91 protein-coding genes (1 of these 91 cut by a window edge) are annotated in these 115,343 nt (G+C 31.7%); 39 read left to right on the top strand and 52 right to left on the bottom strand.

Annotation, left to right across the window (positions count from 1 at the left end; genetic code table 11):
- The 4 genes from CLV91_RS05610 to bioA form a co-directional block, all read right to left on the bottom strand.
- A protein-coding gene (locus tag CLV91_RS05610) for a flotillin family protein (RefSeq protein WP_121064803.1) crosses the window boundary here: on the bottom strand, positions 1–1,320 show its 5' portion. 105 nt of this gene lie to the left of the window's left edge; the window shows 1,320 of its 1,425 coding nt (coding positions 1–1,320); the start codon lies at positions 1,318–1,320; the stop codon falls past the left edge of the window.
- A 4-nt stretch (positions 1,321–1,324) separates the two neighbouring features.
- Entirely contained in the window at positions 1,325–1,903 is a 579-nt protein-coding gene (locus tag CLV91_RS05605) for a hypothetical protein (protein WP_121064801.1), read from the bottom strand.
- Positions 1,904–1,972: 69 nt separating this feature from the next.
- The gene (locus CLV91_RS05600; protein WP_121064799.1) at positions 1,973–3,124 is read right to left on the bottom strand and encodes a beta-ketoacyl synthase N-terminal-like domain-containing protein; all 1,152 of its coding nucleotides are present in this window, start codon (positions 3,122–3,124) and stop codon (positions 1,973–1,975) included.
- An 11-nt stretch (positions 3,125–3,135) separates the two neighbouring features.
- Positions 3,136–4,410, bottom strand: a complete 1,275-nt coding sequence (gene bioA, locus CLV91_RS05595) for an adenosylmethionine--8-amino-7-oxononanoate transaminase (RefSeq protein ID WP_121064797.1) — start codon at positions 4,408–4,410, stop codon at positions 3,136–3,138.
- A gap of 21 nt (positions 4,411–4,431) precedes the next feature.
- Between bioA and CLV91_RS05590 the strand changes: the two genes are divergently transcribed.
- Positions 4,432–6,060, top strand: coding sequence for an ArnT family glycosyltransferase (locus tag CLV91_RS05590; protein ID WP_121064795.1), 1,629 nt, complete (start codon positions 4,432–4,434; stop codon positions 6,058–6,060).
- An 8-nt stretch (positions 6,061–6,068) separates the two neighbouring features.
- On the opposite strand, the gene bioD is transcribed toward CLV91_RS05590, so the two are convergent.
- The 5 genes from bioD to CLV91_RS05565 all read right to left on the bottom strand — a co-directional run bounded on the left by bioD (position 6,069) and on the right by CLV91_RS05565 (position 9,471).
- Positions 6,069–6,686: a dethiobiotin synthase gene (bioD, locus tag CLV91_RS05585; RefSeq protein ID WP_121064793.1), complete on the bottom strand. Its 618-nt coding sequence runs from the start codon at positions 6,684–6,686 to the stop codon at positions 6,069–6,071.
- 1 nt (position 6,687) lies between these two features.
- The gene (locus tag CLV91_RS05580; protein WP_121064791.1) at positions 6,688–7,071 is read right to left on the bottom strand and encodes a putative signal transducing protein; all 384 of its coding nucleotides are present in this window, start codon (positions 7,069–7,071) and stop codon (positions 6,688–6,690) included.
- 5 nt (positions 7,072–7,076) lie between these two features.
- The gene (locus CLV91_RS05575; protein ID WP_121064789.1) at positions 7,077–8,231 is read right to left on the bottom strand and encodes an aminotransferase class I/II-fold pyridoxal phosphate-dependent enzyme; all 1,155 of its coding nucleotides are present in this window, start codon (positions 8,229–8,231) and stop codon (positions 7,077–7,079) included.
- A gap of 62 nt (positions 8,232–8,293) precedes the next feature.
- Complete coding sequence (locus CLV91_RS05570) at positions 8,294–8,863, bottom strand: hypothetical protein (RefSeq protein ID WP_121064787.1); 570 nt, start codon at positions 8,861–8,863, stop codon at positions 8,294–8,296.
- A gap of 11 nt (positions 8,864–8,874) precedes the next feature.
- Entirely contained in the window at positions 8,875–9,471 is a 597-nt protein-coding gene (locus tag CLV91_RS05565) for a hypothetical protein (RefSeq protein ID WP_121064785.1), read from the bottom strand.
- Positions 9,472–9,586: 115 nt separating this feature from the next.
- Between CLV91_RS05565 and CLV91_RS05560 the strand changes: the two genes are divergently transcribed.
- Positions 9,587–10,120: a GNAT family N-acetyltransferase gene (locus tag CLV91_RS05560; RefSeq protein ID WP_121064783.1), complete on the top strand. Its 534-nt coding sequence runs from the start codon at positions 9,587–9,589 to the stop codon at positions 10,118–10,120.
- Positions 10,121–10,188: 68 nt separating this feature from the next.
- Here CLV91_RS05560 and CLV91_RS05555 read toward each other — a convergent pair whose 3' ends face one another.
- The 7 genes from CLV91_RS05555 to CLV91_RS05525 form a co-directional block, all read right to left on the bottom strand.
- The gene (locus tag CLV91_RS05555; RefSeq protein ID WP_121064781.1) at positions 10,189–10,482 is read right to left on the bottom strand and encodes a F0F1 ATP synthase subunit epsilon; all 294 of its coding nucleotides are present in this window, start codon (positions 10,480–10,482) and stop codon (positions 10,189–10,191) included.
- A gap of 74 nt (positions 10,483–10,556) precedes the next feature.
- Positions 10,557–12,065 (bottom strand): F0F1 ATP synthase subunit beta, encoded by a 1,509-nt coding sequence (gene atpD / locus CLV91_RS05550; protein ID WP_121064779.1) that lies wholly within the window; start codon positions 12,063–12,065, stop codon positions 10,557–10,559.
- Positions 12,066–12,221: 156 nt separating this feature from the next.
- Entirely contained in the window at positions 12,222–13,874 is a 1,653-nt protein-coding gene (locus CLV91_RS05545) for an SGNH/GDSL hydrolase family protein (protein ID WP_121064776.1), read from the bottom strand.
- A gap of 19 nt (positions 13,875–13,893) precedes the next feature.
- Positions 13,894–16,653, bottom strand: coding sequence for a TonB-dependent receptor (locus tag CLV91_RS05540; RefSeq protein WP_121064774.1), 2,760 nt, complete (start codon positions 16,651–16,653; stop codon positions 13,894–13,896).
- Between the two features lie 196 nt (positions 16,654–16,849).
- Positions 16,850–18,694, bottom strand: coding sequence for a glutamine--fructose-6-phosphate transaminase (isomerizing) (glmS, locus tag CLV91_RS05535; protein WP_121064772.1), 1,845 nt, complete (start codon positions 18,692–18,694; stop codon positions 16,850–16,852).
- A 174-nt stretch (positions 18,695–18,868) separates the two neighbouring features.
- Positions 18,869–20,710 (bottom strand): DUF4270 domain-containing protein, encoded by a 1,842-nt coding sequence (locus CLV91_RS05530; RefSeq protein ID WP_121064770.1) that lies wholly within the window; start codon positions 20,708–20,710, stop codon positions 18,869–18,871.
- Between the two features lie 5 nt (positions 20,711–20,715).
- Positions 20,716–21,525 (bottom strand): glycogen/starch synthase, encoded by an 810-nt coding sequence (locus CLV91_RS05525; RefSeq protein ID WP_121064768.1) that lies wholly within the window; start codon positions 21,523–21,525, stop codon positions 20,716–20,718.
- 107 nt (positions 21,526–21,632) lie between these two features.
- On the opposite strand from CLV91_RS05525, the gene panC reads away from it, so the two are divergent.
- The 5 genes from panC (at position 21,633) to radA (ending at position 26,467) form a co-directional block, all read left to right on the top strand.
- Positions 21,633–22,478 carry a pantoate--beta-alanine ligase gene (gene panC / locus CLV91_RS05520; RefSeq protein ID WP_121064766.1) on the top strand — a complete coding sequence of 282 codons (846 nt, stop codon included), beginning with the start codon at positions 21,633–21,635 and terminating at the stop codon, positions 22,476–22,478.
- A gap of 13 nt (positions 22,479–22,491) precedes the next feature.
- Entirely contained in the window at positions 22,492–22,842 is a 351-nt protein-coding gene (panD, locus tag CLV91_RS05515) for an aspartate 1-decarboxylase (protein WP_121064764.1), read from the top strand.
- Positions 22,843–22,845: 3 nt separating this feature from the next.
- Positions 22,846–23,808, top strand: coding sequence for a lysylphosphatidylglycerol synthase transmembrane domain-containing protein (locus CLV91_RS05510; protein WP_121064762.1), 963 nt, complete (start codon positions 22,846–22,848; stop codon positions 23,806–23,808).
- Between the two features lie 32 nt (positions 23,809–23,840).
- Entirely contained in the window at positions 23,841–24,983 is a 1,143-nt protein-coding gene (locus CLV91_RS05505; RefSeq protein WP_121064760.1) for an alpha/beta hydrolase, read from the top strand.
- A gap of 122 nt (positions 24,984–25,105) precedes the next feature.
- Positions 25,106–26,467 (top strand): DNA repair protein RadA, encoded by a 1,362-nt coding sequence (radA, locus tag CLV91_RS05500; RefSeq protein WP_121064758.1) that lies wholly within the window; start codon positions 25,106–25,108, stop codon positions 26,465–26,467.
- Positions 26,468–26,572: 105 nt separating this feature from the next.
- On the opposite strand, the gene CLV91_RS05495 is transcribed toward radA, so the two are convergent.
- The gene (locus CLV91_RS05495) at positions 26,573–27,613 is read right to left on the bottom strand and encodes an aldo/keto reductase (RefSeq protein WP_121064757.1); all 1,041 of its coding nucleotides are present in this window, start codon (positions 27,611–27,613) and stop codon (positions 26,573–26,575) included.
- 237 nt (positions 27,614–27,850) lie between these two features.
- Between CLV91_RS05495 and CLV91_RS05490 the strand changes: the two genes are divergently transcribed.
- On the top strand, positions 27,851–36,310 hold the full coding sequence (locus tag CLV91_RS05490) for a T9SS type B sorting domain-containing protein (protein ID WP_121064755.1): 8,460 nt from the start codon (positions 27,851–27,853) through the stop codon (positions 36,308–36,310).
- A 58-nt stretch (positions 36,311–36,368) separates the two neighbouring features.
- Here the strand turns inward: CLV91_RS05490 and CLV91_RS05485 are convergent, their stop codons facing one another.
- Complete coding sequence (locus tag CLV91_RS05485; protein ID WP_121064753.1) at positions 36,369–37,133, bottom strand: exodeoxyribonuclease III; 765 nt, start codon at positions 37,131–37,133, stop codon at positions 36,369–36,371.
- Positions 37,134–37,260: 127 nt separating this feature from the next.
- On the opposite strand from CLV91_RS05485, the gene CLV91_RS05480 reads away from it, so the two are divergent.
- The 3 genes from CLV91_RS05480 (at position 37,261) to CLV91_RS05470 (ending at position 39,632) form a co-directional block, all read left to right on the top strand.
- Positions 37,261–37,788, top strand: a complete 528-nt coding sequence (locus CLV91_RS05480; RefSeq protein ID WP_121064751.1) for a hypothetical protein — start codon at positions 37,261–37,263, stop codon at positions 37,786–37,788.
- 3 nt (positions 37,789–37,791) lie between these two features.
- Complete coding sequence (locus CLV91_RS05475) at positions 37,792–38,679, top strand: RluA family pseudouridine synthase (protein WP_121064749.1); 888 nt, start codon at positions 37,792–37,794, stop codon at positions 38,677–38,679.
- An 86-nt stretch (positions 38,680–38,765) separates the two neighbouring features.
- Complete coding sequence (locus CLV91_RS05470; protein ID WP_121064747.1) at positions 38,766–39,632, top strand: family 16 glycosylhydrolase; 867 nt, start codon at positions 38,766–38,768, stop codon at positions 39,630–39,632.
- Between the two features lie 81 nt (positions 39,633–39,713).
- On the opposite strand, the gene CLV91_RS05465 is transcribed toward CLV91_RS05470, so the two are convergent.
- Both CLV91_RS05465 and CLV91_RS05460 read right to left on the bottom strand, forming a co-directional pair.
- Positions 39,714–41,258, bottom strand: coding sequence for a glycine--tRNA ligase (locus CLV91_RS05465; RefSeq protein WP_121064745.1), 1,545 nt, complete (start codon positions 41,256–41,258; stop codon positions 39,714–39,716).
- Between the two features lie 34 nt (positions 41,259–41,292).
- The gene (locus CLV91_RS05460) at positions 41,293–42,189 is read right to left on the bottom strand and encodes a hypothetical protein (RefSeq protein ID WP_121064743.1); all 897 of its coding nucleotides are present in this window, start codon (positions 42,187–42,189) and stop codon (positions 41,293–41,295) included.
- 103 nt (positions 42,190–42,292) lie between these two features.
- Here CLV91_RS05460 and CLV91_RS05455 point away from each other — a divergent pair, with 103 nt between their 5' ends.
- Positions 42,293–42,937 carry a ComF family protein gene (locus CLV91_RS05455; protein ID WP_317124770.1) on the top strand — a complete coding sequence of 215 codons (645 nt, stop codon included), beginning with the start codon at positions 42,293–42,295 and terminating at the stop codon, positions 42,935–42,937.
- A 50-nt stretch (positions 42,938–42,987) separates the two neighbouring features.
- A complete protein-coding gene (locus CLV91_RS05450) occupies positions 42,988–44,604 on the top strand; it encodes an Ig-like domain-containing protein (RefSeq protein ID WP_121064741.1) in 1,617 nt (538 codons plus the stop codon).
- On the opposite strand, the gene CLV91_RS05445 is transcribed toward CLV91_RS05450, so the two are convergent.
- From CLV91_RS05445 to katG, 3 genes are all read right to left on the bottom strand, one after another.
- On the bottom strand, positions 44,591–45,367 hold the full coding sequence (locus CLV91_RS05445) for a nitrilase family protein (protein ID WP_121064739.1): 777 nt from the start codon (positions 45,365–45,367) through the stop codon (positions 44,591–44,593). The genes CLV91_RS05450 and CLV91_RS05445 overlap by 14 nt on opposite strands.
- A 12-nt stretch (positions 45,368–45,379) precedes the next feature.
- On the bottom strand, positions 45,380–45,850 hold the full coding sequence (locus tag CLV91_RS05440) for an ankyrin repeat domain-containing protein (RefSeq protein ID WP_121064737.1): 471 nt from the start codon (positions 45,848–45,850) through the stop codon (positions 45,380–45,382).
- A 93-nt stretch (positions 45,851–45,943) separates the two neighbouring features.
- A complete protein-coding gene (gene katG, locus CLV91_RS05435) occupies positions 45,944–48,145 on the bottom strand; it encodes a catalase/peroxidase HPI (protein WP_121064735.1) in 2,202 nt (733 codons plus the stop codon).
- Between the two features lie 165 nt (positions 48,146–48,310).
- On the opposite strand from katG, the gene CLV91_RS05430 reads away from it, so the two are divergent.
- Together CLV91_RS05430 and CLV91_RS05425 are read left to right on the top strand one after the other, a co-directional pair.
- Positions 48,311–50,143, top strand: coding sequence for a PAS domain-containing sensor histidine kinase (locus tag CLV91_RS05430; protein WP_121064733.1), 1,833 nt, complete (start codon positions 48,311–48,313; stop codon positions 50,141–50,143).
- 7 nt (positions 50,144–50,150) lie between these two features.
- A complete protein-coding gene (locus tag CLV91_RS05425) occupies positions 50,151–50,543 on the top strand; it encodes a response regulator (protein ID WP_121064731.1) in 393 nt (130 codons plus the stop codon).
- Positions 50,544–50,545: 2 nt separating this feature from the next.
- Here the strand turns inward: CLV91_RS05425 and CLV91_RS05420 are convergent, their stop codons facing one another.
- Positions 50,546–51,880 (bottom strand): DUF5689 domain-containing protein, encoded by a 1,335-nt coding sequence (locus CLV91_RS05420; protein ID WP_170146702.1) that lies wholly within the window; start codon positions 51,878–51,880, stop codon positions 50,546–50,548.
- A gap of 50 nt (positions 51,881–51,930) precedes the next feature.
- Positions 51,931–54,669, bottom strand: a complete 2,739-nt coding sequence (locus tag CLV91_RS05415; RefSeq protein ID WP_121064728.1) for a TonB-dependent receptor — start codon at positions 54,667–54,669, stop codon at positions 51,931–51,933.
- A gap of 99 nt (positions 54,670–54,768) precedes the next feature.
- On the opposite strand from CLV91_RS05415, the gene CLV91_RS05410 reads away from it, so the two are divergent.
- The gene (locus CLV91_RS05410) at positions 54,769–55,821 is read left to right on the top strand and encodes an endonuclease/exonuclease/phosphatase family protein (protein WP_170146701.1); all 1,053 of its coding nucleotides are present in this window, start codon (positions 54,769–54,771) and stop codon (positions 55,819–55,821) included.
- 4 nt (positions 55,822–55,825) lie between these two features.
- On the opposite strand, the gene CLV91_RS05405 is transcribed toward CLV91_RS05410, so the two are convergent.
- The 8 genes from CLV91_RS05405 to uvrC form a co-directional block, all read right to left on the bottom strand.
- Positions 55,826–56,263 carry a hypothetical protein gene (locus tag CLV91_RS05405; protein WP_121065753.1) on the bottom strand — a complete coding sequence of 146 codons (438 nt, stop codon included), beginning with the start codon at positions 56,261–56,263 and terminating at the stop codon, positions 55,826–55,828.
- Positions 56,264–56,357: 94 nt separating this feature from the next.
- Positions 56,358–59,060 carry a TonB-dependent receptor gene (locus tag CLV91_RS05400; RefSeq protein ID WP_121065750.1) on the bottom strand — a complete coding sequence of 901 codons (2,703 nt, stop codon included), beginning with the start codon at positions 59,058–59,060 and terminating at the stop codon, positions 56,358–56,360.
- Positions 59,061–59,230: 170 nt separating this feature from the next.
- Positions 59,231–60,868, bottom strand: coding sequence for a glucose-6-phosphate isomerase (pgi, locus tag CLV91_RS05395; RefSeq protein ID WP_121064726.1), 1,638 nt, complete (start codon positions 60,866–60,868; stop codon positions 59,231–59,233).
- 4 nt (positions 60,869–60,872) lie between these two features.
- The gene (locus CLV91_RS05390; protein ID WP_121064724.1) at positions 60,873–62,141 is read right to left on the bottom strand and encodes a M23 family metallopeptidase; all 1,269 of its coding nucleotides are present in this window, start codon (positions 62,139–62,141) and stop codon (positions 60,873–60,875) included.
- 2 nt (positions 62,142–62,143) lie between these two features.
- Entirely contained in the window at positions 62,144–63,112 is a 969-nt protein-coding gene (locus CLV91_RS05385) for a tryptophan 2,3-dioxygenase family protein (protein ID WP_121064722.1), read from the bottom strand.
- A 7-nt stretch (positions 63,113–63,119) separates the two neighbouring features.
- Positions 63,120–63,899 carry a DUF3108 domain-containing protein gene (locus CLV91_RS05380; protein WP_121064720.1) on the bottom strand — a complete coding sequence of 260 codons (780 nt, stop codon included), beginning with the start codon at positions 63,897–63,899 and terminating at the stop codon, positions 63,120–63,122.
- A 320-nt stretch (positions 63,900–64,219) separates the two neighbouring features.
- A complete protein-coding gene (locus CLV91_RS05375) occupies positions 64,220–66,469 on the bottom strand; it encodes a patatin-like phospholipase family protein (protein ID WP_121064718.1) in 2,250 nt (749 codons plus the stop codon).
- Positions 66,470–66,480: 11 nt separating this feature from the next.
- Positions 66,481–68,277 (bottom strand): excinuclease ABC subunit UvrC, encoded by a 1,797-nt coding sequence (uvrC, locus tag CLV91_RS05370; protein ID WP_121064716.1) that lies wholly within the window; start codon positions 68,275–68,277, stop codon positions 66,481–66,483.
- 563 nt (positions 68,278–68,840) lie between these two features.
- On the opposite strand from uvrC, the gene CLV91_RS05365 reads away from it, so the two are divergent.
- Entirely contained in the window at positions 68,841–69,401 is a 561-nt protein-coding gene (locus tag CLV91_RS05365) for a 5-formyltetrahydrofolate cyclo-ligase (RefSeq protein ID WP_121064714.1), read from the top strand.
- 110 nt (positions 69,402–69,511) lie between these two features.
- Here CLV91_RS05365 and CLV91_RS05360 read toward each other — a convergent pair whose 3' ends face one another.
- From CLV91_RS05360 to ileS, 4 genes are read right to left on the bottom strand one after another with little or no spacing between them, the layout of a single operon-like run.
- On the bottom strand, positions 69,512–70,150 hold the full coding sequence (locus CLV91_RS05360; RefSeq protein WP_121064711.1) for a lipoprotein signal peptidase: 639 nt from the start codon (positions 70,148–70,150) through the stop codon (positions 69,512–69,514).
- Positions 70,151–70,182: 32 nt separating this feature from the next.
- A complete protein-coding gene (locus CLV91_RS05355) occupies positions 70,183–70,803 on the bottom strand; it encodes a hypothetical protein (protein WP_121064709.1) in 621 nt (206 codons plus the stop codon).
- Between the two features lie 40 nt (positions 70,804–70,843).
- A complete protein-coding gene (locus CLV91_RS05350) occupies positions 70,844–71,227 on the bottom strand; it encodes a TraR/DksA family transcriptional regulator (RefSeq protein ID WP_121065747.1) in 384 nt (127 codons plus the stop codon).
- 4 nt (positions 71,228–71,231) lie between these two features.
- The gene (gene ileS / locus CLV91_RS05345) at positions 71,232–74,630 is read right to left on the bottom strand and encodes an isoleucine--tRNA ligase (protein WP_121064707.1); all 3,399 of its coding nucleotides are present in this window, start codon (positions 74,628–74,630) and stop codon (positions 71,232–71,234) included.
- Between the two features lie 182 nt (positions 74,631–74,812).
- On the opposite strand from ileS, the gene CLV91_RS05340 reads away from it, so the two are divergent.
- Positions 74,813–75,157, top strand: coding sequence for a hypothetical protein (locus CLV91_RS05340; RefSeq protein WP_121064705.1), 345 nt, complete (start codon positions 74,813–74,815; stop codon positions 75,155–75,157).
- Positions 75,158–75,211: 54 nt separating this feature from the next.
- Here CLV91_RS05340 and CLV91_RS05335 read toward each other — a convergent pair whose 3' ends face one another.
- From CLV91_RS05335 to CLV91_RS05320, 4 genes are all read right to left on the bottom strand, one after another.
- Entirely contained in the window at positions 75,212–77,623 is a 2,412-nt protein-coding gene (locus CLV91_RS05335; protein ID WP_245987146.1) for a TonB-dependent receptor, read from the bottom strand.
- A gap of 1 nt (position 77,624) precedes the next feature.
- Positions 77,625–78,344 (bottom strand): DNA repair protein RecO, encoded by a 720-nt coding sequence (gene recO / locus CLV91_RS05330; RefSeq protein ID WP_121064701.1) that lies wholly within the window; start codon positions 78,342–78,344, stop codon positions 77,625–77,627.
- 92 nt (positions 78,345–78,436) lie between these two features.
- Positions 78,437–79,771 carry an NADP-specific glutamate dehydrogenase gene (gdhA, locus tag CLV91_RS05325; RefSeq protein ID WP_121064698.1) on the bottom strand — a complete coding sequence of 445 codons (1,335 nt, stop codon included), beginning with the start codon at positions 79,769–79,771 and terminating at the stop codon, positions 78,437–78,439.
- A 206-nt stretch (positions 79,772–79,977) separates the two neighbouring features.
- Positions 79,978–81,132, bottom strand: coding sequence for a trans-sulfuration enzyme family protein (locus CLV91_RS05320; protein WP_121064697.1), 1,155 nt, complete (start codon positions 81,130–81,132; stop codon positions 79,978–79,980).
- Between the two features lie 72 nt (positions 81,133–81,204).
- Between CLV91_RS05320 and CLV91_RS05315 the strand changes: the two genes are divergently transcribed.
- Positions 81,205–81,972 carry a DUF3298 and DUF4163 domain-containing protein gene (locus tag CLV91_RS05315; RefSeq protein WP_245987145.1) on the top strand — a complete coding sequence of 256 codons (768 nt, stop codon included), beginning with the start codon at positions 81,205–81,207 and terminating at the stop codon, positions 81,970–81,972.
- Here CLV91_RS05315 and CLV91_RS05310 read toward each other — a convergent pair.
- Positions 81,965–82,423 (bottom strand): DinB family protein, encoded by a 459-nt coding sequence (locus CLV91_RS05310; RefSeq protein ID WP_121064693.1) that lies wholly within the window; start codon positions 82,421–82,423, stop codon positions 81,965–81,967. The two genes, CLV91_RS05315 and CLV91_RS05310, sit on opposite strands and share 8 nt — an antisense overlap.
- Before the next feature lie 103 nt (positions 82,424–82,526).
- On the opposite strand from CLV91_RS05310, the gene CLV91_RS05305 reads away from it, so the two are divergent.
- Positions 82,527–82,880, top strand: coding sequence for an arsenate reductase family protein (locus tag CLV91_RS05305; protein ID WP_121064691.1), 354 nt, complete (start codon positions 82,527–82,529; stop codon positions 82,878–82,880).
- Positions 82,877–83,770, top strand: coding sequence for a DMT family transporter (locus CLV91_RS05300; protein ID WP_121064689.1), 894 nt, complete (start codon positions 82,877–82,879; stop codon positions 83,768–83,770). Before CLV91_RS05305 ends, CLV91_RS05300 begins: the two co-directional genes overlap by 4 nt.
- Here CLV91_RS05300 and CLV91_RS05295 read toward each other — a convergent pair.
- A complete protein-coding gene (locus CLV91_RS05295) occupies positions 83,754–84,230 on the bottom strand; it encodes an acyl-CoA thioesterase (RefSeq protein ID WP_121065744.1) in 477 nt (158 codons plus the stop codon). The genes CLV91_RS05300 and CLV91_RS05295 overlap by 17 nt on opposite strands.
- A 120-nt stretch (positions 84,231–84,350) precedes the next feature.
- Here CLV91_RS05295 and CLV91_RS05290 point away from each other — a divergent pair, with 120 nt between their 5' ends.
- The 7 genes from CLV91_RS05290 to CLV91_RS05260 all read left to right on the top strand — a co-directional run bounded on the left by CLV91_RS05290 (position 84,351) and on the right by CLV91_RS05260 (position 91,067).
- Positions 84,351–85,325 carry an NAD(P)H-dependent flavin oxidoreductase gene (locus tag CLV91_RS05290; protein WP_121064687.1) on the top strand — a complete coding sequence of 325 codons (975 nt, stop codon included), beginning with the start codon at positions 84,351–84,353 and terminating at the stop codon, positions 85,323–85,325.
- Position 85,326: 1 nt separating this feature from the next.
- Entirely contained in the window at positions 85,327–85,731 is a 405-nt protein-coding gene (locus CLV91_RS05285) for an ACT domain-containing protein (protein ID WP_121064685.1), read from the top strand.
- Complete coding sequence (locus CLV91_RS05280) at positions 85,731–86,696, top strand: YheT family hydrolase (protein WP_121064683.1); 966 nt, start codon at positions 85,731–85,733, stop codon at positions 86,694–86,696. Before CLV91_RS05285 ends, CLV91_RS05280 begins: the two co-directional genes overlap by 1 nt.
- Before the next feature lie 42 nt (positions 86,697–86,738).
- On the top strand, positions 86,739–87,218 hold the full coding sequence (locus tag CLV91_RS05275) for a c-type cytochrome (protein WP_121064681.1): 480 nt from the start codon (positions 86,739–86,741) through the stop codon (positions 87,216–87,218).
- Between the two features lie 153 nt (positions 87,219–87,371).
- A complete protein-coding gene (locus CLV91_RS05270) occupies positions 87,372–88,211 on the top strand; it encodes a LamG domain-containing protein (protein WP_121064679.1) in 840 nt (279 codons plus the stop codon).
- Between the two features lie 4 nt (positions 88,212–88,215).
- Entirely contained in the window at positions 88,216–89,526 is a 1,311-nt protein-coding gene (locus tag CLV91_RS05265) for a sulfatase-like hydrolase/transferase (RefSeq protein ID WP_121064677.1), read from the top strand.
- A gap of 5 nt (positions 89,527–89,531) precedes the next feature.
- Entirely contained in the window at positions 89,532–91,067 is a 1,536-nt protein-coding gene (locus CLV91_RS05260) for a sulfatase family protein (protein WP_121064674.1), read from the top strand.
- A 51-nt stretch (positions 91,068–91,118) separates the two neighbouring features.
- On the opposite strand, the gene CLV91_RS05255 is transcribed toward CLV91_RS05260, so the two are convergent.
- Positions 91,119–92,690, bottom strand: a complete 1,572-nt coding sequence (locus tag CLV91_RS05255) for a SulP family inorganic anion transporter (protein ID WP_121064672.1) — start codon at positions 92,688–92,690, stop codon at positions 91,119–91,121.
- Positions 92,691–92,927: 237 nt separating this feature from the next.
- Positions 92,928–93,845 carry a nicotinic acid mononucleotide adenyltransferase gene (locus tag CLV91_RS05250; protein WP_121064670.1) on the bottom strand — a complete coding sequence of 306 codons (918 nt, stop codon included), beginning with the start codon at positions 93,843–93,845 and terminating at the stop codon, positions 92,928–92,930.
- Positions 93,846–93,966: 121 nt separating this feature from the next.
- Between CLV91_RS05250 and CLV91_RS05245 the strand changes: the two genes are divergently transcribed.
- Both CLV91_RS05245 and CLV91_RS05240 read left to right on the top strand, forming a co-directional pair.
- Complete coding sequence (locus CLV91_RS05245) at positions 93,967–94,968, top strand: NAD(P)H-dependent glycerol-3-phosphate dehydrogenase (protein WP_121064668.1); 1,002 nt, start codon at positions 93,967–93,969, stop codon at positions 94,966–94,968.
- 73 nt (positions 94,969–95,041) lie between these two features.
- Positions 95,042–95,554 carry a hypothetical protein gene (locus tag CLV91_RS05240; RefSeq protein ID WP_121064665.1) on the top strand — a complete coding sequence of 171 codons (513 nt, stop codon included), beginning with the start codon at positions 95,042–95,044 and terminating at the stop codon, positions 95,552–95,554.
- Positions 95,555–95,625: 71 nt separating this feature from the next.
- Here CLV91_RS05240 and pbpC read toward each other — a convergent pair whose 3' ends face one another.
- Together pbpC and CLV91_RS05230 are read right to left on the bottom strand one after the other, a co-directional pair.
- Positions 95,626–97,974, bottom strand: a complete 2,349-nt coding sequence (gene pbpC / locus CLV91_RS05235; protein WP_121064663.1) for a penicillin-binding protein 1C — start codon at positions 97,972–97,974, stop codon at positions 95,626–95,628.
- 27 nt (positions 97,975–98,001) lie between these two features.
- Positions 98,002–98,358, bottom strand: a complete 357-nt coding sequence (locus tag CLV91_RS05230; protein ID WP_121064661.1) for a hypothetical protein — start codon at positions 98,356–98,358, stop codon at positions 98,002–98,004.
- Positions 98,359–98,444: 86 nt separating this feature from the next.
- Between CLV91_RS05230 and CLV91_RS05225 the strand changes: the two genes are divergently transcribed.
- A complete protein-coding gene (locus tag CLV91_RS05225; protein ID WP_121064659.1) occupies positions 98,445–98,945 on the top strand; it encodes a CvpA family protein in 501 nt (166 codons plus the stop codon).
- A 154-nt stretch (positions 98,946–99,099) separates the two neighbouring features.
- Positions 99,100–99,540: a hypothetical protein gene (locus tag CLV91_RS05220; RefSeq protein ID WP_121064657.1), complete on the top strand. Its 441-nt coding sequence runs from the start codon at positions 99,100–99,102 to the stop codon at positions 99,538–99,540.
- Positions 99,541–99,562: 22 nt separating this feature from the next.
- Here the strand turns inward: CLV91_RS05220 and CLV91_RS05215 are convergent, their stop codons facing one another.
- A complete protein-coding gene (locus tag CLV91_RS05215) occupies positions 99,563–105,079 on the bottom strand; it encodes an alpha-2-macroglobulin family protein (RefSeq protein WP_121064655.1) in 5,517 nt (1,838 codons plus the stop codon).
- 301 nt (positions 105,080–105,380) lie between these two features.
- On the opposite strand from CLV91_RS05215, the gene CLV91_RS05210 reads away from it, so the two are divergent.
- From CLV91_RS05210 to CLV91_RS05185, 6 genes are all read left to right on the top strand, one after another.
- The gene (locus CLV91_RS05210; RefSeq protein ID WP_121064653.1) at positions 105,381–105,857 is read left to right on the top strand and encodes a CAP domain-containing protein; all 477 of its coding nucleotides are present in this window, start codon (positions 105,381–105,383) and stop codon (positions 105,855–105,857) included.
- 88 nt (positions 105,858–105,945) lie between these two features.
- Positions 105,946–106,485, top strand: coding sequence for a 3-hydroxyanthranilate 3,4-dioxygenase (locus tag CLV91_RS05205; RefSeq protein ID WP_121064651.1), 540 nt, complete (start codon positions 105,946–105,948; stop codon positions 106,483–106,485).
- Positions 106,486–106,857: a DUF1304 domain-containing protein gene (locus CLV91_RS05200; protein WP_121064649.1), complete on the top strand. Its 372-nt coding sequence runs from the start codon at positions 106,486–106,488 to the stop codon at positions 106,855–106,857.
- An 83-nt stretch (positions 106,858–106,940) separates the two neighbouring features.
- On the top strand, positions 106,941–108,491 hold the full coding sequence (gene amaB / locus CLV91_RS05195; protein WP_121064647.1) for an L-piperidine-6-carboxylate dehydrogenase: 1,551 nt from the start codon (positions 106,941–106,943) through the stop codon (positions 108,489–108,491).
- A gap of 217 nt (positions 108,492–108,708) precedes the next feature.
- Positions 108,709–109,614 carry an OmpA family protein gene (locus CLV91_RS05190; RefSeq protein ID WP_121064645.1) on the top strand — a complete coding sequence of 302 codons (906 nt, stop codon included), beginning with the start codon at positions 108,709–108,711 and terminating at the stop codon, positions 109,612–109,614.
- 28 nt (positions 109,615–109,642) lie between these two features.
- Entirely contained in the window at positions 109,643–110,245 is a 603-nt protein-coding gene (locus tag CLV91_RS05185; protein ID WP_121064643.1) for a hypothetical protein, read from the top strand.
- A 72-nt stretch (positions 110,246–110,317) separates the two neighbouring features.
- Here the strand turns inward: CLV91_RS05185 and CLV91_RS05180 are convergent, their stop codons facing one another.
- Together CLV91_RS05180 and CLV91_RS05175 are read right to left on the bottom strand one after the other, a co-directional pair.
- Positions 110,318–111,313, bottom strand: a complete 996-nt coding sequence (locus CLV91_RS05180; RefSeq protein WP_121064641.1) for an acyl-ACP desaturase — start codon at positions 111,311–111,313, stop codon at positions 110,318–110,320.
- Positions 111,314–111,377: 64 nt separating this feature from the next.
- A complete protein-coding gene (locus CLV91_RS05175) occupies positions 111,378–112,103 on the bottom strand; it encodes a metallophosphoesterase family protein (protein ID WP_121064639.1) in 726 nt (241 codons plus the stop codon).
- Between the two features lie 161 nt (positions 112,104–112,264).
- Here CLV91_RS05175 and CLV91_RS05170 point away from each other — a divergent pair, with 161 nt between their 5' ends.
- A complete protein-coding gene (locus tag CLV91_RS05170; RefSeq protein WP_121064637.1) occupies positions 112,265–113,212 on the top strand; it encodes a carbohydrate kinase family protein in 948 nt (315 codons plus the stop codon).
- Here CLV91_RS05170 and CLV91_RS05165 read toward each other — a convergent pair.
- Entirely contained in the window at positions 113,209–114,348 is a 1,140-nt protein-coding gene (locus CLV91_RS05165; RefSeq protein ID WP_121064635.1) for an ATP-binding protein, read from the bottom strand. The genes CLV91_RS05170 and CLV91_RS05165 overlap by 4 nt on opposite strands.
- Positions 114,345–115,100: an SDR family NAD(P)-dependent oxidoreductase gene (locus CLV91_RS05160; RefSeq protein ID WP_121064633.1), complete on the bottom strand. Its 756-nt coding sequence runs from the start codon at positions 115,098–115,100 to the stop codon at positions 114,345–114,347. The genes CLV91_RS05165 and CLV91_RS05160 overlap by 4 nt, the downstream gene beginning before the upstream one ends.
- Positions 115,101–115,343 lie beyond the last annotated feature (243 nt).

The raw sequence follows: 115,343 nt of genomic DNA, 5'->3' as shown, positions 1-115,343 counted from the left end.
CATTTCTTGTAATGGCGGTACAGACTTATACATTCCTGAAATAAAATTCGCTGTAGAACCTTTACCATCTGCCGTTTTAGCCCCAGAATCCCAAACCGTAACTTTATCAATCTTAATATTCTTAATTGCTTCTGCCTGTGTTTTTACTAATTCTGGTAATTTATCGGCAACTAATAATAAAACAGCATCCTTAGGATTATCGCCAGCAGCTTTTACAATCTCATCTAAACCGGCTGCTTGTTTAGTTAATACTTCATACAGACCTTTTGCTTCTGCTTGGGCTTTAAAAAGAATAGCATCTGCCTCTCCTTTTGCTCTTCTACGTATTCTCTCGGCATCTGCTTCTGCATCAATCTCTACTTTTCTTTTATCAATTTCCGCAGGTACTACAATATCTGCCATTTGAGAACTTCTTTCTCTTTCTGCCCTTGCTATTTCCGCATCTTTTTCTGCTGCATAAGACTCTTCTAGTGCTTTTGCAGACTGTACTTTTTCTGCTGCAATTGCTGTTCTTTCTGCTTCTGCTTCTCTTTGTCTACGTAAAGAATCGGAATTTGCTACATTAATTTTTGCTAGGTTTTCTCCCTCTACAGCTTGCGCATTAGCAGCCGCAACTTGTGTTCTCTCATCCTGTACTGCATTTGCTTCCCCAATAGAACCATCTCTTGTTTTTTCTGCTACCGATTTACGAGCTGCATTTATAGCATGAGCTGCTGCTTCTTTACCTAGCGCCTCTATATAACCAGACTCATCAACAATATCGGTTATATTTACATTGATTAATTTTAAACCTACTTTCTTTAACTCGGACTCTACACTTTTAGATATATTGGTCAAGAACTTATCTCTATCCGAATTAATTTCTTCAATATCCATGGAAGCAACTACCAAACGTAACTGACCAAAAATTATCTCCTGAGCTAAATCTTGGATATTATCTTGATTTAATCCTAACAAACGCTCTGCAGCATTTTGCATAATTCCAGGTTCTGTAGAAACACCAATTGTAAATCTTGATGGTACATTTACCCTAATATTTTGCTTACTCAGGGCATTTACCAAATTAACTTCTATAGAAATAGGTGTTAAATCTAAAAACTCGTAGTCCTGAATTACTGGCCAAATAAAAGCTGCACCACCGTGCACACATTTTGCAGAACTACCAGAGCCTACTTTACCGTAGACAACTAAAATTCTATCGGATGGGCAACGTTTATACCTGCGTATAAAAGAAATAATAATGATAAAGAAAAAAAGCACTGCAAAACCTATTGTTATTAAGGTTGGGCTTCCTCCTAATTGTAATGGTACTAATAGCATATGGTTATTTATTTAATAGTTCAACAATTAATATTCCGTTTTTGGTAACTTCTTTAACATTAACAACATCTCCTTGTACTAAATCTCTGTCTTCTTCTGTTAAAGCTTCTAACTCTCTTAAAGAGCCTTGCACTGTAATACTAACTTTTCCTATTTTGGAGCGTTTATTACCAACGGTTAAATACACTTCTCCTATTTGATTTAGTGCATTATTAAGTTTTAAAGTACCGCTACTTTGTAGTTTACCTAAATAATAAAATATAGATGCCATCGCAAACATCATTAATAAACCACAAAAAATAGATATAGTTATGGTAAGAGATTTAGACAAACCAGCATCTAAACAAGAAATTCCGGACCACCCAAAAATGGTAAGAAAACCCATTAAGTTTTTAAAAGATAAAAATTGAAATCCTATTCCAGTGTCTCCATCAATCTCTGCATCTACATCACCATCTATTCCATCTGCATCTCCGCCAATCAATGTCATAATTAATAATATAATGAAGATTACTGAGGAAATACCAGCAATAACCCAATAGACTTTTTCAAAAAGTGTAAGCGCAACAAACCATTCTTCCATAAATTTTTGTGTTTAGGTTAGAAATCCAAGATAGACTATTTTTTGAAAAAAGGATAAGAAAAATCCCTCTTATTTAGAAAGTAAAATAGAAACCGCATTACCGCCAAAACCAACAGCGTTTACTATTATTTTTTTAATTTTTGATGGCTTTGTACTTTCTATAAATGGAACACCTATAAACTCCTGATTTACCAACATTAGGACTGCAAACTCTAGACTTAAAGCTCCTGATGCTCCAAAAGTATGCCCTACTTTCCACTTATTAGTAGTCAACGAAGGGGTTTCGTTACAAAAAACCTTTTCTATGGCTTTAAATTCTGATATATCTCCTTTTATGGTTCCTGGTGCATGCATTACAATTACATCTACATCGTCTGGGTTAGTACCAGCCAATGCCATTTTCATAGAACGCTGAAAACATACTGCATCAGACGATATAGAAATATTATGTTTTAAAATTTCTGTAGCATAACCAATACCTTCTATTGTTGCCAAAGCGTTTTTAGAATTTCCGTTTTCTAGACAAGCTACCGAAGCGCCTTCTCCTAAAATCATGGTATTTCTTTTCTTTTCTAAATTTAAAGCTTGGCAAGGGTAGTCTTCTACACTATTAGAGTATATTTTTAGCGCTTTTATTTGTGCTAAAGTAAACGGTGTTAATGGTGCCTCACTACCACCAACCATAAATTTATTTACTAAACCGCTTTGTATCCATGCCACGCCATTAAGTAATGCATGTAAAGCTGTAGAACAAGTTATAGAGTGCGATATTTCTGGGCCTTGGGTTTGCAAATCATGCGCTATCCAAGAAGAAATATTACCTAAGGTAGTTGTAGGAGAACTTAAAGTAGAAGCTTTATTTTCTGTTATATATTCTTTATGATATTTTTCGAATAATGCAGTTGCTCCTCGAGAAGAACCCATATTTATTCCAAAATTATCTCCTGCTTTCCAGTGCGCCATTTTCATGGCTTTTCTAGCAGCCAACAAAGCAAAAAGAACTGTATTATCTAAATTCTTATACTTAGAATCGGATTGTTTTAATGCTTCAATTTCTTCTAGACTTTTTTGAGATAAACCAGCTATCCATTCTTCGCCACTTTCAAACTCTTTCTTTCGGAAAAAATGGCTATCCTTTTTATAATTACTCCATACTTCATCTAAAGAATCTCCAAGTGGAGAAACAGAGCCAATTGCAGTTATGGATATAGGTTTTATCAAATTAAAAAGTATTAAACAATTTCTAAAGCACTTTTAATAGTACTATAAATTTTTTGTAATTGTGCTTCTGAAATTACATAAGGAGCCAATATATAAATAGTATTTCCTAATGGACGCAAAAATACTCCATTATCCATAAAATGTTTAAATAATTTATCCCTTAGATTACCGTAACGTTCCATTTTAATAGCTAAATCTAACGCAAAAATTATTCCGCATTGTCTAGTACTGGCAACTTTGGAGTGGTCCTTTATTTCGGCATTAAACTTTTGATGCGATGCAATTATACGTTTTATATTTTTTTGCATTACATCCGTTTGCAGTAGCTCTATCCCTGCTATAGCAGCTGTACAAGCTATTGGGTTTGCCGTGTAGGTATGCCCATGAAATAATCCTTTTGCAATATCATCACTATAAAAAGCATCGTATACTTTTTGTGTACAACTGGTAATTGCCATAGGAACTAAACCAGCAGTAAGTGCTTTAGACATGCATATAACATCTGGTTTTACAGACAAATAATCTGAGGCAAAGTTCTTTCCTGTTTTCCCAAAACCTGTCATTACCTCATCTGCAATAGTAATAACGTTATGTTGTTTTAATACGGTAAGTATTTTATTTAATCCGTCTGCATCATGCATTTTCATTGCTGCAGCTCCTTGCACCAAAGGTTCGTATATAAAACCAGCAATATCAGATTTCTTAAGTCTCGTTTGTAAATCAGAAATAAGTACATCTATATTTTGTTTTGTAGGTACAGGAATACGTTCTACCTCAATAAAAAAATCTTCGAAAGGACCGTTATAAACAGAAAGACTAGAAACCGACATAGACCCAAAAGTATCCCCATGAAAACCATCTTCAAAAGCTAACATTACAGGACGTTTATTTCCTTGATTAAAATGGTATTGTAAAGCCATTTTAATCCCAATTTCTGTAGAGGTAGAACCATTATCTGACAGGAATAATTTCTCTTGATTTTCTGGCAATATCTTTATTAATGCTTCTGATAAAAGTACAGCTGGTTCATGGGTAAAACCACTAAAAACCACCTGGTCTAAAGTTTGCATTTGCTTGTATGCCTTTTCTATAATATAATCATTACAATGGCCATACATACACGTGTACCACGAAGCTATACCGTCTATATATTCTTTCCCGTCCTCATCATATAATAAAGCTTCTTTTGCTTTTGTTATTGCTAACATGCTGGAATGCAATTTGTGTTGCGTTAACGGATGCCACAAATGCTTTTTATCTCTTTCTGATAGATTTTTCGCCTTCATTATTTTATCTATCTTGCAAAGATGAATAAAAACATTTTTTTTAAGGTTATAAATTCAGATAAATTATACATAAAGCTATCTCTGTTTCTTTTTGTTTTGTATATCTTTTCTATATTTCTTAATCTAAATTACGTTCCGCTAATTTTAGAAGAACCTAGAAGAATTTTAGTAGCCTTAGAAATGCTTTTCCATAATAATTATATGGTAACTACCATTTTTAATGAAACCTGGTATGACCATCCCCCTTTATGGAATATTGTTTTAGCCACAAGCGCTAAAATTTTTGGTTCAGAATCTGAATTTGCTTTTCGGTTTCCATGTGCTTTATCCTTACTACTAACAGGAATTTTAATTTTTTTTACTGGAAAAAAGTACGTTTCTATTAAATTTGGAATACTTAGCGCTTTCTTTTATCTAATTTCTGCAGACTTATATTTTTTCTATTCTACTATTGCAGAGATAGATATTTTCTTTTCCTTACTAATTCTACTTAGTATTCTTAGTATTTTTTATTTTTTCGAAAAAGAAAATATGTACTTGCTTTTTTTAAGCACCTATTTTTTTGGCACCCTAGCTTTTTTTACAAAAGGAGTTGTAGCATTAGTTTTTGTTGGGATTACGTTACTTACCTATTTTATCTATAAACGCAAATTTATAAAGCTATTTTCTTTTGCTCATATTCTTTCTTTTTGTTTGTCTATTGGTGCTATAGTTACTTATTTTTATTACTATAGTTTACAAGAAGATGTTTATACTTATATCTTAGACATGTGGAGTTTAACTCAAAACAAAACTAGTGCATCTGGCAATAACCCATTTATAGGCTTAATAAAACACCTGTTTACTTTCCCCTTAAATTTAGTAGGCAACCTTTTTCCTGCCACTTTATTATTATTATTTATTTTTAATAAAAAGGCTATAGCCAAAATTAAAAATCACAAATACATCTATTTTTTAGTCTTGGCTTTCTTTTTTAATTTTATAATATACTGGATATCTGCAGGAGCTCGTATGCGTTACACCTATATGTTTTACCCAATGGTTATTAGTGTTTTGGTTTATATTTTCACTTTTCACTTTTCTAAAAAAAGTACCCTACTTACTATCTACTATACCATACTAAAAGTAATCATGATTATTATTTGCGTAGCTATATTTGTACTGCCTTTTATTTCCTATGTAAAGGTTAATCCTAATATAACTAGCCTATCTATTACTTTTGGATTGCTACTTATAACATGCTTATTATTTTCATTAAAAACCACTAATCCTTGGAATAAAAACCTTTTTATTATTAGTTTTTTTATAGTTACCAGACTTGCATATTCTTCAATAGTTTTTCCTATAAAGGCAATAAAATCTTCCAGTGGGCTATACAAAAAACAAGCTAAAGAAATTGCCTTAATTACGAAACAAAATCCTATTTATTTACTTTCTCAAGAAAGCATTAAAGAACATAAAAAAATTCCTTTTGATTTTTATAAAACTGCTGCATATTTAGAAATGCAAGGTACTAGAATAGATAAAATAAAAAGTATAGATAAAAAAGGGTATTATATTCTTAGAACTATTGACTTAGAGAAAAACTTACTCCCTATTTACACTTTTACAATAAAGAAAGAAGAATTAAACTTAATAAAACTAGAGTAGTTCTTTTCTTAAAACACTAAATTAGTTCTAAATAAATTAGCATACTTCTTAATTACTTCTTTAGTAAATTCATCCTCTTCATTAATTCTTCCAATTACAGGGATTCCAGTTTTTTTTAAGATTATTTCTTCAGTAGTTTTATGCTCATTTCCACTAAAAACCAAAGCAATATTCTTAAAACCTTTATTTTGCAAAACCTGCAAGGTTAATAAGGTATGGTTTATACTTCCTAGATAATGTCTTGAAACAACAATAATTTTATAGTCTAGTTTAATAATATCTAGTATTGTGTCCGTATCATTTAAAGGAACTAGTAGTCCACCGGCTCCTTCAATAACTAAGTGGTTATTTGTTTTTGGTTCTTTTATCTCTTTTAAATTAATAACAACGCCATCTATTTCTGCTGCTGCATGTGGACTCATAGGAGTTTTAAGAGCGTAACTATTTGGGAAAATTTTTGTTTTAGAATTAGATATAAATTCTTTTATTTTATGACTATCAGAATCTTCTAATTCGCCCGCTTGTACAGGTTTCCAATAATCTGCCTCTAGGGCTTCTACAAAAATTGCAGAAGCTACTGTTTTACCAACTTCTGTAGAAATTCCTGTTACAAATATTTTTTGCATATTATTCTGGCTTTGTTATTATACCACAATTAAGGCATTTGTATTTTCTTTTTTCAAAAAAGGGAAACAACTTATAAAGTATAGAATCTCTTTTATAAAAAACCTCAGACTTTTTTGCCTTGCAGTTTGGACACTCTATAGGGTTCCCATTTGTATCTATAGCATATGCTCTTATCTCATTATATACTTTTAAGGCACGTTCTTTATCTTTTGTATATACTTGTAGCTTTACACCTCCAATAGCGTTACTTATTAATGGGTCTGAATTTAAAGTGTTCTCGTCTCTTAAAAACACTGGAATACCTTCGGATTCTAATTTTCCTTTAATTATTTGCACATCTGCGGCAAACTCAAAAGAACCAAGCATATAAAACTTATCTTCCATACTATTTAAATACAGCTTGCTAAAATTTGAAGGACTAATCCTATTTCTTCTTTAGAGTTATGAGAATGTATACAAAAACGTAGTCTTTCTTGACCTTCTGGCACTGTTGGCGCCAAAATAGCTTTTACATTAAAGCCTTTTTCTTGTAATTTTTCTGCAACTTTTTTAACCTTTCCGTTACCTGGAATAAGACAACATTGTATTGCCGAATTACTAGGGATAAATAAATCCTGAAGTTTTAAATCTTTAACCTTCTTCTTAAATAATTCTATCTTTTCCTTTAAATCCTTTCTAGCCTTTTCACCTTCTTTTTCCGTTACAAATTTAACAGCAGCTGTAATTGTTGCTATTGTATGGGGAGGTAATGCAGTTGTATAAATAAAACTCCTAGAAAAATTTACCAAATATTCTTTTAACTGTTCGCTTCCTAAAACGGCAGCACCATGACTACCAAAGGCTTTTCCAAAAGTTACAATTCTAGCAAAAACATCTTTATATGCTTTATTTTGTTGCACCAAACCTTCTCCTTCATCTCCAAAAACACCAACAGCATGAGCTTCATCTACTATTAAATGGAAATCATTTTTTTTTGAAAATTTTAGTAGTGTTTCTATATCTGGACAATCGCCATCCATTGAAAAAATAGATTCTGTAACAATATATACTTCTCCTTCAAAATCTTTTTGAATAGCCTGATTAATCTTCTCTTCTAAATCTACTATGCTATTGTGACTATACTTATAACTTTTGGCATTACTTAGTAAAATACCATCGCGAATACTGGCATGTATTAAAGCATCAAACAAAATAATATCTCCTCTTTGAGGAATAGCACTAAAGAATCCCAAATTTGCGTCGTAACCAGAATTAAAAACCAAGGCACTATCCGATTTAAAGAACGAAGCTAAATTTTGTTCTAAATCAGTATATAAATCATGATTTCCAGAAATAAGTCTGGAGCCAGTAGCACCATTATGAGAAACTCCCTTATTCAATAAAAGCTGAAACGTATTTGCGTATAAAGTTTCGTTCGTTGCAAAACCCAAATAATCATTAGAAGAAAAATCTACTAAATTACTAGCAACAGGCAAACTCCGAAGAGCTGCTTCTTGTTTTCTTTTTTTAAGTTTTTTATTTAAAATAGTGGGGAAATTGCGCATACCCCAAATTTAATATCTTTTCCCTTTACAAAACACATTTTAAAACACTGAAATTATATTTTTTATTTAGATACTCTAAAGTTTAATAATAGTGGTAAGTCTTCTGAAATTATATGTTCTATCCCTACAGAAGGTTTATCAGGATTATAGTCGCTATACAAAGTTAAATAACTAAAATCTAATTGATATTCACCTTCTTCCACTAAAATAATTCCTATCCTAGATTCATAAATATTTGTATCAGGATTTAATATTGTAAATACTTGACTAGCGTAATTAACACTTCCTTTTTCTGACAATAAGTACTTTTCATTAATACTAACTCCCTGATAACTATCTGAAAATGATGAGTATTTTAACATTCCAAATCCATAAGTAAATTTATTTACTCCTGAGGTTTCATATACATCCAAATCTGTAGTTTGCCCATCTTCTGGTAAATATCTACTAAAATTTAGTTCAAAAAAAAGCGTATCCCCTACGGTGTAGTTTTCTTTGTTTTCTATTTTTAAGGCATTTTTTACCTTTAACTCTATAGTGTTCCAGTTTATATAATCATCGTCTGGAGGAGAACATTGTGTCCAAAATAAACTACCTAGAACAATCCCTATTAATGCAATATTTTTTTTCATAGTTTAATCTTTTAAAAACGATATCCGGCTTTAATTCCTGTTCTAACCAAACCAATATCATAAATCCATATCTCTTTTAAGTTTGTTCGTACTCCAAATTGCGCTTCTAAAACTAATCTATTTTTAAGAAGTAAAAACCTATAACCAACTCCTGTTCCTAATCCTATATTCTCCATTTTTTGAGCACCATAGTCATAAGCATAAACACCGTACCCTAAATTGTTTACTGTTCTAGAAATACGTCTTCCTGTATTCACTTCTGCTTCATTATAAGAACCTAAAACCTCTATGAAAAGACTCTTTTTTTGTGTGTTATGAACATATAATCTTACAAAAGGATTTATTTCTAGATTTACCTTATAATCACTATACCCATCGTATTTTTCTAAATTTAAATCATTATGACTATTACTATAACTGGTAACCCCTACACCTGCCGTAATATACTTACTTATAGTTCTTTCATAATTAATATCTAAACTGCCCAAAGTAGCATAACTAATATTAGAAGAAAATTGATTATAATATTGTAATACTATTTCTTCTTGTGCGTAATTACTAAGAGGAATAGATAAAATAAAAAGTATAGTTAAAAATGGTTTGGTCATTATTTGTGTTTTAAACATAGACAACAAAAACTAATTTGGTTGCTTTTATCAAAGTTATGGTAATGTTAATGAATATTATATTTGTGTTATATAATCTATTTTATCCATGATGAGTATGAATATAGTATACTGTAAGACAAAAACTAAAAATGAAATACAACAAATATTAAAACTTCAAAAACAAAACTTACCCAATAATTTATCTACAGAAGAAAAAATAAAAGAAGGTTTTGTATCCGTATCTCATACTTTAGATATTCTAGAAGAAATGAATACTATTTGTCCGCATACAATTGCAAAATATAATGGAAAAGTAATTGGCTATGCACTCTCCATGCATCCTATGTTTGCTAATAAAATAGAGTTATTAAAACCCATGTTCAATCAAATTAAAGAGTTACTTCCGGAGGAAAAAAATTATATAGTAATGGGACAAATATGCATTGACAAAGAATATAGAAAAAAAGGTGTTTTCAGAAATTTATATAAAGAAATGAAAGTTTTTTTATTACCCGAATATAGTTCTATTATTACGGAAGTAGATTTTAAAAATAAAAGATCATTAGATGCTCATATTGCTGTTGGATTTAAAGTTTTAGGCAAATACATATCTGCAAAACAGGAATGGGTAATACTAACTCTTAAATAAATACCAGCTAGTAAAACAAAAGAGCCATACAATTGTATGGCTCTTTTGTTTTAGTCTATAGTTATAACTTAATCTGCAAGTACAATAATTTTATTATTGTTCATTTCTATAGTTCCAGAACTAATCTTAATAGTTAAAATTTTGTCATCATCTATATGAGGAACTATTTCCCCATGAAGGTCATCTAGAACTAAATGAGACTGAGAATGGGTATGAATTTTAATAATCCCAGACTTTAAAATAGATACTATAGATGCGTGATTTTCTAAAATCTGAAATTCACCATTTACTCCTGGTAAAACTACAGAGTCTACATCACTACTAAATAATGTAGCTTCTGGTGATACAATTTCTAAATACATGTTTTTTAAGTATTAAGTAGTTAGTAAATAGTAATAAGTACTCTAAATACTTATTACTATTTACTTATTACTATTTATGCTTCCGCTAACATTTTTTCTCCAGCCTCAATAGCTTCCTCGATAGTACCTTTAAGGTTAAAAGCAGATTCTGGAAGGTGATCTAACTCTCCATCCATAATCATATTAAACCCTTTAATAGTCTCTTTAATATCTACTAAAACTCCTGGTATACCAGTAAATTGTTCTGCTACATGGAAAGGCTGAGATAAGAAACGTTGTACACGTCTTGCTCTACCAACAGCAGACTTATCTTCCTCAGATAATTCTTCCATACCTAATATGGCAATAATATCTTGTAATTCTTTATAACGTTGTAATAACTCTTTTACACGTTGCGCACAACCATAGTGGTCTTTTCCTAAAATTTCTGGAGATAAAATTCTTGATGTAGAATCTAATGGATCTACCGCTGGGTAAATACCAAGCTCCGCAATTTTACGAGACAATACTGTAGTTGCATCTAAGTGAGCAAATGTTGTTGCTGGTGCTGGATCCGTTAAATCATCTGCAGGTACGTATACCGCTTGTACAGATGTAATAGAACCTCTTTTCGTAGATGTAATACGCTCTTGCATAGCACCCATTTCTGTTGCTAATGTTGGTTGGTACCCTACTGCAGATGGCATACGACCTAATAATGCCGATACCTCAGAACCTGCTTGCGTAAAACGGAAAATATTATCAACAAAGAAAAGTACATCTTTACCTTGCCCTTCTCCTGCTCCATCACGGAAATATTCTGCAATTGTTAAACCAGATAATGCAACACGTGCACGTGCTCCAGGTGGCTCATTCATTTGTCCAAAAACAAAAGTTGCTTTAGAATCTTTCATTGCAGATTTATCTACTTTAGATAAATCCCATCCACCATCTTCCATAGAATGTAAAAAGTCATCTCCGTACTTTATAATACCAGACTCTAACATCTCACGTAATAAATCGTTTCCTTCACGAGTACGTTCTCCTACTCCCGCAAAAACAGATAAACCACCGTGTCCTTTTGCAATATTGTTAATTAACTCTTGTATTAATACGGTTTTACCTACTCCGGCACCACCAAATAAACCAATTTTACCACCTTTTGCATAAGGCTCAATAAGGTCTATTACTTTAATACCTGTAAATAATACTTCGGTAGAAGTAGATAAATCTTCAAACTTAGGTGCCTCACGGTGAATTGGAAGACCATCTTTACCTGCTTTTGGCAAATCTCCTAATCCATCAATAGCATCTCCAATTACATTAAATAGACGTCCGTAAACATCATCACCAATTGGCATTTGAATTGCACTACCTGTTGCAACTACTTCTGTTCCTCTACTTAAACCATCTGTAGAATCCATAGAAATTGTACGAACAGTATTTTCCCCTACATGGGATTGTACTTCTAATACAAGTTTAGAACTATCTTTATTAACAATTTCTAATGAATCGTAAATTTTTGGAAGGTCTGCTCCGGATTGAAATTCTACATCCACTACTGGCCCAATAATTTGGGAAACTTTACCTGTAACTTTAGACATTACTTACGTGTTTAAGTATTTAGTATTAATTAAGCCAAATTTGGCTTCTATTTTCAGGCTGCGAAGATACGGTTTAAACCTTAAATTAAAAACAGTTTAAACAAAAAAAAGGAGCAATAACAATATTGCTCCTTTTTGTATGCTATTTATTTTATGTTATTGTAATGCAGGGGAATAATTTGTTGGGTAATCTTCTATATTAACTAAATTACCAGATGCTTCAAAGTTGGTACCATAGGTAACATCTATAGCTTTCATAAATTCATTTGCAGCCATAGCATAACCTCTAGAGGTTAAATGAACACCATCTAAAGAAAATGCTCCACCAGTTACTAAACTAGAGGTAAGATTTAAGTTTCCTGACTCTATTCCTGTAGTTGCTAATTGAGTTAACAAAGCATTAGCATCCACAAATGCTAAACCTGCAGCATCTGTAGCTGCTTTGATTGTTGCATTAAAATCATCTGTAGCAATTCTAATTTCTTCTTGTTCACTAGGCAATAAAACCCATTTATCTATTAAAGGAAGAGAAACACCTTCAACAGAAAATTGTGCTGCTAAATTTGGTGGTAAATTAAAACCTAAAAGTGCTTGGTAAGAAAAATTATTAACCTCTCCTATTATAGAACTACTTGGTAACACAAGTAAATCATTTTCATTTGCTTGTCTTGCTTGACCGTAAGCGTTACCCATTAAAGTAGCCACTAAGGGAACACTTGACTCTGGTAAACCAAGAGACTGTACAAAAAGACTAAAGGTATCACTTACCGATAGTACTCCCGTAATTTGAGCTGATAAATCTGGTAATGTTTCATCATAAATTACAACCCCATTGGCTTCGGTCGTTGAAAAAGTTATTACACGAGAAGGATCTAATACTTCAAAAATTTGATTTAATGCCCCATATACCATATTTAATGTTGGTATTTGAGCTACAAGATCGGCGCCATTTTCTTCATCATTTGGGTCTAGAGCATTATATGCAACCGTAGTAAAATGAGGAATATCTGTTACATAAGGAATATTAGCTACAACCCCCTTAGCCTCACCAGATGTTAAGCTTGTAATTAATGTAGAAATAGAAAAATCGAAAGTTGCTTTATCTGTAATAGGGCTTGAACCATCTCCTCCGGATGTTGCATATCCTAGAACATCATTATTTCCTGCCCAAAGTGTAAAAAATGTTGGGTTTTGCGCCATTGCCAATTCTAACATACTTGCGTTTGGTGTTTCTCCCGTCATTCTAATAAAATACGGATTTGCTGCAGCAGGGAAATTCACAATATTTCCATAACCCTGAAAAATCATATGAAAACTTCTAGCACCTGGAACTCCAATATTATTAAAAGGGCCTGTTGGGTTATTAAGCACAAAATCTGTAGTTGGCGTTATTGGGCCAATAACGTCTGCTAAGTCTTTAGGTGCCCCCCCAGTAGTTACTAATCTTGGCATAAATAAAGTGTCTCCCTGTGGATTTATTACCAAGTTTCCACCAAGCACAAGTCCTCCAATATTATCATTCATTAAAGGCTGCGTAAATGTCCCCCCTCCTAACATTGCAAACTTTTTTGCTAATATATTTGGCAACGAATTTTCTTGAGACGCTTTAAATAAAGCGTTATCTGAAAAACCTGCTGTTAATGAGTTTCCCAAAGAAACATAGGTAGAGAAATCTACAGATCCTTTTGTTAATTCTGGCACTTCCACAGCTACTTCTGTTTCTGCTTCTAAATCAACATCTTCAATATCATTACATGCCACAAAAGCACTAATAACAAGTAATGGTAGTATGTATTTTATATTTTTCATTGTAATTTTTTTAAGTTTTTTAGTTATTTATAGTCCATGATAAATAGTACATAGAACCAATAAACCCTGTTCCAAAAGCTGTAAAGTACTCATCGCCTAACAAGTTCGTTGCTCCTACTTTAAAAGAAGATTTAATGCTAGGGACCGTATAATTTATTTGCGCATCTACGGTATGAAACTCTGGCACTACACCATTACCAAAAGTAGCTTCCCAGTAATAATCATCACTAAACCTGTAAGAAACGTTAAACCCTAAATTTTCAAACAATTCGGTATTACCAAATGATGCCTTAAACTTATGCTCTGGTGTGTTAAAGTTTGTTGCAAAATCTGGATAGGTTTCTCTATCAAAATCTAACTTAGCATAGGTATAACTTCCACTTAAATCAAAATTTCCAAAAACTTTAGCAGAAAGACCTAATGAAGCCCCATAAGAAGAAATGTCTGCCTCAGAGTTTGTGTACGTACTCCATGCCTGAAAATCTTCATTTGCTATTGCAGCAATAGATAAAGGTTCTCCAACATTTCCATAATATGGAGAAACTACCACTTCTTGAGATATAAAATCTTTATACTTATTATAATACACACTAAAGTCTATTATTAATTTATCTAATTTACCTCTATAGCCTAACTCTATAGACTGTACTTGCTCTGGTTTTACTATTCCTGGATTTGCTACTTCTAACACACTAGGGTCTCCTGTTTCTCCTAAGGCTTCTACAGAACTCCTTGTATAAGAATTATTATAAGCTACAGCTCCGGTTTGTGTAACCGTGGCAGGTTGCCCAAGATCATCTTGACCTACTTGACTTACTTCAAATTCTCTTGAATACCTATCTAAATTATTTGGTGCAGAACCTATTAAAATTGCACGACCTGCATCTAAACCAATAAACAAATCTTGCGTAGTTGGATTTCTAAAACCTGTTTGCGCAGAAACTCTAATGTTATGATCACGATTAAGAGTTAAACCTGCAGAGATTCTTGGAGAAAAGAATCCGTCAAAAAATTCAGATTTATCATAACGAACTGATCCTGTAATTTTTACACTCTTCTCTTCATCTAACTCAAATTTCTTTTGAATTTGTGTATATACTCCAAACTCAGAATAATCTATAGGACCATCTAAATCGGTATAAATAGTTCCTGAAGAATTTAAACTATATTGTCTATAAGACCCACCTACTTGTATATCTGCAAAATCTGTTAAATGTCCCAAATTATAATTCCCATCTGCATGATAATACTTAGAAGCATCTTGAAATTTAGAGCCTTGTGATAAATCTGGATTTTTTATAGATTGCTCAAAAGCTGCATTAAATTCCGGAGAACCTGGCAAATAACGTCCTGTATCTGCTACAGCTCTAGCGGCATCATGCTTTTGTTGGGTTGTTAAACCAGAAGGGTTTCCACTTAACTCAATCCCCGCATATGTTCTAATATAATCTCCAAACCAATCTTCATCACTTTTCCAAGCTCTATTAATATTTATTCCAGTGAAAACCATATCATAAGAATCACCTGCTTTATCATTTACAACATAGCCTCTAAGAAAAAAGTTATCATTCCTAACTTCTAACTTATGCTGTTGCTGAAAAAACCCGTTTATATTATACCTATTTGTTCCTTGGTATATAGTAGAACCTGTACCTACTTTTCCCACATAAGATATTTCTAAACTATTATCCTCTATTGGTCTATAGTATAAGCCCCAATCTGCTTTTATACTTTCTGCATTATAATTTGTTAATGTAGCCTCATTATACCCTGTTCTACTAACCTCTACATCAGGTATTATTCCTAAACCAGACTCCTTTCTTATATTAGCAGAAACCTCATCACCATATACATTTATACCATCATAATTTAAATCTGCTCTTGTTCCTCCTGGCGTCGTTTTATCTGCCTCACTAGTAGCAGCCCAATCTGTACCTTTTAAATATCCAAAATTTACTTTTGCAGCAAATTTATCATTAAACTTATGTGCTGCACGTATACCAAAATCTGTGTACGCATTATCTCCTGCAGCTTTTTGAGAGGTAATACCTCTTTTTATAGAAACACTTATACCTTCATAATCAAAAGGACTTTTACTTGTCATAAAAAGAATTCCATTAAAAGCATTAGCACCATAAAGTGCAGACGATGCTCCTGGCAGTAATTCCACACTCTTCACATCTGGCTCTATCATACCTACCAAATTTCCTATTGGGAAATTTAAAGCTGGTGTAGAATTGTCCATACCATCTACCAATTGCATAAACCTGTTGTTTGCAAAAGTTGCAAAACCTCTAGTATTTACAGATTTAAATGTTAAACTGTTTGTGTTAACATCTACACCTTTTAGGTTTTCTAATCCACCATAGAAATCTGCTGCTGCAGTAGTTTCTATTTCCTTTAAACCAAAGCGTTCTACCGTAACTGGAGATTCAAAAATACGTTCTGGAGTCCTAGATGCAGATATAACTACTTCATCTAAAAAGGTTTGCTCTTCATTAATTACAATAGAAATAGTTTGGTTATTTGTTGTAACATTAGAAGATGCCTCTGTGTAGCCCAAACTTGTTATTCTTAATTCGAAGGGGGGCTTCTCAGAAGTTTCTAATACAAAATTACCATCAAAATCTGTAACGGTTCCTATTGCTTTTCCTACAATTACAATATTTGCTCCCGGTACAGGATTTGCATCTTGATCGCTCACAGAACCTTTTACAATGGTTTGTGCATAACTACCCAGTCCTATAAAAAGGAAGGATAAAAAGAGTATTTTTCTCATTCTGTTCTTAATTTATTAAGTTATATAGTCAATTACAATATACCTATTTTTTTAAATTGACAATCACAAAATACAAAAAATTATGCATGCATAGTAAATTATTCTAAAATAAAGACCTATTATTTTCAATTTTTCGCAAAAAAAAGGGATTACAACAAATGTTGTAATCCCTTTCAATTTATTTATATGTTGAATATTACTCTACTGTAACTGACTTTGCTAAGTTTCTTGGCTGATCTACATTACAGTTTCTCATTACTGCTATATGATAGGATAGTAGTTGCAAAGGAATAGTAGTTAACAAAGGTGTTAAACTTTCTAAAGTTTCAGGAATTTCAATTACATGATCTGCAAGTTCTTTTACCTGCTCATCTCCTTCTGTAACTATAGCAATTATTTTTCCTTTTCTAGATTTTATTTCCTGTATGTTACTTACTACTTTTTCATAATGCCCCTTTTTAGTTGCAATTACAAAAACAGGCATTTGCTCATCTATTAAAGCAATAGGTCCGTGTTTCATTTCTGCAGCGGGATATCCTTCTGCGTGTATGTAGCTAATTTCTTTTAGTTTTAATGCCCCTTCTAATGCTACCGGGAAATTATAACCTCTACCTAAATATAAACAGTTTGTAGAATCTTTATAAACCTCTGCAACGGTTTCTACTAAATCGTTAGATTTTAAAGCCTTTTCCACTTTTGCAGGGATTGTTTCTAACTCTGTTAAATATTCATGGAACTTAGAACCAGAAAACTCTCCTTTTTCTTTTGCCAATTTTAAGGCAATTAAAGTTAACACTGTTATTTGTGTAGTAAATGCTTTTGTAGAGGCAACTCCAATCTCTGGACCAGCATGGGTATATGCCCCTGCATCAGATTCTCTAGCTATAGAAGAACCAACCACGTTACAAACACCAAAAACAAATGCTCCTTTTTCCTTAGCTAATTTAATTGCAGCTAAGGTATCTGCAGTTTCTCCAGACTGAGAAATTGCAATTAAAACATCTTTATCTGTTATTACAGGGTTCCTGTACCTAAATTCTGAAGCGTATTCTACTTCTACAGGAATACGTGCTAAATCTTCGAAAATATATTCCGCTACAAGACCTGCATGCCATGAGGTACCACAGGCAACAATAATAATCCTATTAGCATTTACAAATTTTTCAATATTTTGATCAATACCAGCCATACGTATTATACCTTGATCAGCTAATAATCGACCTCGATAGGTATCCATAATAGCTCTTGGCTGTTCGTAAATTTCTTTTAACATAAAGTGATCATAACCACCTTTTTCAATCTCTTCTAAATTCATTTGCAATTCCAAAATATTTGGATATGCAACTGCATCGTTCTTTATTTTACGAAGCTTAATTTCTTTACCTAATCGTACAATAGCCATTTCTTCATCTTCTAAATAAACAGCGTTATTTGTAAATTCTATAAATGGAGAAGCGTCTGATGCTATAAAAAATTCATCTTCCCCAACACCAATAGCTAAAGGACTCCCTAATTTAGCAACAACAATTTCGTCTGGTTTTTTCTTATCAAAAACAGCTATAGCATACGCTCCTACCACTTGGTTTAGTGCAATTTGCACAGCTTTTCCTAATTTAACCCCTTCGGTCTTTTGAACCTCTTCAATTAAATTAATTAAAACCTCTGTATCTGTATCAGATTTAAAAGTGTACCCTCTATTTATCAAAGCCTGTTTAATAGACTCGTAATTCTCGATTATTCCATTATGAATTATTACTAAATCTCCTGAATTAGAATAATGCGGGTGGGAATTAACATCATTAGGAACACCATGTGTTGCCCAACGTGTATGACCAATACCTAAAGTACCAGCTACAGATATTTCTTTTGACTTCTTTTTAAGGTCTTCTACTTTTCCCTTTGTCTTAGAAAGATTTATAGAGTTACCATCAAAAAGAGCAATCCCTGCACTATCGTAACCTCTATACTCTAATCTTTGTAATCCTTTAATAACAATTGGGAAGGCATCTCTATGGCCTATATACCCTACAATTCCGCACATATTTTTTTATTAGTTAAGGTTGTATCTTATTTGTTTGGTGCAAATCTATATTAAGTATTAATATAAAAATAGAGAAATTAGATATATAACTTATAATTCCTTTAAGATGCAATAAATACGTAATACAAGAACTATAACGTCTTAAAATTAAAATGTAATATACCGGATACTTATTTAATTAGTTTTTGTGTAAAAAATTTCTAGTTGTAATTTCTTGTCACTATTCTCAGAAGATACATTACTACCATACAATACAGTTCCTAAAGGCGAAATTGTAGGTGCTATTGGTAATTCTATTGACTCTCCGTTTACTTGAGCATTTAATGCTCTAGATATTCCAACATTTGGAGTTATCATTAATCCTAATGTTGGATTCTCATTTTCATCAATAATACTATTAATATAATCTGTAATACGAACAGTGTATTTATCCCCAGAATCTGATTCTTCTAAAAAGCCATCATAATTTAAATACAATCCAAAAGCAGTATTATCAAGAGAATTTTCTGTTGCTATATTATAAATACCAGTATTACCATCTGTATTAAATAAATATAACCTTGGAGGTTTAATATTACTATTAATACCTGAAGCCGTTTGGTCTACATAAAAAACTAAATTAGCTTCATTTATAATCCAATTATTTTCTTTTATTTCCTTAATTAATTCAGTTGTATTTTCCTCATTAAACAATTTAATTTTAGCATATGCTCCTGCCCCACCTTTTAGATATATTTTTTCGGCATCTTGCTCTGGAGCATTTAAGGCATCTAAAACTTCTGGAGGATAATTTTCATTTATAAATGTATTTACTGCATTACCAGAAAAATCTGTTCCAACAAATGAAAAAACAAAATCCTTTTCTTTTATTTCAATTTCATCATCAGAAGTATCTGTAGTACTATTTGTATTTACAGAATTATACGTATAAGTCATTGTAATATTTGCCTGTGATAAATTTAGGAGTGGCATAATATCATTTCCATTTGATGTTAATGATATATGTAATCCTCTAATGTATTCCTTGAAGTTTGCCTGACTTATAAGCTCTGTACTACCTTCTTTATCTAAGATATTATTCTGAAAAAATGCAGTATCTAAAGGGATACGTATCCCTGGAGCTAATTTTGTATTTTGTTTAGATTCATCTACATCTGTAGTACTAGTATCATCAACTTTTGGAATTAATATTTGATACTCACTAACAGTCTCTTCTTCATTTGCCAATTCTTCAGCTGTAAATGCAGGAGAAAATTCTTGCGTAGAATAGTACTCTTCTGCTTCTGTAAAATTTGCATCTGCATCAAAATCTCTTAAAAAGAAAGTAGATCTTTTTACGCTTACATTAAAAGAAGTTTCTCTATCTCCGTAAATACTATCTAACTCTACTCTAACAGCAAAGTTATTTGCTATTATTTCTTCCTTAGGGTCTACATCATTTATACCATCCAAATCTGCATCTACACTACTTGGGTCTAATGGATCTGTACCTGCTGTTCTTTCTTCATTATTGGTTCTACCATCATTATCATTATCGTTATCCGCATCTATATCATTGTCATAAGCATCAATAACACCATCCCCATCAGTATCTTCGGAAGAAGCCTTTGTTAAATAAGGAAGGTATAAATAAACCTCTTTTGTAGTTTCATTTTCTTCTATAGTTGCAACAACATCATCTGTATCTGATTCATCTTCTGTAGACTGGCTATATATACCAAAAGAAGGGTTTGCTGCAGATAATTGTATTTGAGAAGTTATTTGAGCTTCAGTTTTCCCATAAATAGGGTCGTTAAAAACTCCTAACTGATACACGGATAATTTATTAGTCTGTACTGCATTTATATTATTATTATATGCAAACACATCATAAACTTCTTTATCTGTTGTAAATGGAGTTTCGCCAACAACATCTCCACCTATAGTTGTTAAATCTTCTTCACAAGAAGACAATACTATTAAAATAAACATAGCCCCCGCTAGTGCAGGAAACTGTAATCTATTCAGTAATTTCATTTAGATTATTTTAAAACTTCTGTGTTATAAAAATTAGCATATGCTTCTTCAAATTCTTGAAGAGGAACAAAAGGCAACACTGGTTTTTCTAGGTTGGATATGTGGCTTTGTAAATCTTCTGGAATTTCTTCCGCTGCTAAAATAACAGCATCTGAATAATCTACTGCAACTTTTAACAAATTATTATAGTCTGGCTCCTTCAATGGAGTAATACTTTCTTCTGAAATACCATCAAAAGCAATTTTAGAAACCATTTCAGAATCTAACTCTCCTTCATAACCTTTTCCGTAAACAGAGGTAACTATTTTACTATCAGCAAATAAAGGTTCATCTGCGTAATACTTTTTTAAGTACAATGGTAATAAAGATGCCATCCAGCCGTGTACATGAATAATATCAGGTGTCCAATTTAATTTTTTAACCGTTTCTACAACTCCTTTTGCAAAGAAAATAGCACGCTGGTCATTATCAGAAAAAAGATTACCTTCTTTATCTGTAAAGGTGGCTTTTCTTTTAAAATATTCTTCGTTATCTATAAAATAAACTTGAATACGTTCTTTTGGGATAGATGCTACTTTTATAATTAAAGGCATATCCATGTCATTAATCACTAAATTCATCCCAGAAAGACGAATTACTTCATGTAGCTGGTGTCTTCTTTCGTTTATATTTCCATACCTAGGCATAAAAATTCTAATTTGCCCTCCATTACTATTTACCATTTTTGGAGTTTCATAGGACATTAACGAAACTTCATTTTGAGGAAGATAAGGGACTAACTCAGAAGATACAAACAATACCTTTTTACCATTCATATAAGAAAATATTTTTAAATTTTTTTTGCGAACGCAAATGCAAAATTACAAAAATTATAGAGATTACAGGTATTTATAGTAAGTTTGCTAGCTTTTAAATAAATTATATGTTGGTAATTACAACTAATTTGCAGTTAAATACCTTTCTAAATTCTCTTCATAAAAAAGAGAGTTTAGGATTAGTTCCTACAATGGGTGCTTTACATAAAGGGCACTTATCTTTAGTAGAAAAAGCTATAAGAGAAAACCAATCTGTCATGGTTAGTATTTTTGTAAATCCAACACAGTTTAATAATAAAGAAGATTTAGAAAAATACCCCAATACTCTAGAAAAAGATATTGCACTATTAAGCTCATTATCTAACCAAATAACTGTTTTCGCACCATCTGTAGAAGAAGTTTACAAGAATAATATTGTTACTAAAAAGTATGATTTTCAGGGCTTAGACAGGGTAATGGAAGGCGAATTTAGAGACGATCATTTTAACGGTGTTGGTACAATTGTAGAATTGCTTTTAAATTTAATTAAACCAGATAATGCTTATTTTGGAGAAAAAGATTTTCAGCAATTACAAATTATTAAAAAACTAACTCAAATACAAGATATACTAGTTACTATTATTGGCTGCCCTATTGTAAGAGAGCCACATGGTTTGGCAATGAGCTCTAGAAATGAAAGACTTTCTACAAAAACAAGAAATGAAGCCTCTTTTATATACGAAACCTTAAAAACTGCCAAAGAAAAATTTGGCACGAAAAGTGCATCTAAAGTTAAAGATTGGGTAACAAAGACTTTTCTTGAAAATAATACATTTGAACTAGAGTATATAGAAATTTCGGATATAGATACTTTAAAACCAATTAAGAGAAAACAAAAAGGCAAAAAATACCGTGCATTTATTGCTGTTTATACTGAGAATGTTAGACTTATAGACAATATTGCACTTAATTAACTAATTTTGTAGTATGCAAATAGAAGTAGTAAAATCCAAAATCCACCGTGTTAAAGTAACTGGTGCAGATTTAAATTATATAGGAAGCATAACCATTGATGAAGATTTAATGGATGCTGCCAATATTGTTAGAGGCGAAAAAGTACAAATTGTAAATAACAATAATGGCGAACGTTTAGAAACGTATGCTATTCCTGGACCTCGTAACAGTGGCGAAATTACTCTAAACGGTGCTGCGTCTAGAAAAGTTGCCGTTGATGATATTTTAATATTAATAACTTACGCAAGAATGGATATTGAGGAAGCAAAAACATTTAATCCTTCTCTTGTTTTTCCTAATGAAGAAAACAATTTGTTAAAGTAAATTTTGAATATCAACATTAAAAAAATATTAAAAACTATACTCCCAATTGCCTTGGGAGTTTTTTTAGTTTGGTACTCTTATAACTCAACGTCTATAGAAAACAGAAAACAAATACTATATTATATAAAAGAAGCTAATTTGTTTTGGGTTAGCGTGTCTATACTTTTTGGAATTCTTAGCCATTTTTCTAGAGCAATACGTTGGAATTATTTAATAGAACCCCTAGGCTACAAACCCAAAATTAGTAATAACCTTCTTATAGTTCTTATGGCCTATTTTGCAAATCTAGGAGTTCCAAGAACTGGGGAATTTTTAAGGGCAACAGCGCTTACTACGTATGAAGATGTCCCTTTTGAAAAAGGTTTTGGAACTATTGTTACCGAAAGAGTAATAGATGTTCTAATGTTATTACTTTTTGTTACCATAACCCTCTTTTTACAAACCGATGTTATCTTAGGTTTTATTCAAAAAAAAGGGGTTAATCTTAATTCTATTTTCCTTTTAATTGGTCTTGGTGTTGTAGGGTTATTATTCTTCATATTCTTTATTAAAAAATCTACAAACGCATTTGCCTTAAAAATAAAAAGCTTTATTTCTGGTCTTTTAGACGGGGTTTTAAGCATTTTTAAAATGAAAAATAAATGGGCTTTTGTACTCCACACTCTATTTATTTGGTTTTGTTACGTAGCCATGCTATGGGTAATAAAATATGCAGTTCCAGGAACAGAAAGTCTAACTATAAGCCAGCTAATGGTGGCATTTGTTGCAGGAACATTTGCTATGGCAGCAACCAATGGCGGTATTGGAATCTATCCTATTGCTATTAGTCAAGCTTTAGCTTTGTACGGTATTAGCGAAGTTTCTGGGAATGCTTTTGGATGGATTATGTGGATTTCACAAACTGCTATGATTGTAGTTTTTGGGGCAATATCTTTTCTTGTATTACCGTTATTAAATCGAAAATAAGTACTTCTTTTTTAAGTATTAAAACCATACTAATGAAACAAATTTTTGCAATTTGCGCACTATTCCTGTGTTTTGGAGCTAATGCTCAAGTAAAACAAGAAATTTTTGAGTCTTTTAAACTTCAAGAAAGACGTGATGTTCAATACTATTTTCCAGAAGATTATGATGTAGAAAAAAAATACCCTCTTATCGTAGTTTTAGATGCCGAATATTTATTTGACCAAGTAGTTGCTAATTCTAAATTCTATAGCAATTTTCATGGGATGCCGCAAAGCATTATAGTAGGTATAAACCAGAGTGAAAACAGCATAAGATTTGATGATTGTTCTTTTGATGAAGAAAATGGTTTACCAACAGAAAGAGGCAAAAAATTCTTTGAATTCTTAGGAATGGAACTTATACCATATTTAGAAACTAGCTATAGTATAGCTCCATTTAAAATGATTGTTGGCTATGATATAACCGCAAATTTTGGAAATTTCTATCTTTTTAAAGAAAAATCTTTATTTAATGCATATATCACAATCTCACCAACATTAGCTCCAGAAATGGAGTCTAGAATACCAACAAGGTTAGGCGCTATAAATCAACAAATATTTTATCAAATAATTGTAGAAGATGAAAAAAGCAAAAACACGTCTAAAATTTTAGCATTAGACAAAGCACTTAAAGCAATAGATAAAGAATCTTTACATTATTATTTTGATTCTTATAAAACTGCTGATCATATTTCTATTGCTACCTATGGATTAGGAAAAGCCTTTGACAACATTTTTGGAATGTTTAAGCCTATTAGCCCAAAGGAGTATAAAACGCAAATACTAACATCCGAAGAACCTGTTTTTGATTATCTAGAAAACAAATACAAAGGGATCGAAGATTTATTTGGACTTCAAAAAAGCGTTAACCTTAATGACATTATGGCTATTTATGCTGCTTCTCGTAAGAAAGAAGAATTTGAATCCTTAAAACCATTGTCAGATTTATGCAAAAAAGAATTTCCAAGCACCATGCTAGGTTTTTATTTTGAAGCTGAATACTACGAACAAATGGGAGAGCCAAAAAAAGCACTACGAACTTTTGAAAAAGCTTTTGGCATGGAAGAAATAGATTTTTTAACCAAAGAAATGGCTTTAGAAAAAATTGATGCTTTAAAAGCAGACTTCGGATACTAGAAAATAAAAATATTTTATAAAAAAGCTACTTAATTCTAATAGTTTTAAGTAGCTTTTCTAGTTTTATAATTTTATATCTTTTAAACTTTACCCTACCTTTAGACCAAACACGAATTTAGGTAATGGCTAAAACAAAAACTGCATATTTTTGTCAAAATTGTGGCGCTCAATACGCAAAATGGATAGGGCAATGTACTTCTTGTAAAGAGTGGAATACTGTTGTAGAAGAAGTAATACAAAAAGAAGATAAAAAAGATTGGAAAACCCCTAGTAGTACTGTAAAAAAGGTTGCCACACCATTACGAGTAAATGAAATTAGCACAGAAAAAGAGCTAAGACTAAATACTTATGATTTAGAATTTAATCGTGTTCTGGGTGGTGGTTTAGTTCCTGGAGCTTTAATATTACTTGGAGGAGAACCTGGTGTGGGTAAAAGCACGTTACTCTTACAAATAGCTCTAAAACTTCCTTACAAAACACTATACGTTTCTGGAGAAGAAAGTCAAAAACAAATAAAAATGCGAGCAGATCGCATTCATCCAAATAGTGAAACTTGTTTTATACTAACAGAAACAAAGACACAAAATATATTTAAGCAAATAGAAGCAACCACACCAGACATTGTAGTCATAGACTCTATACAAACACTTCATTCCGATTATATAGAGTCTGCCGCAGGTAGTATTTCACAAATTAGGGAATGTACAACTGAATTAATAAAATTTGCCAAAGAAACAAACACTCCCGTAATTCTTATTGGTCATATTACTAAAGATGGTTCTATTGCAGGGCCTAAAATTTTAGAACATATGGTAGACACAGTTTTACAATTTGAAGGAGACCGTAATTATGTATATCGAATTTTAAGGTCTTTAAAAAACCGTTTTGGTTCAACTGCAGAATTAGGAATTTATGAAATGCAAGGTAGCGGCTTACGAGAAGTAAATAATCCTTCTGAAATACTTATCTCTAAAACAGATGAAGATCTAAGTGGTACTGCAATAGCTTCTACAGTAGAAGGAATGCGCCCTTTAATGATAGAAATACAAGCATTGGTGAGTACTGCTGTTTATGGCACACCTCAACGCTCTGCAACAGGCTATAATGCTAAAAGATTAAACATGTTATTAGCTGTTTTAGAAAAAAGAGCTGGATTTAAATTAGCTGCTAAAGATGTTTTTCTTAATGTAACAGGAGGAATTTCGGTAGATGATCCCGCAATAGATTTAGCTGTCATTGCCGCTATATTATCTAGTAACGAGGATATTCCTCTAGAAAAAGGTGTTTGTTTTGCAGCCGAAGTTGGTTTAGCAGGAGAAATAAGACCTGTACAAAGAGTAGACCAACGTATTTTAGAGGCAGAAAAACTAGGATTTAATACCATTTATGTTTCCAAAAACAATAAAATAACTATTAAAAAAGCCTCCATAAATATTGTATTAGTTACAAAAATAGAAGACGTGGTAGGTGGCTTATTTGGTTAATTTTTACTCCTAAAAATTCTTGATATTGTTAACAATATAATTATTACCGCTATAATAACTACTACCTGCCAAATACCTACTTTTAATATCATCATCTAATTATATTTATGGTGCAGGATTAGGAATTTTACTATGTATAGCGTTAATTCCTTCCAGAATTTCATCGCTTAAATCTATATCTATACTATTAATATTTTCTTGTAACTGTTCTAAATTTGTTGCTCCAATAATATTACTAGTTAAAAAAGGTCTAGAATTTACAAACGCCAAAGCCATTTGTGCTAAAGACATATTATGCTCTTGTGCCAAATTGCTATACATTTCAGTTGCAGCTACTGCTGTTTCGCCAAGGTATCTATTGTAATTTGGGAACAATGTTATTCTAGCTCCTTCGGGTTTTTTATTTCCCAAATACTTACCACTCAAAACCCCAAAACCTAAGGGAGAATAAGCCAAAAGCCCTATTTTTTCTCGTAAAGATATTTCAGAATTACCAATCTCAAACTGTCTATTTAATAAACTATATGGATTTTGAATTGTTATAGCTCTAGGTAAACTTGCATGCACCTTACTTTCCTCTAAAAAACGCATAGTACCCCATGGTGTTTCATTAGAAATACCTATTTGTCTTATTTTACCTTCTTGTACTAAATCTCTAAGAGTTTCTAAAACTTGATGAATATTATCTTGCCAATGGTCTGTAACATCTGGCACATATTCTCTCTTTCCAAAATAATTGGTTGTTCTTTCTGGCCAATGTAGTTGGTACAGGTCTAAATAATCTGTTTGTAAGCGAGTTAAACTTCCTTCAACAGCTTCAATTATAGCGTCTTTAGAAAAACCAGTAGAACGTATAAATTTTGTATAATCGCCATTTCCTGCAATCTTACTACCAAGAATAACTTTATCTCTATTTCCAGTTTCTTTAAACCAATTTCCTATAATTTTTTCGGTATGAGCATATCTATCTATATGAGCAGGAACAGGGTAAAGTTCTGCGGTGTCAAAAAAATTAACCCCTTGTTCTAATGCATAATTCATTTGGTCAAAACCCTCTTTTTCTGAGTTTTGATTACCCCAAGTCATGGTTCCTAAACAAATTTTACTTACTTCTATTTCTGTATGTGGAAGTTTGGTGTATTTCATATGCATAAAAATATTAAAGTGGCAAATTTAATAATTATAAACTAGGTGCCTAGCATTAAAAAATAAATCTAATTACTAGTCTATGGAAGGGCAATGGATAATTGCCCTTATCGATAAATTACATAACACATTATCTATACTAAAATGGTATTTAGAACGTTATTTAATTGCTTATTTCACTAAATAGCCCCCAAAAACTAGGTGAAATTGCTAACCAAACAGCTAAAAAACCTACTTATGAACATCTTTAAAAATGTCTTAGGTCATAAAAAGACATTAACCCTACTAATACTAATCCTAGTAGCGTCTTCTTTATTTGGATATGTTTTACCAACAGTCTTTAATCCAAAAAATGACAACTTATCAACTAATGAAAATTTTGAAATTTATTCAGGAACCCATCCGCTTACTGGAGTTTCTGATAATGTAGTTTTCTGTTCTGATGATAATAGTGAATTACATGAACTTTATCTTTGTGGGGCAGATGCAGAAAGAACTTTAACAATAAACGCTCCTAACATAAGCCAAATTATTTGGTCTAAACTACAAAGTACTAGTTGTGCTATTTCAAAAACAGATTGTCCAAATACATCTACAAGTTGTACTTGGAATCAAGTTTCTACCAACACACAATATAATGTCTCTGAAAGTGGAGAATTTAGAATTTTTGTAAGATATACAGATAATACTTCAGAGCGTTTTTATTTTAATATATATGCAAATGGTTTAGCACCTAGCTCTATTGTTTCTAATATAGATTGTGCTAATCCTGGAAAAATAACGATAACTAACGTACCTAGTAGCTATGAATATAGTATTAATAACGGTGCAACGTGGCAAGACTCTAACGTTTTTACTATTACTAGTGTAAGTACGTATGATGTTAAAATTAGAAATAAAAATAATGCAGATGGTTGTCTTTTTAGCTTAGACAACATTGCTGTAAATAACAATAGTTTTAATGCAACACCAACAATTTTACCTATTACTTGTAATACAGCCAAAGGCGGAATTAAAATAGATTTAACCGATGCTTCTTCTAATTACATTTATGAAATTAGCCAAGGCGGTAGTTTAATAAATTCTTCTGGCCCTATTACTTCTAATACGTACACATTTACAGACCTAAATGCTGGTTCTTATGATATTACAGTTAAACTATCTAATATGTCTAGCTGTTCTTGGAACGCAACAAGTGTTTTACCTTCTTTTGAGCAAATACAACCAAACCCAATAGTTACTAAGAATATAGATTGTACAGATGGTATTATTACGCTTGCCCCTACAGGAGGTACAGCCCCTTATGAATATAGTGTAGATAATGGTGCTTTTTTGCCTTTTACTTCTGGTAATAAAACGGATATTGCTATACCCACTGCAGGTTCTTTTATAATTAAAGTTAGAGACACAAGTGGTTGTGAAGTAACTGCAAATTCTGTTAGTGTTATTAATGAGCCAGAAATAACATACACAGTTACCCCAAAAGATATTACCTGTAATGGTGCAGATGATGGTAGTGTAACTGTAGCTATAACTAACAGTCAAGGGTACTCCACCTCGTATAGTATAGATGGTACCACCTTCCAAACCTCTAATGTATTTAGTAACTTGGCTAGTGGATCTTATACTGTAACTATAAAAAAAGAAAAAGCAGGTGGTTCTTGTAATGTTACAGCTAACGCTGTTACTGTAAATCCTAGTACAGCTTTTACAGCATCCGCCACTGTTACACAACAAATAAATTGTACTAATGGCTCTGCTACTATAGAGGCTTTAGTTACCGCTGGCGGAACCTCTCCTTTTGAGTATAGTACTAATGGTGTAGATTTTCAGCCAAGTGCTACAATTACAGGCTTAGGAGCGGGAACTTATACCATTACAGTAAAAGATGCTAATGGTTGTACTACAACAGTAGATCAAACCATAAATGGAGGATCTAACCCTACAAATCTTACATTTTTAACAAGTGATATAGATTGTACTACTGGAGCAACAGATATACAAATTAGTGTAGAAAATGGTACAGGACCCTATACATACCAAATTACTTCACCGTCTAATATAACTAGTCCTGGAGATACTTTTACAGCATTAGCTCCTGGAACCTATACTTTTGAAGTAGATGATAATGGTTGTAAAATAGTCAGAAATTATACGGTCTCAGAACCTATAAAATTTACAGCAAATACCACTGTTAAAAAGCAAGTAACCTGTTTTGCTGCCGGAACAGCCGATGGAGAAATTGAAGTAGATATTACTAATTTTAATACTTCTTTTGATGTTGTTGTTGAAAATAGTTCTGGAGTAGATACTGGTTTAGGAATAACTGGAGCTACAACATCTCCTATTATTATTTCTGGTTTACAAGCAGACACTTATACAATAAAAATTAAAGATGCTTCCGGGCCTTGTGAATATATAGAAACGCAAATAATAGAAGCCCCTACATCTGCTTTAAATTTAGATTCATTTAGTGTATCTCATATGAATTGTGGTTCTCCTGGATCTGTTACTATAGAAGCTTCTGGTGGGTGGGGTAATTATAATTATGCTGTACTACAACCAAATAACACAACCACAACAGCACAAAGTAATAAAACCATTACTGGATTAACACAAGTAGGTACGTATACTATTATTTTAAAAGATATTAATGGTTGTGTAGTAGACACACAAACTTTTGATTTAGAGGATAAAGGTGGCCCTGTTTCTGAAGTAGATATTTCTACCGGATCACCAACACATTATTGTTACGATAATGTAAACAGAGGTGTTCTTAAAATAGACGTTTCTGGAGGTGAAGCCCCATATTTTTATACCCAAAACAATGGTACTCCAATGCCAATTACTGGCGGCACATTTACATTAAGTAACTTAACTCCTGAAGATTATATTATAAAAGTAATCGGTGGAAATGGTTGCGAAACTGTAGTTGCAGACACAAAAATAAGCGGACAATTATTTGCCCTTGCTCAAATAACCAAACCATTAGGTTGTGGTGCTACTCCAGACGCTATTATAAATGTTACTCCAGAAGAAGGTTATCCTCCGTATACGTATACTGTAAATGGAGACCCTACTCCAGTTACTATGCCGTATAATGCTTCTGCCGAAGGTTTGTATACATTTACAGTAACCGATACTAAAGGTTGTAGTTTTACTACAGAAGCGGTAGATATTAAAAGCTCTCCGCCTTTAGATTCTAGCAATAATGTTTCCCCTACCACTTGTGGAAAAGACGGAACAGGATCTGTAAGACTAATGGCAAATGGTGGAACACCTCCATACCAATATGCTTTTAGTGACACCCCATTTTCTGGTACTAACCCTCCAGTATATGGAGATCAAGCAATTTTTCCAAATTTAGATGCTACTAACTATTATTTTGCAATTAAAGATGATTTAGGCTGTACCAAGGAAGATATTGAAGTTCTTGTTCATTCTGAAGACCCTATTATTGCTGAATACGAAAAAACCGATGTTCAGTGCGACCCTGCTAAAGGTGGTAATGTATGGGGTAATATGAAAGTAAAGAATATTACTAATGCTACTGGATTAGTAAACATTTCATTAATAAGAGTGCATGACAAAACTAAATATGAAGCTGGAGACGAAACACGTACATGGGTTTATAGAAGATATGAAGACATTGATTTATCCACAAATTCAAATTACTTAAATGCCTCAAAACCTACTTTATACGGAAACAATCCTGGTTTTGATATTAGATTATATTGGGCAAATCATTTTGTTGTACGTGTGGAAGATGAGAAAGGATGTTTATGGGAATCTCCTGTTGAAACAGTAACTGCTCCTACTTTTCCAAATGGGACCGTAGTGGGTAAAGAAGACCCTCCTATTTGTGCCAACGGTGCTACATTTGATTTTAAAATTAACGATGATCCAACTTTAGTAGGACCTTTCGAAGCTAGAATCTGGCCTTATGACATGATTGATTCTGATGGTGATGGTATTGAAGATGATATTACAAATGATTGGAGACCTTTTGATGATATAGAAAATCCTGCATACAATGCAGCAGACCCTAATAATGAGCGAGATTATAAATTTACAAATAGTGCGCTTTATGGAAAATTATTATTTGGTGTAAATTACTCAATAATTATTAGAGATAAAGCAACAGGTTGTATTCGTTGGAGATCATTAGGCATGGTTAACCCTCCATCTCCTGGAATCTCTGTAGATGCAGTTCCACAAAGTGAAACTTGTACTAATGCCAAAGATGGTAAACTACAACTTACTATAAATGGTGCAGCAGCAGGCCCAATTACCTACAAAATTTATAATGCAAGTAACCCAAAACATGCAAGCTATCAATATGGAAACTTTTATGGTAATGGTCATGTAGTTACGAGTGATGGTGTTAACCCAATAACCTTTATTGTTCCAGAGGATTTAAGAGTTGCATGGTATGTAGTAGAAGTAGAAGATGTTAATGGTTGTTCCGTAGGAGAACGTTTTTTGATCTATAGACCAAAAACTAAATTACAAATAAAAGAAGAACAAGTTGTACAACCTACCTGTAATATTGGTGGCCAAGTAGCAATATCTGCTATTGGCGGTTGGGATAATGAAAAGTATTTTAATATTAGAAATAAGTTATACCAAAACTGGCATGAATATGAGTATGCCTTAGTGTTAGATAGCCAAACGCCAACAGATGCAGATTTTGGGCCTAATCCTCTCTGGACTAATGTTGTGCCTACAGCTTATGATGGTGTAAACAATATATACCGTGCTTATGTTCGTGATGGTGGCGGTTGTGTAAAAGCGTTAGCAGATCCTATTACGTTTACGCAAGACCCAGAACCAATTATAGATACTATAGATGTAACAGACAGATGTGCACCATTAAGTGGAAGCGAAACATATAATGTAGTTGCTACACTAACGCAACCTGGTACTAACCCTACAAATACAGACCCTGTGTATATTTGGGATGGGGAAGTTACTACTACAGCCACAAAAACTTTAGGCCCTGGTAATCACACTCTAGTTGTACGTGATGAAAATGGGTGTTCCGATATCCAAAACATTCATATTTATCCACAACTAGTGGCTAAATCTAAAATTACTAAAACTGTAGATTGTGATATCTCTGGTTTAGATAACGGAGAAATGTTAGCTTCTGCTTATGGTGGGTCTGGAAATTTTGAATATACTATTTTTCCTATACCAGCTTCTTATGCCCCTGGGGAAGAGACAAATACTACAGGAATATTTACAAGATTAGAGCCAAATGTAAATTATGTTTATACCGTAAATGATTTAGATAATACTTGTGGCACTCAAGATTCTCCTGCATTAGAATTAATAATGCCTGTAGATCCACAATTTGAAGTAGATACCACTGTACCTGTAACTTGTTTTGGAAGTTTGGATGGAAAAATAATCATCAAACAAATAGACGGTGTAGATAATTTAGATGTATCCTATGAGTATAGTATTGATAGTGGAACAACCTACCAAACTTCAAACTTATTTGAAGGACTGGCAGCTGGTTCTTATGATGTAGATATTCGTTCCTCTAAAAATTGTGTCCAAAATTTAACAGGAATAACTGTAGGTGGTCCAACAGCTCCTGTAACTTTAACTATGCCAACAGTATCTTCTTTTGCGTGTACTACAGATAATAAGCTAGGAATGGCTACCATAGATGCAACTGTTTCAGGAGGTATAGCCCCATATAAATATAGCTATAATAGTAATAGTTTTAGCTCTATTGCAGGTACTGCAATCTCTTTTGAAGTTCCTTATAAGTCTACATCGCAAAATGTTATTTTAGATGTTATAGATGCTAATGGGTGTAAAATAGACCCTATTACAACTGTAACAGTTTCTGCTGCAACTAAAATTTCTGCAACAATAACAACAACAACAACAACAGCAATGAACTGCGTGGTTGATGGTGTATATGAGATTAACATTCCCCCAAGTTTCACCAATTTTAGTATTGTAGAACAACCAAGTGCCTCTCCTTATGTAACTATATCCGGAACAACTGTTACCATTGAAAGAGGGCAACCAAATACATATTCGTTCTTAGTTACGGACAATGATACTGGTTGTTTCACTAATGTTCAAGTTAATATAGCTCCTTTCAACACCATAGAAATAAGTGCTTCAAAAGTAGATGACATTACTTGTCATGGAGAATCTAACGGAGAATTATCTTTTGAAGTTTCAGGATTTGGTAGTGGATTTAGCTATGACATTTATAATGTAAGTAATACTTCTACCCCTATATATTCTGTGGCTAATAGTACAGCTACAACGCCAATTTCTTATAATTTACTGCCAGCTGGTACATTTGTAGTTAGAGCTACAGATAATGACACTGGTTGCCATGTAAAATCAGAATTCATATCAATACAAAGTCCGGCAGAGCCTTTAGATTTTACCTATGCGACAACACATGAGTTAACTTGTTCTCCTGGTTCCGATGCTCAAATTACAGCAACACCTCAAGGTGGTTGGGGCACGTATGAATTTGAATTAGTAAATGCAGATTCTGGTACAACATTACAACCTTTTGATGTTAATAATGTATTTAGCGATTTAAGTTCTGGCATTAATTATGAATTAACTATTAGAGATGCTAATGGGTGCAGCAATGTTACAAAAACAATTACTATTGATCCAATAGACCCAATAATAGTAGACCCAGCTAACCCAGCTTCAATAACAACAACTAACCCTTCTTGTACAAAAATAAATGACGGAGAAATTACTATAATTGCTACTAGAGAGTTTGGCAATGGGCATACCAATTTCCAATACATTTTAACTAATGTAACAACAGGAGTTAGCGGTTTACCACAAACTAGTAGTACTTTTTCTAATTTATTTGAAGGTGACTATACAGTAACTGTACAAGATGGTTCTGGCTGTGATACTACTACTGGAATTATAAACATTATAGATCCTGTAGAAATACAAATAGATGGTACCGTAACAATAGAACCCGGTTGTATTTCTCAAGGACAAATAACGGTTTCTGCTGTTGGTGGTAGTGGTAGTTACGAATATAAAATTATTGCTCCTACAACAGCAATTACAGCTTGGGATACAAAACAAGCATATACACTACCTCCAGGGACTTACGAGTTTTTAGCTCGTGATAGTGACCCAACAAAACATTGCGTATCTCCTATATCTGTAATACGTACTATTAATAAAGTAGAACCATTAGATATTACTGTAAATAGTGACAATACTATTATTAACTGTAATGGAGAAATGGATGCTGTTTTAGTAGCAGAAGCAACAGATGGCCTAGGTGGTTACCAATACCAATTAGAGGTTAATGGCACACTACAAGGAGCCCCTCAAGACTCTGGGATTTTTGAAAACTTAGGGCAAGGTGTGTATAGAATAGTTGCTACAAGTGGTGCAGATTGTGAGAAATACTCAGAAGAAATTACAATAAACCAACCACCATTACTAACCGCAAATTTAGGAAACAGCACAAATGTTATGTGCTTTGGTGAAGATAACGGAACTATTGAAATTACTGCCAGCGGCGGTAATGGACCGTACCAATATATAATATCTTCTAACCCTAAAAAAGCAGTAAACAATAATACTTTTGATAGATTACCCGGTGGCACTTATAGTGTAATAGTACAAGATGCTAATGGTTGCCAAGTTACGGTAAATAACATTACTATAGAAGCTCCTAATAGCGCTCTATTAGCAAATGTAACAAGAGTAGAAGATGAAGTTTGTTCTAGTGATGATAATGGTCTTATTGAGGTAGAAATAACAGGCGGAACTGCTCCATACAAATATAACCTTACTAGCCCTACAGATAGTTTTACTACCATAAGTGGTTCTACTTTAACCTTAGATAACCTTGATGGTGGATTCTATGAAATTTATCTTGAAGATGCTAATGATTGTGATTTTGTACTGGTACAGGAAGTAAAAGTGGGTTCTAACCTTTCTGCAACAGTAGAAACAAGTAATGAGTGTAGTAATGGACAACCTATTTATGGCGCATCTATATTATTTGATGATGAAAACCTGGATACCTCAGAAATTGTGTTCGATTTAGATGATGCTAACCCAAATAATCCAGATGTTGCAAATGCGCAAGCAGAAGCTATCTTTACAGATATATCTTCTGGTAATCATACTATAAGTATTGTTCATTTAGGTACAGGGTGTATTGAAGTTAAAAACTTTTCTATTGAAGCGCAACAACAATTAGTTTTAACTAGCAAACCTGCCGGTATTAATGAAATAATTGTAGAAGCAACTGGTGGAGACGGTATTTACACCTATTATTTTGATGATGAAGTTAGTAGTGATGGTACAATGTATATTAACCATACCGATGTATACACTGCTAAAGTAATAGATAGTAAAAGTTGTGAAGCCAGTTTAGAAATTCCTTTAGAATTTATAGACATTGAAATTCCAAATTTCTTTACCCCTGATGGCGATGGATTTAATGATACATGGGTAATTAAAAATGTAGAAGGTTTCCCAAATCTTTGGGGAGCAATCTATGATAGATATGGTAGACAGGTTAAATACTTTGTAAAACAAGGTAATTGGGATGGCTCCTACGACAATGTAGATTTACCTTCGGGAGATTATTGGTACGTTATTAAACTTAATGGCGAAAATGATGATCGCGAATTTGTTGGTCATGTTACAATTTACAGGTAAATAGTAAACTAAAAGGGTCGCAAATTGCGACCCTTTTTAATATCTATTAAATAATTACCTATTTACTAATTTCAACTAAAATAGGACAGTGATCACTATGTTTGGCTTCAGATAAAATTAAAGCTCTTTTTAATCTCTCTTCTAAGGAAGAACTTACCATAGCATAGTCTAAACGCCATCCTTTATTGTTATTCCTAGCATTTGCACGATAGCTCCACCAAGAATAATTATGCGGTTCTTTATTAAAATGCCTAAAACTATCTATAAAACCACTTTTCATAAAATTTCCTATCCATTCTCTTTCTACAGGTAAAAATCCAGATACATTTTTATTTCTAACAGGATCATGAATATCTATTGCTTCATGACATATATTATAATCTCCTAAAACAATTAAATTAGGGCGAGATTTTTTTAATTCATTTGCATAGGTCTGAAAGTCTTCCATATATTTTAACTTAAACTCTAACCTATCCATATTAGTGCCAGAAGGCAAATACATGCTCATTATAGAAACATCTCCGTAGTCTACACGCAAGTTTCTACCTTCAAAATCCATATAGTCTATTCCAGTACCATACTCTATATGATCTGGTTCTTTCTTAGCTAAAACAGCAACACCACTATATCCTTTTTTCTGTGCGCTAAACCAATAATTATAAGAATATCCTGCTTCCGTAAAAACATCTAAGTCTAACTGTTCTTTATTCGCTTTTATTTCTTGCAAGCATATTACATCGGGGTCTACAGCCTGTAGCCAATCTATAAAACCTTTTTTTAATGCAGCTCTTATGCCGTTTACGTTATAGGAAACTATCTTCATTTATATATTTTCTGTCCATAAAAGTAACAAAATAGGAAAGACCATAAGTCTATTTATAAAATTTTAATAGCCTATTTTTGCATTTTATTTTTACAAAACACTAATTTTTTATATTAAATACAATCAGATGAAAAAAATAATTGCCATAGCAATCTTTATACTATCTTCTAACTTTTTAATGGCCCAAGCTTATTCTAATTCTGACAATATTCATGAAATAAAATTCAACATTGGTCAATTCTTAATTACTTCCAGTGCCGAAATTTCGTATGAATATTATATAAATGAAGACACTAGTATTGGTGCTACCATGTATTTTGATAGTGATAGCGATGATTATAATGGAAACTTTGGTTTAGGAGCAAATGTTAGAGCTTATTTTGGCTATAATCCTAAAAGCGGTGTATTTGCAGAAGCTTTTGGTTTATACTATACCGGTGAAGATGAAGTAGAAGATGCTGCAAGTACACTTGGTGTTAGAAACAAAGATTATAGTACCACAGCACTAGGCCTGGGAGGCGGTTATAAATGGGCTACCAGAAGTGATAAATTTACAGTAGAACTTAGTGGAGGTTTAGGAAGAAATATAAATCCAGAAGACTTTCAGAATACATTTATGTTCCGAGCAGGATTATCTGTTGGGTTCAGATTTTAAATCATGCCTTCTTTACATATTCTAGAATCACATACGGCAAAAATTTTAGGCAAGCCTTTACGATTACAGGAATACGGTGTTGGTATTTTTAAAACTATTGCTACAAAATCGGCATTAAAAAAGAGCATTAAAAAAAATTTAGTTCTTGTAAATGGAGAGATAGCAACAACTGCAACCTTTATATATGGTACAGAAATAATAACGTTATTAGAAGACAAAAATACCAAAAAACATAAGAAAATTGTTCTCTCTTTAGAAGTGGTTTTTGAGGATAATTATTTAGCTATAATTAATAAGCCTCCTGGTATTCTTGTTAGCGGTAATTCTTTTAAAACTATTGTAAATGCTTTAGAACAAAACATAACTAAAAGTAATTTACCCGATGCCGTTGCTCCAAAACCTGTTCATAGATTAGATTACCCTACTACGGGTTTACTAGTAATAGGCAAAACAAGTGCTAGTATTATTGCTTTAAATAAGTTATTTGAAAATAAAGAAATAACCAAAACCTATATAGCAGTTACTATTGGAAAAATGAAAGATTCTGGCTCAATTACAGAACCTATTGATGGCAAAAAAGCTACCTCAAAATACCAAATAATTAAAACTGTTATTTCTAATAGATTCCAGTATTTAAATTGGGTAGAACTAACCCCTGAAACTGGAAGAAAACACCAACTTAGAAAACACTTTCTTAGCATAGGAAATCCTATATTAGGAGATCCTACCTACTTTCTAAAAAACTTAAAATTAAAAGGGAAAGGCTTGTATTTACATGCCTATTCTTTAGAGTTTATGCATCCTTTTACTAATAAAAAAATAACGTTCATTAAAAATCCTCCCTTTAAATTTAATTCTATTTTTGAGGGAAATAAAAAGAGTATTGTTTAGAACATTTGGTGCCTTTAAAAGTACATTTGAATATTCTCTTTTATAACTACTAAGTTATTTTTGGTAGCACACAAATTATATTTATAATGCGCTATTTAACTTTAATATTTTTATTTACAATAACAGTTTCATTAGGACAGGATTTAACCATTCCTCCAAAGAATTATGTAGATTCTGTTTTAATAGAAAATAGGAAAGAACGCATAACTGCAGAGTATCCATTATCTGATCAAAAAAATACTAATAAATGGAAATTACAGAAAAATTTATCTGATGAGTTTTCTGAAAATACGCTGAATACAAAACGCTGGTACCCTAATAACCCTAAATGGAAAGGAAGACCACCTACTTATTTTCATGGATCCAATGTTAGTTTAGAAAAGGGTGAATTAGTTATTAGAGTGAACCAACATAAGAACGAAAAATTACCTAAAGATTTTACACATACTACAGGCTTTATAAAAAGTAAAGAAAAAGTACTATATGGTTATTTTGAAGCAGAATTGAAACTTATGGATGCTCCTTGGGTTTCTGGATTTTGGATGACTAATGTGGGTAAAGATTGGTGGACAGAGATTGATATTTGTGAAAATGCTCCAGGGTTAGAATATAATAGAAATGATTTAAACTCTAATATTCATGTTTTTAAAACTCCTAAGAATAAAGGAAACATAACGAAACACTTCTCTAGAACAAAAAAATACTATTTTCCAGAAGAACTACAAGCAGATTATCATGTTTGGGGATTAGAATGGAACAAAGAATATATTCGTTTTTATATTGATGGTATCTTGTTTAGAGAGGCTAAAAACACCCATTGGCATCAACCTTTAGAAATAAATTTTAATTGTGAATCTAACAAATGGTTTGGTGCCCTACCAGATAATACTAGATTAGATGGAGAATACCATGTAAAATATTTTAGAGCATGGAAAAATAAAGAAACTAAATAACTAGCTAGTTCCTCTTAATACAAAAACTCCATCCGCCTTAAAAAAAGCTAATGGAGTTTTTTTTAAAAAATATGTTTAATGCTATTTCATTTTTAAAAGCCAAGTTCTCATATCTACCGCTTTAGATATTATTGCTTTTAAATCTGCAATTGCAACTCTTTCCTGTTCCATAGAATCTCTATGACGAATAGTTACGGTATTATCTTCTTTGGTTTGGTGATCTACTGTAATACAAAATGGCGTTCCATTGGCATCTTGTCTTCTATACCTACGACCAACAGCATCTTTCTCATCATACGTTACATTAAAATCCCATTTTAAATCTTCTATTATACCATGTGCTATATCTGGTAAACCATCTTTTTTAACTAATGGCAATATTGCTGCTTTAGTTGGCGCTAAAACTGCAGGAAGCTTTAAAACTGTTCTTGTGGTATTATTCTCTAACTCTTCTTCTTGTAAAGAATTAGAAAATACTGCTAAAAACATACGATCTAAACCTATAGATGTTTCTAATACATAAGGAACATAGTTCTTATTTAGTTCAGGGTCAAAATATTGTAATTTTTTTCCTGAAAATTCTTCATGACTTCCTAAATCAAAATCTGTTCTAGAATGTATCCCTTCTAATTCTTTAAAACCAAACGGGAATCTAAATTCTATATCTGCTGCTGCATCTGCGTAATGCGCTAATTTCTCATGGTCATGAAAACGATAATTATCTTCTCCCATTCCTAAAGAAAGGTGCCATTTCATTCTATTTTCTTTCCATTTCTCATACCATTCTTTTTGTGTTCCTGGCTGAATAAAGAATTGCATTTCCATTTGCTCAAACTCACGCATTCTAAAAATAAATTGTCTTGCTACAATTTCATTTCTAAAAGCTTTTCCTGTTTGCGCAATTCCAAAAGGTATCTTCATACGTCCAGTTTTTTGAACATTTAGGAAGTTTACAAATATACCTTGAGCAGTTTCTGGTCTTAAATATAAATCCATTGCAGTTTCTGCGTTGGCTCCTAATTTAGTTCCAAACATTAAATTAAACTGCTTAACATCTGTCCAGTTTTTAGAACCAGACATTGGGCAAGCAATATCTAACTCTTCTATAAGTTTTTTAACATCTACTAAATCTTCTTTTTCTAAAGATTGTCCTAGCCTTTTTAAAATACTTGTTACTTGTTCTTGATAATCAACAACTCTCTGGTTTGTAGCTAAAAATTGTGTTTTATTAAAATTATCTCCAAAGCGTTTTTGAGCTTTCTTAACCTCTTTTTCAATTTTATTTTCAATTTTGGCAACATAGTCTTCTACCAAAACATCTGCTCTATATCTTTTCTTAGAATCTTTGTTATCTATTAAAGGGTCATTAAAAGCATCTACATGGCCAGAAGCTTTCCAAGTAGTGGGATGCATAAAAATTGCAGCATCTAATCCTACAATATTATCATTTAACTGTACCATGGCTTTCCACCAGTACTCTCTAATGTTCTTTTTAAGTTCTACACCGTTCTGTCCATAATCATAAACAGCGCTTAAACCATCATATATTTCACTAGATTGAAATACATATCCATACTCTTTTGCATGGGAAATTACTTTTTTAAAAATGTCTTCTTGTTTTGCCATCTAGCAAAAATAGAATATTAGACTAAAAAATATATTATTTTAATTGAAATTCTGATGAGGAAAGTAAACGTTCATCTTCAAAAACATTAATTGTATACGTTCCTGGAGTTAAAGAACCTTCTGGAATGGTAATAAAATCACATACATTTGTTTCTTCACCATTAAAAACAAGCTCTACTCGCTTACTATATACATTACCATTTACGTTTATAGTATTGGCATTGTCTTCTATAACCTGTTTATTAGGGCTTAAAAACTGTAAATACAATATTTTTTCTTGATTGGCATCTTCTGGATTTGCTACTATGGTAACACAACCTCTAAGTTTTTCTATAATTGATGCTTTGTTTGTTTTTATAGGTTTACCACTTCGTAACCTAAAACCACTACCCTCAGAGTTTTGTAATCTTAAATAACTTTTAGTTTTAAGCTCGTCATTTAGTTCTAATATTTTTTTGCGTTGTAATGCTTCGGCCTCTGCCAAAGAGCTACTTTTTCCTCTTAAAACTTCTATTTGTCTTCTAGATTCCTCATACTTTTCTCCAAGTAACATATTGTTGTACTTAAGAAAGTTGTTCTTTAACTTAAGACTATCGTTTTTAGCTTCTAAACGTCTTAACTCCGTTTTAAATTCTCTGAGTTTTTCTACCGTAAAATTTAATCTACCTACAGAATCTATTAACTGTTGTACTTTGTATTTAGAGTCTTGTAATTCTATATCATTAACCTCATTAAGAGCAGAAAGCCTATCTACATCTGCTTTCATAATAGTTAAATCTTTTACAAGAAGTTCTTTTTCTTGCTCTAAATAACTAATTTCTGTTTTAGATTGGGCGTAGCTATAGTAAAAAGCAATAAGAATTGCTATTACAACAGCAACCATAGCTGCAAGTAAAACTTTATAATTAATTTTAGTATCTTGACTGTCCATCAGAACAAAGCGGTCTTTAAGTAGGTTAATAAAAAACTAAGATTTGTTATATTCTAAGTTACCAAATATACTAAATGATATAAATACCCTCCTATTGCCCATAGTGTGTTTTGGTTGTAATGCACGATTAAATAGAGGAGAGAAGCATTTATGTACCATTTGTCGAAACCAAATACCACTCACCGAGTTTACTTTTAACGAAGAAAATGCTGTTGACCGTATTTTTTATGGCATAATAAATATAAAAAAAGCTAGTTCTTTCCTGCTTTTTACCGAAATAGGTATAGTTAAAAACCTAATTCACAATTTAAAATATAAAAACCAAAAGCAAATAGGTTCTTTTATTGGGGATTGGTACGGTCAAATTCTAGAAAAAAACAACTACTTAAAAGATATAGATTATATTATTCCTGTTCCTCTACATCCAAAGAAAAAAAGAAAACGAGGATATAACCAAGTTTCTTTATTTGGCGAAAGTTTAGCAAAGCACTTAAATACTACTTTTCTTGAAGGTGTTCTTATAAAAACAGCAAATACCAAAACACAAACTAAAAAAGGAAGAATTAACCGGTGGCAAAGCTCTAAAAAACTATACGAATTAACAGATACTGCTATCCTAGAAAATAAAAATGTATTATTAATTGATGATGTTATAACTACTGGTGCTACCATGGAAATTTGTGCAAAAGCCTTACAGGAAACTCCAAATATTACAATTTATGTTTGTAGTATGGCAGTAGTACTCTAATTTCTAAATTCATTAAATATGTTGTTTCTTTGTTACTAACAATTTTAGGAATGTTACAACGAATTTTAACCTGCTTTTTTTTTAGTATTATTATTGCTGCTTTTTATCAATGTGCAAGAAGGGGTAACCCTACGGGAGGACCTAAAGATTTAGACCCACCAGTACTTATAAAAGCGGAGCCAGAAAATATGTCTGTCAATTTTTCTGATACTAAAATTCGTTTATATTTTGATGAGTATGTAAAGCTTAAAGATGTACAAGAACAATTAATTGTTTCTCCTCCTTTAAAATATACACCACTTTTATCTCCACAGGGTAGTGCAAGTAAGTATGTAGAAATTAAGATAAAAGATACTTTAAAAGAAAACACTACGTATACTTTTAATTTTGGTGAAAGTATAGTTGATAATAATGAGGGTAACCCAAATAGGTTTTTAACCTATGTTTTTTCTACAGGTTCTTACATAGATTCTTTAGAAATAACTGGTGTAATTAAAGATGCATTTAATAAAGATTCTGAAGAGTTTGTTAGTGTTATGTTATACGAAATAGATAGTACTTATAACGATTCTACTATTTTTAAAAGACCCCCTAATTATATAACGAATACTTTAGATAGTACTATTATTTTTAATCTTAGAAATTTAAAAAAAGGAAAATATGCTTTATTTGCCTTAAAAGATGAAGCTAAGAACAATATATTTGACCAAAACACTGACAAAATAGGCTTTATTAAAGATACAGTTATTGTCCCTACAGACTCTATTTTCTTATTAAACTTGTTTAAGGAAGTTCCCGATTTTTCTATGTCTTTGCCTTCTTTAACTGCAAAAAATAAAATAACCTTTGGCTATTATGGAGATGGTAATGATATAGAGATTGATGCAATCTCTAAAATACCGGATTCTGTAATTTCTACCTATAAAAAAGAATACAAAAAAGATAGTATTAATTTTTGGTTTACTCCTTTTGAAATGGATTCTCTTCTTTTCTTAGCAAAAAACAATACTTTTAAAACTATAGATACTTTTAAAATAAAGAATAGAAAACTAGAGCTAGACTCTCTTAAACTTATTGCTAATTATTCTGGCGGTATAGATTTTAATCAAATTTTTGAAATAGCCTCCAACACCCCAATAATTAAAACCGATACTTCTAAAATTAAAATAATAAATAAAGATTCTTTAGCGGTAAAACATAGCATTACTACAGATACTTTAAAGAATAGTGTTGTTTTTAGTTTTGATAAAGAACCTAATGAAAGTTACCAAATAGATTTATTCCCTGGCGCAATAACAGATTTTTTTAACACCTCTAATGATACTTTGTCTTTTAACTTACAAACTAAAGGTTATGCAGACTATGGTAATTTAAGATTAACACTTGTAGGTAACAGCTTAACTTTCCCTATTATTATTCAATTAACAGATGAGAAAGGTGAAGTACAAAGAGAAATTTATGCTACTGAACCTAAAGTGTTTGAGTTTAATAACCTTAAACCAAGTAAATATTTAGCTCGTGTACTCTTTGATACTAATGCAAATAAAAAATGGGACACTGGTAATTATTTAAAACAAATACAACCAGAAAGGGTTAGTTACTATCCTGTTGCTATTGAGGTTCGTGCTAATTGGGAATTGGAGCAAACCTTTACTATAATAGATTAAACAAATCTTTGTCCTCTAAGAACTTAAGTTTATTTCTTGTAGTATTTATATGTTCTTTTGTAATTGTAGCATATATAACTTCTTCTTTATCTGAAAAGGATAGTAGTGTTCCTAAACTATCATAAGCAGAAGAATGTCCAGGATATTCGTAAGCTAAAGCATCTATCCCAACGCGATTAACGCCAATACAATACGCCATATTTTCTATAGCTCTTGCTCTTAATAAACTGTCCCAAGCTAGTATTCTTTTTTTAGGCCAATTGGCTACATAGATTAACACATCGTAATTAGTAGTATTTCTAGACCATACAGGAAACCTTAAATCATAACAAATTAATGGGCAAATTTTAAACCCTTTGTATTCTACAATTAATTTTTCTTTCCCAGCTGTGTAAACTTTATCTTCACCTGCTAAAGTAAACGTATGTCTTTTATTATAAAAGCTAACTTTACCACTGGGCTCTACAAAATATAACCTATTGTAATTTTTAGTTTCTTCTTTATAAACTATACTACCAACTAAAGCGGCATTTTTTTCTTTAGAAATAGTTTTCATCCACTTTAAGGTTTCTAAAGCGGCATTAAAATCTATTTTTTTAGGAGACATTGTAAAACCAGTAGTAAACATTTCTGGTAAAATAATTATATCTGTAGAAGGCTTTATTTCCTTAATCTTTTCTGCTATTATTTGCCTATTTTCTTTAGGATTTTCCCAAACCAGACTAGTTTGTACAAGAGCTATTTCTAATTTAGAACTTTTCATTTACTGCATTTTTTACTCTAGTAAAGTTAAAAAAGAGTTTGGTAATTCTTGCATTTTCGCATGATCTAATGCAGTGTTTCCTCGAGCATCTTTAACATCTTTTTTTGCGCCATATTCTATAAGAAGTTTTGCAATTTCTTCTCTATTAAATGTTGCGGCATAAATTAAACTACTAGCACCCATAGAATTGCGCTCATTTACATTTGCTCCTTTTTCTATTAATGTTTTAGCTATTGGTAAAAACCCTTTAAAACATACACCCATTAATGGGGTATTCCCTGAAGAATCTTTTTGATCTATTTTTGCTCCTTTCTCTAATAAAAGAGATACTATATTTTCCTGATTGTAGTATGTTGCTAAGATTAAAGGAGTAGAACCTCTCTGGTCTTTTGCATTTATTAAATCAGGATTTTTTGTAAGTGCTTCTTCTACCAATAAGGAATTTCCATTTCGGATTTCGTTAAAAAAACTTTCATTATTCATACTAATAAATGTATAAAAAACTGCTATATCTTTCTTAAGAGTATAGCAGTTTTATTTAATTATAAATTTTTTTCTTATTTAAAATACCCTAATCTATTTTACATCAAAACGGTCTAAATTCATCACTTTAGTCCAAGCGGCAACAAAGTCTGTAACAAATTTTTCTTTTGCATCATCTGCAGCATATACCTCTGCAATAGCTCTTAGTTCTGTATTAGAGCCAAAGATTAAATCTACACGGGTTCCTAAAAACTTAGCTGTATTTGTTCTCCTATCTATCCCTTCAAATAAAACATCTTCATTAGAAATTGATTTCCAAGTATATGTAAAATCTAAAATGTTTAAGAAAAAATCATTTGTTAAACTACCCACATTTTCTGTAAATACGCCATGATTAGACCCATCATAATTTGCACCTAATACTCTTAGACCACCTACTAATACTGTCATTTCTGGTGCAGTTAATGTTAACAAATTAGCTTTGTCTAGTAGTAAATTTTCATCTGCTAACTTAATAGACTCCTTTTTATAATTTCTAAACCCGTCTGCATCTGGTTTTAAATGTGTAAAAGACTCTATATCTGTCTGCTCTTGAGAAGCATCTCCCCTTCCTCCTGTAAAAGGAACAGTTATATTATGACCAGCATTCTTTGCTGCTTTTTCTACCCCTACAGAGCCTCCTAAAACAATTAAGTCTGCTATAGATATTGTTCCTTTAAATTCCTTTTGAATATTATTGTAAGTAGCAAGAACTTTTTCTAACTCTTTAGGATTATTTACTTCCCAACTTTTTTGAGGTTCTAAACGAATACGACCTCCATTTGCACCACCACGCATATCTGAACCTCTAAAAGTAGAGGCAGATGCCCATGCTGTAGAAACTAATTGAGAAACCGTTAAACCAGAATCTAAAATTAATTTCTTTAATGTTTCAATATCGTTATTGCTCAAAGTATAATTTACTGTTGGAATAGGGTCTTGCCAATCTAGTTCTTCATTAGGAACTTCCTCACCTAAATAACGAGAAATAGGCCCCATATCTCTATGTGTTAATTTATACCAAGCCCTAGCAAAAGCCTTCTCAAAATCTTTTGGGTTTTCTTGAAAATATTTTGAAATCTTTAAATATTCAGGATCTACTTTTAATGCCATATCAGCATCTGTCATCATTAATCCTTGTTTTTTAGATGCATCACCTGCTTTTGGAGCCATTTTAGCTTTTGAAGCCTCTGTTGGCTTCCATTGGCTTGCTCCTGCAGGGCTTTTAGTTAGCTCCCAATCGTAGTTTAATAATACATCAAAAAAATCGTGGTCCCATTTTGTAGGATTTGGTGTCCAAGCTCCCTCAATTCCACTAGTAATAGCATCATCTAAAACACCTGTGCCAAAAGTATTTTTCCACCCTGTACTCATTTGTTCTATTGGCGCTCCATGAGGCTCCGCACCAACATATTTGTTTGGATCTGCAGCGCCATGAGCTTTACCAAAAGTATGCCCTCCGGCTGTAAGTGCAACTGTTTCTTCATTATTCATTGCCATACGCCCAAAAGTTTCCTTCATAAGCTTTGCTGTTTCTAAAGGATTTGATTTTCCATTAGGGCCTTCTGGGTTTACATATATTAACCCCATGTGAGATGCTCCTAAATATCCTTCTAAATCTCCATCTTCAAAACGCTCTTCATTTCCCATCCATTCTTTTTCGGAACCCCAATATACATCTTGTTCTGGTTCCCAAACATCTTTTCTTCCTCCTGCAAAACCCATAGTTTTAAAACCCATAGATTCTAAAGCACAGTTCCCTGTTAATATCATTAAATCTGCCCAAGAAATTTTCTTTCCATATTTCTTTTTTATAGGCCATAATAGCAAACGGGCTTTATCTAAGTTGCCATTATCTGGCCAACTATTTAATGGCGCAAAACGTTGATTTCCTGTATTTGCACCACCACGCCCATCACCAACTCTATAGGTTCCTGCACTATGCCATGCCATACGGATCATCATTGGCCCATAATGACCATAATCTGCAGGCCACCAATCTTGCGATGTTGTAAGCAACTTAATAATGTCCTGTTTAACATCACTTAAGTTTAGTTTATTAAATTCTTCTGCATAGTTAAATGCACTACCCATAGGGTTAGATAAAGAAGAATTTTGACGAAGAACATTTAAATTTAATTGATTAGGCCACCAATCTTTATTAGAAGTACCCTCGCCAGCTGTTTCTTTTTGCACTCCTCCCATAAAAGGGCATTTACTTATATCTCCACTCTCATGGTTTTTTTTAGCATCCATAGTACACTATATTTTATGATTATTACTATTCCTTTCTATCTTTTTAAGTATCTAAATTTACAAAATATAGCAACCAAACTATAATCAATTAATATTAAAATATTATTAAATAATAATTTTTATCTATAGTACTAATTCCCTTACATATATTCATTAAATTGCATAATGGCCGCCTCTATATTATCAAAACTAGCTTTAAACCCTAAATTAATTAGGGAAACTTCAAATTCTGTAGCATTACTAAATTCCAAATTAGAATTTATAAGTTGTTCCAAAACTTGGGAGAATAACTTTGAATTAAAAACTAATATTATTGGCAAAGACTTTTTCTCAGTAATGTATAATTTACCTAAAGACTTTTCCGCTTTTTTACAATACTGCCTAAAAGGAAATGATTGTTATAATGATGGTAAAAAGTTTAATGGTAATAATAATGAATTTATTTGGCTAAAATGGAGTATTAATTCTTGGAAAGGAATTAATGAACAAGTAAAAGGATTAATTATTGAACTTGATAATATTACTAAAGACAAAAACAAAGAAGCTTTAATTAAAGAAGCCCAAATTGTTTCTAGAGTTGGTGGCTGGGAGGCTTATCTGCAAAATTTTAGAGTTACTTGGACCAAAATGGTTAATATTATTCATGAACAACCCTTAGACTATGTTCCACAAAGTTTTGAAGAATGTTTTAAACACTTTAAAGAAGGGGAACATAGAGATACTGTTTTACGCTTAGCTAATATTGCAATAACAAAAGGAACTCCTTGGGATACTGAAGTAATCATGATTACTGGTAAAGGAAAAGAAGTTTGGATTAGAACAAAAGGCAAACCAGAATTTATTAATGGTAAATGTGTAAGATTATATGGTATTTGCCAAGATATTAATGACCGCAAAATTGCCGAATTAAAATATAGAAAAGAAGCTGAAAGAGCAAAAATAGCGACTACAGCTTCTAATGTAGGTATTTGGCAATTTACAACAAAAGACAGAATTGCTACTTGGGATGCTATGTCTTATAAATTACACCATAAAAACCCAAAAGACTATAAAAGCACATACGAGGCATGGGAATCTGCTATACATCCCGATGATTTTTTAAGAGTTTTAAATGAAGCTTTTGCAGTTAGTAAAGGAGAAGGAAGCGGAGTAATTGAATATAGAGTTATCCTTAAAGATAAAAGTATACGACATTTAAGAGCTGTAGTAACTTTTTTTACAGAAACAGAAAAGCATAATAATAAAGCAATAGGGGTTATAACAGATATAACTAAAGAAAAAGAATCTGAACAAAAACTAAAAGAATACGCACAATTAACCGGAGAACAGAATAATAGTCTCACTAATTTTGCCCACATGGTTTCCCATGATTTACGATCCCATGCTACAAACTTATCTATGGTTACAGGATTTTTATTAGAAGAAAGAAAAGATGAGGAAAGGCAAAAATTAATGGCTATGTTACGAGAGTCTACAGAAAGTCTTAATAGTACTGTATATAATTTAAATGAGGTTGTACAATCTAACGCCAACGTTACTAATAAACTTGAGCCTATAAACTTAAAAGAGGTTATAGAAAATGTGAAAAATAATATCTCGGCTACTTTTATAGAGAAAAATGCTTCCTGTATCTTAAAGCTCTCCTCCAACTCTATTGTTCTTGGAGTTCCTGCTTATTTAGATAGTATTTTACTAAATTTATTTACAAACAGTATAAAATACTCTGCTAATGACAGACCTCCCTCTATTGAAATTAAAACTACTAATTCTGGAAAAAATTTAATTTTAAGTTTTACAGATAATGGAAAAGGTATAGATTTAAATAAATTTGGAAATAAAATTTTTGGCATGAATAAAACCTTTCACCGAAATAAAAATGCCCGAGGTGTAGGTTTGTATATAACTAAAAACCAGATAGAAGCAATGGGCGGTAGTATTTCTGTAACAAGTGAAGTAAATGTAGGAACAACATTTACCTTAAAATTCATAACACCCTAATATTGTAATGAAAAAAATTAACTCTGTTTGCATAATTGATGATGACTCTATCTATGTATATATTGTAAAACGACTTATGGATGAATGTAATTTTTGTAATTCTATAATTGAATTTGAAAATGGAAAAGAAGGCATTGAAGGTATTATTAATCTTAATGCTACCAAAAATTTACCAAATATTATTTTTTTAGATTTAAGTATGCCAATAATGAGCGGTTGGGAATTTTTAGACAGTTTTGCGAAAGCAACAATTTCTAATAAAGAGGATATAAAAATAATTGTTATGAGTTCTTCTATTAATCCTAATGAAATAGAAATGATAAAAGCTTATCCTATGGTTACAGATTATATAGTAAAACCAATTACACCCTCCGATTTAGAAAAAATAGCAAGCTACTAATCTTAATTATGTACCCCTGGAGTATAACTTTCTGGAGCAACTCCTGGGTTATTTATAGTGCCATCCTCTCCAGAATCATTAGTAATAATCCATTCACTAAAATCATAGACTGGGTTACCATTTTGCACCTCTGATTTTCTTACTGCTCTACCATCTTCAAACTCATGGTTTGTACCAGAACCGTCTTCACCAACTACACCAAAAACATCTATTATTTTACCAAAAGGGTCTACCAAGATTAAATTATCATCGCCGTTAGAATCTGCAGGACTATTAATCCCAACTTCTAAATTTGGTAAAAAACCATAAATAGAATTAAAATTATCTGCACTAGGAGCTATTACTATTGTGCTTTGGGGCGCTACTTCAAGACCAGATAAATTTACCTCTGAACTTACTTCTATATTTCCGTTAGTATATCTTTGTAATGTCCATTTATTTAAAACTAATGTACTATCACTAGCATTATAAAGCTCTACAAACCTTCCTAAACTAGTATTATTTGGATCCGCTAATTCTGATATAAATATAGCATCTGATGTAAATTCTGTTATCTCTTCTACACAACGTTCTTTATTAAAATTAAGGTCGTCTAAACTTCTAATTATTAATTGATAATCCTTGCTAGATTTTGAAAGCACTCCTGTTATAGTACCATTTAAATTTGGTAAAATACTATCATAAAAGTTGGAATAACCACTATTAACAAGTTTTAAAATATCTTCATCACAGCTTTGTAATGTTCTTCCGGTTTCCTCTTTTTCTTCTGCAAATGTTAGTTGTAATTCTTCTTCCAAAAACTCTACATCATTAAACCTAACCAAAGTATTAATGAGTTGGTCAGATATCTGGGGTATTTCTATTACTGTTGGCTCTAATTCTTGTTGTTCTTCACAAGATAAAAACACATGTTCTTTTAAAGATAGTGCTGGCAACCTACCTACCGATAAATTACCAAAAGAAGTAAAAAGACCTCCAATTTTATAAGTGTCTTTACTTTTTCCTAAATACAGTCCTTTTAATTTTATAAATACCTTGGAGCCCACAGGATATTGTAAATGCAAATTTTGCAAATCCACTTCTAGTTGTATTCCCCCTGAAGGATTTATGGGCTTATCTTGACAATGAAGAACACTAAAAAAATTCCCTTCTTTATCTGATGAAATAACAATTGCCTCCAAGACTAAATCTTCTTGTATTTCTATAACACCATCAACATATATATTTTTTAAATCTTCTAAACTAATTGTAGCTACTAAGTCTGCATTACATAGATTATCTGGTGTTTCAAAATTTTTATCTGGAGCACATCCTAAATTATATACTAAATTTAACATTAGTATAAAAAAGTAATTCTTGTATGTATTTACATTCTTCATTCTCTTCTTTAATTAAAACTATATGCAAAATTTAAAAAATAGGTTCTACCGTAACCATACCAATATTTGGGAGCAAAAGAAGGGCTACCACTAAGGTTATCATCTCTTAATTGCCCATAATTTCCATTTCTACTTTGTTCATATCCTCCTGTTCTATATGTGGTATTAAATAAATTATTTAGACTAATAAAAACACTAATGTATTTGCCATTTACTAACCAAGATTTACCTGCTACTGCGTTTAACAAGTAAAAATTATCTAATGGCTTCTGCTCTAATAATGCCGTTACTTTTTCTTCTGTAGCATCTGGAAATTTTTCTCCAGTCTCTGGATCTAAATAAAAACTGTTTGTTCTGGTAATGGTAGATATATTACTATAATTATTGCCTAAAAAATTAGCACTAAGCCCTACCCACCAATATTTAGGGTCTCTATAATCTATACCAATAGCCCATGCTTTTTGAGGCCCTTGTGCTAGTTTATAATCCTTTATATATGCTTCTCCCAAATCTACATTTCCGGTTGTATTTATAAGTTCTTCTGATGCATCTGCAGTATCAAAATTTATAGAAACATTAGGGTTACTTGCGTATACATATTTTGCAAGAGAAAATACACCAGAAAGTTTTACCGCAGAGGATAATTGGTAGGTTACTCCCAACTCTGCACCAATATGTAATTTATCTAGACCTGTAAGAACTTCTTGCACAAAATCTGACCCAACACCAGCATCCACAAAAAAGAAATTAATATCTGTAGTATTTTGAAAACGGGTATGAAAACCTGTAACTCTTCCTGTTAGTTTAGGAAAACTTGCAAAGTAACTTAAATCTACACTAGTTATTTTTTCTTTTGTACTCTCGCCAACAATAGTATTATTCTCTCTAGGGTTAATAAACAAGTTTTGCACTGTTGGAGGTCTGTTCATTAATGCTACATTAGTAGACACCCAATTTCTACCGTTAATTTTATACGTAGCACCCGCTTTTGTAGCCATATTTGAAAAATTTATCTTCTCACTTGTCCCTAAGGAATTATCTAAAAAGCGTTCGTTTTTGTATAACCCTTCTCTTTGATAATTAGATGTGCTATATTTTCCAGATATAAATCCTTCCCATTTTTTAGACTCATATTTTAACTGCCCAAATACATTGTAGTTATTTGCAAGAATATTGTAGTTATAGTTAAAAATATCTCCTGCTATTTTTTCCTGATTTTCATTTACATTATTTTTTGTGTTAGAAAAAGCATCTACATCATTATGATAATTTGCTCCTAATAGGTCGTCTATTTGTGCATAGTTTTTAGAATGTAGATTTTGATAATACGTGCCAACATCTAATTTAAAACTAGTTCCAAAATTAATATTTGCTACACTGCTAATTATAAATTGGCGGTCTTTAACCACATCATTATATAACATATAAGAAGCTGGAGAAGTTATGGTATTTGTATTTGCTGCATATAAACTCTCCCAACCTATTTGTGCATTCTCTAAAAAATCTTCTTCCGCTTTATTTGCGCTATAAAAATTAGCACCGATTGGGCTGTTTAAATAAAAGCTTGGTAAATATCTATAATATGTTTTATCGGGGTTAGGTGCATTATAATATCCTAATCTACTTTTAGAATGTGTTCCAAATTGGTAAGAAACTCCTGTGTTTATGAGTGCTTTTTCAGTAATAAATCTATGGTTAAGCATAAACGTAGGTTCTTGTAATTTACGCTCTCTAGAGTTCCTTATTTTCCCATTTTGATTTCCCCAATATGGGTTATAGGTATTCCCTTTTAGTTCAAACACTTCTTCTGTAATTGCAGAAGACCTTCCTCTTCTGTTGGATGCCAAAAAGGCTGTTAGTAGTAGTGTATGTTTGGTGTTTAAATTATATTCCAATGCGCCATAAATTGCATATGCACTATATAATGTTCCTTTAACAAAGCCATTTTTAGCACCTCTTAAAGAACCCGAAATACTATATGTAATTCCTTTTTTATTAGTCCTAGAAGTATACGTTGCCATTAATCTACCTGCATAAGTTCTATTAGAAATAGAAGAGGAAAATTTATACCCAGGCCTAAGTTGCGATGGCCTCGTGTCTATATTTGTAGTTCCTAAAATTCCTCCAAAAGATGAAGAAGAAGGATTTAAGCCGGCTGAAAATTCTTGGTTTCTAGTAACGTCATTTAATCCTCCCCAATTATTCCATTGTGGCCTTCCGTCTATGAGTTTATTCATGGGAATACCATTAATTAGCACCTTCCCATTACGAGAATCATAGCCCCGAACTCTAAAAAAAGCCTGACCAAAATCAAAAGCAGCTCTATTAAGGAAAATATCTTTTGTTGCTTGTAATAAACCAGAAGTAATAGATTCTCCTTGGTCATCCTCCAAATCGGCATCAGTTAAAGCAATTAAATTATTGGTTTTTTCAATTACTATATCTGGTTCTAAATAAATAATGCCTAAATCTATATCCTCTCTAGTACCTATTAACTCTAATTTCTTAGTTACAAAATTAGATGCGCTAACTTCTAAAATAAAAGAACCCTTTATGCTCAAAGAAATTGTAAAATTACCCGATATAGGTATAGGACTTTCTTTTGGTTTTCCATTAATGCTAAGTGTAGCATTAATAGGCGCTTCTTGGTTTACTATGGAGATAACTTTGCCTGTTATTTTAAAATCATCTTGCGCTACTAAAAATTGTAGCGTAAAAAGCCATAGCGACAATACAAAATATCGCATTATATTTGGTTATGGTTAATGGTTGCATATACATATAGCAAAAAAGACAATTTTATTGTATGAAAAAACCTTATTATTTTGTCATATATTAAAATATTTATGAAATATACCTTTACAATTTTAAAGAATATTCTTGTATTTATATTTGTTGTTTATACAGGATACGGACAGGAAAAAAACAAATATGCAGTCCGAACTATCGCATTTTATAATGTTGAAAACTTGTTTGATATTAAAAATGATTCCCTTACTAGAGATGACGATAGAACCCCTTCTGGAAAGGATAATTGGACGTTAGATAGATATAACACTAAAATTAAAAACACCTCTAAAGTATTAAGCCAAATTGGTTTTAAAGTAACCAACACATCTCCAGATATTATTGGGCTTTGCGAAATAGAAAATTTACAAGTATTAAAAGATTTGGTAAATCATCCAAATATTAAAAACAAAAATTATGGTATTATACATTTTGACTCGCCTGATGAAAGGGGTATAGATGTAGCTTTACTTTATAAGAAAGATGTATTTATTCCTGATAGTTTTAACAGCCATAGACTTTTACTCTTTAATGAAGAAGGGTATAGAGATTATACCAGAGACCAACTTGTAGTAAGTGGCTTATTAGATAGTGATAAAATTCATTTTATTGTAAACCATTGGCCGTCTAGAAGTGGTGGTGCAGCAAGGAGCAAACCTAATAGATTACAAGCAGCTAAACTTAATAAACGTATTATAGATTCTATTTCTAAAATTGAAGTAGATCCTAAAATCATAAGTATGGGAGATTTAAATGATGACCCAATAGATGATAGCCTAAAAAAAATATTACGAACTAAAGGGAAAAAGAAAAAATTAGAAGATGGGGAACTTTACAATCCTATGGAAAAACTATTTAAAAAAGGAATTGGCACTCTTGCTTATAGAGATAAATGGAACTTATTTGACCAATTTTTTATGACCAAAAGTTTAACCAATTCTATTTCTTCTAATGGGTACACTTTTTGGAAAACAGGAGTTTATAATCCTTCCTTTTTACTTACCCAAACAGGAAAATATAAAGGTTACCCCTATAGAACATATGCAGGTGGAAGTTATGCAGGAGGATACAGTGATCACTTTCCTGTATATATGTACTTAATAAAAAAATAGCTTTTTAAGAAAACCACTGTCCCCAAGGAATTCTACTTAAAATAAGTATTAAACCAATACCATAGAACATTGCAATACTTTTAAATTTTTTGTTCCCTTCAACAAATTTCTTATGTCGGGACCAACCAATTGTAATTAAAACCAAAGCAATAATATTAATAAAAGGATGTTCTACTGCCAAAAGCCTTGCTGCAGAATTTAAACCTCCCATACCAAGCTCTTTAATAGCATTTAAGCCATTTGCAGAAACAAAATAAAGGATAAGCCCTACAAGTAATTGAATATGACATAAAATCATTGCAAATAGGCTTATTCGCAAATCTTTAGTCATTGTAAATACCTTATTACCAACTAAACCAATAATAGCATTTGCTACTGCTAAGAATAATACCGCCAATGCAACATAGGCCAAAGAAGAATGAAGGGTTTTTATAATTTCCATAGTCATCAATTATTTTGATAAAAATAGTGAATTTTAAGCATAAAAAAACCCTGCATAGAGCAGGGTTTTAAAAAATTCTTCTTCTATTCTCTCTCTAGAAGTTATAACGTATACTAACATTCCATGTTCTACCAAAACCAAAGAAAGCCTTGTTACTTGTAGAGATACCTTCATAAGTATCATCTCCAGGAGATGCAAATGTATTTGTTAATGACTCAGCAATATATTCTTTATCAAAAACATTATTTACATTAAAGGCTAAACTAATTTCATTACTACCAGCTAATTTAAACTTATAGTATGCTCCAGCATCAACAAGATTATATGTTGGTAATCTTAAAGAACCATTATGATCAGGTTCATCAAAATCTTCCGCTAAAATTGAAGCATATAACTTAGATGCCGTAAATAAATTTGCACTTAATTTTAACCCCTCTAATGGACGAACTACCATTTCTAGATTAGATGTAAACTGAGCTGCATCACCAACTTTTACTCCATCTAAAAATAAATTAACATCATCATCAATAACATTTTGACTATCGTCAAAAGCTACACCATTAACGTTTCCTGAATATTCCCAATCTCCTAAAGAAATCATTCCTTTAAATTGTACAACATCAGAAGCTCTATAATCTGCTTCTATTTCAATTCCCTTATGAATTTGTTGTACACCTGAAATATTTGCAAAACCTTCATCTCCAGTAATTGTTTCTACTTCAACATTTACAAATCTATCTTTCCAAGAAGTTCTATATATATTTAGTTTTGCTCTAAAATCCCCTAAATTTAAGCCGTAACCAGCTTCAACACCAAAAATCTTTTCATTTCTGTAATCTGGGTTTAAATCATTTAAGAAATTTAAGAAAATAGCATCAAATTTAGGTTGCTTAGAATAATATCCTGCATTTACAAAAACATTATTTTCTTCATCAATATTGGCATTAAGACCACCTTTAATATTACCTCCTAAAATATTTTCCCAGTCTGTTTCTTGAGCAGGGTCAGAGTCTAAATAATTAAAATAATCTATTCTTTTAAATCCTTGTTGAGAAACACCCCCTTGAAGAAAAGCTGAAATAATTTCATTTTTATATTCTACTTGACCAAAAGCACCTAGCCAATTAACTATACCATCATTATAATAGTCTATTTTTTCTTCATTATCAATACTCTTAAATACATTTAGAATTGAAGAAAAATCTGATTCAATAGTATCACTAGCTCTAATTACATGATCCGGGTTATTAATATCATCCCCATCTACATAACCATCTGCTCCTAACAAATTGTCCATTCTTCTATAATGGATGCCTTTATAGGTTCTTAAATCTATTCCAAAATCATAACTAAAATTTTCACTTACATCTGTGTGCAAATTAACTATTGCACCATACCAGTTATGAGAATTCATAGAGGCTCTTCTTGCTAAACCATCTCCAAAACTAGTTGTAATATATTCTCCATCTCCATTAGGTGATAATTGATAATCTCTGCCATCATAAAATGTTACCGCTTCACCACCATTAAACCTTGAGATTAACTCATAATCTACTTGCCCATTTTCTGGGTTTCTATATCTACTAGAACTTGCAAATCCAAAACTTGGACCTACACCTATATCACCTGTTCCTCCACCTCTACCAAAAGAAGCATAAACAGAAGATGACAATGTGGATTTTTCATTAATTTCCCAATCCCAGTTAAGAGATACAATTGGCTTGTGATAAAAGTTTTTTCTCCAACCGAATTCTTCACCATTTAAAGTGCCATCATTATAATTATATTTTTTACCGTATTCTATATAATCTGACAACTCAGCAACATTAAAAAAGCTAGTAGTTCTTTGATTGTGAACTTGTGGAGCACCAGTTAATATAAATTGAAAATTGTGTTTTTCATTTGGCTCATATCCTAAACCAATAAAGTAATTATAACCTTCAAACTCTGTTCCGTTAATATAACCATCACCAGCAGTTCTACCTAACAATATGCTTGCAGCAAATCCATTATCCAATTTACCGGTATTATAAGAAACATTAGTTTTTAAATAGCCGTCATTACCTCCTCCTAAAGTAACAGCACCACCTTTTTCTTGCTCAGTTGATTTAGTTACAATGTTTATTGTTCCCCCTACAGAAGATATTGCTAATTTAGAAGAACCTAAACCTCTTTGTACTTGCATTGCTGTAGTAACATCACTTAAACCAGCCCAATTACTCCAATATACAAATCCGTTTTCCATATCGTTAACAGGAATACCATTAACCATAATTGCAATGTTTGGAGAATCAAAGCCTCTAACATTAACTCTTCCATCTCCAAATCCACCTCCAGATTTTGTTGCATATACAGAAGGGGTAGATTTCAAAATTTCTGGAAGTTCTTGACTTCCTAATTTTTCCTGAATTTCTGATGCTCTAATTGTAGATACTGCAACAGGGGTTTCTCTATCCTTTGCAATATCCATTATTCCAGTTACCACAACACCTTCTAACTCTTCTGCATTTGGTTGTAATATAATTGAACCTAAGCTTCCTTCTGATGTATAAGTTACTGTTTTACTTATAAATCCAATATATGAAATTACTAAGCTTCCTGAAGCATCTGAAACATTTATTGTAAAGTTTCCATCAAAATCTGCAGAAGTACCGTTTGTAGTTCCTTTAACTACTATACTTGCTCCTGGTAATGGAGAATTTGAATCTCCATCTATAATTGTACCAGTAACTGTTCCTTGTGAAAATGCAACTGCAGTCATTAAAAAAGCTGCTAATGCGAAGTACATTTTTTTCATTTCTCTATTTGTTTGTTTTTTCATTTATTGTGCAAATGTGTTCTATTTTTTTTAACAACACATTAAGACAATGTTAAATTAATCGCATCAAAATTAACATAATTTTATCATAAAAAAAGCTTATAACTACATAAGTTATAAGCTTTTATAAATACTATTAAAACCCTCTATTATTTCTTAAATTCTTGCAATAATTGTAATGTAGATGTATCATGATTAGCAATTTCAGAACCTTCTATATCTTTTAGTATAGTTCCCGCTAGTTGTTTTCCTAGCTCTACACCCCATTGATCATAGCTAAAAATATTCCAGATTACACCTTGTACAAATATTTTATGCTCGTACATTGCTATAAGTGCCCCTAAAGATTTGGGGGTGAGCTTATCTATTAGTAGTGTATTTGTAGGTTTATTACCTTGAAACACTTTGAAAGGAGATAATTTCTCCATTTCTTTTTCTGACACGTTTTTAGCTTTTAACTCTGAATCTACTTGTTCTTTAGTTTTTCCGTTCATTAAAGCTTCTGTCTGCGCAAAGAAATTAGCCATTAATTTATTATGGTGGTCTGTTTCACCATACAAAGACTCTTTAAATCCTATAAAATCGGCAGGTATTAACTTAGTACCTTGGTGTATTAATTGAAAAAAGGCGTGTTGCGAATTTGTTCCAGGCTCCCCCCAAATTATTGTTCCCGTTTGGTATTTAGTTGTAATACCATTGCGATCTACACTTTTACCATTACTTTCCATTATACCTTGTTGTAAATAGGCAGAAAATCTACTTAAATACTGTGTATATGGTATTATTGTTTCTGTTTCTGCGCCATAAAAGTTATTATACCAAACACTAAGAAGTGCTAAAACTACTGGTATATTTTTATCAAAATCTTCATTTTTGAAATGCTCATCCATTTCATTTGCCCCTTGTAATAAAGCATCAAAATTATCATAGCCTACTGCTAACGCTATAGACAAACCTACAGCACTCCAAAGAGAAAAACGGCCCCCAACCCAATCCCACATAGGAAAAACGTTATCACTCGATATTCCAAATTCAGCAATCTTTTCTGCATTTGTAGAAACGGCTGCAAAATGTTTTGCTATATCTTCTTGAGTTGCATGATTTAGAAACCATTTTTTTATAGTTGTTGCATTACTCAAGGTTTCTTGTGTTGTAAAAGTTTTAGATACAATTACAAAAAGTGTTGTTTCTGGATTTAAATCTCTTAACACTTCACGTACATGATCGCCATCTACGTTACTAACAAAGTGTAATTTTAAATGATTTTTATAAAATTTTAAAGCTTCGGTTACCATTGCAGGCCCTAAATCTGAACCCCCAATACCTATATTTACAACATCAGTAAAAGATTTTCCTGTATATCCTTTTGCTTCTCCAGATATTATAGTGCTAGTAAATTCTTTAATATGCTCCTTAACCTCATATACTTCTGGTATAATATTTTTTCCGTTTACTAAAACAGTATCTTCTTTTTTAGCTCTTAGTGCTGTATGTAATACTGCTCTACCTTCGGTCTCATTAATTACGTCTCCAGTAAAGTATTTATTTATTGCATCTTTTAACTCTAATTCATTAGCCAATTCTACTAATAAATCTATAGTCTCTTTAGAGATTCTATTCTTTGAAAAATCTACTAAAAAATCTTCCCAATTTAGAGTAAACTTTTCTGCCCTTTTAGGGTCTTTTCTAAATAAATCTTTTAAAGTAGTTTCTTTTATAGAACTAAAGTGCTCCTCTAATTTAGTCCAAGCTTTTGCTGTTGTTGGGTTAGTGTTCTGTAGTGGCATTGTTTTAATTAAGTGTTACTAGTTCTTCTTCTATTTTCTCTGGAAAATTAATACTATCTAATTGTTCTCTTTTAGGATTTATAAAATTATAATAATCTTCCCTTAAAGATTCCGCTAACGGCTCTGCTTGTGGCAATTTTTCTTTTAGTGGATCTACTTGTCTTCCATTTTTCCAAAAACGATAACATACATGAGGTCCTCCTGTATTTCCCGTCATACCAATCCATCCAATAACATCTCCTTGCCTTACAAACTCCCCTTTTTTAACATTTTGGTTTTTCATGTGTAAATATTGTGTAGAATAAGTACCATTATGCCTTATTTTAACATATTTACCATTACCTCCTCTTCTGGTAGATTCTGTAACAGTACCGTCTGCTGTAGCAATAATTGGTGTTCCTATTGCTGCAGCATAATCTGTTCCTTTATGCGGTCTTAGTTTGTACCCGTAATATTTTATTCTTCTTTTTAAATTATATCTTGAAGATATGCGACTAAATTTTACTGGGGCTCTTAAAAAAGTTCTTCTTAGGTTATTTGCATTTTCATCAAAATAATCTACAATATTTTTCAAAGAATCATTTTCATAAGCAAACGCATAAATTGGTTTGCCATTATGCTCAAAAAAAGCAGATTCTATTGGTCCAGCTCCTGCATAAATAGAATCGTTAATATACTTTTCTTTATATATTACCTTGAATTTATCTCCCTTTTGAAGTCTAAAAAAGTCTATTGTCCACGCATAAACTTCTGATAAATTGTTTGTTACATTATAATCTATTCCTTGATCTAAAATTGCTTCGGATAAAGAAGTTTCTATTACGCCAGAAGCTTCTCTTTCTACATATTTTACCTCTTTTTTATTCTTATATGCGGTTACACTATCTCTTAAATCTACTACAGTATAATTTATAGCATCATTTTCATAAATAAAAACTTGTGCAGTTTCTGTAGTATCTTTTGCTTTTAATATTATATAAGGTTTTCCTACTCTTATTTTACGAACATCAAAAGTGTCTTTATAATCCTCTGAAATTTTTGCGATTTTAGGATATTCTACGTGGTTTTGAAGCATTAACTCTCCAAAGCTATCTCCATTTTTAACCGTGTCTTTATGTACTTTAAAATTATCTAAATTAAAGCCGTATTGTTTTGTAATTACCTTTTCTTCTTGCTTAGGTTTTTGTACCTCAGCAGTAGTTTTTTTTGTTTCATTGTTTTTACAAGCAGACAGTAAAACCAATGCTATTATTGTGCCCCAATATTTATGCATTATTACTCTTTGTTATTATCTGGATTAAAAATATGGTTTACCCATTCTTTTCCCCAATCTGTTATTTCTTGTTTTGTATATATTTCTGGAAAAAATATTACTTTTTGAAAACTTGGTGGTAAATATTTTTTCCAATTTGTTCCTCCAGTTGCATCTATGGCTTCTTTCTCCTTATGTAAATACCTATGTGCAGAACCCATATGCATTAGTGGCCAATTTACATTTGCATTTAAGTCTAACTTTTTTAACGCTTTAACTAGTTCTTTATTGTTTTGATCTTCTTTAGAAAGTTGCAAGTATTTATCATAAATAGTACTGTTATGAACTTGCTTTGCTATTCTTATTAAACGTGGCGTATACCTATACTCAAACTGTTTTAAGGTTAATGTTTTTTCTCCCGTTTCTTTGTCTATTGCTCCTTTTTTCCAATATATAGTTTCATACAATTCTTCTATAGTATTTTCTGAAGAAAAAAGCTCTCTTTGTGTATGGTGCACTAAATTATGCATTGGAGTTGCATAAAGTTCTATCATCCTATATTGTGCAGATTGAAAGCCACTAGCTGGCAATAATGCCATTCTGTATTTTAAAAATTGCTCTCTTTCCATTCCTTTAATCATGATACTAAAGGAGGATATTAAAGCTTTATAGTAATTATTTATTCTATTAGCCTTATCAATAAAAAAAGAAACGCTTAGAGACTTATCGTCCACCAATTGTTTCTGTTCGTGTAATATTAATTTAAAGTATAGTTCGGTAATCTGATGGTACATTATAAAAATCTCTTCATCAGGGAAATATGTTTTGGGAACCTGTAAGCTTAAAAGTGTATCTAAATGTATATAATCCCAATAAGTTAAGTAGCGTTGGTAGAGCAAACCATCTAAATAAGCGCTAAGATCTTGGCCAGAATCTTTATATTTTTCTTGTAGTTTTTTTATTTGAGACTCTATCTGCTCGTTATTCTCCATTAGTAAGTTAGTCCATTATAATTTTAAACTGATGTTTAAGACCATTATACCCATCTAAATCTGCCTTTATAGAACCAACCGCTATGTCTGCTTTTATTCTTATTGGTATTCTATTATCATCATTAGACACCCAAAGAGATAAACTTTCTTGCTCTTTAAATATTCTTCCTGATTGAACTAAAGGTCTAAATTTAAGGCACTCTACCTTTCCGTATTTTGTCTTAACCACTTCTTTTCCAAGATACTTTAATTTAAAATTAAAAACGCCATCATCATCAAACAACATTTTTAATGTAATTGCTTCTCCTTTTACTAAATCTTGAACATTGTAATTGTTTCTAAGGTAATAAAAAGCAGATATTAAATCTTGTATACTATCTTGAAGGTCAAAATTAAGCTTTTTCTTGTTCTTTTTATCGTTTAATAATGCCTTATCTTTCTTATAATCAAAATTTATCTCAACATCTTTCTTATAACCTCCTTCATTAATTTTGCGAACAAAACGGTATGGCTTTCCATCTTTTTTATCAAAATAACTCTCATATGTATCATCTACTTTAAAAAATACACTTGCAAAACCTGTAGTTTCTCCATGCGCTACAACATGGTATACTGGTTTATTATTTATGGTACTATTTTTAACTTGTAAGGTGGCATAACTAGCATTTAAAAAACCATAATGCATACGAAATTTAAGCCACTCTCCTGATTTAAATGAAGATTTTTGATTTTGTGCGTTACTAAATAAACTTATGAATAAGAAAAATAAGAATATAATTTTTTTCATAACCTATAGTTGTTTAAAACATTAAAATTACTAATTAGTAATACTAAATGTGTGTTAGTAACAATATCTTAAACAAAATTTGTTCCAAAGTATTGTATAAAAAAAGCCCAGTTTTAAAACTGGGCTTTTCCTAAATAACCAACCAAACTTTAAATTATGAAAAACCAATACTTAAAGTTATAAGGGAACCACCCCTTATGTTATACAAATGTAGTGTATACTACTTTTACAACAACAAGCTTTAACTTACTTTAACTATTACATTAACACTTATTGGTATTTAGCCTATAATTTTATATTTTTTTTAAGAAAAGAGGCTCCTAAAACCAGTATCCTACACTTATAAACAGATTACTTTTTTTTACTTCTGGAGACCAAGAATACATTAATTGAATAGGGCCTACAAAAGAATCTAAACCATATCCTATTCCATAGCCAGAAAAATTTGGCGCGGTAAACCATTCTCCTGTCCTAAAAATATCATCCTCTATATTAGAATAATTACATGCAAACATAAAATGATTTTTAGCCGCAAATTCATAATCTAATTTTGCATAAGCTTTTACAAAACTATTGCCTGGCAAGCTTAAAAAATCATACCCAATAAAAGGAGTAAAATTATTAATAGTACTAGCTCCAAAACCTCCTAAAACAAAATCGAAAGTAGATACTTTAGATGTTCCTAGTTTAAAACCTCCTTCTGTTTCTATATTTAGGGCTAGGTTTTTAGTTATAGGAATAGCCACTCCTATTTTTGCTTTAGATATTGAAAATTCTTTAAAATTGTTATTATAATCAGACGACCAAGGGTAAAAATGAAAATCGCCATTAAAATACACCCCTTTTTTTGGGAAATATTTATTGTCATAAGTATCATACGTTAATTGGCTATAGGCACTTAAAAAAGTGCTTTTTTCAAAAAAGGTTCTTCTATCTTTAGAACTTGCAGTACTATCTATACTTGCTAGAGTTCTAGAGCTATATTTTATAAATTTATGCTCTACTCCTAATGTAAATGCTAATTCGTCTTTTAAAACCGTTTGTACATATATTTGGTTTGTTAAATCTGTTACATCTAAATTAATCCTATTAACATTAGCTATACCTGGAATATCATAATTTTCATTTATTATGCTAAAATCTATTTCTTCTTCAAAAGCATTAAACCTAGAGGTAACTCCAAAACTCCAATAGCTACCTTTATCTATATAATACTGCATATTATAACGCACATTGTCTCCTAAAATAAAATCAAAAGAAGCAACATCATCTCTTGTTAAAAAATTTTTTCTTGTAAGGTTAATTATTGCTGCACTTTTATACAGATCGTCATAATGAGCTCCTAAACGAATAAAGGCTTTAGTTTTCTTTTCTTCTAAATTTAAAATAAGGTCTTCTCCAATGCCATTTTCTAAAAGTTTATATCTATTAGTGTGGAAGTTTCCTGTAGCCGATAAATTTAAAATTCCTTTTTGCAAGTCTAAAAACGTAATTTCTTTTCCCATAGAAAACCTTAGTTTTCCTTTTACATAGCCTCTTGAGTAATTATTATTCCCATCTATAATTAGTCGGCTAATTATCAAAGTATCCTTTACTGTTGTTTTTGTAATAGGTTTTTTAATATGATTTTGATTAAATGCTACGGTTTTTAATTCAGAATATTTTTGAATTGCAGCAGTTTCCCCTGTTTTAATAATGGCTTCTCCTTCATTAAAATCTAAAACGGAATATTCTCCAATTTTTGGTTTAATATAGATAGTAGTCTCTTCAGATTTTTTTTCCATATCTGTAGCTACTCTAAAATTATTTATTTGAGATAAAATTTCTGTTGCAGACAAAAGTTCTTCTCTGCTAGATAAACCATGTTGTACATCTACTCCTATAACAACATCTGCCCCTAACTTTTTTACTTGATCTATAGGGTAGTTATTTACAATACCCCCGTCTATTAGGGTTTTGTCTCCTATTCTTGTTGGCTCAAAAAGGGAAGGGAGTGTACCGCTAGCCATTATTGCTTCAGGCAAGTAACCTTTATCTAAAATTACCTCTTCTCCCGTTTCTACATTGGTTGCAATACATACAAATGGTTTTGGTAATTTTTTAAAATCATTAATATCTTTTACATGGTACAATAAGCGCACCAACTCATTATAAATATTTTGTCCTCCAGAATATGCAGCAGGAACTGATATCTTAAATTTATTAAATGGTAATGTTAAAATATAACGTTCAGAATCCTCTTTTTCATAAAATGTTTTTGCACTTCTTGGTAAATTATCTTGAATAAAACCTCCAAAATCTATATTTCTAAAAATAGAGTCTAACTCCGTAGCAGAATAACCAGAAGCATATAATGCACCAACAATTGCTCCCATACTTGTGCCACTTACATAATCTACATGTACTCCTGCTTCTTCAATAATTTTTAATGCGCCAATATGAGCCATTCCTTTTGCTCCACCACCACTTAAAACCAGGCCTACTTTTACATCTTTTTGTACTGCTAAATTCTGCGCATTTACAAAAATAGTAAATAATATTGCTGCTATTGTTATTAGTAACTTGGGCATACTATATTAGATTATTGTTTAGTATTAAATGCTTCAAATATTTTTTTTGCTTTAGAAAAACCAACGTTTTCTGTTAACTTTTCTAAGGATGCTTCTTTTACTCTTTTTACCGATTTAAACTGTTTTAATAATTCTTCTATTGTTTTTTTTCCTATACCTTCTATATTTTCTAACTCAGAGTGTATAGCCGCTTTACTTCTTTTATTTCTATGAAAAGTAATTCCAAATCTATGTGCTTCATTTCTTAGTTGTTGAATAATTTTTAAGCTTTCAGATTTCTTATCTAAATATAAAGGTATTGGATCTTCTGGAAAATAAATCTCCTCTAATCTTTTTGCTATTCCTATAATCGCAATTTTTCCTCTTAAACCCAACAAGTCTAAGCTTTTTAATGCGGATGATAGTTGTCCTTTTCCGCCATCTATAACTATTAATTGTGGTAGCGGTTCTCCTTCTGAAACTAATCTTTTATATCTTCTATAAACAACCTCTTCCATAGAGCCAAAATCATCTGGCCCTTCTACTGTTTTTATATTGTAGTGCCTGTATTCTTTTTTAGATGGCTTACCATTTTTAAAGACTACACATGCAGCAACTGGATGTGTTCCCTGAATATTACTATTGTCAAAACATTCTATATGTCTGGGCTCTTCAGAAAGACGAATATCTTTTTTCATTTGCCCCATTAACCTATTTGTATGCCTGTCTGGGTCAATTATTTTTATTTGATTAAAACGTTCTTTCCTATAATATTTAGCATTACGTTCTGATAATTCTAGTATCCTTTTTTTGTCTCCTAACTTTGGTACTGTAATCTTTAACTCTGGGGCAACTTCTATTTTAAAAGGCAAGTAAAGCTCTCTTGTTACTAGGTTAAAACGCTGTCTAATTTCTATAATAGCTAAAAGCAAAAGCTCGGCATCCGTCTCATTTAATTTTTTCTTAAGCTCCATGGTATGTGATCTAATAATTGCGCCATGAGAAAGCTGTAAAAAATTTACATAAGCAAAAGCTTCATCAGAAATTATAGAAAATACATCTACATTATTAATCTTAGGGTTTACCACCGTAGACTTAGATTGGTAATTTTCTAAAACTTCAATCTTTTCTTTTATTGCTTGCGCCTCTTCATACCGCATTTCCTTAGCCATTTTTACCATTTGGCTTTTAAAATAATGTAATGATGTTTTAAAGTTACCTTTAAGAATTTCTTTAATATCTTTTATTTGCTGATTATAATCCTCCAAAGATTGATACCCTTCACATGGCCCCTTGCAATTTCCTAAATGATATTCTAAACATACTTTATATTTTCCGGCCTCTATTTTTTCTTTAGAGAGATCATAGTTACAAGTGCGAAGAGGATAAACACTTTTAATTAAGTCTAATAAAGTCTTTACGGTGAAAGTACTTGTGTAAGGGCCAAAATAAGCCGATCCATCTTTTATTAATCTCCTTGTACTAAATATTCTAGGAAATCGTTCATTTTTAATACAAATCCAAGGGTAGGTTTTATCATCTTTCAACAAAACATTATACCTAGGTCTATATTTTTTAATTAAATTATTTTCTAACAAAAGCGCATCAGATTCTGTAGATACAACTATATGCTTTATATTCCTTATTTTTTTTACTAATACTCTCGTTTTACCATTATCATGTTTCTTATTAAAATAGGAAGAAACTCTTTTCTTTAAATCTTTTGCTTTGCCTATATATAGTATCTTATCTTCCTCATCATAAAATTGATACACCCCAGGGCTTTTGGGAATTGTACTTAATTGTATTTTTATAGGAATATGAGACATGAAAAAACAAGATTATTGACCTTTTATAAAGTAAGGTTAAATTACTATGTTTTTTAAATAATAACTATCTATTTCAACTTTTTTTAACTCTATTATATTTAGTCAAACTAAGTTTTTAATATTGTCAAATTCTTGATTTACAAAGGGCAATATTTTCATATTGTTATTTTTAAATACGAAACTCTATAAAAATGTTAAAAACAGTTTGCCAAAAAAAAGGAATATTTAATGGCATTTTAGAAGAAATTTTTGTAACAAATTGATTATCAATTTTTTAAATATATAAACTACATTTTAATGTTACGTAAACTTTTCTTTTTTGTAAATTTTTTTTGTTAAAATGTGCATTTCATCGATACAAAAGTGTATTTCATGGGTTTTATATCGTTTTTTTTACATATATTTAAAACATCTTAAAACCCGAAAATCATGGACAGCTACATAATTACCTTAGGAACTTACTTAATATTAATGTTATTTTTTAAGGTGTTTTACGCATCTTCTGTAAAAGAATAATAGTACTAATAAGTAACTTTACGTAAACTTAAAATCAACTTTTATACATGTTGAAAAAAGATTTACGAACCATATATTTAGACAAAAGACTTCAATATTCTACACAGTCTTTACAAAGCGAAAGCTTAATTATTTCTAATAACTTATTAGTCTTACCTGTATGGAGTTATACTAACTACCATATTTTTTTACCTATTGATAATAAAAATGAAATAGACACTAGTTTTATTTTGTCTATTTTACATGGAAAAGATAAAAACGTTATTATTCCTAAAATGTTTACAAACAATAGTTTAGAAAACTATTTACTTACAGATAATACTACATTAAAAAAAAATAAATGGGGAGTTTCAGAACCTATAGATGGTATTAAGATAGAACCTTCTTCTATTGATGTTGTATTTGTTCCACTTTTAGCTTTTGATAAAAAAGGGAATAGAGTAGGTTATGGAAAAGGATATTATGATAATTTTTTAAATAACTGCAAACCTGAAGTTCTAAAAATAGGGCTTTCTCTTTTTGAAGCAGAAGAACAAATTACGGATGTATATGAAAATGATATTCCACTAGACTACTGCCTTACACCAAAAAAAACATATGTTTTTTAAGTAAACTACCTCGGGGCAAGCCCACGAGGCATTTATTAGGAAACTAATTTTGATTTCGAGGCAAGCTTCGGAGCATTTAAATCTCGATTATCAATTACTTTCAGGAAAAACTACTCTTCATTTTTATTTTCTTCAGAGATTTCTCCAAAAGCTTTTTTATTAAAAACTAATAAAATGCCTACCCCTGTACTAATTGCTGTATCTGCAATATTAAAAACTGGCTCAAAAAAACGAAAATTATCTCCTCCAAAATAAGGAATCCATTCTGGTAAAGTAGTATCTACCATTGGAAAATAAAGCATGTCTACCACTTTTCCATAAAAAAAGCCTCCATAAGGTTCATTAGAGAATAATGTTGCTACTTGATTGTAACTATCATTAAAAATTACGCCGTAAAATAAGGAATCTAAAATATTACCTAAAGCACCAGAAAAAATACACGAAACGGCAATTATTAGTGTATTAGAAGCTCCTTTTCTTATAACATCATATAACCAATAACCAATACCTGTAATTGCAAAAAGCCTAAAGACAGTTAAGATAAGCTTTCCTGTAGCATCTGAAACTGGTATAATATCACTTAATTTAGCTCCCCAAGCTGCACCTTCATTTTCTATAAAAAGTACTTTAAACCAACTAAAAACCTCAACAGATTCCCCTAAAACAAAATTTGTTTTTATATAAATTTTACTAATCTGATCTATTAAAAGTAAAATGAAAATTAGTAGTAATGACTTTTTTAAATTCATAATCTTATTTATGGACGACAAAAATAGACATATTATTTTACTTTATTTAACAAGATATTTCCTGTAATAGTTGTTAAATTAAAAAGGGTTTCTCCCTCTGGGAAATCATCTTTTTTAATTTCTCCGTATTTACTATAGGTAATAAATTTACCTTGTTCATTTTTAACTATTATGTCTCCACTTTTAGTGGTAACAAAAACGTCTCCTGTTATAGTAGATAAGTTACATATACCATCTTCTAAAGAAACTCTTAAGCTTTTATAAGTACCAGATGCTACTATATTACTATTTGTACCTAACAATAAAACGTCTTTATCTTTAGGAAGCATAATTTTTAGTGCTATAGATACTACTTTATGCGCACTTAATTTATCATTTGGACTTACAAAAACAGGTTGAAATTCTGTTTTTATGCCAATAGAAGATTCTCTTTCGCTGACATTTAAGAGTAAATCTTTTTGATACTCTCCATCGATTAGAGCCTCTAAAATTATTTCGTTATTGTCTGTTGTTACAACCTCTATTTTATAACAATTGGTAGCATCTATTTCTATAGTAGAAATAGCACTATTTACTATGGATTTTTTTACTACTTTCTGACTTAGACCAATAAAGGAACAAAAAAGTAAAAGGGGGAAAATAAACTTTTTCATGCTTAGTTATAAAGAACGCCCTAAAAAGGGCGTTTTGCTATTATTTTTGCATATTCTTAGCTTCAATACTAAGTGTTGCGTGTGGTACTAATTTAAGACGCTCTTTGTTTATAAGTTTACCTGTAACTCTACAAATACCATACGTCTTATTTTCTATACGAAGAACAGCATTTTTTAAATCACGAATAAATTTTTCTTGGCGTATAGCTAATTGCGTATTAGCTTCTTTACTCATAGTTTGCGAACCTTCCTCAAAAGCCTTAAAAGTTGGCGAAGTGTCATCCGTACCATTATTACCATCATTCATATACGAACTTTTAAGTAATTCTAAATGACTTTTAGCTTTCTCTATTTTTTCTTCTATAAGCACTCTAAACTCTGCTAAATCTTTATCTGAATACCTTACTTTTAAATCTTCTGCCATAATATTAATGTTTTGCAATAAACAATTTTGTGTTCACTTGGTCAAAAGTTACTTCCGTGCCACTTTCTAATTTTTCTTCAAAATGTAAATCTGCAGTTAACGTTTCTGTCTTAATATAATCTATATTTCCAGCAACTGCTTCTTCTACAATACCGTCTTTTAATATTTTAATATCAATTTTGTCTGTAACTTCAAAACCAGATTCTTTTCTAATATTTTGAATACGGTTTACTAATTCTCTAGCTATTCCTTCTTTTTTAAGCTCATCATTGATAGTAACATCTAGAGCAACGGTAAGTTTACCTGATGTTGCCACTAACCAACCTTCAATATCTTGAGAAGAAATCTCTACATCCTGTAACTGTAAATTAATACTTTTATTTTCTATGCTTATAGATAATTCGCCATCCTGCTCAATTTTCTGGATATCTTCTTGATTAAGACCCGCTACAGCTTGTGCAATTAGCTTCATATCTTTCCCATATTTAGGTCCTAAAACCTTAAAATTAGGTTTTATTTGCTTTACTAAAATGTCTGAAGCATCATCTAATAATTCAATTTCTTTTACATTAACCTCAGACTTTATTAAATCTGCAACAGCTTCTATCTCCTGTTTTTGTTTTTCATCTAATACAGGAACTATTATCTTTTGCAATGGCTGTCTTACTTTTATTTTTTCTTTTTGTCTTATAGACAAAACTAAAGAAGAAATAGTTTGCGCTTTTTCCATTTTACTTTCCAAATCTGCATCTATAATAGCACTATCATATTCTGGAAAATCTGCTAAATGTACACTTTCAGAAGCATCTTTTTGCGTAGTATTTGTTAAATCTTTGTAAAGTCTATCCATAAAGAATGGAGCTACAGGCGCCGATAACTTTGCAATAGTTACTAAGCATGTATAAAGAGTTTGATACGCAGATATTTTATCTTGCTCATATTCTCCCTTCCAAAAACGTCTTCTACATAATCTTACATACCAGTTACTTAAATATTCCTGTACATAGTCTGATATAGCTCTTGTTGCTTTTGTAGGTTCATATTCCGCATAAGCATCATCTACCTTTCTAATTAAAGAATGTAGTTCTGACAAAATCCAACGATCTATTTCTGGTCTTTCCTCTAACGGAATGTCTTTTTCAGCATATTTAAAATCATCCAAATTAGCATATAAAGCAAAGAAAGAATAGGTATTATAAAGTGTTCCAAAAAATTTACGTTTAATCTCTGCAATACCTTCAATATCAAACTTTAAATTATCCCAAGGATTTGCATTAGAAATCATATACCAACGGGTGGCATCTGGTCCATGAGCATCCATAGTTGTAAAAGGATCTACTGCATTCCCTAAACGCTTAGACATTTTTTTACCATCCTTATCTAATACCAAGCCATTAGAAACTACATTTTTATACGCTACAGAATCAAAAACCATAGATGCAATAGCATGGAGAGTATAAAACCACCCTCTTGTCTGATCCACTCCTTCTGCAATAAAATCTGCAGGAAAAGTTTTTCCTTCATCTATTAAATCTTTATTTTCAAACGGATAATGCCATTGTGCGTATGGCATAGAACCACTATCGAACCAAACATCTATAAGATCACTCTCTCTCTTCATTGGTTTTCCCGAAGCAGAAACTAAAGTAATTTGATCTACAATATTCTTGTGTAAATCTATTTTCTCATAGTTCTCTTCGCTCATATCTCCTACAACAAAATCTTCAAAAATGTCTTTTTCTAAAACACCTGCTTGTAATGCCTTAGCCATTTCCTCTTTTAATTCTGAAATAGAACCTACTATAATTTCTTCTTTACCATCCTCTGTTCTCCAGATTGGTAATGGTATTCCCCAATACCTTGATCTAGAAAGGTTCCAATCATTAGCATTTGCCAACCAGTTTCCAAACCTACCTTCGCCAGTAGATTTTGGTTTCCAGTTAATAGTTTCATTTAACTGAAACATTTTATCCTTTACATCTGTCACCTTAATGAACCAAGAATCTAGTGGGTAATATAATATAGGTTTATCTGTACGCCAGCAGTTTGGATAACTGTGCACATACTTCTCTACCTTAAAAGCTTTGTTTTCTTCTTTTAAACGAATTGCTATTTCTACATCTATAGAACGTTCAGGAGCTTTACCTTCTTCATAATATTCGTTCTTAACATATTTACCTCCCCATTCTCCTAATTCTGGTCTAAATTTTCCTTGTAAATCTACCAATGGAACTGGGTTTCCGTTCTCATCTAAAACTAACATTGGTGGAATTTCTGGCACTGCTTGTTTTGCCACAAGGGCATCATCTGCACCAAAAGTAGGTGCTGTATGCACAATTCCTGTACCGTCTTCTGTAGTAACAAAATCTCCAGAAATTACTCTAAAAGCATCTTCTGCATTTTGGTAGGGTTGCACAAAATCTATAAGTTGTTCGTATTTAATACCAACAAGGTCTTTTCCTTTAAATTCCTTTACAACGTAATATGGTATTTTTTTATCGCCAGATGTATATTCTAATAATTCTGGTTTAGTTTCTACCTCTTTAAATTTACCTGCAAACTGTTTACCAACTAAGTTTTTGGCTAAAATTACATTCATAGGCTTAAACGTATATTGGTTATACGTTTCTACCAAAACATAATCTATTTTAGGGCCAACAGTTAATGCTGTATTACTTGGTAATGTCCATGGAGTTGTTGTCCATGCTATAAAAAATATAGTTCCTTCATCTTGTAAAAAATCTGGAAGTGTTTCGTTAATAGCCTTAAATTGTGCTGTTACCGTGGTATCTGTAACGTCTTGGTAGGTTCCCGGCTGGTTAAGCTCATGAGAACTTAGACCTGTACCTGCTTTAGGAGAATATGGTTGTATTGTATATCCTTTATAAATAAGGTCTTTATTATAAATCTGCTTTAATAACCACCAAACAGATTCCATGTATTTAGACTTATAAGTAATATATGGATCTTCCATATCTACCCAATAACCAACTTTCTCGGTCATTTCATTCCAAACATCTGTATAACGCATTACTGCTTTTTTACAAGCTGCATTATACTCCTCTACAGATATTTTTTTACCAATATCTTCTTTGGTAATACCTAATTCTTTCTCCACACCTAACTCAATAGGTAATCCATGCGTATCCCAACCTGCTTTTCTTTTTACCTGAAAGCCCTTCATGGTTTTATACCTTGGAAAAATATCTTTAATAGTACGAGCCATTACATGATGTATGCCAGGCATACCGTTTGCCGAAGGAGGTCCCTCATAAAAAACATAACTTGGTTTCCCCTCTCTAGAAGAAACACTTTTATCAAAAATATCTTGTTCCTTCCAGTATTTAAGAATTTCTTCTGCTACCTTTGGTAAGTCTAAATTGTTGTATCCTGCAAACTTCATAATCTCAGTGCTCTACCTTTTAATTAAGGCTGCAAAATTATAAATTTAGATTGAATAATAGGCCTATAAAACCAACCAATATATGCCCTTACACCTTCTTTCTTAAACAAGAACATCCAAAATTCGATTTATTACGTATATATTTGCGTTGAAAACATATTTAAACACTAAAAACATTCACAATGAAAAAAGTAATTTTAGGATCAATCTTAATGGTTGCATTAAGTGTATCATTTGTATCATGTAGAGAAGCTGCTGATAAAGCTAAAGATGCTACAGAAGCTGCTGCTGATGCTGCAGGAGATGCGGTAGATGCTGCTGGCGATGCTGCAGATAAAGCTGTTGACGCTACAAAAGAAGTAGCTGGTGATGCTGCTAACGCTGCTGGTGATGCAGTTGATTCTGCTAAAGATGCTGCAGGTAACGCTGTAGATTCTGCTAAAGACGCTGCAAACGATGCTGCTGACAAAGCAAAAGACGCTGCAGGAGCTGCTGCTGATAAAGTTAAAGATGCAGTAAAGCACTAAGAACTTATTCTTATAAAAAAGGGCGAAACTTAATTGTTTCGCCCTTTTTTTTGCCTAAAATTTATATCCTATTCCAAGAATAAAATTTATTCCCGGAGCAACTATACCAGAAGAATACGTTCTATACCTTTGGTTTGTAATATTCTCTATACCTAAAGATGTTTTTAATGCAGATGAAATTGCATATTGAGAACGAAAATTAAGAGTATGCCAAGATGGTGAGTATGGATTACCGTTTGCATCTAAAGCATAAATATATTCCTTATTTTTTTCTGAACTTGCTAAATCATTATACGCTATTTCTCCGTTATAATTTAAATAAATATCTGTCTTAATTTTTTGGTTTTTCCATATAACATGAAAATCACCAAATGTTGGTGATACATGCCTTGCTGGAGTATCTGTACCATCTTCTTCTTCCTCTATACCTTCTGCAAAAGTTATATTACTAGTTATTGAAAAATTTTCACTTATATAAGCATCCAACCCAAACTCAAATCCATAAACATATGCTTTAGCTGCATTTTGAACTGCCTGAACATTACTTAATTCTCCATTATAATTTATCTCTGATGCGCCATTAAAATTAAAGTCTCTACGTACCAAAGCATCTACTAAATAAGTATAAAATGTTGCGCCTTTTAGCACAACTATATCTTTAATATTTTTATGAATACCTAACTCTACATTATAGGCATATTCTGGTTCTAAATCTGGATTAGGCACTACTACAGATCCAGGTTCCGAATCAAAAACCTTACCAACATCATCTATATTAGGAGACCTAAACCCTGTAGAACCATTAAAAGTAACTTGAAGATTTTTTTTAGGAAACCAACTTAATCCCAAACTACCTGTTAAAGCCCCTGTACTAAGCCTTTCATTATCAAAAGGAAAAGGATAAAAACTTGTGTCAAAATCTGCATCTATCCATACATGGCTATATCTTAAACCAGATAATACAGTGAAATTAGGCTTAGCTTTATATTCTCCATTAACGTACGCAGCAACGGTTTTCCAACTTGCGCCATGAGGGTATCTAGATGCCGCTACATTAGTTTCTTTGGTTTCAATATTTGTTTCTAAACCATTAGAATATACTTTGTTAAAAATAAATTCACCTCCATAATACAAACGTAAATCTCCAATTTTTTTGTTTTCAAAATCTATATTAGCAGATAAGGCATCTACCTTTTCTTTAGTACTAACTAAATCTAATGCATTAAAGTTTCTACTATTTCTACTTTCTTCAAAATGTTGGTATGCTGTAGTTATTTTTAAGCCATCATAAAATTTACCATTTCCTTTTTTTTGTAATTGAAAATTAGCCATAAACCATTTTTGAGGGCCGTAATACCAATCTCCATAACGAAGTCCGTCTCCATTACTATTTGGTCTTATTAAACGGTCATACCTAGAATAATCTGATGTTTCTGAATAATAAGTTCCTAAGAACAATTTTAAATTATTATTAGGTTTAAATGCTAATTTTTGCATTACATTAATTTGGTTATATCCGCTTGCAACTTGTTTTTTAGGGTTTGTATTATTTACCAATTTATCCTCATTATTTACTCTTTCTACATAATAATTTCTTAAATAAGAATCTGGCCCTGAAGCCCCCATTTTTAAATCGTCAAAACGATTATGAGTTACACTTGTTAAAAGTGCCCATTTCTTTTTTCCAAAATTAACATCTGCGTGTATTGTATTTTCCATATTTGCAGAAGAGAAACGATAATTAGCATTACCCATAACTGCCAAACTATCTATTGTAGAAAAAGTTGCTTTTTTGGTATAAAAATTCATAACACCCCCAATAGCATCACTACCATAAATTACGGATCCTGGACCAAAAATTATTTCAGTATTTTTAATTGTGTATGGGTCTATAGAAATAACGTTTTGCACATTACCTCCTCTAAAAATGGCATTATTCATACGAACACCATCTACAGAAAGCAGTAATCTATTGGTTGCAAAACCCCTTATCATGGGGCTTCCGCCTCCTAACTGACTTTTTTGCACAAATACTTTGCCGCTTTTTTGCAATACATCTGCGGCAGTTTGTGGCGCAGTAAAGGAAATGCTTTTAGCATCTATAGATGTTATTTTATTTGGAATATCTTTTTTTTGCTGTTCCCATTTAGAGATAGACATAACAACCTCGTCTAACTCATTTGGTTTCATCTCCATAAAAACTTTATAATCCTGTTTTATGAGTTGCTTTTTAGTCTTTTTTAAAAGTTCATAACTAACATGCTTAAATATTATTTTTTCTTTTAACCTAAAACCATCTAATATACAGGTTCCATTTATATCGGTGATTGTTGCTTTAGACTTATCACTATTAAATACAGCAACATTAATTATAGGAGTATTAGTGTCTGTATCTAAAACAGTTATTTGTTGTGCAAACACTATTTGTACAAATAAAAACGCTATAAAAAATATTATTTTTTGCATCTTAATTAAATACTTCATTTAGTATGGCTAGAGATTTAGGTTTCCTAAACCCTTGTAAATGTAATTCAAAATAAAGCACTAAAGATTTTAACAAATCTTGCCTACTTTCTTTATGTAACTTAATGGTATGTAATGCATCAAAATTTATGCCTAATAGTGTTTTAAAGTTTGCTAAATTTTTATTTTGTAGCATTGGGTTTAATGATGGGCTTTTAATAAACTCTCCTTCTAGCAAATCAAAATATAAGGCTTGTATATTAGACGTATCTGGATATATTCCTAAATATCTAGTTAATTGTAGTAAAAAGTATAAATGAAAATTTGCAATTTCATCATTAGTATCTAGCCATTGCAACATTACTTCTATAAAAGAAAAAAGGTCTTTGTTACACTCTTCTTCATGAATACTATGGCTTAACATTTCTGCCAAAAAAAGAGTCATTGCATTTTTTGCAATTTGTGAATGTAAGGTTTGATAGTGATAATTTACTTTAGCTTCCCGTATACTTTCTAATGTTCCCTTATTTCTATGGTTTGCAACAATTTCTAATTGCATTAAAGGTTGAAAATATGCTGTTTTTAATTTTCCTTTTTTGCTCGCCAAAACACCTTTTAACAAATAGGATTTAAGCCCGTCTGAAGCTGTAAAAGCCTTAACAATTAAACTGGTGTCTCCATACTTTAAAGAAGATAATATTATAGCTTTAGTTGTTACCTGCATATAGGTTATTATATCCGTACAAAGATAATTGTAATAAAATAAAAAGGCTTCCCAGAAACTGGAAAGCCTTAATTTTCTATTTATATTTAGGTTTAAATTACACCTTGCGCTAACATAGCATCTGCAACTTTAACAAAACCAGCAATATTTGCTCCTTTTACATAATTACAAAAACCATCTTCTTCTTTGCCGAATTCAATACAAGAATTATGAATTTCTTCCATAATCCCTTTTAATCTTTCATCTACCTCTTCTCTTGTCCAACTAATTCTAAGAGAATTCTGAGACATTTCTAATCCAGAAGTTGCAACACCGCCAGCATTAGAAGCCTTTCCTGGAGCAAAAAGTATTTTGGCATCATGAAAAGCATCTGCTGTAGATGGCATATTTGCTCCTTCTGCAACACAAATACACCCATTTGCTATTAGTTGCTTTGCGTGTTCTACATTTAATTCGTTTTGCGTTGCACATGGTAATGCAATTTCACAAGTAACTCCCCAAGGTTTTTCTCCAGCATGATAGGTTGCAGAGCTATATTTTTTAGTATACTCAGAAATACGAGCACGCTTGTTATTTTTTAAATCCATAACATAAGCTAGCTTCTCTTCATCTATACCGTCTTTATCGTAAATATACCCCGCAGAATCTGAAAGTGTAACCACCTTACCCCCTAATTGAAGTACTTTTTCTGCAGCAAATTGTGCTACGTTACCAGAACCAGAAATAACAACCGTTTTTCCATTTATCTCTTGCCCTTTAGTTTTTAACATGCTTTGTGCAAAATATACTGTACCATAGCCTGTTGCTTCTGGGCGTATTTTAGAACCACCCCAAGAAAGACCCTTACCGGTTAAAACTCCCGTAAACTCGTTTCTTATTTTTTTATACATTCCAAAAAGAAACCCAATTTCTCTTGCACCAACACCAATATCTCCTGCAGGTACATCTGTATTAGGACCTATATGCCTATTTAACTCTAACATAAATGCATGGCAAAAACGCATTACCTCATCATCAGACTTACCTTTAGGGTCAAAATCTGAACCACCTTTACCACCACCCATAGGCAGTGTAGTTAAACTGTTCTTAAATACTTGCTCAAAAGCTAAAAACTTAAGAATACTTGCGTTTACTGTAGGATGAAAACGTAAGCCTCCTTTATAAGGACCAATTGCCGAGTTCATTTGTATACGATATCCTCTGTTTACATGTATTTCTCCTTTATCATCTACCCATGCAACTCTAAACGATATTAAACGTTCCGGTTCTACCATTCTTAACAGAATGTTTTTGCCATTATAAATTTCATTACTAGCAATGTATGGTATTACAGTTTCTGCTACCTCTTGTACTGCTTGGATAAACTCAGGTTCATGGCCGTTTCTTGCCTTAACCTCATCCATAAAACCTTTAATTTTTGCCTCCATAAAGCTATTTTAATATATTATGTTTTAACAATTTAGAAATATAACGGCGAAATTATGACATTACTATAATTATATCGCTATTTTTTTTAGTTAAATTATCATAATCTTAATTTAACAATCTTAATCCTACATTGTTAAAAAACTTTAAATTGCACCTTTTTATTGTTCTCTTTAAAAAGCATGCTTTTTTCACAATGTATTACTAATTACCTTAAAGCATTCTCTAAATCTTCAATTAAATCTTGCACATCTTCTATCCCAACACTAATTCTAATTAACGCATCTTTAATTCCAACTTTTTCACGTTCTTTTTTAGTCATTCCCCCATGAGACATACTTGCAGGGTGCCCAACTAAACTCTCTACACCACCAAGAGATTCTGCTAGCATAAAAAGAGAGAGTTTTTTTATAATTGCAATAGCTTTTTTATAATCTGCACCTTTTGGGAGAAAAGATAACATTGCTCCAAAATCTTTCATTTGACTTTTTGCAATTTCATGGTTAGGATGATTAGTAAAACCTGGCCAAAACACTTTTTCTACTTTAGAATGATGATTAAGAAATTCTGCAATTGTTCTTCCATTTTCGCAATGACGTTGCATTCTTACGTGTAATGTTTTAATTCCACGAAGTACTAAAAAACTATCCATAGGGCCACATATAGCTCCACTTGCATTCTGTATAAAATAGAGCTTATCTGCTAATGCTTTATCTCTAACAATGATACCACCTAAAACAGTATCACTATGTCCTCCTAAATATTTAGTAGCAGAATGCATAACTATATCTGCTCCTAAATCTAAAGGTCTTTGTAAATATGGAGATGCAAACGTATTATCAACCGCTACTAAAACCTCATGGTTTTCTGCTATTTTTGTAATAGCCTTAATATCTATTATGTTAAGCATAGGGTTTGTGGGAGTCTCTAACCAAATGAGTTTTGTTTTATTAGTAATATAAGGTTCTATAGAAACGGCATTATGCATGTCTATAAAACGAAACACTATTCCGTATTTTTCAAAAACTTGTTTAAATAATCTATAACTACCACCATACAAATCATTATTAGATATAACCTCATCCCCTGGGCTAAGTAATTTTATTATAGCATCTATAGCCGCAAGACCACTACCAAAAGCCAACCCATAATTACCATTTTCAATACTCGCCATTGCCTTTTCTAAAGCTGTTCTTGTTGGATTTGCGCTCCTAGCATACGCATAACCCTTATGCTCCCCTGGACTTTCTTGAGCAAAAGTTGATGTTTGATAAATTGGAGGCATAACCGCCCCATATGCTTTTTCTAGCTCTTGCCCACCATGTATCGTTTTACTATTAAATTTTAAAGATTTATTAGTCATAAAAAAGAATTAGTTAATACTATTTTAAATTTACAGTATTCTCCTTGGAGATTATAACGAAACCGTATTTTTGTGGCATTAAAATTATTATCTCTTTCTATGAAATATATTTATATACTACTTCTTTTATTACTTGTTTCTATTAGCTGTAAAAATGAAACACTACTAACTTTTGAAACTTTATTGATTGAAGATAAAACTTGTAAAAATTGTCCTGCAGTGACTATTGATATTCCAAAAGCATTAGAAAAAACTACTATTTCTAAAAACATAAATACTGCTTTACAAGAAGAAATTATTATCCTTTTAAATTTTGATGAAGCAACTAATGTTACTTCTATAAAAACTGCAATTGTATCTTTTAATGAAGGTTATAATAAATTAAAAGATAAATTTCCTGAAGAATCTACAAAGTGGGAAGCTGTTATTAATGGAGAGGTATTATATGAAAATAAAGATATTTTAACTATAGCTTTAGACTCTTACATTTTTACTGGTGGGGCACATGGCTATTCTGCAAAAAAATATTTAAATTTTAGTAAAAAAAATGGTGCTGAAATAGAAAATTGGGAACTTTTTAATACCAAATTTAATTTTGAAAAATTTGCTGAAATTAAATTTAGGATTCAAGAAAACATACCCCAAGACCAACCTATAAATTATACTGGTTTTATGTTCGAGGAAGATGCTTTCTATTTACCCGAAAATATTGGTTTTACCCCAAATGGCATACAATTACTTTATAACCAATATGAAGTATCTTCTTTTGCAGAGGGACCTATAGAGGTAACAATTCCTTATTCAGAAGTTAAAAAATACTTAGCCGTTAAGGTTAAATAAGTGCTTTCTTCAATGCTATAATTGCACCTAAATGCAAACCTTCATGAAAAACATTAAAGGCAATAGCATCCTTTACATTACGTAAAGTTACGTTAGCAGATGTTGTGTACTCATTGAACTCTTTAAACAAACCTTTTTTGTAATCCTCTTTTAACCATGTAACAGTTGGCAATAAAAAACTCTTTATTGTTTCTATTTCCGCATCTGTTACCGTACCATCAGGTGTAGTTCCTTTTTTAAATTTAGCAACAAAAGAAGTATCTACTTTCATAGGCAAATTACTCATTTTATATACTAATAGTTGTTGTGTAACAACAACATGAGCAATATTCCACCAAATGTTATTATTAAACCCTGCAGGTATTTTAACTAATTTTTCTTTAGGGGTACTTTCTAATACTCTAGATAATATTGTTCTGTTTTTAAGTATAATGTCAAAAAGGTTTTCCACGTGATTTTTAATTTAAATTAAAGGCCTTATAATTTATTATTCCAAAAATAGAAAATTAGGCTTTAATTAGGTTTCTTTGCTTAGTAAACTTTGAAGTAAAAAAATGAAAAAAATATATTACTTAACCACTTGCGATACCTGTAAAAGAATTATTAAAGAATTACAACCTCTAGATAACTTTGAAATGCAGGATATTAAGGCTAGTGCAATTACTCCAGAACAGTTATTAAAAATGCAAGAGTTAGCAGGCTCTTACGAAGCTTTATTTAGTAAAAGAGCTAGATTATATAAAGAAAGGAACTTAAAAGAAAAATCATTATCCGAGAGCGATTATAAAAATCTTATTCTAGAACATTATACTTTTTTAAAGAGGCCTGTATTAATTAATGGCAACCAAATTTTTATTGGAAACAGTAAAAAAACGGTTGCAGATGCAAAACTAAATATACATTCTTGAATACTAGAACACTTGCTATCCTTGCAGCAATAGGTGCAACTACAATTTATGGTATTAACCACACTATTGCTAAGGGGGTTATGCCTACTTATGTTAAACCTTTTGGTTTTATTATGTTACGTTTAGTAGGTGCCACTTTATTATTTTGGGCTGTTTCTTTTTTTGTGCCAAAAGAAATTATAGAAAAAAAAGATTGGGGAAGAGTTCTTATTTGTGCAATAACGGGAATGGGAATTAATATGCTTTCTTTTTTTAAAGGTTTAGCTTTATCTACGCCAATAAACAGTTCTGTTTTAATTACGGTTAGCCCTATTTTAGTTGTTAGTTTATCTGCACTTTTGATAAAAGAAAAAATTACTTTGCAAAAAGGAATAGGTATAACTTTAGGCTTTATAGGTGCTGTAACATTGATACTTTTTGGAGCAGAAATAAGGCAAGATGCTCCTAATATTCCACTAGGAAATTTACTTTTTATTGTAAATGCTGTTAGCTACGGCATTTATCTTATTTTAGTTAAAAAACTTCTTAATAAATACCATCCATTTACTTTAATGAAATGGCTATTTCTTATAGGCACTATTCTTTGTAGCCCTATTACAGTACCAGAATTTTTAGAAGTTAAATGGGCTACAATGCCCAAAAGTGCCGTAGGTGGAGTTGTTTTTGTGATTGTTTGTACCACTTTCTTAACATACCTCTTTAACATATTTGCATTAACCAAATTAAAAGCATCTACCGTTAGTTCTTTTGTTTACTTACAACCAATAATAGGCATTCTTTTTGCAGTTTTAGCTGGCAAAGACCATATAGATACACTAAAAATAGTTGCTACATTACTTATAATGCTTGGGGTGTATCTAGTAAGTAAAAAACCTATTCCAAATCCTTAGGAACTCTTGCAAATTTCCTAGTATTTTCTTTTGTTAGCACTCTAAATCCTTTAGGTTTCTCTACTTTAGAGAATGCATTTAAAAAACTTTGATTAAGACCTGTTAATGCTCTAGTTTTTAAATTTACCCAAGCACCCATCATTTCACAATGTGCAAAGTTTCTTCCTTTGTAATCGTAGAAATTATGGTGAAATTCAAAAAATTTACCATCTTCACTCATACCAACAACTTCCATAGATACTTTTACGGGTTTACCAGGAAAAGCTTCTTTAAAATAATACATATGTTCATAAAAAACTACTGGACCAATCCCCTCTTCTTCCATAGTTTTATGTGTAAAGCCTAATTCCATTAAAAAAGCCATTCTAGTATGGCTCATAAAATTTAAATATGCAGAGTTTGCTAAATGTCTATTAGCGTCTACATCACTCCATCGAATTTCAAAATCTTTTAAATACATAGTTATTTTTTTGTTATGCATGCATAATACTTCATAAAAATAGTATAGTTTTGAAGAACAAGGAACATTTTAAGAAAAAAATATTCTTAATTTTAATAGTTAACTCTAAAGCAAACATCTATGATTACAAAACCATCTTTTATAAAAGAGCTCTCTTTACCTGCCGTTGCTGCCCCAATGTTTTTAATTTCTGGACCGCAATTAGTTATTGAATGTTGCAAAAATGGTATTGTAGGCACCTTTCCTGCTCTTAACCAACGTACCAGTGAAGGGTTTGAAGAATGGCTTATAGAAATACAAACTGCTTTAAGTGCTTTTGAAAAAGAAACTGGCAAAAAAGCAGCTCCATTTGGTGTTAACCTTATTGTGCACCCAACTAACCCAAGGTTACAAGAAGATATAAAACTATGTATTAAATACAAAGTGCCGTTAGTAATTACTTCTTTAGGTGCAGTATCTCAAGTAGTAGACGCTATTCATAGCTATGGTGGACTAGTTTTTCATGATGTGATTAAAAAACGTCATGCAAAAAAAGCGGCTGGTGCCGGTGTAGATGGTTTAATTTTAGTTGCGGCAGGGGCTGGCGGACATGGAGGCACTATAAATCCTATGACTTTAGTCTCTGAAATAAAACAGTTTTTTGACAAAACTATTCTACTCTCTGGTTGTATAAGTACTGGTAGAGATATTGCTTCTGCATTACAAATGGGAGCAGATTTGGCATACATGGGTACTCGTTTTATTAATACGAATGAAAGTAAAGCTACAGAAGAATATAGAAAAATGATTATTGAGGCTGGAGCCAGTGATGTTGTTTATACGGCATCTATCTCTGGAGTACATGCCAATTTTTTGGGAGCAAGTTTACAAGCTGCTGGTATTACAGAAGAAGATTTAAAAAAAGATACAAAAATAGATTTTGGAAAAGAAATGGATACCGAGGCTAAAGCATGGAAAACTATCTGGTCTGCTGGGCAAGGAGTAGCTACTATAGAGAATACCACTTCTGTATCCCAGTTGGTCACTAATCTAAAATCTGAATTTCAATTTGCCATTGAAGAACAAACAAAATATCTAGAAATATATCCTAAATAATATGTCTGGAGAATTAGATTTGAGTAAGTTAATAGAAGGAATGACTCCTAAATTAAATAAAGGAAGTTATGTTTTTACAACCGTTAAAAATATAAATCTAATAGATAGAAAAGATACTATTTGCGAGTTTAAAGAACAAGAAGGTACTACAATTGTTATGGAACAACAAAAAGCAGACTCTTTAGGTCTTACCTATAAATATGTTGCTGCATGGATTACTCTAATGATACACTCTTCTTTAGATGCTGTAGGTTTAACTGCATTATTTTCTTCAGAATTAGCAAAACACAATATTAGTTGTAATGTAATTGCAGGCTATTATCACGATCATATTTTTATAGATAAAAAAGATGCAAAAAAAGCAATTACCGTTTTATCAGAATTATCTAAGAATTATTCTAACTAATGCCAATTATCCCTTCTTTATACCACCCTCCATTACTGTTTAAAAATGGTCATTTTTCTACTATTTACTCAGGTTTATTTAGAAAAGTTTCTGGAGTAAAACAACAAAGAGAAAGAATAGTTTTAACAGACGGAGACTTTTTAGATTTAGATTGGAGCTATTCTAAAAGCCAAACAAACAAAGTTGCTATTATAGTTCATGGGTTAGAAGGCAACGCGCAAAGAGCTTATGTATTAGGAAGTGCAAAACTATTTAATTTATCTAATTATGATTGCTGCTCTATTAATTTACGAGGCTGCAGTGGCGAAACCAACACTTTATTCCGTTCTTACCACTCTGGTGCTACTGAAGATTTAAACGCTGTAATTAGCCATATTCTAGAAAATAAAAATTATGATGAGCTTTACTTAAAAGGGTTTAGCTTAGGAGGAAATTTAGTTTTAAAATATTTAGGGGAACGGCCTACAAAAGTTCCTTCACAAATTAAATCTGCCGTGGCAATATCTGTTCCATGTAATCTAAAAAACTCTCAAGAACAGTTTTTAAAAACAAATAACATTTTATACGCTAAACGTTTTAAAAAGCACCTAAAAGAAAAATTAGTTGAAAAACTAGAAATTTTTCCAGATTTAATTTCAACAAAAGAAATACAAAACATAAAGACTTTAAAAGATTTTGATGATACCTATACAAGCAAAGCACATGGATTTAAAAACGCCTTAGATTACTATAAAAATTGTAGTTCTCTTCAGTTTTTACCCAATATTAAAATTCCAACTTTATTAATAAATGCTAAAAATGATTCTTTTTTAGGAGTCGATTGTTATCCATATTTAGAGGCAAAAAATAGCCTCTCTTTATATTTTGAAATTCCTAATTTTGGTGGCCATGTTGGTTTTTTTGGCAAAGAAAACATTACTTATAGCGAAAAAAGAGGGTTAAATTTCTTTAATGAAGTGTATTAATTTTTTCTATTTATTATCTTAGGCGCAAAATCAAACAAAACAATGAAAAAAATATTCAGCATTTTAGCATTAGGAGCTTTAATCGTAAGCTGCGGAGAGAAAAAAGAAGAAAAAAAACCTGGTTTTGAAATGAACAGAACCAAAACAGAAGCAAAAACTACAACAGAGACTCAAGAAGTACCAGTAGATTTAAGTAATAAAGGAGTAGGGCCAATTACTGCTATAACACTTGATGCTGATATTAATACAGATATGGCTACTGCAGGTGAAGAAAAATTTAGAACAGTTTGTACAGCTTGCCATATGGTAGACAAACGTATGATTGGACCTGCTTTAAAAGGTGTATTAGATCGTAGAAGCCCAGAGTGGGTAATGAATATGATTTTAAACCCAGATAAGATGATAAAAGAAGACCCTATTGCACAGGCTTTATTAAAAGAATATAACAATGCAATTATGATAAACCAAAACCTTAGTGAAGGAGATGCAAGGTCAATTTTAGAGTATCTTAGAACTTTATAAGACTTTTAAAAAACTATAATATACAAGAGCCACCTACTTAGGTGGCTTTTTTTTTGTAAACAACAGTGTTATTTTATAGACCATATGTAGCAGTATTTAGAAGACAATATGCATAGCTTTACACAACGATTAAAATGATCACATCTAATCATTATGAAAAAGAAAATTGCATATTTAATTTTATTTATAATTACGTTTCAATTAACAGCACAAACTCCTAATGCACCTGAAGGTTACAAATGGGTAAAAAATGAAAAGTTTACAGATGAATTTAATGGCACAAAATTAAATGCTGATAAATGGTATGATAGATCCCCTTACTGGGTAAATGGAAGGCCTCCAGCTACTTTTAGAGCTTCCCAAGTATCTGTGAAAGACGGTAACTTACAAATAAAAAATTCTGTTTTAAAGGGAGACAAAAAATATACTATTAAAGGAGGTGCAGTAGCATCTGTTGCTAAAGATGGATTTTACGGTTATTATGAAGCCAAAATGAAAGCATCTAGCATTAGTATGTCTTCTACCTTCTGGATGAAAAATAAACCAAACCCTAAAGATTGCCCAAGAGAACAACATGAATTAGATATAGTTGAAGTTGTTGGGCAACAAAAAAGAAAACTAGATTTTAGAACTAAACTCCACTCTAACACCCACATTTTTAATACCGATTGTAATGGCGAAAAATCTACAAAATCGCAAGGAGGGACTGCTAAAATAAATCCCCCTGCAAATGAAGCTTATCATGTTTATGGATGTTGGTGGGTAGACGCTACTACTATTAAAATATATTTAGATGGTGTATATCAATTTACAATGAACCCTAGTACATATTATAACAAAACTCCATTTAACAAGCCTATGTACATGCATATGGTTACAGAAACCTATAATTGGGAAACTCCACCAACTCCAGAAGAATTAGCCAATGACACTAAAAACACAACGTATTATGATTGGGTAAGAGCATATACTCTAGAACCAATCAAAAAATAAGAAAATGCAAAAATTACTTTTTAGTATAGCTATATTTTTAGTACATTTTTTTGGAGTAGCCCAGCCTAATATTATTTTAATAGAATCTGATGACCAAAGTAATGTTGCCGTAGGCGCCTACAGATTTGGAAATATTAAAACACCTAACATAGATAAAATAGCAGAATCTGGTGTCTATTTTACCAATGCCTATAATATGGGGTGCTGGTCTCCTGCTGTATGTATTCCTAGTAGAACTATGCTGTTTAATGGAACTTTTTTATGGAATGCATCTAAAATTACTAAAAAAAATGTTCCAGGCCCATCGCTTACAGAACGCTTAAAAACTGCTGGTTACGAAACCTACGTAACTGGAAAATGGCATGCACTTGGTAAATCTCCAAAAGCAACCTTTGATAATTATGGCACCATATTACCAGGGCAATTAAAGACTTATAATAGTAAAGATGGCCATTATACTGATATAGTAGGAAAAGAGTCTGTAGCGTTTATTAAAATGGCTGCTAAAAGGAAAAAACCTTTCTTTTTATACACCGCATTTAATGCTCCGCATGTTCCCAGGCAAACAGAACAAAAATATTATGATATGTATCCTCCAAAAGAGGTTATATTACCCCCTAGCGTAAAAGCTGGCCCTTTACATCCAAATATAAAATATAATTACACCTCTGCGCCTTTAAACCCTAAAACTATGAAAAATCGTTACCAACAAAATAATGCAATGGTAACCCATATGGACGATCGTATCGGAGACATTATCTCTGCTTTAAAAAACAATGGATTATATGAAAATTCTATAATAGTATTTATGTCCGATCATGGTATAAGTTTTGGAGAAAATGGGGTTGCAGGTAAAGTATGTTTATATGATATAAGTGCAAAAGCACCCTTAATAATAATGGGCCCTGGAATGCCACAAAATAAAAAGAAAAAAGAACGTATATATCTACAAGATATATACCCAACTATATTAGAGTTAGTAGGAATAGACATTCCTGAATATATTGAATTTAATTCCTTAGTCCCACAGATAGAGGATAATACTATAGTAAGCCCTTATTCATCTATATACCTAGCTATGTTTAATGACCAAAGAGCTATTGTCAAGGATAATTATAAACTTATCTTATATCCCCAAGCTAAAGCTGCAGAATTGTATAATTTAAAACTAGATCCTTGGGAAACTAAAAATATAATTACAGATAAAACGAAAACACCAACTTTAAAAAAAATGGGGGCTGCTATGCTACAATGGCAAAAAAACACAGGAGACACTTTAAATTTAAAATACATTTATCCAAATTACTTTAAATAAAAAATATGATTTATACTTTCAAAAAACAGTTGTTCCAATTCTTTTTTCTGAATATATCCCTAATTTTTTCTTTAGCTAACGCCCAAGAACAACCAAATGTGGTGGTAATTCTTGCAGACGACATAGGTGTTGGAGATATATCTCACTATAGAAAAATTAATTCGGATAAAATTATTGTTGAAACTCCAACGATTGATAAATTATCTGAATCCGGAATGATATTTACCAATGCCCATTCACCAGCTGCTCTTTGCGCTCCTTCCCGTTATGCAATTATGACTGGTAATCATTGCTACCGTAGTGATTTTCCTTGGGGAGTTTGGGGTGCTTACCAAGAATCTCCTATTAAACCCAACCAACTTACTCTAGGGAAACTTATGAAAAACGCAGGTTACCAAACTGCATTTTTTGGAAAATGGCATTTAGGAGGAAATTATTTCAGAAAAGGGGATACCACCCAAATATATAGAGGGTTAAGAAATAAGCCAGAAACAGAAGTAGATATTCGAAAAATTGTTTCTGGTGGCCCACAATCTAACGGTTTTGATTATAGTGTAACACTTGCTGCAGGAATACAAGCCTCTCCTTATGCTGTCTATGAAAATGGAAATATGATGCCGTTACAGAATGATTCTCGTATTGACTACATATCGCAAAAAGACATGGACAAAATAGGAGTTAAACTGGATAAGTTAGAAGGGTTAGGCGATAGTAATTGGGATCCTCATTTAATTGGTGGTGTTTTAGCTAATAAGGCTATCTCTTATATTGAAAAAAGAGAAGAAAAAAAGCCTTTCTTTATGTATTACTCTACTCAAGCGGTACATTTACCACATACCCCATCTAAAGAATTAAATGGTAAAAAAGTAGCAGGTACAACTCCATCTAATCATTTAGACCTAGTTAAAGAACTAGATATACAAATAGAAATGCTTGTACAATCTTTAAAGAAAAAGAAACTGTACGATAATACTTTAATAATTATAACATCAGACAATGGTGGTTTACATACTCCTAATACGCTAAAGGCTAATCATAATTCTAGCAGTATTTACCGTGGGCATAAAAATCTTTGCTATGAAGGTGGCCATCGTGTTCCTTTTATTGCTTCATGGCCAAATAAGATAAAACCAAACTCTAAATCCGATGTTCCTATTATTGGTTTAGATGTTATGGCAACCTTAGCAGAAATAACAAATCAAGAATTAGATTCTGAAAACGCCTTAGATTCTTCTTCTTTATTACCCATATTCTTAGGAGAATCTAACTTAAGACCTCACCCTTTTCTAATGTTACAAAGTGGTACAGCTCAAGAAGGAATTATTATTGATGGAGATTTTAAACTTATAATTACTATTGATAAAAAGGATAAAACCTATACTACCAGAAAACCTTATGCTTTATTTAATTTAAAGAAAGACCCTACTGAAAAGGAAAAAAATAATTTAATAAACAACCCTAACTATAAAAAAACAGTAAATCTTCTTTTTAAAAAGTATAACACAACAAGAGATAGTAAAATTATTACTGGTATACGTTAAAACACTAATTTAAATGATTGCTTAGGAGTTATTCCTAAGCGATCATTTAAATTATTTAGCAACTACTTTATAAGTAGGATCCTCTAAAACATTTACATCTATAATATCATCAGCATCTTTAAGTAAGCGTATACAATCTTTACTTAAATGCCTTAAATGTACTTTTTTACCCACTTTTTGGTAACGTTCTGTAAGTTTATTTAAGGCTTCTATACCAGACATATCTGCTACTCTACTTTCTTTAAAGTCTATAATTATCTCTTCTGGGTCTCCTTGAACATCAAACTTCTCATTAAAAAGTGTTGTAGAACCAAAAAACAAAGGGCCAAAAATTTCATAATGCTTAATTCCATCCTCGTCAACATGTTTTCTTGCTCTAATACGTTTTGCATTTTCCCAAGAATATGCAAGTGCAGAAATTATTACTCCTAATAATACAGCTACAGCAAGATTATGAGTTATAGCTGTAATTAAAGTTACTAGTACCATTACTATAACATCAGAATTTGGCATTTTTCTAAAAGTTTTAAAACTTGCCCACTCAAACGTACCTATAGCTACCATAAACATTAATCCTACCAAAGCAGCCATTGGTAACTGCTCTATTAGATTAGACCCAAACATTATAAATACCAAAAGCATTACTGCTGCTGTTATTCCAGATAAACGAGCTCTAGCTCCTGAAGAGGTGTTAATTAAACTTTGCCCAATCATTGCACAACCACCCATTCCTGATAAAAACCCAGAAAGTATGTTTGCTGTTCCCTGTGCTACACACTCTTTATTGCCACTACCTCTAGTATCTGTAATCTCATCAATAATATTTAGGGTAAGTAAACTTTCTATTAAACCTACACCAGCTACAATTGCAGCATACGGAAAAATAATTTTAAAAGTTTCTAATGTTAATGGAATATTAGGAATAGAGAGGGGAGGAAAACCACCTTTTATAGACTCTCCTTCTTTCATGGTGTCTGCTACTGTAAGGGTATCTACACCAAAACCAATAACAATTGCAGAAACTACTATAATAGCAACTAATGAAGAAGGTATTGCTTTTGTTAACTTTGGTAATCCCCAAATTATTAACATAGTTAAGAGAGTTAAACCAAGCATTACATACATAGCACTCCCTTCTAAAAGATTTTCTGTTCCTTTTTGATAAAAATTAGGAAACTGTGCCATAAAAATAATAATGGCTAAACCGTTTACAAACCCGAACATTACAGGATGCGGTACTAAACGTATAAATTTACCTAGACGTAAAACTCCGGCTAATATTTGTAAAACCCCTGCTATAATAACAGTGGCAAAGACATAATTAAGAATTGTCTCTGGCTCAATTCCTGGAAAGTTTCTTTTTAATTCTAAAATAAGACCTATAAAGACAACGGCAACAGCACCTGTTGCACCAGAAATCATTCCTGGTCTACCACCAAAAATAGAAGTAATTAATGCCAATACAAAAGCAGCATAAAGGCCTGTTAAAGGAGAAAATCCTGGAATTAACGCAAAAGCTATTGCTTCTGGCACTAATGCTAGGGCTACCGTTAATCCAGATAGTATTTCTGTTTTATAATTTACTTTTTGTTTAAAATCGAAAAGATTTAGATACTTTTTCACATCACTAATTTAAGGGCGCAAAAATAGAACAATTTCTTTTGGAACACCTCAAAGTGTTTAATAATTAAGGATATAGCTAATTTTTATTAAAAATTTAAACTTCTTAGTGTCCTTAATAACAAACCGTTACAGAATAACCAAAATAAAAAACCGCTTTAAACATATTGCTTAAAGCGGTTCTTAACTAAATAACCAACCAAAAAATTCTTCTAAGAAAGTTTTAATAAGACTTTCTTGTTACTTTATTTTTCTACTTCGTTTTACATTCATTGTAGGATTCGAAGTCTTTTTTCTCTTTTTACTTACCGAGCTTTTTCCCGATTTTAAGTACTGCTGATACCCTTTTCCTGTAAACTCATAAACCGTTTTACTATCTGGGTGATATAGCTCTATAGTACTATCATTAATAACGTATAGTTCAAAGTAATCATTGCCCATGAAATCATATGCAAGTGTTAAAGTTTTAAGCGTTTCATCGTTTTCTATGTCATACACCTGATATTCTCCTTCAAAATCCCACTGTAATCTAGAAATAGAGGTGCCATTTTTATCTATAGATGACCTAAAGTAATCTGGTAAAAATTGTAAATAATTCTCTTCATCAAAATCATTTATTGCTCCTTCTTCACTAGTATAACTTTTTTCCCAAGCATCATACTCTTGCAAAAAGTAGTTTATGTTATCATAAAACACGTAATCATAATCAAACGTATCTGTATAATATCCTTTTAAAAAGTAAGATGTTCTAGATCCAGCATCATACAATTCTATTGTATTATTATTAACCGTAAGCACTTCTAATATCCAAGAACCATCTACATCATGATCTATATCTACCGCACCACTATAGCCATCATAATATCCTACAGGGATTCCAAAGCCATTTCCGGTGTTACCAATACCTACAATATTATTATTAGCATACATTTTCCCGTTTTTAAATGAAACGGTAAATGCTCGCTGTAAAAAAGGAACTTCGCCATTACCCTTGGTCGCGTTAATATCTATATACCATAAGTCATACGATTGTAAAACCTGATTGGTAGTATAAATTGGTTCCTCTATATATTCGTCTTCTATTATTACATCTGCATAACAAGAAGAAAGTAAGGTTCCTACTAATATAAATCCTATAAGTAATTTTACTGCTTTCATCTTTTAAATATTTTAAATTCCCTTAATACAAAACAAACCTTGTGCCAAAAAATTTACAATGCTTATATTGTACTAAAGAAAGCTCCTTAAATTTTGGTAATTTTGGAGGATTAATACTATAATGTATAAACGGATGAAATTTGCAGTTTTAGGAGGAGGAAGTTGGGCTACAGCTATTGTTAAGATGCTAACCGAAAACCAAGACCAAGTTATTTGGTATATGCGTAATGAAGATGCTATTACCCATATTAAAACCGAAAAACACAACCCAAATTATTTAAGCTCTGTAGAATTTCATCTGGAACAATTACATTTAACTTCAGATATTAACGAAGCTGTTTCTAATGCCGATTTATTAATATTTGCCATACCCTCTGCTTTTTTAGATATTGAATTACAAAAACTTACAGTTTCTTTAGAGAACAAAATTGTATTCTCTGCTATAAAAGGAATTGTACCTGAAACTGGACTAATTGTTGGGGAACACTTTCATGAAAAGTACGCTATCCCTTTTGAAAACATTGGTGTTATTACTGGTCCCTGCCATGCAGAGGAAGTTGCCTTAGAAAGATTATCCTATTTAACCATTGCTTGTGCAGACCAAGAAAAGGCAACAATTGTAGCAGAAAACTTAAAAAGCCATTACATAAAAACTAAAATATCGGACGATATTATAGGAACAGAATATGCTGCTATGCTAAAAAATATTTATGCAATTGCTGCTGGAATTTCTCATGGACTTGGTTACGGTGATAATTTCCAAAGTGTTCTTATGAGCAATTCTATTCGTGAAATGAAACGTTTTATTAAACGTGTGCATAAAATGAAAAGAAACATTAACAATTCAGCTTATTTAGGTGATTTATTAGTGACTGGTTATTCTACTTTTAGTCGTAACCGTATGTTTGGCAATATGATTGGTAAAGGATATACTGTAAAAAGTGCTATGATGGAAATGAGTATGGTTGCCGAAGGGTATTATGCTACCAAAAGTGCACATTTACTAATGCAAAAAATTAACAAAGAGTCGGGAACACCAATTATAGATGCTGTTTATGAAGTATTATATAAAGGAAGAAACCCAAAAAAAATATTTACTGCCCTTACAGATAAGTTAGATTAAATAGAGAATAAACTAATTAATAATTATGCTTAATATTATAAATAAGTGTTATGTATAATTATAAACAAACTTTATGGAAATATTGAAAATAGCCACTGAGTGGGCAAAAGCCGAGGTTTTCTCAACACGTTTTTTTATTCTTTTTGGATTTTTATTTTTATTAGCAAGTGTTGGATTTTTGCAATTGGGAAAAACTGATTTGGCAAAGGCATACATTATTCCAACATTAGTGGCTGGTTTATTACTTATGACCATAGGAGTTGGTTTGTTTTTCACAAATAAATCAAGAATTACTCAATTTAAAAAAGCATTTAATGCCGATGCACCGTCTTTTTATCAATCTGAAATTGAACGTTCCGAAAGTACTTTAAAAGAATATGCAGTTGTATTCAAGGTTATTCCTATTCTAATTATTATAGCGGCACTTCTTATTCTCTTTATTAATTCGCCAACTTGGAGAGCAATTAGTATTACAACTATTGCGATGTTAATAATTATCTTATTAGTTGATGGAACTGCACATTCCAGAATTGTATCCTATCATAAAGAATTGAAGTTGATAGATAAAAATGAACTCCAAAAATAACGGTATACAACAATACATTCTATAAAAACCCTTAATCTATTCTTAGATATATTACTATAATTATAAACTACTTACTCTATTATAACCCTTATAACAGCTTCATTACCCAAAGCATCTATAACTGTAATTTTGTGTTTTCCTTCTGAAGGAATAATTCCAATTTCATGAAAATTAGTTGTTTCTTTTATGAACTCTTCATCTACATACCAATACACTGGCGTTTCTTGTTTTGAGTGCGCTAGTTTTAAAATAAGTTCTCCCTTTTCTCCATTAAATCCTTTAGTAAGCGTAATTCTGTTTCCATCCTTTGGGTAAATAAATTGCATAGGAGAAACATTTGTTGGCTTGCACGCCCTTTTAAAGCTTGGGAGTATTCTATAATCAAGATGCGTTTTTTTATAATAAAACTCCATTAAAGGTGGTAGTACAAACCAAGATTCTGTTATTGTATTGGATAAATCTGCGCAGGAAGAATTTACCCTAAATTGTTTCTTTGCATCTAATTGTATGTTTTTATGATAAGAGCATTCCTTAATCTTATTTTCTTTATTTGGAATAGAAATGGTCATGGATGGGCAAATAGGAGTTGCTAAATACCCGCTTTTAGCACAAACTCTAGTATCGATAAATTCATCTAAAGGTTTTGCAAACCAGTCCAATTTTGGTAACACATCAAAAACATCAAATAAAATAGGGGCAGCACTACTTACTCCAGTATGGTTTGGTCTTCCTTCTCCATCTGCATTACCAGCCCAAACACCAACCACATAATCTTTTGTTACCCCAATAGCCCAAGCGTCTTTATTACCATAACTAGTACCTGTTTTCCAAGCTATTTCTTTACTGCTGTCATAAAATTCCCAAGATTCGCTCCCTTCTGGTCTATTCACTTCTTTCATAGCTTCAAATGTCAAGTAAATACTCCCCGCATCGAAAGTGTTCTTTTCTCTACTTAATTCTCCAAAATTTACGTTCTCTTTCTTTTCTAAAATTGGGGCTACAAATTCGTTTTTATAGTACTCGCTAGAGGTATCATTAAAATGATTTACAGTAGAAGCTAAATTTGCATAGCTTTTACATAAATCCCAAAGATTGCTTTCTGCCCCTCCTAAAATTAAGGTTAAACCATAATGGTCTGCAGATTTATTAATTCCTTCTAGATTAAAATAATTAAGCTGATCACGAAATTTTTCTAAACCATACGATTGTAATAAACGTACTGCAGGAATATTTAAAGACCTCGCCAATGCCTTCTTGGCTGTTACAGCGCCACTATAATCTTCATTAAAATTCTCTGGCGTATATCCTGCAATTTGGGTGGGTACATCTGGCACCAACATTTCTGGCAACAATTCACCAGCATCTAGCATAGCAGTATAAAGCAATGGTTTTATTACACTTCCCGTACTTCTATTAGCGTTTATTAGATTAACATCTTTTTGAAACTCCTTAGTTGTTGGTGTATTTCCAACATAGGCTAAGACTTTTCTAGTTTTTACATCTAAAACTAAAACTCCTGCATTATGCACTAAATTTTGTTTTAATCTTTGGTAATGTTTTTCTACTATTCTATTTGCATTTTTTTGTAACCCCCTATCTATAGATGTTGTTATTCTTTCCCCTTTATATTTTTTTGCAATTTCTTGCACTAAATGTGGTGCTATTTTTGGTAAAGCATACGGTTTTTGTGGCAACTCTTCTAGTAAAGCTAACTCGTATGTTGTTTTATCAAAAACACCTATTTCTAATAGCTTTTTTAAAAGTCGATTTCTTTTTTTTAATAATAGCTCTTGGTTTTTTCCAGGATAAATTAAACTTGGAACATTTGGTAAAACTGCTAAAGTAGCAGATTGTGCCCATGATAGTTGGTAAGCTTGTAAGCCATAGTACCGCCAAGACGCTACTTCTAAACCTACTACATTGCCTCCAAAAGGGGCATTACTAGTATACAATTCTAAAATTTCCTTTTTAGAATGTCTTAACTCTAACCTTGTTGCCCAAACTAACTCTATTACTTTTTCTAGGTAAGACCGTTTCTTATTTTCTCTTGCCAAGCGAATAACCTGTTGGGTAATAGTACTACCTCCACGAAGTGTTTTACCCGCATACAAATTGGTTTTAATAGCCTTAGCCATAGAAACTGGATTAAATCCAGGATGCTTATAAAAATGTGCATCTTCAAACTGAATAATACACGTTTTAAATTTATAAGGTACACTATCCACTTTTGGAAATCGCCATTGCCCATCTGCTGCAATAGTAGCTCCTATTAAAGTATTATCACTACTCTCTACTACGGTTGCTGTTGGGCTATTAAATAAAACATTAGGAAGACAAAAATAATAAAGAATGCATAACACACTAAAAACAAAAAGTTTCTTTGGATGTCTTTTTAGAAACTGTGCTATTCTTTTTTTCATAATCTAGGAACGCATCCAACTCATTATTTATACTATATATTCTTTCTCAAGAAAATAACCCACAATTGCTTCTTTCATTAATACGGATTGTTCTCCTGCTTTTAAAGCAGGTAATTCTTCTACAACAATATAATGAGGCCAACCTTCTTCATCAAAAAAATCAAATTTATAATATCCATAAGGCTCTAATAACCTGCAGATAGCAATGTGCATTAAATTCAATTTTTCGTCTTTCTTATACTTCTTATCATATTGTCCTAATTCTTGTATACCAACTAAATAAATAATGGCATCTAAATCTAAGGTATCCCCATCTGCAAATTGTTTAGAAAGTTTTTCTACTAAATCTTTCCAGCGCTCTTTTAACTCTATATCTCTAGACATTATTTATTTTTTTAACCTGTAGTCTTTTATTTTTAAAAAATCAAAGGTACAAATCAAAGTTTTATATTTGTCTAAATTAAACAGGCATGGCTATATTAGATATTGTTTTAGGAATATTACTTATTTGGGGTCTTTATAAAGGTCTTAAAAATGGCCTTTTTGTTGAAATTGCTTCTATAATTGCTCTTATTGCAGGAATTTATGGTGCTATACATTTTTCATACATAACTGGCGATTATTTAGCAGAACATATGCAATGGAATGCTCACTACATGAATGTTGCCTCCTTTATAATTACTTTTGTTGCTATAGTTATATTGGTCCATGTTGCTGGGAAATTACTAACTAAAGTAGCAGATTTTGCTATGTTAGGTTTTTTAAACAAAGTGGCTGGAGCTTTATTTGGAGCTTTAAAAGTTGCTGTAATTGTTGGGGCTTTATTGGTATTCTTTGACCGTATGAATAATACACTAAATTTTATTAGTGATGATGCTAAAAAAGAATCTATACTCTATGAGCCAATAAAAGAAATTGGTGCTTTTGTTTTTGATACTGTTTTACCTGAAAAAGCAGATGAAAAACTATAAATTAAAAAACGTTTTGTCCTACAAATTTTGTTATTTCTAAATCTTTTTATCTTAATATTACATTAGGCAGACTTTTTTCGTTTTTAACCGATTAAATGTAATAAATACATTAACATTCTTTTCTTTTGCTTTTAGAACAGCAGTACACTATACTTTGAAAAGAATAAAAGAGTATTTTTTTTACAAAAAACCCCTTCATATTTTAAGTTATGATTTTGGGGATTTTTACTTGTACGATAATTTTATTGTTGGCGAAGTAAAAGAGGATGTTGTTATTTCTTGGGAAGCACAAGGAAAATTTTTAGTAGATGAATTTCTAAGTATTTATCAAGATAAATCTCAAGATTTAATTTACATAAGTCATCGTATTAATGACTATTCCGTGGTTCCGTCTGATTGGTTAAAGTTTAAAAACCATGATGTTAAATTCAGGGGATACGGTATAGTTAGTTATACCAAAAGAGGTTTTTTTAATGGTATGTTAGAGAAAGTTTTTATGCCTAAACTACAAACTTTTACTTCTCTAAAAGAGGCTTTAGTATGGGCTAAAACCTCCGAATCTGTTTTAGTAGACAGTTCTTTTTATATGCTGTAAATACCTATTTATTTTCATAAAATTACTGCACCACCTTTACCCATTGCCCTTTAGTACGTACCATATAATCATTATTATACATGGCTTCTGCTTGTACTCCTGGTAAATAGTACGTTCCTAAATAAGAAGCATTAAGTAATACTCTAAAGGTTTTGCTTTCTTTAGGTTTCATATCAAAATAAAAATTAGCTCTATCATCTCTTATATCTGTATGGGTTACATTATTCTCCGCAAAACTTCCAAAGTCTGTAAATCTGGTATTTACAATTTCCCACCCACTTGGAAATATCTGAGACATTGCCATGTCTTTTAATTTAGAACTAGATGTATTGGTAATGGTAACCTCAGCAACAAAATCTGTTCCCTGCTGTATTTCAGCTATCTCTAATGTAGAGCCATTTCTATTTTTATATACCACATTTGCTGTAAGGTTTTGTGTAATTATTTTTTCTTCTCCTACAGGTAAAATACCATTGGTAACTATACTCACATAAACAGTATTCCCTTCTTTATTTTTAATGGTAACTGTATTAGTCCCTTTTTTAATTTCAAAATTCCTATTTACTAGTGTTTTAGAAGTACTTATTTTATCTGATTTTCCATTTACAGAGATACTTGTACTAATACCTTTACCACCAACCATATCGGCAAACTTTGCCATACTTAATAAGCTATAAGCAGTTTCTTGAGTGCTTAACCATCTTTTTTCAGATAACACCATTGCAATTTCTTTTGCTAATTGTTGCGCTTTCATTTTATCCTCTACTAATACAACTGTTTCTAATGCCATTGCCTTATTTCGTAAAGAAGAGCCATAGGTATAATACGAGTTCTTTTTCTTAACAAACTCCCATTTTGCTTTTAACAATAAATCTTTTGCTACTTTTACTTGTCCTATTTGTGCATAGGCTGCTGCTAATTTAAAATAGGCATCATTAGACAATTCTTTAGTTTCTCTTAATCTGTTCATAGAAGCTACATCTGCATTTCCAGAAAGAGCCAAGGTATATAAACGATACGCTTGCGCTAAGGAAGAACTTGAGTTTCCTGAACGCCACTGCTTTGCTATTTGTTTTTGATAATTTACCCAACTAGATTTAAACCCTATTGGCAATACATAACCCCTTTTTTCTGCTTCTAGTAAAAAGTGCCCTGCATAGGTTGTTCCCCAATCATTAGCTTGTTTTTGTCCTGGCCAATAGCCTAAGCCTCCGTTAGCTAATTGAAAACCTCCTAGTCTTTTAATAGCACTTTCTATATTTTGCTGAATTCGTTTTTTCTTGTTAGAAGTAACATCAAAAATGGAAGTTAAAAACAACTGTGGAAAAGCTCCCGATGTTGTTTGTTCTACACAGCCATGCGGATAACGAATAAGTTGTTGCATGCGCCCATTAAAATTCATTGCTGGTAAGGTAGAAAACTCAACATCTACAGAGTTGCTTTCGTTAATTCCAAAAGACTCTAAAGAAATTGTTTGTTCTGCATTAGCATCTAAAACAATTTGTTCTGTTTTAGAGGTCATAGGGTTAGGATTAACTACATCTATAGGAATTTCAAAAGATGCTTTTTCGCCATTACCAGATGCTTCAACCACTACCTTTCCTATTCCTTTAAAATCCGAAACATTTAGCGTAAAATATGCCATCTTTTCATCGGGTTCTGAGAAACTCAACGATTGTGATGCTCCTCCTTCTACCGTAAAAGCTTTGTCTTGTTTTATTTTTAAAGTAACATTCTTAATTTTCTTTTCCATGGCAAATACAGTAACAGGAAGTGTTACTTTTTCACCTGGTGTAATTTTCCTTGGTAAAGAAGCCAAAATCATTAATGGCTTACGTACAGGAGTAGTTTTTTCTAAAATACCATATGCTTCCTTACTAACATCACCAGCAACAACCATAGTACGAACAGAACCAACATATTTTGGAATCTTTATTTTATGGGTTTTAGATTTTCCTTCTTTTAACTCAAACGGTCCTAAATGCACCACCATAGGGGCAAATCTATTTGCTTTTTTATTTTTAGCCCCTGCTAATTCATCATCTCCACCAATGGCAAATACCTGATTTATTTTACCTCTAAAAGCCCCAATAACATCATCATAAACATCCCAAGTTTTTACTCCCAATGCTTCTTTAGCATAAAAGGTATTCCATGGGTTTGGAGTTTTAAATCGGGTTAAATCTAATAAACCTTCATCTACAATAGCAATGCTATACGACATTGCTTTTCCTTTGTTTTCCTTTACCGTAAGTTTTATTTCTTCTTCTGGTCTTAGAACATCTGGCATTTTTACAACAGGTTGCAATTTAGTTTCCGGATTTTCTACTGCTATTGGCACTAAACCATACAAACGAATAGGACTATCATTTAAAGTACTTGCATGCGGCTGTAATAAGGTAATATGAATAAAAACATTTGGTGTATATAATTGGGTTATTGGCAATGTAAATTTAGTTTCTCCTTTGGTAGCTTCTACCCAAAGAGATTCTAAAACCTCACTTCCGTTTTCTATAGTAACTAAAGCTCTCCCACCTTCCGAACTTGGGAATGATACTGTTGCATTTTCACCAACTTTATAGTTTTCTTTATCTGTAGAGAAAGATAACATTGTTGCTGCAGAAGGGTCATTTTTTTTAGATTTTCCTGCCCAACCTGGCCAATCTACATATACTGCTTTACCAGTTGCATGACCACCTTTGGTGTCTTCTACACGTACTAAATAACGCCCCCAGTCTGGGTATTTAAGTTCAAACTCAAAACTTCCTTTCCCGTTAGAACCTGTACTAATTGTTTTTGAAAAAATCTCATCTCTATATTGACTACTACTATAGGACGATAAATTATCTGCAGAAGTATCCCACCACCATCTCCAGTTTACTTTATGGATTGTTACTTTAAGGTTTTTAGTTGCTTTTGGTTTACCATTTTCATCTACAGAAACCACTTCAAATTTATGCTTAACATCTGTTAAAAGCATACCTCTTCTTTTATCTCCTTTTGGGGCATTTAAACCAATGTACGTAGCATATGGCGAATATTCTTTTGTAAAAACATCGGTACTAAAATCGCCGCCATTTTCATACACCTTTGTTATGAATGCTGCATTTAGCATACCTGGCGCCTTTGCTGTTAACTGTGGATTTACATTAAATTTTGCTTTTCCTTCTCCATTAATCTTCCCATTAAACACTACTTGTTCTTCACTAGAAAAATTACGTGAAGGGTCATCAAAAACATATCCAGGAAAAGTCTTGAAAGTTGTGGCTTTAGAATTAAATTTTCCTGTAATATCTGCTTTTAAATTTTTGGCAATTGCTCCGTGTAACCACTTTACTTCAATCTCACCATCTATTGGAGATTTACTAGATAATACCTCTTTATCAAACGCTGTTTTTATTTTTAAGCGGTTTGGCTTTATAGTTTCTATCTTAAGAGTTTTCGTAAAAGATGTACCACCAACAGAAACCTTTGCTAACCAATTTCCTGTTACTGCGTTCTCGTCTGTCTTTAAATTAAAATGGTAAAAATTTTGTGTGCCATTTGTTTTTACTTCCCTATGAACAACACTATTATATGGATCTAAAAGTTCTAATTTAACCGGATGATTTTCAGGAAGTTTATTCGCATTATCATTCAACATAAAAGAAAGATAAATTTTATCTCCAGGGCGCCATACGCCTCTTTCTGCAAAAATAAAACCTTTAATTCCCTTTTGTAATTGCACACCAGAAACATTAAACTTACTTACAGAAAGTGCATTACCGTCATTAAGTTTTATATAATTTTTTTGACCATTACTTTCTACAATTGCAAAAAAGGCTAGTTTATCTGAATCAAAAAATGAGATTCCTTTTTCATCTGTAGTAACTTTTCCTACTTCTTGTTGTTGGTAATTATAAAAAGTAACTTTTGCGCCTGCAATTGGCTTTGTACTCACAATATCATTTACAGCAATAAAATAACTTTTATTAAGGCCTTTTTTCACAGTAACCCCTATATCTGTAGCCAAAACATTTATACCAATTTTTTTATTATAATAATAGGATGTGTTACAAGGGTTTTCTCTCTCGGACCAATTATAATTGTAGTAATAGTCGTTATAATAATTTTCTACTCCATCCCAAGAGCTATCCTCTTGCTCTTCATCAAAACTATCTGTTGGGTCTTCTGCCTCAAAATTTGTAGAACTACAGGTATACAAACTATAGGTTCCTTTATATGTAAATTCTACTCTATAAATTGCACCTACTTCTGGAGTAATAATAGACTTTAAATCTAACGCATGTGCTTTCCACTTTCCAATATTATTAGATAATTTACTTACTAAATCAATTTTTTTAGTAATAATTGGTCTTGCTACACTTCTTAAATTACCTTGTCCGTTTATGTTATTATTTTGTAAAAATTGTAGTATGTTATTTTCATAAATTTTAAGAACCGTAACATCTACTGCTTTTAAATTTACAGCTTCAAAATTAATCTTAAGATTATTAGATGAAGGTAAAATAGTACCGTTTGAAAGCAATCTAACTTGTGGTTTTATCTCTTCAAAAGCCACACGTTCTTTATATTTAGATTTTAGTTTATAGCCATCTGTACTTTCAATACCATCAAAAACCTCTAATTGGGCCGTTCCGTTCATTTCTTTAGATGGGTATACTTTTAATATGTTCCCGTCTACAGAATATTTTGGTTTATCATCGCCTTCTAAAACGACTAAACCTTTAAAGTTTTGACTTTTTTTAATTGGATCCGAGAAATTTAATATGATAATTTGATTCTCAGAAGTATCTAAAGTAACATCTAGAATAGTAAAATTATTTTTTCCAGCAATAGAAATTTTATTTTCACCTTCACTTTCTATATCTAATTCTTTTCCAGACCATGTAACTAAAAGTTCACTGTCTTCTTTAAAACGCTGAATGCTATCTATTGTAAAAGAAAACTGAGTTCCTTCTTTTAAGCCACCATCAAACTTTGGGGTTATTTTTTTTCCTTTATGTGTAATACGTACTAAGTTTTTAGCATTTTCTAAAGTAAGTACATCAGAACTTCGTAATTGCCCGTTTATATACTGGTAGTTTTTAGAGTAAGATTGTATTGCATTTGTATAAATATTAAACTGCTGTTTTAATGTTTTTACTCCAAAAGACATTTCTCTTAATTCTTTAGGTAGGTCTGGTAAAATAGTTTCTATGTCTAGTGTAAAAGCATAATCTGTATCCTGTTTAAATGCTTTCTCTGGAACAAAAGCAATTGTCCTATTATCTAAAGCAATTACTTTACCTGCCGTTTTAGGAGAAACTTTAAATAAACTTTTATCTAACTCTAACCCATTTTCCCAACCTTCTATAGGGGTATTAAATACGACTCTAACATCTGATTTTACTGAAATTATTCCATGACTTACTTCCGAAATGTAATCTTGATACTTACTTAAATCATTAAATGTATCCGATGTATTTTTTTGCTTAGAATTACAGCTTATTAAAATAATTAGAAAGAAAAAAAGATAAAAAATAGACTTACTATTCATGAAATTATATTTTATGTAAAAGTAACGGAGTTTTTAACACATAACATCCCTGTTTTCATTGAAAAACAAAGAAAACTTACAAATGGTGAAACGTTTTTATTGTCCGAAAAATTATACACTTTATCTAAAAAGAAGTATTTCATCGAAAAAATGTAAATTTTAATAGAACCAATACAATAATTCTTTAATATTACAATCGTTAATAGTTTCCCCTTATTAACATAGAACTTAAGAAATCCCCTTTCTTAATAATAGTACCTACTTCTGTTAGAGAACAACCTACTTACAAATAGAACATTATATGAAAATGAGTATGCAAAAAGCATTCTTAGTTTTATTTGTATTTGTGGCTTTCTCTTGCACAAAAGAAACCACTGAGGATACAAACTTTATAGAAGCTAAGAACGTAGAAGAAATAGAATCACAATTACTTTCTATTGTAAATGAATATAGGTCAGATCAGGGGAAAACAATATTAACTTATAGTACTGTTGCTCATGAACAGGCAAATAAACATAATGATTATATGATTTCTAAAGGAAACATAAGTCATGACAATTTTAGTTCTAGAGCTACCGCTATATCTACAGAATTAGAAGTAGAATACGTGGCCGAAAATGTAGCAAAAGATTACAAAACTGCTAATGAAGCCTTTAAAGGCTGGCTTGGTAGTTCTAGTCATAAAAAAACTATGGAAGGAGAATTTACACATACAGCAGTGAGTGTAAAAAAAGACATAAATAACAATTTGTTTTATACACAACTCTTCTTTAGATAAAAGACAGTAAAGACATTTTGTTTTATTAATTTTATAACATCAGCATATTGCTGGTGTTTTTTTATCTCTAATATTTAAAAAATACAAAATGCCTATACAAGCTCCTTTTAATCTTACTACATGGATCTCTGAAAACAGAGAGTTATTAAAACCGCCTGTTGGAAACAAAAACCTATATAAAGATGCAGGAGATTATATTGTAATGATTGTTGCTGGACCAAACGCAAGAAAGGATTACCACTACAATGAAACCGAAGAATTATTTTATCAATTAGAAGGGAATATAGAAGTACATATACAAGAAGATGGTGAAAAGAAAACCATGAAGCTTGGCCCAGGAGATATGTATTTACACCCAGCTAAAGTACCACATTCTCCAGTACGCCATGAAAACTCTATAGGGTTAGTTATTGAACGTAAAAGAGTTGACTTAGAAGCCGAAGATGGCTTATTATGGTTTTGCGATAATTGTAATCATAAATTATATGAAACCTATTTTAAGTTACATAATATTGAAAAAGATTTTCTAAAACATTTTAAACACTTTTATGGTTCTCCAGAGTTACTTACCTGTGATAATTGTGGAACAAAAATGCCCGTGGATGAAAGATTTACTAAAGAAAATTAAATGGAAGTAGTTGCTAAAATTTTAATAGGGATAATTGCCTTTTTACATTTTTACTTTCTTTGGTTAGAAATGTTTGCTTGGACAACTAAAGGAAAGAAAGTATTCAGAAATTTTCCATCAGATTTATTTGAACCCACAAAATCTATGGCGGCAAACCAAGGCCTCTACAATGGTTTCCTAGCTTCTGGACTTATATGGACATTCTTTATATCTAATATAGAATGGTCCACTAATATTGCAATTTTCTTTTTAAGTTGTGTTGCAATTGCTGGTATTTATGGCGCAATATCCGTAAGCAAAAAAATATTCTACATACAAGCACTACCCGCAATTGTCGCAATACTTTTACTAGTAGTAAAACGGTTTTTATAACTAAAAAAATAACTGTTAGGATTAACCAGTTTTATTTGTAAATTTGCTAAAAATTTAACAAATAGTATTCAAAAAGTTATAAAATGTCAAAAATAGCAACATTCGGAATACAAGAAGCACTTAAACAATTAGGTGTTACTGAAATTAATGAAGGAACATCTACTGGTTCTAAGAACTTTTCTAATGGAGAAATTATTGAATCTTACTCTCCTGTTGATGGTAAACTAATTGGTAAAGTAAAGGCAACTACCAAAGAAGACTATGATAAAATGATGCAAACTGCTACAGTTGCATTTAAAGAATGGAAAACAAAACCTGCTCCACTTAGAGGAGAAGTTGTTCGCCAATTTGGAGAAAAGTTAAGAGAAAAAAAAGAAGCTTTAGGTAAACTTGTTTCCTATGAAATGGGAAAAAGCTACCAAGAAGGTTTAGGTGAGGTTCAAGAAATGATAGACATTTGTGATTTTGCAGTTGGCTTATCTCGCCAATTACATGGTTTAACTATGCATTCTGAGCGCCCAGGACACAGAATGTATGAACAATACCATCCGCTTGGAGTTGTTGGTATTATTTCTGCTTTTAATTTTCCAGTAGCTGTTTGGGCATGGAACACCGCACTTGCATGGATTTGCGGAGATGTTTGTGTTTGGAAACCTTCTGAAAAAGCTCCAATATGTGGTATAGCATGCCAAAATATTGCTGCCGAAGTTTTTAAAGAAAACGGATTGCCAGAAGGAATATCTAATTTAATAAATGGGGATTATAAAGTAGGAGAAATGCTAACTAAGGATACTCGCGTTCCTTTAATTTCTGCTACGGGTTCTACCAGAATGGGTAAAATTGTTGCTCAAGAAGTAGCAGCTCGTTTAGGAAAGTCTTTATTAGAGTTAGGTGGTAATAATGCTATTATTGTAACTCCAGATGCGGATATAAAAATGACCGTAATCGGAGCTGTTTTTGGCGCTGTAGGAACTGCAGGACAACGTTGTACTTCTACTCGTAGATTAATCATTCATGAAAGCGTATATGACACCGTTAAAGATGCCATTATAAAAGCTTATGGGCAATTAAAAATTGGAAACCCATTAGATGAAACTAACCACGTTGGGCCAGTAATAGATAAAGATGCTGTTAAAATGTATGAAAATGCATTAGAACAAGTTGTTGCAGAAGGTGGTAACATTATAGTAGAAGGTGGTGTGCTTTCTGGAGAAGGCTATGAATCTGGTTGTTATGTAAAACCAGCAATTGCAGAAGCTAAGCCACATTACAAAATTGTACAACATGAAACTTTTGCTCCTGTACTGTACTTATTAAAGTACTCAGGAGACGTACATAATGCTATTGCTATACAAAATGAAGTAGCACAGGGATTAAGTTCTGCTATAATGACTAATAATTTACGTGAAGCAGAAGCTTTCTTATCTGTACAAGGGTCAGATTGTGGTATTGCTAACGTTAATATAGGTACTTCTGGTGCAGAAATTGGAGGCGCATTTGGTGGTGAAAAAGAAACTGGAGGCGGTAGAGAAAGTGGTTCTGATGCTTGGAAAGTTTACATGAGACGCCAAACCAATACTATTAATTATACTACAGAGCTACCTTTAGCACAAGGTATAAAGTTCGATTTATAAACAAAACATAATTCTTTAACAAAAAGCTCTATTACTATTCTATGTAATAGAGCTTTTTATTTGTCATTAAAAAAATATAAAATAGTATTAGTTGTATGTTTATTTAATGTTCTCTAACCGGAAATTAAATGTTACTACCTTGATTTTTAGCTATTCGTAAGATTTTTTTAAGATTTTTTTAATACATTGTAGACTAAACACTAAATGATTATTAACAATGACAAAAACAACTACGAATCTGCTGGGGATTATAATTACCATCCTGGCAGGTATTTATTTTTACATTACGTGCTGCAGTGAATGTGGTGCCGCTGTAAAAGAGGAACCCGCCAAACAAGCCATAGTTCCTGCAGAACCAACCGCAACATCTTACCCCTTTGCGTTTAGTGATGGCGATTATGCGTTTAATGAGAATGATAATTATAACTTTAATGCGTCTGGATCAGAGATTCTTATGCCTTTATCTACAAAAGTAGAAACTGGTATTGCCAGTCTAAAATCTTTTTTAGAAGGGAATGCATCTAAGGTTATAAACATTACTGGATATTACAAAAGTGATGAAACAAACGATTCTGCATTTCCTAATTTAGGGTTGGCAAGAGCTAATGCAGTAAAAAATCATTTAGTTACCAATGGCATTTCTTCTACCCAAATTAACACATTTGGTAGTTTAAAGGATGAGATGGTAGATAAAGACAATGTTTATTTAGGTCCTGTTGCTTATGGTTTAGATTCTAAATCTGAAAACACAGACGATGAATTAAAAGCACTTTATGAAAAAATTAAAGCAAATCCATTAGTGCTTCATTTTAATACCGCACAAGCCTCTATTAACCTTAATGCAGAGCAAAGACAAAAAATAGCAGATATTTCTAGATATTTAGATAAAGTAGCTGGTGCTACTGCTACTATTGTTGGCCATACAGACAATACTGGTAACCGTAATACCAATATAGGTCTAGGACAAGAACGTGCAGACTTTGGTAAAGCATACCTTATAAGAAATGGCATTTCTGGAGATAAAATAAACACCTCTTCTAAAGGGCCAGATAGTCCTGTTGCAACCAATGCTACCGAAGAAGGTAGAGCAGAAAACAGAAGAACCGTAATTACATTAAACTAAATAACAAACAATAAAAAAATTATAAAATATGGATTTTGCAAATATGAACATTTGGTGCTGGTTAATTCCTTTATTAGTAGGAGCAATATGTGCTTACTTAGGCTACCTAATTGGAAAAGGTAAAACAACTACCATAGATAATAGTGCCGATTTAAAATTATTAGAAAATAAAAATGCAAAACTACAAGCAGATTTAGATGCTTGTATTAGTAAACGCTCTTCATTACAAACTGATTTAGATGCTTGTACTGTTAAATTATCTGCTAAAGCTGCTTCTCCTGCTGCTTCAACAGTTTCTTCTTTTGCTGCCGGCGCTGCAATTGCATCTATTCCTTTTGATTCTGATGCCGCAAAAGCTGCATTTGGAAAGAAGATTAAAGAAGACGATTTAAAAGTTGTAGAAGGTATTGGACCAAAAATATCTGGAATGTTTATAGACGCAGGTATTAAAACATGGAAAGCCCTTTCTGAATCTACTGTAGCTGAATGTCAAAAAGTACTTGACGGAGGTGGTGACCGTTATAAAATTCATGATCCAGCTTCATGGCCAATGCAAGCAAAAATGGCTTATGAAGGAAAATGGAAAGAACTTTCTAAGTGGCAAGATGAACATGATCACGGAAAATTATAATATTAAATAACCAACAACAAAAAGCCCAATCAATAATTATTGATTGGGCTTTTTTATACTCTTTAAAGTTTCTTATAATCTACCGTTGGCTTCTACCCACTTAAAATTATACTGATCTTCAGGGAATTTCATACGTTCAGAAATACGTAATAAACGTGCTGGTAATTTCATTAAATAATCTCTTGCTTTTTGAGCTTCATCATTTAAAGACCTTACAGCGTCTATTTCCCAATAGCTATTAAGTTTCTTTAATATTTCTATATAATCATGTGCTGTATAAACTCCTAATCTTTGCGCACAGTTAGAGAAATTTTCAAAAGCTGTCCCTATGCTTCCACCAGATTCTCTAAGAAAATGTGCTGGCATAACAATCTTTTGTTTCATCATATCTGCAAAAGCTATCATCATTCCAGAAGGGTCTTCAGATAAAATAGTTTTTACAAATTCTCTATATGCTAAATGGTGTCTCATTTCATCACCAGCAATAATAGTACACATTTTACCTAAAAGTGCATTCCCTTTTTTCTTAGCCATTTGTCCCACACGTTTGTGCGATATATTTGTTGCTAATTCCTGAAAAGAAGTATATACAAAGTTCTTATAAGGGTCTCTATCTGTTCCAATATCAAAACCATCAGAAAGTAAATGTTGCGTTGTAATTTCTACTTCGCGCATATTTACTCTTCCAGATAAATATAAATATTTGTTTAGTACATCTCCATGTCTATTTTCTTCTCCTGTCCATGCACGTACCCATTTAGACCATCCATTTGCTTTACCGTCATGTTGGTTTACCCCTTCTACGTCCATTAACCAAGACTCGTATGTTGGCAATGCTTCTTCTGTAATAGTATCGGCTACCATAGTAACCCAAAAATCATATCCTAATTCTTTAGACTCTTCACGCAATTGCTTTACGGATTCTAAAAAATTATCGCTCTGTGAATCTGGTAAAAAATCTGTAGGTTGCCAAATCTCTTCAATAGGAATAAGAAAAGAATCTATAAAGCCCTCTACTTTATGCTCTATAGCCTGCATAACTTCTAACCTTATATTTTTTTCAGACATAAATTATTTTTTTGCAAAGTTCGTTAATAATATAGTGTTTTTACCTCTAAAACTACATCTATTTTTAATTTCTTCCCTTTTCTGAAGGATAAAAAGTGTAAACAGGATCACTTTGCCATATTTTCTTACTTTTTATATCAAAAATAGTAAGCGGTCCCTTAAAGGCTGCTCCGGTATCTATATTCCAAACATTTGCAAAATTCTGGGGTGTAGTTTTTCCCATTCTTGTCACAGGCGTATGCCCAATATATATTTCTTTGTAATTTTTTAATCGTGCTGGATAATTTGCATCTTCTTTTTGTAAATCAGGATTTAAAGAAACTGCTAATTCCCATAATGTACGATCCCAATAAAAGGTTTTTGTAAAATACTCATGTTCAATACCTTTTAAGTTTGTGAATCCTGCATGAAGAAAAAGTCTATTTTCTTTATCTAAATAATAGTTTTTTAATTCCTCATAAAAGGCAATATGCCTGTTTTTAGTTTCTTCAGAAACTGTAGCATAAGAGTTAGAAGTTGCTGTTCCTCCATGTTGCAGCCACACAGGATTATGTTCTTCTTTTACTAACCAATCTAAACATAACTCATCATGGTTGCCTCTTAAATAAATACAGGTATGTGTTTTCTTTAATTCTAGTAAAAATTCTACTGTTTCTACAGCTTCACTCCAGCCATCTACATAATCTCCTAAAAAAATTAAGGTGTCTTCTGGAGTTACTTCTGCTTTTTCTAAAACTTGTTGCAGTGCCTTTAATCCAGAATGTATGTCTCCTATTACTAATGTTCTCATGGTACAAAAATCGTAATTATGATCAGGAATATCCTATTTTAAACATTTAAAAAACTTTTTTTAACCTAAGCATTACAAACGAAAATTATAACACCCTAAATATTTATAAAGGAACAGATATATTTTTATAACTACTTTAGCGTTATCTGAAAAAGGATAAAATGAAAAGAGTATTCTGTATTGGAGAATTATTGATTGATTTTATTGCTAAAACTGAAAAAAACAATTTGGGGAAGGCAAAAGATTTTTCTAGAAACCCTGGTGGAGCTCCTGCAAATGTGGCCTGTGCTATCAGTAAACTTGGAGGCTTAAGTAAGTTTATTGGTAGCGTTGGTAAGGATTCTTTTGGAAGTTATTTATTAGAAGTGCTTAAAGACAATAATGTAGATGTAACTCTAGCGCAAAGGAGTGATGCTTTTACAACGCTTGCTTTTGTTTCTTTAGATGAAAAAGGAGAGCGTGATTTTGTTTTTAGCAGAGGAGCTGATGAAAAATTGAAGTATGATTCTTGTATTAAAAAAGAATTTAATAATAACATAGTTCATTTTGGTGCTGCAACTGCCTTGTTAGGGGGTAAATTAGAAGATGCTTATAACCGTTACTTTTTTGATGCGCTTACGCAAAATACGTTTAGAAGTTTTGACCCAAATTTTAGAAGTGATTTATGGAATAACCAAACGGATGTTTTCATAAAAAAATGCCTGCCTTTTATTCAAAAGTCGCATTTATGTAAGTTTAGTTTAGAAGAAGCGCAATTACTTTCTGGAGAAACCAACCCAATAGATTGCTCTTGTGTATTACATGAAATTGGTGCCGAGGTTATTGTTATAACGTTAGGCAAAAAAGGAACATTACTCAGTACTAAGAAAAAACAACAAACTATACCAACTATAGAGGTTAATACCGTAGATACTACTGGTGCCGGCGATGCTTTTATTGGTTGTTTACTATACCAAATAGCTTCTTTAAACTCTACTTCTACTATTATGGAAGATTTTAGTTTATTAACCGAAATGGTAAAAAAAGCTAATAAAGCGGGAGCTTATAGCACTACTGGTTATGGGGCAATTTCTTCTTTACCAAACCATAATGCTGTTTTTAATTCTTAATTATTATACTGCACCTTACGTAAAATTCGTAATGAAGCTTTAAGGTCATTATAAATTTTTCTATCCATTTTTTTAAGTAGCGGTCTTGCTTTGTCCATCTTCTCTTTTGCCTCTTCAAAATTATTTAAATAACATATTAAAAAAGTAGCAGGCAATTGTTTTAAATCTTCTAATTCGGATCCTTTTAAACCAATTCCTTTTTTTATTTTCGAAAGTAGCGTATTGTTCGTATTATAAATATGATGCAAATCTTCTTTATTATACTGTGGCGGATTAAATATTAATGTACTTTTTATGGCATACTTTCCATTGTCATTAAAAGTAATGGTAACCTCTTCTAAAGGATAATATTTTACTTTATTTCCTAAACCTAATTGCACATATTCTGTAGTAGTAAAAGAGTCATTGGTATAGGTAATTGTTACCTCATCTAAGGTGGAATAAAATAACTTTACTTGCTCGTTTATAAGCTCTATATCTACCCTAGAAAAGTAGGTTTCTTCTTTTACTTTTTTAATATTACCAGCCCAACAAACTACAAACTGTTCTTTAAAAACTTTATAGTTACTTTCTAAATCTTTATGCCTATTATTTATAAAATCTATAACCCCATCTAAAGTTAGCTCTATATTGTTTTTGGCATGTTTTTCTATTGTTGCAACAGTTTCCGAATTATTATCTATTAGTTCTATATCATAGGCCTTTGGCAAGCTTATACTGCCTTCTCTAAAAAAAACAGAACCTCCATAATATTTCCAAATATTTTTTCGAAGAGAACATACTTTTCCGTTAGAAGATACGGTTACTAAACCCACTACTTTACCTTCCGGTAAATGGGGAAAAGGAATGTTTTCATAAGCTATTAGTGGCGGGTTATCTAGATAAGCATTTACTAAGTTTTGAATCTTGCTATCATCAAAAAAATCTACTCCTACAATTTTATTATCCTCATCTTCTACTCCAATTACTATAAAAGAATTATTCTTAGGATTACTATTAGCTAAGGCACACACGTGTTTTAAAAACTTGCCTTTCCCTTCTTTTTCTCCAATGTTTATAAAGCGTTTTTTATCATAAAAACTATTCTCATCATTATGAGCAAGAAGATTTTTTACTAATAGCCTTTTATTAATCATAACTCCTTATTCACTATTGTACTACTAGCTTGTGCTGTTGGCATAACTACTAAATCTGCAATATTAACATGGTAAGGACGCGTAACTGCAAAATGAATAATATCTGCAATATCTTCTGGTTTTAAGGGTGTAAATCCTTTATACACCGTATTTGCTTTTTCTTTATCGCCTTTAAAACGAACCTCACTAAACTCGGTTTCTACAAGTCCTGGGTTTATAGCTCCTACTTTTATTCCATATTTATTAAGGTCTATTCGCATACCTTGGTTCAAAGCATCAACAGCATGTTTACTTGCACAATACACATTACCATTTGGGTACACCTCTTTACCAGCGGTAGAACCAATATTAATAATATGCCCGCTTTTGTTAGCTATCATTTTTGGAATAATTGCTTTAGATATATAAAGTAGTCCTTTTACATTAATATCTAACATTGCATCCCAATCTTCAATATTTCCTTGTTCAACAGAATCTAATCCATGTGCATTTCCTGCATTATTTATTAAAATATCAATCTTAGAAAAATCTTCGGGCAAAGTGTTTATTGCATTGTGTACAGCGTGCTTATCTCTTATATCAAAAGAAAGAATATGTACCTTAACTTTTTCATTTAAAGCTTTTTGTATTTCTTTTAACCTTTCTTTTCTTCGCCCACAAATAATTATGTTTATACCATGTTCTGCAAAAAGAAAAGCTGTTGCTTTACCAATTCCGCTAGTTGCTCCTGTAATTAAAGCTGTTTTATCCATTTTTAAGGTTATATTTAGGCAATAAAATGTGAAATTTAGGATACTCCAAAAAATTAACGAATCTTTAAAAATACCCGTTATACCAAGTTATGGAGTGAAAATAAAAAGAAATGACTTAAAAACTTCATAAAAATAGAGGTTTACCTCATTTTTTAACCAATTGTTAACAGCTAAAGAGTGAATAAATTTTCAATTTGCACTTCTGTTAAAAACAAAATAAAAAAATACCAAAAATATATATAA

This window comes from Maribacter vaceletii (assembly GCF_003634105.1).
Classification (GTDB): domain Bacteria; phylum Bacteroidota; class Bacteroidia; order Flavobacteriales; family Flavobacteriaceae; genus Maribacter_B; species Maribacter_B vaceletii.
This window is presented reverse-complemented; position numbering and strand designations above follow the sequence as displayed.

Bases quoted from the DNA above. Each gene is read 5' to 3' on its own strand.
- CLV91_RS05605 (WP_121064801.1), bottom strand. From the start codon at position 1,903: ATGGAAGAATGGTTTGTTGCGCTTACACTTTTTGAAAAAGTCTATTGG.
- bioA (WP_121064797.1), bottom strand. From the start codon at position 4,410: ATGAAGGCGAAAAATCTATCAGAAAGAGATAAAAAGCATTTGTGGCAT.
- CLV91_RS05590 (WP_121064795.1), top strand. From the start codon at position 4,432: ATGAATAAAAACATTTTTTTTAAGGTTATAAATTCAGATAAATTATAC.
- bioD (WP_121064793.1), bottom strand. From the start codon at position 6,686: ATGCAAAAAATATTTGTAACAGGAATTTCTACAGAAGTTGGTAAAACA.
- CLV91_RS05580 (WP_121064791.1), bottom strand. From the start codon at position 7,071: ATGGAAGATAAGTTTTATATGCTTGGTTCTTTTGAGTTTGCCGCAGAT.
- CLV91_RS05575 (WP_121064789.1), bottom strand. From the start codon at position 8,231: ATGCGCAATTTCCCCACTATTTTAAATAAAAAACTTAAAAAAAGAAAA.
- CLV91_RS05570 (WP_121064787.1), bottom strand. From the start codon at position 8,863: ATGAAAAAAAATATTGCATTAATAGGGATTGTTCTAGGTAGTTTATTT.
- CLV91_RS05565 (WP_121064785.1), bottom strand. From the start codon at position 9,471: ATGACCAAACCATTTTTAACTATACTTTTTATTTTATCTATTCCTCTT.
- CLV91_RS05560 (WP_121064783.1), top strand. From the start codon at position 9,587: ATGAATATAGTATACTGTAAGACAAAAACTAAAAATGAAATACAACAA.
- CLV91_RS05555 (WP_121064781.1), bottom strand. From the start codon at position 10,482: ATGTATTTAGAAATTGTATCACCAGAAGCTACATTATTTAGTAGTGAT.
- atpD (WP_121064779.1), bottom strand. From the start codon at position 12,065: ATGTCTAAAGTTACAGGTAAAGTTTCCCAAATTATTGGGCCAGTAGTG.
- CLV91_RS05545 (WP_121064776.1), bottom strand. From the start codon at position 13,874: ATGAAAAATATAAAATACATACTACCATTACTTGTTATTAGTGCTTTT.
- CLV91_RS05540 (WP_121064774.1), bottom strand. From the start codon at position 16,653: ATGAGAAAAATACTCTTTTTATCCTTCCTTTTTATAGGACTGGGTAGT.
- glmS (WP_121064772.1), bottom strand. From the start codon at position 18,694: ATGTGCGGAATTGTAGGGTATATAGGCCATAGAGATGCCTTCCCAATT.
- CLV91_RS05530 (WP_121064770.1), bottom strand. From the start codon at position 20,710: ATGAAATTACTGAATAGATTACAGTTTCCTGCACTAGCGGGGGCTATG.
- CLV91_RS05525 (WP_121064768.1), bottom strand. From the start codon at position 21,525: ATGAATGGTAAAAAGGTATTGTTTGTATCTTCTGAGTTAGTCCCTTAT.
- panC (WP_121064766.1), top strand. From the start codon at position 21,633: ATGTTGGTAATTACAACTAATTTGCAGTTAAATACCTTTCTAAATTCT.
- panD (WP_121064764.1), top strand. From the start codon at position 22,492: ATGCAAATAGAAGTAGTAAAATCCAAAATCCACCGTGTTAAAGTAACT.
- CLV91_RS05505 (WP_121064760.1), top strand. From the start codon at position 23,841: ATGAAACAAATTTTTGCAATTTGCGCACTATTCCTGTGTTTTGGAGCT.
- radA (WP_121064758.1), top strand. From the start codon at position 25,106: ATGGCTAAAACAAAAACTGCATATTTTTGTCAAAATTGTGGCGCTCAA.
- CLV91_RS05495 (WP_121064757.1), bottom strand. From the start codon at position 27,613: ATGAAATACACCAAACTTCCACATACAGAAATAGAAGTAAGTAAAATT.
- CLV91_RS05490 (WP_121064755.1), top strand. From the start codon at position 27,851: ATGAACATCTTTAAAAATGTCTTAGGTCATAAAAAGACATTAACCCTA.
- CLV91_RS05485 (WP_121064753.1), bottom strand. From the start codon at position 37,133: ATGAAGATAGTTTCCTATAACGTAAACGGCATAAGAGCTGCATTAAAA.
- CLV91_RS05480 (WP_121064751.1), top strand. From the start codon at position 37,261: ATGAAAAAAATAATTGCCATAGCAATCTTTATACTATCTTCTAACTTT.
- CLV91_RS05475 (WP_121064749.1), top strand. From the start codon at position 37,792: ATGCCTTCTTTACATATTCTAGAATCACATACGGCAAAAATTTTAGGC.
- CLV91_RS05470 (WP_121064747.1), top strand. From the start codon at position 38,766: ATGCGCTATTTAACTTTAATATTTTTATTTACAATAACAGTTTCATTA.
- CLV91_RS05465 (WP_121064745.1), bottom strand. From the start codon at position 41,258: ATGGCAAAACAAGAAGACATTTTTAAAAAAGTAATTTCCCATGCAAAA.
- CLV91_RS05460 (WP_121064743.1), bottom strand. From the start codon at position 42,189: ATGGACAGTCAAGATACTAAAATTAATTATAAAGTTTTACTTGCAGCT.
- CLV91_RS05450 (WP_121064741.1), top strand. From the start codon at position 42,988: ATGTTACAACGAATTTTAACCTGCTTTTTTTTTAGTATTATTATTGCT.
- CLV91_RS05445 (WP_121064739.1), bottom strand. From the start codon at position 45,367: ATGAAAAGTTCTAAATTAGAAATAGCTCTTGTACAAACTAGTCTGGTT.
- CLV91_RS05440 (WP_121064737.1), bottom strand. From the start codon at position 45,850: ATGAATAATGAAAGTTTTTTTAACGAAATCCGAAATGGAAATTCCTTA.
- katG (WP_121064735.1), bottom strand. From the start codon at position 48,145: ATGGATGCTAAAAAAAACCATGAGAGTGGAGATATAAGTAAATGCCCT.
- CLV91_RS05430 (WP_121064733.1), top strand. From the start codon at position 48,311: ATGGCCGCCTCTATATTATCAAAACTAGCTTTAAACCCTAAATTAATT.
- CLV91_RS05425 (WP_121064731.1), top strand. From the start codon at position 50,151: ATGAAAAAAATTAACTCTGTTTGCATAATTGATGATGACTCTATCTAT.
- CLV91_RS05420 (WP_170146702.1), bottom strand. From the start codon at position 51,880: ATGTTAAATTTAGTATATAATTTAGGATGTGCTCCAGATAAAAATTTT.
- CLV91_RS05415 (WP_121064728.1), bottom strand. From the start codon at position 54,669: ATGCGATATTTTGTATTGTCGCTATGGCTTTTTACGCTACAATTTTTA.
- CLV91_RS05410 (WP_170146701.1), top strand. From the start codon at position 54,769: ATGAAATATACCTTTACAATTTTAAAGAATATTCTTGTATTTATATTT.
- CLV91_RS05405 (WP_121065753.1), bottom strand. From the start codon at position 56,263: ATGGAAATTATAAAAACCCTTCATTCTTCTTTGGCCTATGTTGCATTG.
- CLV91_RS05400 (WP_121065750.1), bottom strand. From the start codon at position 59,060: ATGAAAAAAATGTACTTCGCATTAGCAGCTTTTTTAATGACTGCAGTT.
- pgi (WP_121064726.1), bottom strand. From the start codon at position 60,868: ATGCCACTACAGAACACTAACCCAACAACAGCAAAAGCTTGGACTAAA.
- CLV91_RS05390 (WP_121064724.1), bottom strand. From the start codon at position 62,141: ATGCATAAATATTGGGGCACAATAATAGCATTGGTTTTACTGTCTGCT.
- CLV91_RS05385 (WP_121064722.1), bottom strand. From the start codon at position 63,112: ATGGAGAATAACGAGCAGATAGAGTCTCAAATAAAAAAACTACAAGAA.
- CLV91_RS05380 (WP_121064720.1), bottom strand. From the start codon at position 63,899: ATGAAAAAAATTATATTCTTATTTTTCTTATTCATAAGTTTATTTAGT.
- CLV91_RS05375 (WP_121064718.1), bottom strand. From the start codon at position 66,469: ATGCCCAAGTTACTAATAACAATAGCAGCAATATTATTTACTATTTTT.
- uvrC (WP_121064716.1), bottom strand. From the start codon at position 68,277: ATGTCTCATATTCCTATAAAAATACAATTAAGTACAATTCCCAAAAGC.
- CLV91_RS05365 (WP_121064714.1), top strand. From the start codon at position 68,841: ATGTTGAAAAAAGATTTACGAACCATATATTTAGACAAAAGACTTCAA.
- CLV91_RS05360 (WP_121064711.1), bottom strand. From the start codon at position 70,150: ATGAATTTAAAAAAGTCATTACTACTAATTTTCATTTTACTTTTAATA.
- CLV91_RS05355 (WP_121064709.1), bottom strand. From the start codon at position 70,803: ATGAAAAAGTTTATTTTCCCCCTTTTACTTTTTTGTTCCTTTATTGGT.
- CLV91_RS05350 (WP_121065747.1), bottom strand. From the start codon at position 71,227: ATGGCAGAAGATTTAAAAGTAAGGTATTCAGATAAAGATTTAGCAGAG.
- ileS (WP_121064707.1), bottom strand. From the start codon at position 74,630: ATGAAGTTTGCAGGATACAACAATTTAGACTTACCAAAGGTAGCAGAA.
- CLV91_RS05340 (WP_121064705.1), top strand. From the start codon at position 74,813: ATGAAAAAAGTAATTTTAGGATCAATCTTAATGGTTGCATTAAGTGTA.
- CLV91_RS05335 (WP_245987146.1), bottom strand. From the start codon at position 77,623: ATGCAAAAAATAATATTTTTTATAGCGTTTTTATTTGTACAAATAGTG.
- recO (WP_121064701.1), bottom strand. From the start codon at position 78,344: ATGCAGGTAACAACTAAAGCTATAATATTATCTTCTTTAAAGTATGGA.
- gdhA (WP_121064698.1), bottom strand. From the start codon at position 79,771: ATGGAGGCAAAAATTAAAGGTTTTATGGATGAGGTTAAGGCAAGAAAC.
- CLV91_RS05320 (WP_121064697.1), bottom strand. From the start codon at position 81,132: ATGACTAATAAATCTTTAAAATTTAATAGTAAAACGATACATGGTGGG.
- CLV91_RS05305 (WP_121064691.1), top strand. From the start codon at position 82,527: ATGAAAAAAATATATTACTTAACCACTTGCGATACCTGTAAAAGAATT.
- CLV91_RS05295 (WP_121065744.1), bottom strand. From the start codon at position 84,230: ATGTATTTAAAAGATTTTGAAATTCGATGGAGTGATGTAGACGCTAAT.
- CLV91_RS05290 (WP_121064687.1), top strand. From the start codon at position 84,351: ATGATTACAAAACCATCTTTTATAAAAGAGCTCTCTTTACCTGCCGTT.
- CLV91_RS05285 (WP_121064685.1), top strand. From the start codon at position 85,327: ATGTCTGGAGAATTAGATTTGAGTAAGTTAATAGAAGGAATGACTCCT.
- CLV91_RS05280 (WP_121064683.1), top strand. From the start codon at position 85,731: ATGCCAATTATCCCTTCTTTATACCACCCTCCATTACTGTTTAAAAAT.
- CLV91_RS05275 (WP_121064681.1), top strand. From the start codon at position 86,739: ATGAAAAAAATATTCAGCATTTTAGCATTAGGAGCTTTAATCGTAAGC.
- CLV91_RS05270 (WP_121064679.1), top strand. From the start codon at position 87,372: ATGAAAAAGAAAATTGCATATTTAATTTTATTTATAATTACGTTTCAA.
- CLV91_RS05265 (WP_121064677.1), top strand. From the start codon at position 88,216: ATGCAAAAATTACTTTTTAGTATAGCTATATTTTTAGTACATTTTTTT.
- CLV91_RS05260 (WP_121064674.1), top strand. From the start codon at position 89,532: ATGATTTATACTTTCAAAAAACAGTTGTTCCAATTCTTTTTTCTGAAT.
- CLV91_RS05250 (WP_121064670.1), bottom strand. From the start codon at position 93,845: ATGAAAGCAGTAAAATTACTTATAGGATTTATATTAGTAGGAACCTTA.
- CLV91_RS05245 (WP_121064668.1), top strand. From the start codon at position 93,967: ATGTATAAACGGATGAAATTTGCAGTTTTAGGAGGAGGAAGTTGGGCT.
- CLV91_RS05240 (WP_121064665.1), top strand. From the start codon at position 95,042: ATGGAAATATTGAAAATAGCCACTGAGTGGGCAAAAGCCGAGGTTTTC.
- pbpC (WP_121064663.1), bottom strand. From the start codon at position 97,974: ATGAAAAAAAGAATAGCACAGTTTCTAAAAAGACATCCAAAGAAACTT.
- CLV91_RS05230 (WP_121064661.1), bottom strand. From the start codon at position 98,358: ATGTCTAGAGATATAGAGTTAAAAGAGCGCTGGAAAGATTTAGTAGAA.
- CLV91_RS05225 (WP_121064659.1), top strand. From the start codon at position 98,445: ATGGCTATATTAGATATTGTTTTAGGAATATTACTTATTTGGGGTCTT.
- CLV91_RS05215 (WP_121064655.1), bottom strand. From the start codon at position 105,079: ATGAATAGTAAGTCTATTTTTTATCTTTTTTTCTTTCTAATTATTTTA.
- CLV91_RS05210 (WP_121064653.1), top strand. From the start codon at position 105,381: ATGAAAATGAGTATGCAAAAAGCATTCTTAGTTTTATTTGTATTTGTG.
- CLV91_RS05205 (WP_121064651.1), top strand. From the start codon at position 105,946: ATGCCTATACAAGCTCCTTTTAATCTTACTACATGGATCTCTGAAAAC.
- CLV91_RS05200 (WP_121064649.1), top strand. From the start codon at position 106,486: ATGGAAGTAGTTGCTAAAATTTTAATAGGGATAATTGCCTTTTTACAT.
- amaB (WP_121064647.1), top strand. From the start codon at position 106,941: ATGTCAAAAATAGCAACATTCGGAATACAAGAAGCACTTAAACAATTA.
- CLV91_RS05190 (WP_121064645.1), top strand. From the start codon at position 108,709: ATGACAAAAACAACTACGAATCTGCTGGGGATTATAATTACCATCCTG.
- CLV91_RS05185 (WP_121064643.1), top strand. From the start codon at position 109,643: ATGGATTTTGCAAATATGAACATTTGGTGCTGGTTAATTCCTTTATTA.
- CLV91_RS05180 (WP_121064641.1), bottom strand. From the start codon at position 111,313: ATGTCTGAAAAAAATATAAGGTTAGAAGTTATGCAGGCTATAGAGCAT.
- CLV91_RS05175 (WP_121064639.1), bottom strand. From the start codon at position 112,103: ATGAGAACATTAGTAATAGGAGACATACATTCTGGATTAAAGGCACTG.
- CLV91_RS05170 (WP_121064637.1), top strand. From the start codon at position 112,265: ATGAAAAGAGTATTCTGTATTGGAGAATTATTGATTGATTTTATTGCT.
- CLV91_RS05165 (WP_121064635.1), bottom strand. From the start codon at position 114,348: ATGATTAATAAAAGGCTATTAGTAAAAAATCTTCTTGCTCATAATGAT.
- CLV91_RS05160 (WP_121064633.1), bottom strand. From the start codon at position 115,100: ATGGATAAAACAGCTTTAATTACAGGAGCAACTAGCGGAATTGGTAAA.